The 108131-nt window shown below is 68.3% G+C and carries 119 protein-coding genes and 3 pseudogenes (2 of these 122 running past the window's edge); 56 read left to right on the forward strand and 66 right to left on the reverse strand.

Going from position 1 to position 108131, the window contains the following annotated elements:
• From ACFOMD_RS04110 to ACFOMD_RS04140, 7 genes are all read right to left on the reverse strand, one after another.
• Nucleotides 1-87, reverse strand: partial view of a fumarylacetoacetate hydrolase family protein gene (locus ACFOMD_RS04110; RefSeq protein ID WP_380857255.1) — the 5' portion only. It extends 945 nt beyond the left edge of the window; 87 of the gene's 1032 nt are visible here — the first part of the coding sequence; the start codon lies at nt 85-87; the stop codon falls past the left edge of the window.
• Entirely contained in the window at nt 84-923 is an 840-nt protein-coding gene (fghA, locus tag ACFOMD_RS04115; RefSeq protein ID WP_380857258.1) for an S-formylglutathione hydrolase, read from the reverse strand. The genes ACFOMD_RS04110 and fghA overlap by 4 nt, the downstream gene beginning before the upstream one ends.
• Complete coding sequence (gene purU, locus ACFOMD_RS04120) at nt 920-1786, reverse strand: formyltetrahydrofolate deformylase (RefSeq protein WP_380857261.1); 867 nt, start codon at nt 1784-1786, stop codon at nt 920-922. Before purU ends, fghA begins: the two co-directional genes overlap by 4 nt.
• Complete coding sequence (locus ACFOMD_RS04125) at nt 1786-2898, reverse strand: S-(hydroxymethyl)glutathione dehydrogenase/class III alcohol dehydrogenase (RefSeq protein ID WP_380857264.1); 1113 nt, start codon at nt 2896-2898, stop codon at nt 1786-1788. Before ACFOMD_RS04125 ends, purU begins: the two co-directional genes overlap by 1 nt.
• A gap of 92 nt (nt 2899-2990) precedes the next feature.
• Nucleotides 2991-5453, reverse strand: coding sequence for a PhoX family protein (locus ACFOMD_RS04130; protein WP_380857267.1), 2463 nt, complete (start codon nt 5451-5453; stop codon nt 2991-2993).
• Nucleotides 5454-5547: 94 nt separating this feature from the next.
• Nucleotides 5548-6921, reverse strand: a complete 1374-nt coding sequence (der, locus tag ACFOMD_RS04135; RefSeq protein WP_380857270.1) for a ribosome biogenesis GTPase Der — start codon at nt 6919-6921, stop codon at nt 5548-5550.
• A gap of 49 nt (nt 6922-6970) precedes the next feature.
• Nucleotides 6971-7642 carry a spermidine synthase gene (locus tag ACFOMD_RS04140; protein ID WP_380857273.1) on the reverse strand — a complete coding sequence of 224 codons (672 nt, stop codon included), beginning with the start codon at nt 7640-7642 and terminating at the stop codon, nt 6971-6973.
• Nucleotides 7643-7723: 81 nt separating this feature from the next.
• On the opposite strand from ACFOMD_RS04140, the pseudogene ACFOMD_RS04145 reads away from it, so the two are divergent.
• Nucleotides 7724-8016 (forward strand): annotated as a pseudogene (locus ACFOMD_RS04145) (alkylphosphonate utilization protein).
• A gap of 38 nt (nt 8017-8054) precedes the next feature.
• Nucleotides 8055-8831 (forward strand): transglutaminase-like domain-containing protein, encoded by a 777-nt coding sequence (locus ACFOMD_RS04150; RefSeq protein ID WP_380857276.1) that lies wholly within the window; start codon nt 8055-8057, stop codon nt 8829-8831.
• A 3-nt stretch (nt 8832-8834) separates the two neighbouring features.
• Here the strand turns inward: ACFOMD_RS04150 and ACFOMD_RS04155 are convergent, their stop codons facing one another.
• The 3 genes from ACFOMD_RS04155 to panB form a co-directional block, all read right to left on the reverse strand.
• Entirely contained in the window at nt 8835-10160 is a 1326-nt protein-coding gene (locus ACFOMD_RS04155; RefSeq protein WP_380857279.1) for an outer membrane protein assembly factor BamB family protein, read from the reverse strand.
• Nucleotides 10157-10885, reverse strand: coding sequence for a tetratricopeptide repeat protein (locus ACFOMD_RS04160; protein ID WP_380857282.1), 729 nt, complete (start codon nt 10883-10885; stop codon nt 10157-10159). Before ACFOMD_RS04160 ends, ACFOMD_RS04155 begins: the two co-directional genes overlap by 4 nt.
• Nucleotides 10886-10992: 107 nt before the next feature.
• Nucleotides 10993-11853: a 3-methyl-2-oxobutanoate hydroxymethyltransferase gene (gene panB, locus ACFOMD_RS04165; RefSeq protein WP_380857285.1), complete on the reverse strand. Its 861-nt coding sequence runs from the start codon at nt 11851-11853 to the stop codon at nt 10993-10995.
• 104 nt (nt 11854-11957) lie between these two features.
• On the opposite strand from panB, the gene ACFOMD_RS04170 reads away from it, so the two are divergent.
• Nucleotides 11958-12317, forward strand: coding sequence for a hypothetical protein (locus ACFOMD_RS04170; protein WP_380857288.1), 360 nt, complete (start codon nt 11958-11960; stop codon nt 12315-12317).
• On the opposite strand, the gene ACFOMD_RS04175 is transcribed toward ACFOMD_RS04170, so the two are convergent.
• Genes ACFOMD_RS04175 through ACFOMD_RS04190 form a run of 4 tightly spaced genes read right to left on the reverse strand, consistent with a single transcriptional unit; the run spans nt 12314 to nt 14830 of the window.
• Nucleotides 12314-13387, reverse strand: coding sequence for an amidohydrolase family protein (locus ACFOMD_RS04175; protein ID WP_380857291.1), 1074 nt, complete (start codon nt 13385-13387; stop codon nt 12314-12316). The genes ACFOMD_RS04170 and ACFOMD_RS04175 overlap by 4 nt on opposite strands.
• A gap of 23 nt (nt 13388-13410) precedes the next feature.
• Nucleotides 13411-13854: a hypothetical protein gene (locus ACFOMD_RS04180; RefSeq protein WP_380857294.1), complete on the reverse strand. Its 444-nt coding sequence runs from the start codon at nt 13852-13854 to the stop codon at nt 13411-13413.
• 57 nt (nt 13855-13911) lie between these two features.
• Nucleotides 13912-14250: an ArsC family reductase gene (locus ACFOMD_RS04185; protein WP_380857876.1), complete on the reverse strand. Its 339-nt coding sequence runs from the start codon at nt 14248-14250 to the stop codon at nt 13912-13914.
• A gap of 19 nt (nt 14251-14269) precedes the next feature.
• Nucleotides 14270-14830, reverse strand: coding sequence for a DNA-3-methyladenine glycosylase I (locus ACFOMD_RS04190; RefSeq protein ID WP_380857879.1), 561 nt, complete (start codon nt 14828-14830; stop codon nt 14270-14272).
• A 142-nt stretch (nt 14831-14972) separates the two neighbouring features.
• Between ACFOMD_RS04190 and ACFOMD_RS04195 the strand changes: the two genes are divergently transcribed.
• Nucleotides 14973-15458 carry a cupin domain-containing protein gene (locus ACFOMD_RS04195; protein ID WP_380857297.1) on the forward strand — a complete coding sequence of 162 codons (486 nt, stop codon included), beginning with the start codon at nt 14973-14975 and terminating at the stop codon, nt 15456-15458.
• On the opposite strand, the gene ACFOMD_RS04200 is transcribed toward ACFOMD_RS04195, so the two are convergent.
• From ACFOMD_RS04200 to ACFOMD_RS04215, 4 genes are all read right to left on the reverse strand, one after another.
• Nucleotides 15364-15864, reverse strand: coding sequence for a DUF4345 domain-containing protein (locus ACFOMD_RS04200; protein WP_380857300.1), 501 nt, complete (start codon nt 15862-15864; stop codon nt 15364-15366). The two genes, ACFOMD_RS04195 and ACFOMD_RS04200, sit on opposite strands and share 95 nt — an antisense overlap.
• A 52-nt stretch (nt 15865-15916) precedes the next feature.
• Complete coding sequence (gene guaA, locus ACFOMD_RS04205; RefSeq protein WP_380857303.1) at nt 15917-17476, reverse strand: glutamine-hydrolyzing GMP synthase; 1560 nt, start codon at nt 17474-17476, stop codon at nt 15917-15919.
• A gap of 74 nt (nt 17477-17550) precedes the next feature.
• A complete protein-coding gene (locus ACFOMD_RS04210; RefSeq protein ID WP_380857306.1) occupies nt 17551-18045 on the reverse strand; it encodes a hypothetical protein in 495 nt (164 codons plus the stop codon).
• A 136-nt stretch (nt 18046-18181) separates the two neighbouring features.
• A complete protein-coding gene (locus tag ACFOMD_RS04215; protein WP_380857309.1) occupies nt 18182-18475 on the reverse strand; it encodes a hypothetical protein in 294 nt (97 codons plus the stop codon).
• A gap of 82 nt (nt 18476-18557) precedes the next feature.
• Between ACFOMD_RS04215 and ACFOMD_RS04220 the strand changes: the two genes are divergently transcribed.
• The 4 genes from ACFOMD_RS04220 to ACFOMD_RS04235 are packed head-to-tail and all read left to right on the forward strand — an operon-like array spanning nt 18558 to nt 21151.
• Nucleotides 18558-19091, forward strand: a complete 534-nt coding sequence (locus tag ACFOMD_RS04220) for a LysR family transcriptional regulator (RefSeq protein ID WP_380857311.1) — start codon at nt 18558-18560, stop codon at nt 19089-19091.
• Nucleotides 18989-19534 carry a LysR substrate-binding domain-containing protein gene (locus tag ACFOMD_RS04225; protein ID WP_380857882.1) on the forward strand — a complete coding sequence of 182 codons (546 nt, stop codon included), beginning with the start codon at nt 18989-18991 and terminating at the stop codon, nt 19532-19534. Before ACFOMD_RS04220 ends, ACFOMD_RS04225 begins: the two co-directional genes overlap by 103 nt.
• Before the next feature lie 49 nt (nt 19535-19583).
• Nucleotides 19584-20723: an iron-containing alcohol dehydrogenase gene (locus ACFOMD_RS04230; protein ID WP_380857314.1), complete on the forward strand. Its 1140-nt coding sequence runs from the start codon at nt 19584-19586 to the stop codon at nt 20721-20723.
• A complete protein-coding gene (locus ACFOMD_RS04235) occupies nt 20720-21151 on the forward strand; it encodes an acyl-CoA thioesterase (protein ID WP_380857317.1) in 432 nt (143 codons plus the stop codon). The genes ACFOMD_RS04230 and ACFOMD_RS04235 overlap by 4 nt, the downstream gene beginning before the upstream one ends.
• Here the strand turns inward: ACFOMD_RS04235 and ACFOMD_RS04240 are convergent.
• The 4 genes from ACFOMD_RS04240 to ACFOMD_RS04255 form a co-directional block, all read right to left on the reverse strand.
• Nucleotides 21144-21854 (reverse strand): YciC family protein, encoded by a 711-nt coding sequence (locus ACFOMD_RS04240; protein ID WP_380857320.1) that lies wholly within the window; start codon nt 21852-21854, stop codon nt 21144-21146. The two genes, ACFOMD_RS04235 and ACFOMD_RS04240, sit on opposite strands and share 8 nt — an antisense overlap.
• Before the next feature lie 246 nt (nt 21855-22100).
• Nucleotides 22101-22427 carry a Grx4 family monothiol glutaredoxin gene (gene grxD, locus ACFOMD_RS04245; protein ID WP_380857323.1) on the reverse strand — a complete coding sequence of 109 codons (327 nt, stop codon included), beginning with the start codon at nt 22425-22427 and terminating at the stop codon, nt 22101-22103.
• A gap of 6 nt (nt 22428-22433) precedes the next feature.
• Nucleotides 22434-22670: a BolA family protein gene (locus ACFOMD_RS04250; protein ID WP_380857326.1), complete on the reverse strand. Its 237-nt coding sequence runs from the start codon at nt 22668-22670 to the stop codon at nt 22434-22436.
• Nucleotides 22671-22672: 2 nt separating this feature from the next.
• Nucleotides 22673-22996 carry a DUF1476 domain-containing protein gene (locus ACFOMD_RS04255; RefSeq protein WP_380857329.1) on the reverse strand — a complete coding sequence of 108 codons (324 nt, stop codon included), beginning with the start codon at nt 22994-22996 and terminating at the stop codon, nt 22673-22675.
• A gap of 120 nt (nt 22997-23116) precedes the next feature.
• Here ACFOMD_RS04255 and ACFOMD_RS04260 point away from each other — a divergent pair, with 120 nt between their 5' ends.
• Nucleotides 23117-24280, forward strand: coding sequence for a DUF3667 domain-containing protein (locus tag ACFOMD_RS04260; RefSeq protein ID WP_380857332.1), 1164 nt, complete (start codon nt 23117-23119; stop codon nt 24278-24280).
• A gap of 150 nt (nt 24281-24430) precedes the next feature.
• The gene (gene purC, locus ACFOMD_RS04265) at nt 24431-25210 is read left to right on the forward strand and encodes a phosphoribosylaminoimidazolesuccinocarboxamide synthase (protein WP_380857335.1); all 780 of its coding nucleotides are present in this window, start codon (nt 24431-24433) and stop codon (nt 25208-25210) included.
• Nucleotides 25211-25232: 22 nt separating this feature from the next.
• On the opposite strand, the gene ccmE is transcribed toward purC, so the two are convergent.
• The 6 genes from ccmE to ACFOMD_RS04295 all read right to left on the reverse strand — a co-directional run bounded on the left by ccmE (nt 25233) and on the right by ACFOMD_RS04295 (nt 29690).
• A complete protein-coding gene (gene ccmE / locus ACFOMD_RS04270) occupies nt 25233-25661 on the reverse strand; it encodes a cytochrome c maturation protein CcmE (protein ID WP_380857337.1) in 429 nt (142 codons plus the stop codon).
• A complete protein-coding gene (gene ccmD / locus ACFOMD_RS04275; RefSeq protein WP_380857340.1) occupies nt 25658-25798 on the reverse strand; it encodes a heme exporter protein CcmD in 141 nt (46 codons plus the stop codon). Before ccmD ends, ccmE begins: the two co-directional genes overlap by 4 nt.
• On the reverse strand, nt 25798-26520 hold the full coding sequence (locus ACFOMD_RS04280; RefSeq protein WP_380857343.1) for a heme ABC transporter permease: 723 nt from the start codon (nt 26518-26520) through the stop codon (nt 25798-25800). The genes ccmD and ACFOMD_RS04280 overlap by 1 nt, the downstream gene beginning before the upstream one ends.
• Before the next feature lie 22 nt (nt 26521-26542).
• Nucleotides 26543-27190, reverse strand: coding sequence for a heme exporter protein CcmB (gene ccmB, locus ACFOMD_RS04285; RefSeq protein ID WP_380857346.1), 648 nt, complete (start codon nt 27188-27190; stop codon nt 26543-26545).
• The gene (gene ccmA / locus ACFOMD_RS04290; RefSeq protein WP_380857349.1) at nt 27187-27777 is read right to left on the reverse strand and encodes a heme ABC exporter ATP-binding protein CcmA; all 591 of its coding nucleotides are present in this window, start codon (nt 27775-27777) and stop codon (nt 27187-27189) included. Before ccmA ends, ccmB begins: the two co-directional genes overlap by 4 nt.
• Nucleotides 27778-28046: 269 nt before the next feature.
• The gene (locus tag ACFOMD_RS04295) at nt 28047-29690 is read right to left on the reverse strand and encodes an MFS transporter (protein WP_380857352.1); all 1644 of its coding nucleotides are present in this window, start codon (nt 29688-29690) and stop codon (nt 28047-28049) included.
• Between the two features lie 127 nt (nt 29691-29817).
• Between ACFOMD_RS04295 and ACFOMD_RS04300 the strand changes: the two genes are divergently transcribed.
• The 3 genes from ACFOMD_RS04300 (at nt 29818) to acnA (ending at nt 33898) form a co-directional block, all read left to right on the forward strand.
• Nucleotides 29818-30105: a hypothetical protein gene (locus ACFOMD_RS04300; protein WP_380857355.1), complete on the forward strand. Its 288-nt coding sequence runs from the start codon at nt 29818-29820 to the stop codon at nt 30103-30105.
• A gap of 105 nt (nt 30106-30210) precedes the next feature.
• Nucleotides 30211-31104: a DMT family transporter gene (locus ACFOMD_RS04305; protein WP_380857358.1), complete on the forward strand. Its 894-nt coding sequence runs from the start codon at nt 30211-30213 to the stop codon at nt 31102-31104.
• 109 nt (nt 31105-31213) lie between these two features.
• A complete protein-coding gene (acnA, locus tag ACFOMD_RS04310) occupies nt 31214-33898 on the forward strand; it encodes an aconitate hydratase AcnA (protein WP_380857361.1) in 2685 nt (894 codons plus the stop codon).
• A gap of 60 nt (nt 33899-33958) precedes the next feature.
• Here the strand turns inward: acnA and ACFOMD_RS04315 are convergent, their stop codons facing one another.
• Genes ACFOMD_RS04315 through ACFOMD_RS04325 form a run of 3 tightly spaced genes read right to left on the reverse strand, consistent with a single transcriptional unit; the run spans nt 33959 to nt 36528 of the window.
• Nucleotides 33959-34630, reverse strand: a complete 672-nt coding sequence (locus tag ACFOMD_RS04315) for an HAD family hydrolase (RefSeq protein WP_380857364.1) — start codon at nt 34628-34630, stop codon at nt 33959-33961.
• 7 nt (nt 34631-34637) lie between these two features.
• The gene (locus ACFOMD_RS04320) at nt 34638-35414 is read right to left on the reverse strand and encodes an NTP transferase domain-containing protein (RefSeq protein WP_380857367.1); all 777 of its coding nucleotides are present in this window, start codon (nt 35412-35414) and stop codon (nt 34638-34640) included.
• A gap of 10 nt (nt 35415-35424) precedes the next feature.
• Entirely contained in the window at nt 35425-36528 is a 1104-nt protein-coding gene (locus ACFOMD_RS04325) for a CDP-alcohol phosphatidyltransferase family protein (protein ID WP_380857370.1), read from the reverse strand.
• A gap of 132 nt (nt 36529-36660) precedes the next feature.
• On the opposite strand from ACFOMD_RS04325, the gene ACFOMD_RS04330 reads away from it, so the two are divergent.
• The 4 genes from ACFOMD_RS04330 to ACFOMD_RS04345 are packed head-to-tail and all read left to right on the forward strand — an operon-like array spanning nt 36661 to nt 40119.
• Entirely contained in the window at nt 36661-37788 is a 1128-nt protein-coding gene (locus ACFOMD_RS04330) for an MlaE family lipid ABC transporter permease subunit (RefSeq protein ID WP_380857373.1), read from the forward strand.
• A complete protein-coding gene (locus ACFOMD_RS04335) occupies nt 37785-38573 on the forward strand; it encodes an ABC transporter ATP-binding protein (protein ID WP_380857376.1) in 789 nt (262 codons plus the stop codon). The genes ACFOMD_RS04330 and ACFOMD_RS04335 overlap by 4 nt, the downstream gene beginning before the upstream one ends.
• A complete protein-coding gene (locus ACFOMD_RS04340; protein WP_380857379.1) occupies nt 38573-39523 on the forward strand; it encodes an MlaD family protein in 951 nt (316 codons plus the stop codon). The genes ACFOMD_RS04335 and ACFOMD_RS04340 overlap by 1 nt, the downstream gene beginning before the upstream one ends.
• The gene (locus ACFOMD_RS04345; RefSeq protein ID WP_380857382.1) at nt 39520-40119 is read left to right on the forward strand and encodes an ABC-type transport auxiliary lipoprotein family protein; all 600 of its coding nucleotides are present in this window, start codon (nt 39520-39522) and stop codon (nt 40117-40119) included. Before ACFOMD_RS04340 ends, ACFOMD_RS04345 begins: the two co-directional genes overlap by 4 nt.
• Here the strand turns inward: ACFOMD_RS04345 and ACFOMD_RS04350 are convergent.
• From ACFOMD_RS04350 to pgi, 3 genes are all read right to left on the reverse strand, one after another.
• Nucleotides 40116-40283, reverse strand: a complete 168-nt coding sequence (locus tag ACFOMD_RS04350) for a hypothetical protein (RefSeq protein WP_380857385.1) — start codon at nt 40281-40283, stop codon at nt 40116-40118. The two genes, ACFOMD_RS04345 and ACFOMD_RS04350, sit on opposite strands and share 4 nt — an antisense overlap.
• Complete coding sequence (locus ACFOMD_RS04355) at nt 40283-40447, reverse strand: hypothetical protein (protein WP_380857388.1); 165 nt, start codon at nt 40445-40447, stop codon at nt 40283-40285. The genes ACFOMD_RS04350 and ACFOMD_RS04355 overlap by 1 nt, the downstream gene beginning before the upstream one ends.
• Nucleotides 40448-40508: 61 nt before the next feature.
• The gene (pgi, locus tag ACFOMD_RS04360) at nt 40509-42041 is read right to left on the reverse strand and encodes a glucose-6-phosphate isomerase (protein ID WP_380857391.1); all 1533 of its coding nucleotides are present in this window, start codon (nt 42039-42041) and stop codon (nt 40509-40511) included.
• 93 nt (nt 42042-42134) lie between these two features.
• Between pgi and lepB the strand changes: the two genes are divergently transcribed.
• The 6 genes from lepB (at nt 42135) to ACFOMD_RS04390 (ending at nt 48776) form a co-directional block, all read left to right on the forward strand.
• Nucleotides 42135-43016, forward strand: a complete 882-nt coding sequence (gene lepB / locus ACFOMD_RS04365; RefSeq protein ID WP_380857394.1) for a signal peptidase I — start codon at nt 42135-42137, stop codon at nt 43014-43016.
• The gene (gene rnc, locus ACFOMD_RS04370; RefSeq protein WP_380857397.1) at nt 43013-43678 is read left to right on the forward strand and encodes a ribonuclease III; all 666 of its coding nucleotides are present in this window, start codon (nt 43013-43015) and stop codon (nt 43676-43678) included. Before lepB ends, rnc begins: the two co-directional genes overlap by 4 nt.
• Nucleotides 43675-44577, forward strand: coding sequence for a GTPase Era (gene era / locus ACFOMD_RS04375; RefSeq protein WP_380857400.1), 903 nt, complete (start codon nt 43675-43677; stop codon nt 44575-44577). The genes rnc and era overlap by 4 nt, the downstream gene beginning before the upstream one ends.
• 27 nt (nt 44578-44604) lie before the next feature.
• Complete coding sequence (gene recO, locus ACFOMD_RS04380) at nt 44605-45354, forward strand: DNA repair protein RecO (RefSeq protein ID WP_380857403.1); 750 nt, start codon at nt 44605-44607, stop codon at nt 45352-45354.
• Between the two features lie 43 nt (nt 45355-45397).
• Nucleotides 45398-47644 (forward strand): DNA topoisomerase IV subunit A, encoded by a 2247-nt coding sequence (gene parC, locus ACFOMD_RS04385; protein WP_380857406.1) that lies wholly within the window; start codon nt 45398-45400, stop codon nt 47642-47644.
• 91 nt (nt 47645-47735) lie between these two features.
• Complete coding sequence (locus ACFOMD_RS04390; RefSeq protein WP_380857409.1) at nt 47736-48776, forward strand: alpha/beta hydrolase; 1041 nt, start codon at nt 47736-47738, stop codon at nt 48774-48776.
• Nucleotides 48777-48928: 152 nt separating this feature from the next.
• On the opposite strand, the gene ACFOMD_RS04395 is transcribed toward ACFOMD_RS04390, so the two are convergent.
• The 5 genes from ACFOMD_RS04395 to ACFOMD_RS04415 form a co-directional block, all read right to left on the reverse strand.
• Nucleotides 48929-49831, reverse strand: a complete 903-nt coding sequence (locus ACFOMD_RS04395) for a hypothetical protein (protein WP_380857412.1) — start codon at nt 49829-49831, stop codon at nt 48929-48931.
• A 90-nt stretch (nt 49832-49921) separates the two neighbouring features.
• Nucleotides 49922-51871: a M56 family metallopeptidase gene (locus tag ACFOMD_RS04400; RefSeq protein ID WP_380857415.1), complete on the reverse strand. Its 1950-nt coding sequence runs from the start codon at nt 51869-51871 to the stop codon at nt 49922-49924.
• Entirely contained in the window at nt 51868-52242 is a 375-nt protein-coding gene (locus tag ACFOMD_RS04405; RefSeq protein ID WP_380857418.1) for a BlaI/MecI/CopY family transcriptional regulator, read from the reverse strand. Before ACFOMD_RS04405 ends, ACFOMD_RS04400 begins: the two co-directional genes overlap by 4 nt.
• A 173-nt stretch (nt 52243-52415) precedes the next feature.
• Nucleotides 52416-52994: a glycine zipper 2TM domain-containing protein gene (locus tag ACFOMD_RS04410; protein WP_380857421.1), complete on the reverse strand. Its 579-nt coding sequence runs from the start codon at nt 52992-52994 to the stop codon at nt 52416-52418.
• An 88-nt stretch (nt 52995-53082) separates the two neighbouring features.
• A complete protein-coding gene (locus tag ACFOMD_RS04415; RefSeq protein WP_380857424.1) occupies nt 53083-54246 on the reverse strand; it encodes an MFS transporter in 1164 nt (387 codons plus the stop codon).
• 103 nt (nt 54247-54349) lie between these two features.
• Here ACFOMD_RS04415 and ACFOMD_RS04420 point away from each other — a divergent pair, with 103 nt between their 5' ends.
• The 3 genes from ACFOMD_RS04420 to ACFOMD_RS04430 all read left to right on the forward strand — a co-directional run bounded on the left by ACFOMD_RS04420 (nt 54350) and on the right by ACFOMD_RS04430 (nt 58229).
• Nucleotides 54350-55843, forward strand: coding sequence for a M20 family peptidase (locus tag ACFOMD_RS04420; protein ID WP_380857427.1), 1494 nt, complete (start codon nt 54350-54352; stop codon nt 55841-55843).
• Nucleotides 55844-55915: 72 nt separating this feature from the next.
• The gene (locus tag ACFOMD_RS04425) at nt 55916-56356 is read left to right on the forward strand and encodes a PA2169 family four-helix-bundle protein (protein WP_380857430.1); all 441 of its coding nucleotides are present in this window, start codon (nt 55916-55918) and stop codon (nt 56354-56356) included.
• A 193-nt stretch (nt 56357-56549) separates the two neighbouring features.
• Nucleotides 56550-58229: a putative bifunctional diguanylate cyclase/phosphodiesterase gene (locus tag ACFOMD_RS04430; protein ID WP_380857433.1), complete on the forward strand. Its 1680-nt coding sequence runs from the start codon at nt 56550-56552 to the stop codon at nt 58227-58229.
• Here ACFOMD_RS04430 and ACFOMD_RS04435 read toward each other — a convergent pair.
• From ACFOMD_RS04435 to ACFOMD_RS04445, 3 genes are read right to left on the reverse strand one after another with little or no spacing between them, the layout of a single operon-like run.
• Nucleotides 58202-59401: a CCA tRNA nucleotidyltransferase gene (locus ACFOMD_RS04435; RefSeq protein ID WP_380857436.1), complete on the reverse strand. Its 1200-nt coding sequence runs from the start codon at nt 59399-59401 to the stop codon at nt 58202-58204. The genes ACFOMD_RS04430 and ACFOMD_RS04435 overlap by 28 nt on opposite strands.
• Complete coding sequence (locus ACFOMD_RS04440; RefSeq protein ID WP_380857439.1) at nt 59398-60000, reverse strand: CoA pyrophosphatase; 603 nt, start codon at nt 59998-60000, stop codon at nt 59398-59400. The genes ACFOMD_RS04435 and ACFOMD_RS04440 overlap by 4 nt, the downstream gene beginning before the upstream one ends.
• Nucleotides 59997-60581: a DUF1285 domain-containing protein gene (locus ACFOMD_RS04445; protein WP_380857442.1), complete on the reverse strand. Its 585-nt coding sequence runs from the start codon at nt 60579-60581 to the stop codon at nt 59997-59999. Before ACFOMD_RS04445 ends, ACFOMD_RS04440 begins: the two co-directional genes overlap by 4 nt.
• A gap of 65 nt (nt 60582-60646) precedes the next feature.
• On the opposite strand from ACFOMD_RS04445, the gene ACFOMD_RS04450 reads away from it, so the two are divergent.
• The 4 genes from ACFOMD_RS04450 to ACFOMD_RS04465 are packed head-to-tail and all read left to right on the forward strand — an operon-like array spanning nt 60647 to nt 67027.
• Nucleotides 60647-61642 (forward strand): AAA family ATPase, encoded by a 996-nt coding sequence (locus ACFOMD_RS04450; RefSeq protein WP_380857445.1) that lies wholly within the window; start codon nt 60647-60649, stop codon nt 61640-61642.
• Nucleotides 61639-62463, forward strand: a complete 825-nt coding sequence (locus ACFOMD_RS04455) for a DUF58 domain-containing protein (RefSeq protein WP_380857448.1) — start codon at nt 61639-61641, stop codon at nt 62461-62463. The genes ACFOMD_RS04450 and ACFOMD_RS04455 overlap by 4 nt, the downstream gene beginning before the upstream one ends.
• On the forward strand, nt 62463-65030 hold the full coding sequence (locus tag ACFOMD_RS04460) for a DUF4159 domain-containing protein (protein ID WP_380857451.1): 2568 nt from the start codon (nt 62463-62465) through the stop codon (nt 65028-65030). Before ACFOMD_RS04455 ends, ACFOMD_RS04460 begins: the two co-directional genes overlap by 1 nt.
• Entirely contained in the window at nt 65027-67027 is a 2001-nt protein-coding gene (locus tag ACFOMD_RS04465; RefSeq protein ID WP_380857454.1) for a hypothetical protein, read from the forward strand. The genes ACFOMD_RS04460 and ACFOMD_RS04465 overlap by 4 nt, the downstream gene beginning before the upstream one ends.
• A gap of 153 nt (nt 67028-67180) precedes the next feature.
• On the opposite strand, the gene ACFOMD_RS04470 is transcribed toward ACFOMD_RS04465, so the two are convergent.
• The 3 genes from ACFOMD_RS04470 to ACFOMD_RS04480 all read right to left on the reverse strand — a co-directional run bounded on the left by ACFOMD_RS04470 (nt 67181) and on the right by ACFOMD_RS04480 (nt 71090).
• Nucleotides 67181-68206 (reverse strand): 2-oxoacid:ferredoxin oxidoreductase subunit beta, encoded by a 1026-nt coding sequence (locus tag ACFOMD_RS04470; protein ID WP_380857457.1) that lies wholly within the window; start codon nt 68204-68206, stop codon nt 67181-67183.
• Complete coding sequence (locus ACFOMD_RS04475) at nt 68203-70095, reverse strand: 2-oxoacid:acceptor oxidoreductase subunit alpha (protein WP_380857460.1); 1893 nt, start codon at nt 70093-70095, stop codon at nt 68203-68205. The genes ACFOMD_RS04470 and ACFOMD_RS04475 overlap by 4 nt, the downstream gene beginning before the upstream one ends.
• Nucleotides 70096-70181: 86 nt before the next feature.
• Nucleotides 70182-71090 carry a histone deacetylase family protein gene (locus ACFOMD_RS04480; protein WP_380857463.1) on the reverse strand — a complete coding sequence of 303 codons (909 nt, stop codon included), beginning with the start codon at nt 71088-71090 and terminating at the stop codon, nt 70182-70184.
• 88 nt (nt 71091-71178) lie between these two features.
• Between ACFOMD_RS04480 and ACFOMD_RS04485 the strand changes: the two genes are divergently transcribed.
• Both ACFOMD_RS04485 and ACFOMD_RS04490 read left to right on the forward strand, forming a co-directional pair.
• Nucleotides 71179-72171 (forward strand): alpha/beta hydrolase, encoded by a 993-nt coding sequence (locus ACFOMD_RS04485; protein ID WP_380857466.1) that lies wholly within the window; start codon nt 71179-71181, stop codon nt 72169-72171.
• 31 nt (nt 72172-72202) lie between these two features.
• Entirely contained in the window at nt 72203-72709 is a 507-nt protein-coding gene (locus ACFOMD_RS04490; RefSeq protein ID WP_380857469.1) for an RNA pyrophosphohydrolase, read from the forward strand.
• Here the strand turns inward: ACFOMD_RS04490 and ACFOMD_RS04495 are convergent.
• From ACFOMD_RS04495 to thiS, 3 genes are read right to left on the reverse strand one after another with little or no spacing between them, the layout of a single operon-like run.
• Nucleotides 72706-73089 (reverse strand): PIN domain-containing protein, encoded by a 384-nt coding sequence (locus tag ACFOMD_RS04495; protein WP_380857472.1) that lies wholly within the window; start codon nt 73087-73089, stop codon nt 72706-72708. The genes ACFOMD_RS04490 and ACFOMD_RS04495 overlap by 4 nt on opposite strands.
• Nucleotides 73086-73355 (reverse strand): AbrB/MazE/SpoVT family DNA-binding domain-containing protein, encoded by a 270-nt coding sequence (locus ACFOMD_RS04500; protein WP_380857475.1) that lies wholly within the window; start codon nt 73353-73355, stop codon nt 73086-73088. The genes ACFOMD_RS04495 and ACFOMD_RS04500 overlap by 4 nt, the downstream gene beginning before the upstream one ends.
• Before the next feature lie 44 nt (nt 73356-73399).
• Entirely contained in the window at nt 73400-74389 is a 990-nt protein-coding gene (gene thiS, locus ACFOMD_RS04505) for a sulfur carrier protein ThiS (protein WP_380857478.1), read from the reverse strand.
• An 89-nt stretch (nt 74390-74478) separates the two neighbouring features.
• Between thiS and aroQ the strand changes: the two genes are divergently transcribed.
• The 6 genes from aroQ to aat all read left to right on the forward strand — a co-directional run bounded on the left by aroQ (nt 74479) and on the right by aat (nt 79441).
• The gene (gene aroQ / locus ACFOMD_RS04510) at nt 74479-74925 is read left to right on the forward strand and encodes a type II 3-dehydroquinate dehydratase (RefSeq protein ID WP_380857481.1); all 447 of its coding nucleotides are present in this window, start codon (nt 74479-74481) and stop codon (nt 74923-74925) included.
• Between the two features lie 38 nt (nt 74926-74963).
• Nucleotides 74964-75464 (forward strand): acetyl-CoA carboxylase biotin carboxyl carrier protein, encoded by a 501-nt coding sequence (accB, locus tag ACFOMD_RS04515; protein WP_380857484.1) that lies wholly within the window; start codon nt 74964-74966, stop codon nt 75462-75464.
• A gap of 10 nt (nt 75465-75474) precedes the next feature.
• Entirely contained in the window at nt 75475-76824 is a 1350-nt protein-coding gene (accC, locus tag ACFOMD_RS04520) for an acetyl-CoA carboxylase biotin carboxylase subunit (protein WP_380857487.1), read from the forward strand.
• Between the two features lie 84 nt (nt 76825-76908).
• Nucleotides 76909-78387 carry an amidase gene (locus ACFOMD_RS04525; RefSeq protein ID WP_380857490.1) on the forward strand — a complete coding sequence of 493 codons (1479 nt, stop codon included), beginning with the start codon at nt 76909-76911 and terminating at the stop codon, nt 78385-78387.
• On the forward strand, nt 78384-78731 hold the full coding sequence (gene arsC / locus ACFOMD_RS04530) for an arsenate reductase (glutaredoxin) (RefSeq protein ID WP_380857493.1): 348 nt from the start codon (nt 78384-78386) through the stop codon (nt 78729-78731). Before ACFOMD_RS04525 ends, arsC begins: the two co-directional genes overlap by 4 nt.
• An 11-nt stretch (nt 78732-78742) precedes the next feature.
• On the forward strand, nt 78743-79441 hold the full coding sequence (aat, locus tag ACFOMD_RS04535; RefSeq protein WP_380857496.1) for a leucyl/phenylalanyl-tRNA--protein transferase: 699 nt from the start codon (nt 78743-78745) through the stop codon (nt 79439-79441).
• A 35-nt stretch (nt 79442-79476) separates the two neighbouring features.
• Here the strand turns inward: aat and ACFOMD_RS04540 are convergent.
• From ACFOMD_RS04540 to nusB, 4 genes and pseudogenes are all read right to left on the reverse strand, one after another.
• Nucleotides 79477-79833: pseudogene (locus tag ACFOMD_RS04540) on the reverse strand (DUF2155 domain-containing protein); the annotation flags it as partial.
• A 29-nt stretch (nt 79834-79862) separates the two neighbouring features.
• Nucleotides 79863-80369, reverse strand: coding sequence for an outer membrane lipid asymmetry maintenance protein MlaD (gene mlaD / locus ACFOMD_RS04545; protein ID WP_380857499.1), 507 nt, complete (start codon nt 80367-80369; stop codon nt 79863-79865).
• Nucleotides 80369-80749 (reverse strand): NADH:ubiquinone oxidoreductase subunit NDUFA12, encoded by a 381-nt coding sequence (locus ACFOMD_RS04550; protein ID WP_380857502.1) that lies wholly within the window; start codon nt 80747-80749, stop codon nt 80369-80371. Before ACFOMD_RS04550 ends, mlaD begins: the two co-directional genes overlap by 1 nt.
• A 70-nt stretch (nt 80750-80819) precedes the next feature.
• Nucleotides 80820-81284 carry a transcription antitermination factor NusB gene (gene nusB / locus ACFOMD_RS04555; protein ID WP_380857504.1) on the reverse strand — a complete coding sequence of 155 codons (465 nt, stop codon included), beginning with the start codon at nt 81282-81284 and terminating at the stop codon, nt 80820-80822.
• A gap of 227 nt (nt 81285-81511) precedes the next feature.
• On the opposite strand from nusB, the gene ACFOMD_RS04560 reads away from it, so the two are divergent.
• Nucleotides 81512-82168, forward strand: a complete 657-nt coding sequence (locus ACFOMD_RS04560; protein WP_380857506.1) for an Npun_F0296 family exosortase-dependent surface protein — start codon at nt 81512-81514, stop codon at nt 82166-82168.
• On the opposite strand, the gene ACFOMD_RS04565 is transcribed toward ACFOMD_RS04560, so the two are convergent.
• From ACFOMD_RS04565 to ACFOMD_RS04615, 11 genes and pseudogenes are all read right to left on the reverse strand, one after another.
• Nucleotides 82165-83091 (reverse strand): alpha/beta hydrolase, encoded by a 927-nt coding sequence (locus ACFOMD_RS04565; RefSeq protein ID WP_380857508.1) that lies wholly within the window; start codon nt 83089-83091, stop codon nt 82165-82167. The two genes, ACFOMD_RS04560 and ACFOMD_RS04565, sit on opposite strands and share 4 nt — an antisense overlap.
• A 12-nt stretch (nt 83092-83103) precedes the next feature.
• Nucleotides 83104-83526, reverse strand: coding sequence for a 6,7-dimethyl-8-ribityllumazine synthase (ribH, locus tag ACFOMD_RS04570; protein WP_380857511.1), 423 nt, complete (start codon nt 83524-83526; stop codon nt 83104-83106).
• 4 nt (nt 83527-83530) lie between these two features.
• A complete protein-coding gene (ribB, locus tag ACFOMD_RS04575) occupies nt 83531-84637 on the reverse strand; it encodes a 3,4-dihydroxy-2-butanone-4-phosphate synthase (RefSeq protein ID WP_380857514.1) in 1107 nt (368 codons plus the stop codon).
• Nucleotides 84634-85248: a riboflavin synthase gene (locus tag ACFOMD_RS04580; protein ID WP_380857517.1), complete on the reverse strand. Its 615-nt coding sequence runs from the start codon at nt 85246-85248 to the stop codon at nt 84634-84636. The genes ribB and ACFOMD_RS04580 overlap by 4 nt, the downstream gene beginning before the upstream one ends.
• A 15-nt stretch (nt 85249-85263) precedes the next feature.
• Nucleotides 85264-86259, reverse strand: a complete 996-nt coding sequence (ribD, locus tag ACFOMD_RS04585; protein ID WP_380857520.1) for a bifunctional diaminohydroxyphosphoribosylaminopyrimidine deaminase/5-amino-6-(5-phosphoribosylamino)uracil reductase RibD — start codon at nt 86257-86259, stop codon at nt 85264-85266.
• Nucleotides 86256-86564, reverse strand: a complete 309-nt coding sequence (locus ACFOMD_RS04590) for a hypothetical protein (RefSeq protein ID WP_380857523.1) — start codon at nt 86562-86564, stop codon at nt 86256-86258. The genes ribD and ACFOMD_RS04590 overlap by 4 nt, the downstream gene beginning before the upstream one ends.
• 56 nt (nt 86565-86620) lie before the next feature.
• Nucleotides 86621-87268 carry an energy transducer TonB gene (locus tag ACFOMD_RS04595; RefSeq protein WP_380857526.1) on the reverse strand — a complete coding sequence of 216 codons (648 nt, stop codon included), beginning with the start codon at nt 87266-87268 and terminating at the stop codon, nt 86621-86623.
• Between the two features lie 133 nt (nt 87269-87401).
• A complete protein-coding gene (locus tag ACFOMD_RS04600; protein ID WP_380857529.1) occupies nt 87402-88727 on the reverse strand; it encodes a glutamate--tRNA ligase in 1326 nt (441 codons plus the stop codon).
• Nucleotides 88724-90379 carry an NAD+ synthase gene (locus tag ACFOMD_RS04605; RefSeq protein ID WP_380857532.1) on the reverse strand — a complete coding sequence of 552 codons (1656 nt, stop codon included), beginning with the start codon at nt 90377-90379 and terminating at the stop codon, nt 88724-88726. Before ACFOMD_RS04605 ends, ACFOMD_RS04600 begins: the two co-directional genes overlap by 4 nt.
• A gap of 33 nt (nt 90380-90412) precedes the next feature.
• Nucleotides 90413-91218: pseudogene (locus ACFOMD_RS04610) on the reverse strand (SDR family NAD(P)-dependent oxidoreductase).
• Nucleotides 91208-91777: a carboxymuconolactone decarboxylase family protein gene (locus tag ACFOMD_RS04615; RefSeq protein WP_380857535.1), complete on the reverse strand. Its 570-nt coding sequence runs from the start codon at nt 91775-91777 to the stop codon at nt 91208-91210. Before ACFOMD_RS04615 ends, ACFOMD_RS04610 begins: the two are co-directional and overlap by 11 nt.
• 106 nt (nt 91778-91883) lie before the next feature.
• Here ACFOMD_RS04615 and plsY point away from each other — a divergent pair, with 106 nt between their 5' ends.
• The 7 genes from plsY (at nt 91884) to rpmG (ending at nt 99418) form a co-directional block, all read left to right on the forward strand.
• On the forward strand, nt 91884-92495 hold the full coding sequence (plsY, locus tag ACFOMD_RS04620; protein ID WP_380857538.1) for a glycerol-3-phosphate 1-O-acyltransferase PlsY: 612 nt from the start codon (nt 91884-91886) through the stop codon (nt 92493-92495).
• Nucleotides 92488-93591, forward strand: a complete 1104-nt coding sequence (dprA, locus tag ACFOMD_RS04625) for a DNA-processing protein DprA (RefSeq protein WP_380857541.1) — start codon at nt 92488-92490, stop codon at nt 93589-93591. The genes plsY and dprA overlap by 8 nt, the downstream gene beginning before the upstream one ends.
• 82 nt (nt 93592-93673) lie before the next feature.
• Complete coding sequence (gene topA, locus ACFOMD_RS04630) at nt 93674-96244, forward strand: type I DNA topoisomerase (protein ID WP_380857544.1); 2571 nt, start codon at nt 93674-93676, stop codon at nt 96242-96244.
• A gap of 32 nt (nt 96245-96276) precedes the next feature.
• Nucleotides 96277-96504: an AbrB/MazE/SpoVT family DNA-binding domain-containing protein gene (locus ACFOMD_RS04635; protein WP_380857547.1), complete on the forward strand. Its 228-nt coding sequence runs from the start codon at nt 96277-96279 to the stop codon at nt 96502-96504.
• Entirely contained in the window at nt 96501-96890 is a 390-nt protein-coding gene (locus tag ACFOMD_RS04640) for a type II toxin-antitoxin system death-on-curing family toxin (RefSeq protein ID WP_380857550.1), read from the forward strand. Before ACFOMD_RS04635 ends, ACFOMD_RS04640 begins: the two co-directional genes overlap by 4 nt.
• 2 nt (nt 96891-96892) lie before the next feature.
• Nucleotides 96893-99148: a ribonuclease R gene (gene rnr / locus ACFOMD_RS04645; RefSeq protein ID WP_380857553.1), complete on the forward strand. Its 2256-nt coding sequence runs from the start codon at nt 96893-96895 to the stop codon at nt 99146-99148.
• A 102-nt stretch (nt 99149-99250) separates the two neighbouring features.
• Nucleotides 99251-99418, forward strand: a complete 168-nt coding sequence (rpmG, locus tag ACFOMD_RS04650) for a 50S ribosomal protein L33 (RefSeq protein WP_380857556.1) — start codon at nt 99251-99253, stop codon at nt 99416-99418.
• A gap of 69 nt (nt 99419-99487) precedes the next feature.
• Here the strand turns inward: rpmG and ACFOMD_RS04655 are convergent, their stop codons facing one another.
• A complete protein-coding gene (locus tag ACFOMD_RS04655; protein WP_380857559.1) occupies nt 99488-99850 on the reverse strand; it encodes a response regulator in 363 nt (120 codons plus the stop codon).
• A gap of 114 nt (nt 99851-99964) precedes the next feature.
• Here ACFOMD_RS04655 and ACFOMD_RS04660 point away from each other — a divergent pair, with 114 nt between their 5' ends.
• The 7 genes from ACFOMD_RS04660 (at nt 99965) to ACFOMD_RS04690 (ending at nt 105666) form a co-directional block, all read left to right on the forward strand.
• Nucleotides 99965-100228, forward strand: a complete 264-nt coding sequence (locus ACFOMD_RS04660; RefSeq protein WP_380857567.1) for a DUF3572 family protein — start codon at nt 99965-99967, stop codon at nt 100226-100228.
• Nucleotides 100225-100839, forward strand: coding sequence for an HAD family hydrolase (locus tag ACFOMD_RS04665; RefSeq protein WP_380857570.1), 615 nt, complete (start codon nt 100225-100227; stop codon nt 100837-100839). The genes ACFOMD_RS04660 and ACFOMD_RS04665 overlap by 4 nt, the downstream gene beginning before the upstream one ends.
• A 79-nt stretch (nt 100840-100918) precedes the next feature.
• Nucleotides 100919-101386 (forward strand): RidA family protein, encoded by a 468-nt coding sequence (locus ACFOMD_RS04670; protein ID WP_380857573.1) that lies wholly within the window; start codon nt 100919-100921, stop codon nt 101384-101386.
• 4 nt (nt 101387-101390) lie between these two features.
• Nucleotides 101391-102167, forward strand: coding sequence for a glycerophosphodiester phosphodiesterase family protein (locus ACFOMD_RS04675; RefSeq protein WP_380857576.1), 777 nt, complete (start codon nt 101391-101393; stop codon nt 102165-102167).
• 10 nt (nt 102168-102177) lie between these two features.
• On the forward strand, nt 102178-103305 hold the full coding sequence (locus tag ACFOMD_RS04680; RefSeq protein WP_380857579.1) for a GNAT family N-acetyltransferase: 1128 nt from the start codon (nt 102178-102180) through the stop codon (nt 103303-103305).
• 337 nt (nt 103306-103642) lie between these two features.
• Nucleotides 103643-104278, forward strand: coding sequence for an ATP-binding cassette domain-containing protein (locus ACFOMD_RS04685; protein WP_380857582.1), 636 nt, complete (start codon nt 103643-103645; stop codon nt 104276-104278).
• Nucleotides 104275-105666, forward strand: a complete 1392-nt coding sequence (locus ACFOMD_RS04690) for a hypothetical protein (protein ID WP_380857585.1) — start codon at nt 104275-104277, stop codon at nt 105664-105666. The genes ACFOMD_RS04685 and ACFOMD_RS04690 overlap by 4 nt, the downstream gene beginning before the upstream one ends.
• On the opposite strand, the gene ACFOMD_RS04695 is transcribed toward ACFOMD_RS04690, so the two are convergent.
• Both ACFOMD_RS04695 and panC read right to left on the reverse strand, forming a co-directional pair.
• Nucleotides 105663-105959 carry a hypothetical protein gene (locus tag ACFOMD_RS04695; protein WP_380857588.1) on the reverse strand — a complete coding sequence of 99 codons (297 nt, stop codon included), beginning with the start codon at nt 105957-105959 and terminating at the stop codon, nt 105663-105665. The genes ACFOMD_RS04690 and ACFOMD_RS04695 overlap by 4 nt on opposite strands.
• A gap of 67 nt (nt 105960-106026) precedes the next feature.
• Complete coding sequence (gene panC / locus ACFOMD_RS04700) at nt 106027-106875, reverse strand: pantoate--beta-alanine ligase (protein ID WP_380857885.1); 849 nt, start codon at nt 106873-106875, stop codon at nt 106027-106029.
• 90 nt (nt 106876-106965) lie between these two features.
• Here panC and ACFOMD_RS04705 point away from each other — a divergent pair, with 90 nt between their 5' ends.
• The 3 genes in view from ACFOMD_RS04705 to pgmG are tightly spaced (at most 24 nt apart) and all read left to right on the forward strand, a layout consistent with a single transcriptional unit that may run on beyond the window.
• Complete coding sequence (locus ACFOMD_RS04705) at nt 106966-107763, forward strand: division plane positioning ATPase MipZ (RefSeq protein WP_380857591.1); 798 nt, start codon at nt 106966-106968, stop codon at nt 107761-107763.
• Complete coding sequence (locus ACFOMD_RS04710) at nt 107760-108041, forward strand: DnaJ domain-containing protein (protein WP_380857594.1); 282 nt, start codon at nt 107760-107762, stop codon at nt 108039-108041. Before ACFOMD_RS04705 ends, ACFOMD_RS04710 begins: the two co-directional genes overlap by 4 nt.
• Nucleotides 108042-108065: 24 nt before the next feature.
• On the forward strand, nt 108066-108131 hold the 5' portion of the coding sequence (gene pgmG / locus ACFOMD_RS04715) for a phosphoglucomutase/phosphomannomutase PgmG (RefSeq protein ID WP_380857597.1). It continues 1314 nt past the right edge of the window; only the first 66 of its 1380 coding nucleotides appear in the window; it begins with the start codon at nt 108066-108068; its stop codon lies off the right edge, out of view.

Consider the following 108131-nt stretch of genomic DNA (forward strand, 5'->3'; position numbering starts at 1 on the left):
GCTGGCGTCGGCGCACCAGGCGAGGCTCTTCGAAACGACGACCAGACGGCCGTCACGCGTGCCGTTCTTCAGGGTAGCAAGCTTCATGCGGCCTCCGTCAGACGCTTGTGATGCCAGCGGAGGTGGTCCTCGACGAAGCTGGCGATGAAGTAATAGCTGTGATCATAGCCGGGCTGGCGGCGCAGTGTTAGCGGGATGCCGGCGGCCGCACAGGCGGTCTCGAGCAGCTCGGGTTTCAGCTGGCTGGCGATGAAATTATCGGCCTCGCCCTGATCGACGAGGATGTCGGCGACGCGCGCGCCGTTCTCAATTAGCGCGGTCGCGTCATAGTCGCGCCACTTGGCCTGGTCCTCGCCGAGATAGCCGGCCAGCGCCTTCTCGCCCCACGGACAGCGCATCGGCGAGGCGATCGGCGCGAAGGCGGAGACGCTGCGAAAGCGGTCAGGATTGCGCAGCGCGATCGTCAGCGCGCCGTGGCCGCCCATCGAATGGCCGGTGATCGACTGGCGCGCCATGTCGGCGGGAAAGCCGGCCGCGATCACCGCCGGAAGTTCGCGCTCGATATAGCTGCGCATCCGGAAATGCGGCGCCCACGGCGCCTGCGTCGCGTCTACATAGAAGCCGGCGCCCATGCCGAAGTCATAGGCGGGATCGTCGGCGACGCCCTCACCGCGCGGACTGGTGTCGGGCGCGACGAGGATCAGCTCCAGTTCGGCGGCCACGCGCTGCGCGCCGGCCTTGGTGGTGAAATTCTCCTCGGTGCAGGTCAGCCCGGCGAGGAACCACAGCACGGGGAACGGCCCCTCGCCTTCGGGCACGAATACCGAAAAGCGCATCGGCGTGCCGGTCTCGGCGGAATCGTGCCGATAGAAGCCCTGCGTGCCGCCGAAGCTGCGGTGCTGTGAGATCGTCTCCAGGCTCATCGAAACATCACCGTCTTCGCCCCGTTCAATACCACGCGGCGCTCCGCCTGCCATTTGACGGCACGCGCCAGCACCTGCGCCTCAATATCGCGGCCGATGCGAACGAGATCGTCGATGCTGTCGCGATGATCGACGCGCTCCACCGCCTGCTCGATGATCGGCCCTTCGTCGAGGTCGCTGGTGACATAATGCGCGGTAGCGCCGATCAGCTTCACGCCGCGCGCATGCGCCCGGTGATAGGGCTTGGCGCCCTTGAAGCTCGGCAGGAAGCTGTGGTGGATGTTGATGCAGCGCCCGGCCAGTCGCGCCGTCAGCTCGGGCGACAGCACCTGCATGTAGCGCGCGAGCACGACGATGTCGGCGCGCGTCTCCTCGACCAGCGCCGCGATCTGCGCTTCCTGCGCCGCCCGGTTGTCCGCCGTCACGGGAAGGTGATGATAGGGAATGCCATGCCACTCGGTCAGCGAGCGCATGTCCGGATGGTTCGACACCACCGCCACCACCTCGACCGGCAGCGCGCCGGTGCTCCAGCGATGGAGCAGGTCGTAGAGGCAGTGCGCATGCTTGGACACGGCGATGACCAGGCGCGCGCGCTCGGCGGAGTCGCTCAGCGTCCAGTCCATCGCGTGGCGGCTGCCGACCGCCGCGAAGGCAGCGCGCAGCGCGTCGAGCCGCAGCGGCGCGTCGCTGCCGCTGACGAAGGCGACGCGCATGAAGAAACGCCCCGTCTCCAGGTCGGCATATTGCTGGCTGTCGACGATGAAGCCGCCGTGCCGGGCGAGGAAGCCGGTGACGTCGGCGACGATGCCGACGGCGTCGCGGCACGACAGCGTCAGGATGAAAGGCGGGTCCTGCAGGCGCATCAATAGACGATGACGCTGCGGATCGACTTGCCCTCGTGCATCAGGTCGAACGCATCGTTGATGCGGTCGAGCGGCAGGACATGGGTGATCATCGGGTCGATCTCGATCTTCCCGTCCATGTACCAATCGACGATCTTCGGCACGTCGGTGCGGCCCTTGGCGCCGCCGAAGGCGGTGCCGCGCCAGTTGCGCCCCGTGACCAGCTGGAAGGGCCGCGTCGCGATCTCCTTGCCGGCCTCCGCTACGCCGATGACGATGCTGGTGCCCCAGCCGCGGTGGCAGCATTCGAGCGCGGTGCGCATCACTTCGGTATTGCCGGTGCAGTCGAAGCTGTAGTCGGCGCCGCCGTCGGTGAGCTCGACGATCTTCGCGACGACATCCTCGCGCGACAGGCCCTTCGTGTTGAGGAAATGGGTCATGCCAAAACGGCGGCCCCATTCCTCACGGTCGGGGTTGATGTCGATGCCGATGATGCGGGCAGCACCGGCAAGGCGCGCGCCCTGAATGACGTTGAGGCCGATGCCGCCGAGGCCGAAAACGACGACATTCTCGCCGACCTGCACCTTGGCGGTGTTGACCACCGCGCCGACGCCCGTCGTCACGCCGCAGCCGATGTAGCAGCTCGACTGGAAGGGCGCGTCCTCGCGGATCTTCGCCAGCGCGATCTCAGGGAGAACAATGTGGTTCGCGAAGGTCGAGCAGCCCATATAGTGGAAGATCGGCTGCCCCTTGTAGGAGAAGCGGGTCGTGCCGTCGGGCATCAGCCCCTTGCCCTGCGTGGCGCGAATGGCTGTGCAAAGGTTGGTCTTGCCGCTGAGGCACGACTTACACTGGCGGCATTCGGGCGTGTAGAGCGGGATGACGTGGTCGCCGGGCTTTACCGACGTGACGCCCGCGCCGATATCCAGCACCACGCCAGCGCCTTCATGGCCGAGGATCGACGGGAACAGGCCTTCGCTGTCGAGGCCGTCGAGCGTGTAGGCGTCGGTGTGGCAGACCCCGGTCGCCTTGATCTCGACCAGCACCTCGCCCGCCTTCGGGCCTTCGAGGTCGACCTCGACGATCTCCAGCGGCTTCTTGGCTTCGAAGGCGACGGCGGCGCGGGTTTTCATCGGGGGAGGCCCTTCCAGCTTGGTGCCGGGTTGCTTAGCGGGGGCACCCCCGCCTCGCAACCCGGCGCCGGAAGGGCGCGCCGCCCGATCAACTAAAGGGCGATGACCCCGCCATCGTCCTTGGTGATGACCACGGTCGCCGAGCGCGGGCGGCCGGTGGCCGAGGCAGTCGCTTGGTTGGCCGGCCAGTTGCTCGGGAAGGTGGTCGGGAAGCCGGTCGTGGTTTCCTCGCCGGGGTGCTGGATGTTGACGAAGATCGTGCGGCCATCAGGCGTCGAATCGATGCCGGTGATCTCGGCTTCGACCGGGCCGACGAGGAAGCGGCGCAGCTGCGTCCCCGGATTGCGGCCGACGAAGGTGCCCTGCGTGCGGGTGGTGGTGCCGTCGCTGATGCTCAGCGACCGCGCGCCGCCGTCGCCGACGGTGCCGGGGATCGCCGCCAGCATCATGCAGTTGGTGACGTCGGTGTAAGCGCCGTCGTCGGTCTGGATCCAGAGCAGCGGCCGCTCCTGCCCCGACACGCCGGTCGGGCGGGCGAACCACAGGCCGTCGGGCGACGAGAAGTCGTTGGTGGCGTCGAGGCCCGACAGGTTGATGTTCGTCGCGTCGAGGTCCGACCCGGCACCGAAGGCATAGATGTCCCACATGAAGCTGGTCGCTTCGGGGTTATCGCCCGCTTCTTTGAAGCGGATGATGTGGCCGTTGGGGTTGCCACGCTGCGCGGCGGCCGCCGCGCCCTTCGGGTCGTTGTAGACGCGCGGGTTGGCGGCGTCGGCGTTGGCGAGCGTGCGGCCGGCGGCGTTGTTGTTGGTCAGGGTGAAGTAGACCTCGCCGGTCTTCGGGTTGACCGCACCCCATTCCGGCCGGTCCATCTTGGTCGCGCCGAGCACGTCACCGGCAAGGCGGGCGTTGATCAGCACGTCAGCCTGATCGGCGAAGGAATAGGTGGTGTTGGCGGCGGTGAGCGGGCCGGTACCGAAGGTCAGCGGCAGCCAGGTGCCCGAGCCGCTGGCGTCGAAGCGGGCGACGTAGAGCGTGCCGCTGTCGAGATATTTGTCGCCGATCGCGAGGCGATTGGCCGAATTGGCGTCGGCCGCTTCCCACGGCGTCGCCGAGACGAACTTGAAGATATATTCGCCGCGCGAGTCGTCGCCGAGATAATAGACCGGGCGGCGGCCGGCGACGAAGTTGGCCGGCCAGGCGCCTTCATGCGCGAAGCGGCCGAGGGCGGTGCGGACGCGCGGCACCGAAGCGACGTCATAGGGGTCGATCTCGATCACCCAGCCGAACTGGTTCGGCTCGTTGCGGAAATCGCCGGTGCCGTCGGCCGGCTGGCCGGCGATCACCGAGGCGTTCCAGCGCGAGTACACCGTGCTCGCCGAATCCGCCGGGGTCACCGTCGACCAGCCGTAGCTGCCCGCCGCACCCTGCGAGACGCCGTTGCGGTTGAGCGCGGTGACCTGCTTGGCTGCCCGCGCCGCATTGTCGGTCGCCGAGCGGCGGAAATAGCCGGCGTAATTCTCTTCGCAGGTCAGGTAGGTGCCCCAGGGCGCGTAGCCGTTGGCGCAATTGTTGATCGTGCCGCGCTTCTGCGTGCCGTCCGCCGAGAAGCGGGTGCGCATCTGCGCGTTGCCGCGCACCGGGCCGTTGATCGTCATCGGCGTGTTCGGCGTGATGCGGCGGTTGAGCGCACCGGCCTGCACATAGCTCCACGCGCCTTCGTTGGCGGCGCGGGTCACCTCGACGACCGCGACGCCGTGCGCCTCGATCTCCTTCAGCGCCTCCGCCTCGGGGCGGACACCGCCGGTGGTGGTCGCGCCATTGGCATGCAGGTAACGCTGGCTGATGTTCTCGTGGTTCATCACGAGCAGGCCGCGGCTGTTGCTGGCGGCGTCGCGGGCGGTGCCCGTCGCGGCAAGGCCGAAATAGGACATGCCGTCATGATGGTCACCGGCGCGCTGCGCGAAATTGCCGTCGGTGCCATTGTTGGCATAGGCCGATACGCCCGAGGCGAGCGGATCGCCGAGCGCGTAGAGCACGGTGACGGTGTAGCCGGTCGGGACGGTCACGCGGTCGGCCAGGCTCTTGGCGACGGCGGTGAAGCCGAGTTCCGCCGGGGCGATGGTAACTGTGGAATCGGCGGTTGCGCTCTTGCCCTTGCTGTCGGTCGCGGTGAAGCGGAAGCCGAGCGGCGTCGAAGCGGCGACGGCCGGCGCGATGAAGCGCACGGTGGCGCCCGTGCCGATCATCGTGACGTTCGGGCCGGAAATCTGCGCCCAGGCGGCTTCCGGCGTGTCCTTGTCGTCCATCGCGGTGCCCGACAGGGTCACCATCCGGCCCGACGAGGTCGAGGCGTTCTCGCCGACGGTGACGACGGGTGCCTCATTGTCCGAACCGCAGGCGGCGAGCAGCGTGGTGCCGAACAGTGCGGCCGTGGTTGCCGAGACGCCGCCGAGCAAGGTCTGGCGGCGCGAATAACGCTGCTCGATGATCTGATCGATGTGGGTGTTCGACGACAGATTAAGGTCGTCGGCGTGATCGTGACTGTGGCTCATTGGGAATCCCCCTGCGGCGTGGACGCCGCAGGGCTAGGGCCGCTGCGCGACGGATTCGTTGTGGTTCGCTTACCGATCGATGACGGCGAGAAATTTAGTCGAAGGGGTTCTTCCGGGCGCGCAGGTTGAGGCGGATCATCACGCCGTCGAAGCCGACTTCTTCGCGCAGCGAGTTCACCAGATAGCGGCGATAGCTTTCGGGCAACTCATCCACGCGGTTGCCGAAGATCACGAACGCCGGCGGGCGCGTGTTGGCCTGGGTGATGTAGCGCAGCTTGATGCGCTTGCCGCCCGGTGCGGGCGGCGGGTTGCGCTCGATCGCGCCTTCAAACCAGCGGTTGAGCGCCGAGGTGCCGACGCGGCGGCTCCAACCCTCGCGCGCCTCGAACGCCGCCTTGATCATCAGGTCGAGGCCTTTGCCGGTCAGGCCAGACACCGCGAGCAGCGGCACGCCCTTGATCTGCGCCAAGCCTTCGTCGAGCGCTTTGCGCACGCCCTGGAACAGCCGCGACTGATCCTCGGCGGCATCCCATTTGTTGAGCGCGACGATAAGGGCGCGGCCCTCCTGCAGCACCATGTCGGCGATGCGCAAATCCTGCGCCTCCAGCCCGAGCTTGGCGTCGAGCAGCAGCACCACCACCTCGGCGAAGTCGACGGCATGCTTGGTGTCGGCCGCCGACAGCTTTTCGAGCTTCTCGACGACCTTGGCGCGGCGGCGCAGGCCGGCGGTATCGATCAGCCGGACGCGGCGGCCCTGCCATTCCCAGTCGATCGCGATCGAATCGCGGGTGATGCCGGCTTCGGGACCGGTGACCAGCCGGTCTTCGTTGAGCAACGTGTTGATGAGCGTCGACTTGCCGGCGTTGGGGCGGCCGACGATCGCGAGCTTCAACGGTTCGGCGGCAAGGCGCGCGTCGCGCTCTTCCTCGGTCTCGTCGCCAATCTCCTCTTCGGGCGGCATCAGCGGATCGAGCAGCGGGCGCAGCGCGTCGTAAAGGTCGGCGAGGCCCTCGCCATGCTCGGCGGAGATCGGCACCGGGTCGCCGAGCCCCAGCTCGAAGCTTTCGAACAGGCCGCTGTCGCCCGCCTTTCCTTCCGCCTTGTTGGCGAGCAGCACGACCTCCATGTCCTGCGCGCGCAGCCAGCGAGCGAAGTGGCGGTCCTGCGGGGTGAGGCCGGCGCGCGCGTCGATGACCATCAGCGCGACGTCGGCATCGATCAGCGCCGCCTCGGTCTGCTGCCGCATGCGGCCCGACAGCGAATCCGGCGCCTCTTCCTCGAGGCCGGCGGTATCAACGATGCGGAATTTCAGGTCGAACAGCGTCGCGTCGCCCTCGCGCCGGTCGCGCGTGACGCCGGGCGTATCGTCAACGAGCGCGAGGCGCTTGCCGACGAGGCGGTTGAACAGCGTCGACTTGCCGACATTGGGGCGGCCGATGATGACGACGGTGGGAACATGGGGAACCATGGCGCGGCCTGTAGCACCCTATGGCCCATTCACAAATCTAGCGGCGGCGTCAGCTTCGCTTCGCCACCCAGACGATATGGCGCGCCCCGCCCTTCCCGCCGCCCGAGCGGACCACCACTTCCTCCGCTTCGAACCCGGCCCGCTTCAGCCGCGCGGTGAACACACGGTCGCCTGCCGACGACCAGACGGTGAGCACGCCGCCGGGCCGCAGCGCGCCGCGCAGCGAGCCGAGACCGCGGGCGTCATAGAGCCGCTCGTTCGAATCGCGGGTGAACCCGTCGGGGCCGTTATCGACGTCGAGCAGGATCGCGTCATAGGTCGAGGCGGAATCGCGGATCACCTGTGCGACATCGTCGACGATCAGGTGGACGCGGCGGTCGTCGAGGCTGTCGCCGAAGATGTCGGCCATCGGCCCGCGTGCCCAGGCGACGATGCCGGGGACGAGTTCCGCCACGTCGACGCGCGCCTCGGGTGGCAGCCGGTCGAGCGCGGCGCGCAGGGTGAAGCCCATGCCGAGCCCGCCGATCAGCACCGAGGGGCGCGGCCCCTCCTTCAGCCGCTCGCAGGCCAGCGAGGCCAGCGCGATCTCCGAGCCGGTCTTGCGGCTGTTCATCAGCTCCGTGCCGCCGAGCATGATCGAATATTCGCCGTCGCGCCGGTAGAGCTTCAGCTCGCTGCCGTCGGGAATTTCGATGGTGTCGAGCAGTTCGCGGATCTTCATCACCGCCTTTTAGCGACAAACGCCGACCGCGACAGCCGGAGGTGCGCCGTTTAAGGGACGGCATCCAGCGAAAGGCGCGATGTGAGCGACGACGACTATGTCTATGACGAGGCCAGCGGCGAATGGGTGCCGGCGTCGAACGCGAAATCGGCCGGTAGCGAGGTCGAGGTCCGCGATTCGGTGGGCAATCTGCTCGCCGATGGCGACAGCGTCACCTTGTCAAAGACCTGCAGGTGAAGGGCGCCGGCCAGACGCTCCGGCGCGGCACCGTCATCAAGTCCATCCGCCTGACCGGCGACGAACAGGAGATCGACTGCCGGTTTGACGGCATCAAGGGCCTCGTACTGCGCGCCGAATTCGTGAAGAAGCGCTGAGTGCGGGCACCAAGTCCGCCGCCGCTCGTTGCGCGGCCATGAAACTCCGCATCCACACCCAGCTCGATTATCAGCTCGCGCAACCGACCGACGTGCTGCTGCAACTGGAAGCCGCGGCGATTCCCGAGCAGATCATCGAATCGGCGCATATCGCGCTGTCCGACTGCGCGCATTTCGCCCGCGTGCCCGCGCATGACCTGATCGGCGATCGGTTGTGGCTGCGTGCCGAGGGGCGGCTCACCGTCGACTATCGTGCCGTCATCGCCATCAACCGCGTGCTGACCGACTGCGGGACGCTGGAGAAGGTGCCGCCGCACCAGCTGCCCGGCGAGACCGTCCAGTACCTGCTGTCGTCGCGCTATTGCCCCGCCGACGAGTTCCACAATTTCGTCGAGGCGGAGTTCGCCGGCGTCGAGGGCGGGCAGCGCGTCATCGCGATCCGCGACTGGATCGAGCAGCGCTTCGCCTATGTGCCGGGCGTCAGCACCGCGCAGACGACGGCGCTCGATACCTTCGTGCAGCGACAGGGCATCTGCCGCGACTTCGCGCATGTGATGATCACGCTGGTGCGCGCGTCGGGCATCCCGGCGCGGATGGCGAGCGTCTATGCGCTGGGGGTCGAGCCGCAGGACTTCCACGCCGTCGCCGAGGTGTTCCTCGGCGGCGAATGGCATCTGCTCGATCCGACCGGCATGGCCAACGAGAGCGGGATGGCGAAGATCGGCGTCGGCCGCGATGCAGCCGACGTTGCCTTCCTGACCTCGTTCGGCACCGCCACGCTCAACGCGCAGAGCGTCGAGGTCACGCGGGCCTGAGCGCTAGCGGTAGGCCAGCAGCCGCCCTTCATCGGTCAGCACGAAGAGCATACCACTCGCCACAACCGGCGGCAGGTAGACGACGCCGTCGATCTTCATGCTGTTCTGGATCTCGCCGGTCAGCGGCGAGACCGCGACGAGCTGGCCGCTGGTGCTGGTCAAGTACAGCCGATCGCCGGCGAGGACCGGGCCCGACCACTGGATCGGCCCCTTCTTGTCCTCTTCGTTGCGCCACTTCTGCAGCTGGCGAACCCACTTCACCTTGCCCTCGCCGCGGGTGACGGCCACGAGTTCGCCCTCGACGGTAACGGCATAAATATAGTCGCCCGCGACCCAGGGCGTCGAGGTGCCGGCGAGGTTGCGCTCCCAAACGCGCTGGCCGGTGGCCAGTTCGAGTGCCGCCATGCGGCCGCCGTGGCCGATCGCGAAGACGCGACCGCGATCGATCACCGGCGAGGCGTCAATGTCGGCGAGGGCGGCAAGCGCCGTGGTGCGGCCGGTGCGCGCCAACGCGTCCTGCCACGCAACGCGGCCGTTCTCGACGCGGAGCGCGTTCAATTCACCCGACGAGAAGCCGACAACGGCGGTGTCCTGCGCCACCGCGGGCGCACCAGCGCCGAGGAGGCCGGTCTGCTCGACAGTGCCGGTCGAATCCCAGAGCGTCTTGCCGTCGGCGGTCGCCAGCGTGAACAGCTGATTGTCCTGCGACAGCACATACACGCGATCACCCTCGATCGAGGGCGCGCCGCGCAGCGGGTTGCCAAGGTCGACACGCCAGGCCTGCGCGCCGGTGGCGGCGTCGAACGCCGCGGCGATGCCGTAGCCCGAGGTCGCATAGACCCGGCCGCCTTCGACCGAGACGCCGCCGCCGAACGCGACGTTGGTCTTCTCGCGCTCCTTGGTGATGCGGCTGCTCCACACGACCGCGCCGGTCTGCGCGTTGAAAGCGCGGACGGTGGCGGTGGTGTCGATGGTGTAGACGCGGCCGCCGGCGACGACCGGCGTCGCGTTGAGGCGCGCGGTCTTGCTGCTGCCTTCGCCGATCGAGGCGGTCCAGGCGCGCGCCGGGCTGGCGGAGAGCTGGAGGTGGCCCATCGACTTGGCGGCATTGCCGCCCGGCTGCGACCAGGCGTCGTTCGCGGTCGCCTCGGGCAACGTCACGGTCACTTCGGCGAGATCGGGATCAGCCTCGACCTTCGCTTCGTAGGTCAGCACCGGCAGGCGCTCGCCGAGCACCGGGGTCTTCGATTTCTTGTTTCCGCTGCCGAACACGCCGCAGCCGGTCACGGCCAGCGATGCGGCCAGCAAGATTACGATCGAACGCTTCATTCGGTGTCCTTGGTCGGCGCCGCGGCCGGGGCGGCAGCGTCGGTCGGAATGGGATTGGCGCCAAGCATCGACGCCATCTGGCCGGTGCGGGCGCGCAGGCTCGCCGGGACGGTCGTGTCCTTGGCGATCGCCGCGAAGATCGGGGCGGCCAGCTCAGGCTTGCCGGCGCGCATGTGCGCGATGGCGAGCATCTCGCCGGCGGTACCGAACCAGGGGCTTCCCGCCTTCGCCAGCGGCTCCAGCTTGGTGATCAGCTGATCGTTGGGAAGGCTGTCGAACTGCAGCATGAGCTGACGGATGGTGGCGAGTTCGCGGAACGGCTCGGCGATGCCGCCGTCGGCGGCGACCGCCTCATACATCTTCGCCGCCTCGGCGGTCTTGCCCTCGCGCGCCGCAACCGCTGCCTGCGTCAGCCGGCCGAGCGCCTCATAGCCATCACGGCCCGAGGCGACGGCCTTGTCCACAACCGGACGCGCCTTCTCGAGGTTGCTCGCCTCGAGCGCGTCGGCCGCCGCGACAAACTCGGCACCGAGTTCGCCCGCCGACTTGCGATGCTCCTCGCGCCAGTAGAGGTAACCGGCGAGCGACAGCAGCAACACACCGGCACCAATCAGCAGCCAGCGGCCGTAGCGCGTCCAGAACATCTGCATCTGGTCGCGGCGATATTCCTCGTCGACCTCGCGGACGAAAGCTTCACCGGGATCGGTTTCGGGCGGCAGTGCCAAGTCTTATCCCCCAAGGGCTGAAACGCGGCGGACCTTAGCGATGCGCCGCGCCCCGCGCAAAGCCTCTATTGCCGCGCCCCTGACGCAGGGCTGAACGTGCGGTCTCGTCAATCCTTCGGGATGTAGAGATTGTCCGGCCCGGGGAAGGAGCGGTCGCGAACCGCCTCGGCATAGGCCTTGGCGGTCGTGTCGATGCGCGCGGCCAGATCGTCGAAGCGCTTCACGAAGCGCGGCACCCGCTCGAACATACCGAGCATGTCGTCGACGACCAGCACCTGCCCGTCGCAGGCCGGCGAAGCGCCGATGCCGATGGTGGGGCAGGACACGCTCTCGGTGATCTTGCGCGCCAGCGGCTCCATCACCCCTTCGATGACCAGCGCGAAGGCGCCGGCATCGGCGACGGCCTTCGCGTCGCCGAGGATCTTGTCATGCTCGGCCTGGCTCTTGCCGCGCGCGCCATAGCCGCCGAGCGCGTTCACCGCCTGCGGGGTCAGGCCGACGTGGGCGATGACCGGGATACCGCGCGCCGCGAGGAAGGCGATGGTCTCGGCCATGGCGACCCCGCCCTCGAGCTTCACCGCGGCGCAGCCGGTCTCCTTCATCACCCGCGCCGCGCTGGCGAAGGCCTGCTCGGGGCTCGCCTCGTAGGAGCCGAACGGCATGTCGACGACGACCACCGAGCGATAGGAGCCGCGAACGACCGCCGCGCCATGCGCGCACATCATGTCGAGCGTGACCCGCACCGTGGTGTCGAGGCCGTAGATCACCTGCCCCAGGCTGTCGCCGACCAGCAGCATGTCGCAATGCGGATCGAGCAGCTGCGCCATCCGCGCGGTGTAGGCGGTGAGCATCACGATCGGCTCGCCGCCCTTGCGCTTGGCGATGGCAGGCACCGTCAGGCGGCGCACCGGCTCCGGCACCGGATGGGCGCGCGAGGTGGCGGTATCGAGCGTGAAGGTCGTGGACATGGCGTTCCTGCTCCTGCCGGCCCTATCTCTAAGACCGGCGCCGGATTGTCATGCCCGGCCGCTTGGCGCAAGCTTCGCGCATCGGGCGGCTGAGGGGGTGTGCCATGGATCCGGTGCAGGACCACGACGAGATTTCCGCCGACGCGAAGCGATTTGCGACGACGCTCGACTATGATTTCATGAAGCAGGTTTCGACCCTGGCGCTGGCGGCGCTCGGCGGTGTCGTCACCTTCGCAGGGTCGATCTTCGCGGAGGTGAGCGACAAGCGCGGCCTCTGGCTGAGCGCCGCGCTGTTCGCGGTCGCTGCCGTCACGTCCTTTCAGGCGCAGGACAATATCGTGCGCCGAGTCAGCGCCGGCCGCGCGCCTGACTGGCGCTATCGCGTCCTGCGCACCCTCGCGGTGGGCGGGCTCGGCATCGGGGCCGGCGTGTTGCTCGGCTTTGCCTATCGGGTGCTCAGCTAACGCGCCAAGGACAGCGTGCTGATGCCTTTGCCCAGTTCGAAGGTCGAGCCGACACCGGCAACCACCGCGGTCTTGCGATCCATCCCCGCGAAGGTGCGCAGCCGGTAGGTCGCCTCGAAGCCGGTGCAGTGCGCGGCGAGCAGATGACGGATGCCAGCGGCGCGGAGCTGATCGCTGGTCCACTGAAGCGTGGCGTCGTCCGCCTGATAGAGGTGCAGGCCGCCGATCACGGCGTATACGGGCGCCTTGGTCACCCGCTGCGCCTCGTCGGCGATGTTGACGACGCCGGCGTGGCCGCAGCCGGTCAGCACCACGGTGCCATCGGCGGTCTCGATGGCGAGCGCGCCGTGATCGATCGTGTCGACGCCTGCGCGCACCGCCGCCGCCGCACCCTCGTCGCCATGCGCGTGCGCCGCGACCTTGGCGCCACCCGCGCGAGCCTCGGCGACGGCGACGCGGAGCTGCGCCTCGGTCAGCATCGGCCGGCGTGGATCGGAGCTGAGCACCCCGGCGCGGTCGGTGGCGAAGACTTTGATGACGGTGGCGCCGCGCGCGATATTGGCGCGGATCAGCCGGCGGATCTCCTCGTCGTCGAGCGGCTTGCCCCACAGGTCGGCGAGCGCGGGCGTGTCGAGGATGATGCCGCCGATATCGGGGATGAAGCTGCCGGGATCGGGCACGATCGGATAGCCGGCGGGCAGGATTTCGGGCACGTCGGTGGCGCCGCCCTTGTGCAGCGCCTGGATTCCAGCATCGACGAAATGCATCGTCAGCATCGAGCGGCCGGTGGTGACGCCGGCCTTCAGCATGTTGCGAGCGTCGCCGAGGCTTGAGGGATGGACGTGCGCGTCAACGAAGCCGGGGAGCACCCAGCGGCCCTTCAAATCGATCCGCCGCGCGTCGGCCGGCGCGGCGACCTTGTTGCCGATCGCGACGATCTTGCCGTCGCGAACGAGGATGGAAACGCCGCGCAACGGCTTGTCGCCGACGCCGTCGATCAGATTAGCGTTCTCCAATACCAGCGGGGGCGCCGCAAGCGCGACGCCCCCCACCAGTGCCAAAGCGGCCACGGCGACCGCTCGCAACTCATGCCTCATGCAATCCAGCCTCGCTTGGCCGCCAGCCCGCTGAACCAGACGAGGAAGGCGCCGACGATGAAAATGAAGATCGGGAAGCCTGCCGCCTGCGCGGGCCCCATCGACGCCAGAATGTCGGTCATCAGGAACACCGTGCCGAACTGCACGACGATGCCGAGCAGCGACAGCACGAAGAAGGCGCGGCACCACGCCTTGCGCAGCAGCAGCCCCACCGCGCCAGCAAGACCCGACCAGACCGCGACCGCGTAGGCGGCAGGCACCCAGCCCGGCGACTGGTTCCACACGTCCTGCTGCGCCTGCGGCAATGCTGCAAAGGCTTCGGCGCTCATGCTCATCTGCTGGACGTACATCCAGCAGCCCATCGCCTCCCACAGCAGCGCCAGCACCGCCACTGCCCAGAACCACGTGGGTACGCCCTTGGATTCGATCGTCGTCGCCATAACCCCCTCCGGTCGTTGCGAAGGCGTAATCCTGCGCTGTGGCGGCGGGATTGGCAATCAGCCGGCGAGCGCGGCCTTCCACTCGGCCGGCGCGAAGCCGACCAGCAGCCCGCCCGGATGCTCGACGACAGGCCGCTTGATCATCGACGGCTGCGCGATCATCAGCCCGATCGCCTTCCCCGCATCGAGGTTCGCCTTGTCCGCATCGTGGAGCTTGCGGAACGTCGTGCCGGCGCGGTTGAGCAGCTTCTCCCAGCCGACGGCGGCCACCCATTTCTCCAGCCGCGCCCGGTCGATGCCGGCGGCCTTGTAGTCGTGGAAGTCATAGGCAACGCCCTCGGCTTCACACCAGTCGCGCGCCTTCTTGATCGTGTCGCAATTCTTGATGCCGTACATCGTCGTCAAAGCCGGGCTCCTAGTGTTGGCGGCGGAAGCAGTCGGGCGAATGATCGTCGACGAGGCCGACCGCCTGCATCCAGGCATAGACGATGGTCGGGCCGACGAACTTGAAGCCGCGCCGCTTCAGCTCCTTCGAGATCGCCTCGGAAAGTGGCGTCGAGGCGAGGATCTCGCCGTCGGTGCGCACGATCGGCTTCCCGCCGACGAAGCCCCAGGCGAAGTCGGCGAAATCGTCGCCGGCGGCCTGCATGTCGAGATAGATTTGCGCGCCCTTGAACGTCGCCTCGATCTTGGCGCGGGCGCGGACGATGCCGGGGTTGGCCATCAGCCGCTCGATATCGGCGGCGCCGAAGCGTGCGACCTTTTCGGGGTCGAAGCCAGCGAAGGCGTCGCGAAACGCCTCGCGCTTCCTGAGGATGACGATCCAGGCAAGGCCCGCCTGGAAACCCTCCAGCATCAGCGCTTCCCACAGCGCCCGCGAATCGCGCAGCGGCACGCCCCATTCGGTGTCGTGGTAGCGGCGCATCAGCGGGTCCGGCTGCGCCCAGCCGCAACGCGTCACGCCATCGTCGGTGATCTTAGGGGCCGGCACGCTTACCTCGCGGGTCAATGGAGCAGCGGACCATAGCCGTGCAGAACGGAGTACGTCATCCGTCGAACCGCCGGTTTACGCGAGGTGCGCGGCGGCCGACACTGGGTGCTCAACCGCCGGAGGCCCCATGACCAAACCCGTCATCAATCTCGACGAGGTCGAATTCGACGATATCGAGGAAAATGGCCGCTACACCTCGAGCCGCGCGACGATCAGCGACCTGATCGGCGCGCGCGACCTCGGCTACAACCTCACCGTCGTGCCGCCCGGCAAGGTGCAATGTCCCTTTCATTCGCACCATGGCGAGGAGGAGATGTTCTTTATCCTGGAGGGCGAAGGCGAGCTGCGCTTCGGCGAGGAGCGCTATCCGCTGCGGCCCAACGACGTCATCGCCTGCCCGACAGGCGGCGCCGAGGTGGCGCACCAGATCGTCAACACTGGCAAGGTGACGATGCGCTATCTCGCGATCTCGACGCTCGTGCCCGTCGAATCCTGCGAATACCCCGATTCAGGCAAGATCAGTATCGTCGCCGGAAAGCGCGCGGAGCGATTGGTGCGCAAGATGTTCCGGACGGAAGCCGACGTCGATTACTACGACCGCGAGCCCGGCTAAGCGCGGGTCTGCCGGAAAAAAAATAGCCGATCGCCGGAAAGACCAGCAGTTCGAAGGCGAGCGACGAGGCCACCGGCGACTGCAGCACCTCGCCGAGATCGGGCGCGGACAGCCGCGCCAGCGCGCCGACGAGGATCATGCCGATGCTGGCGAGGATGGCGATGCGGAACCGGAGCGGCTGAACCGCGCCGGCGATCCACAGCAGGCCAAGCCCGACCCAGACGCCGCCGAGAAAGCGGACATGATTGTCGCGGATGCGATAGGCTTCGGCGTCGATGGTATCGGCAAAGCCGCGCGGCACCTGCATGCCCAGGGTGTCGAGACCGCCGAGCGCGCTGTCGAGACCGAGAACCGCGATGCTGAGGCCAACCAGCCCCAGCACGATGCGTAGCGGTAGCGAAACCATGGCCCTCCCCCATTTTTCGGGAAGGCTGGCGGTTGTCGGTGTCAGAAAGATGTCATTCCCACTCGATCGTGCCGGGCGGCTTCGAGGTGTAGTCGTAGACCACCCGGTTGATGCCGCGGACCTCGTTGACGATGCGCGTCGCCACCGCCGACAGGAAGCTGCTTTCGAATGGGTAGACGTCGGCGGTCATGCCATCGACGCTGGTGACGGCGCGCAGGCCGCAGACCGAATCATAGGTGCGGTGATCCCCCATCACGCCGACGGTGCGCACCGGCAGCAACACCGCGAACGCCTGCCAGATCGCGTCATAGAGACCCGCCTTGCGGATCTCCTCAAGGTAGATCTTGTCGGCCTTGCGGAGGATGTCGCAGCGCTCCTCGGTGACCTCGCCGGGGATGCGGATGGCCAGGCCCGGCCCCGGGAAGGGGTGGCGGCCGACGAAGGCCTCGGGCAGGCCGAGCTCGCGGCCCAGCGCGCGGACCTCGTCCTTGAACAGTTCGCGTAAGGGTTCGACGAGCTTCATGTTCATGCGCTCGGGCAGGCCGCCGACATTGTGGTGGCTCTTGATGGTCACCGACGGCCCGCCGGTGAACGACACGCTCTCGATGACGTCCGGGTAGAGCGTGCCCTGCGCGAGGAAATCGGCGCCGCCGATCTTCTTCGCCTCCACCTCGAACACGTCGATGAAGGTCTTGCCGATGAATTTGCGCTTGGCTTCCGGGTCCGTGACCCCGGCGAGGCCGCCGAGGAACAGCTCCGACGCCTGCACATGGACGAGCGGGATGTTGTAGCTGTTGCGGAACAGCCCGACGACTTCCTCGGACTCGCCCGAGCGCATCAGGCCGTGATCGACATAGACGCAGGTCAGCTGCTCGCCGATCGCCTCATGGATCAGCACCGCGGCCACCGCCGAATCGACACCGCCCGACAGGCCGCAGATCACCCGGCCGGTGCCGACCTGCTTCCTGATCTCGGCGATCTTGGCAGCGCGGAAGCCCGCCATCGACCATTTGCCCTCGCAGCCGGCGATGTGCCGGACGAAATTGGCGAGCAGCTTGGCGCCGTCGGGGGTGTGCGCCACCTCGGCGTGGAACTGGATGCCGTAGAAACGACGCGCCTCGTCGGCGATGGCGGCGAAGGGTGCGCCGTCCGACTTGGCGATGACCTTGAAGCCGTCGGGGATCGCGTCGACGCGGTCGCCGTGGCTCATCCACACCTGATGTGTTTCGCCCGGCGCCCAGAGGCCGTCGAACAGCTTCGACGGCGACACCACCTCGATGAAGGCGCGGCCGAACTCGCGGTGGTCGGAGCCGGTGACCTGCCCGCCGAGCTGCGCGCACATCGCCTGCTCGCCGTAGCAGATGCCGAGAACGGGCAGGCCGCTGTCGAACACCGCCTGTGGGGCGCGCGGGCTGAAATCCTCATGCACCGAGGCGGGGCCGCCGGAGAGGATGATGCCGTTGGGCCGGAGGCGGGTCAGCGCTTCCTCGCCCTGGCTGAACGGGACGACCTCGCAATAGACGCCGGCTTCGCGGACGCGGCGGGCGATGAGCTGAGTCACCTGGCTGCCGAAGTCGAGGATCAGGATCGATTCCTGGGGGACGACGGACACCGGGCAGCTCCTGCGATGATGAGGGATGCGCGCGCTCCTACGGGTCGCGCGCGTCCGAGTCTAGGGTCGCGGAGCTAGATGCGGGCGTAATCGAAGCCGCTGGTGAAATCGAACGCGGTCACCACGCCGAAACGCGCGGTGCAGGTGAACTTCGCGCGGTCATATTCGCGGCGGTCGCGCTCCCAGGTCGACGTGCGCTCCACCTCGACTTCGCCCGTCACGCGATATTCGTCGCCATCGCGATCGACCTCGATGTCGCGGACGCGCGGGTTGCGGCCATGGCGCTCCGCTTCCCGCTCAGCGTTGCGGGTGCAGTCGTCGACCGCGAGGTCGCGGTCGCTGCGCGTGCTGCTGCCGCGGGTGCGCCGGTCGCGGTCGATATCCTCGACCTCGTCCTTCAGCACGCGACCGACCACCGCGACGACGCCGGCGAGCACGGCGGCGCCGATGATGATTTCCTCGATATCGTCGCCGAAGGCATAGGCGGCGGCCGGCGCCGGGTTCGCCGCGCCGATCAGCAGCGCGCCGCCTGCGGCGACGGTCAGCGTCTTTCGCAATATCTGGCGCATGGGCCGTCTCCTGTATTGGAGCGGACGATGCGCCGCGCGACTTTTATCGGCGATGAATGAATGAACGAACGACCGCGCCGTCGGGGAGGGAGACGGCGCGGTCGCGCGGGGGCAGTCAGGGAGGAAGGGATAGGCTTTACTTCTTGAGCAGCGCGAGCTGCTGCTCGCCGTCGATGCCGAGGGCGGCGAAGGCGGCCTCGAACTTCTTGTTGGCGGCGCGGTCGTTGCCGGCTTCGCAGAGCTTCTCGCCGACCGAGGCGAAGCGGAGCGCCTGCTTGGCGGCGCTGGCATCGGCGGTCGCGGCGGCGGCGCGGACCTGCGTCGGGACGGCGGCGCAGCGTTCGGCAGCAGCGGCCGGCGCGGCGGTGGCGAAGATCATGGTGGCCGAGATGAGGAAAGCGGCCGGGGCAGTGATCAGAGCGCGGTTCATGTCGAGTTCCTTGGACTTGAGTGACGCTCAATATCTAATCCCACTTCATTGCCGGGATAATCCGATATAATGTCGATGAGCCATGAAGCAGAGCTACACAATCCCGCGCGGCCAGCTCGATGGGCTTGAGGCGTTCCTGCGCGTCGCCGAGCGCAAGAGCTTCCGCGCCGCCGCCGACGACCTCGGCGTTTCCCCTTCCGCAATCAGCCAGACCATCCGGGCGCTGGAAACAAGGGTGGGCGCCGCGCTGCTGACCCGCACTACGCGCAGCGTGGGGCTTACGCAGGCGGGGCAATATTTTCTCGACCGCGCGCGGCCCGCATTCGGCGATCTGAACGCGGCCTACGAGGCGGCACGCAGCCTTGGCGATAAGCCGGCGGGTCTGCTGCGCATCAACACGCCGCGCACGGTGATCACCTATCTGATCGAGCCGATTCTCGCCGGCTTTCTCGCGACCTACCCCGATGTCGAGGTCGAGATCTTTGCCGAGGACGNCCCGATGTCGAGGTCGAGATCTTTGCCGAGGACGGGTTCGTCGACCTGGCCGAGGGCGGTTTCGACGCCGGTATCCGCCTTGGCGAATATCTGCAGGCGGATATGGTGGCGGTGCGCCTGACCGCGCCGTTCCGCTTCCTCGTCGCCGGTACGCCCGCCTATTTCGAGAAGCATGGCCGGCCGGAGCGTCCGTCAGACCTGCGCCGGATGCCCTGCGTCCGCTATCGCCAGATGCGCGGCACCATCCCCAACTGGTCGTTCGTCGACGGCAACCGGCCGATCGAGGTCGCGGTCAACGGCCCGGTCATCGTCAACGACCTCACCGCCGCGATGGCCACGATGCTGCAGGACATCGCGTTGGTTCATGTCGCCGAGCCGCTGGTCGAGGAAGGTATCGCGAAGGGCGAGATCGAGACGGTGCTCGACGACTATGCCGCCAGCTCGCCGGGCATCTACCTCTACTACCCCGGCCGGGCACAGATGCTGCCCAAGCTGCGCGCCTTCATCGACTATATCCGCGAGAACCAGCCGCCCGAGAAGGTGCTCGAACGCTACCGCCCCTAACGGCTTGGATGGGCTGCGCCGGTTAGGTCGCAGCCGCTAAAGGAACGCCATGACCAGCTTCAGCTTCAACTATGGCCCGCGGGTCCGCTCCGCCGCCGGCGCAGCGGACGGCATTGCCGACCTGATCGCCGCCGAGCGCATCCTGTTCGTCACCGACGCGGGCGTGCGCGGGCTCGGCCTGTGCGACGGCGCGCTGGCGGCGCTCACCGCAGCCGGGCGCGAGGTGGTCGTCTTTGATCAGGTCGAGGCAGACCCGTCGGCGACGACGGTGTTGGCGGCGGTCGAGGCCGGACGTGGCGCTGGCGCGGTTGTCGGCTTCGGCGGCGGCTCGCCGATGGATGTGGCGAAGGTTGCCGCCTATCTGCTGGGCAGCGGCGACGAACTGGAGGCGATCTACGGCGTAGAGCAGGCGAAGGGCCGCGGCCTGCCGCTGGTGCTGGTACCGACGACCGCCGGCACGGGGTCGGAGGCGACGCCGATCTCGGTGATCACCGTCGGCGCGACCGAGAAGAAGGGCGTCAATTCGGCGGCGCTCTATGCCGAATGGGCGCTGCTCGACCCGACGTTGACCTATGGTCTGCCGCCCGCCGTCACCGCCGCCACCGGCATCGACGCGATGGTCCACGCGATCGAGGCCTATACCTCGGTGCGCCTCAAGAACCCGATCTCCGATGCGCTGGCGCGCGAGGCGCTGAAGCTGCTCGCCGCCAATATCCGCACCGCGGTCAACGACGGCGGCAATGGCGAGGCGCGCGGCGCGATGCTGCTCGGTGCCTATCTGGCGGGCGTCGCCTTTTCCAACGCGCCGGTCGCGGGCGTTCACGCGCTCGCCTATCCGCTGGGCGGGCATTTCCATGTGCCGCACGGCCTGTCGAACGCGCTGATGCTGCCGCATGTGCTGGGCCACAACATGAACGCGGCGATGCCGCTCTATGCCGAGCTGGCGCCGCTCATCGATCCAAAGCTCGGGTCGCTGGGGCGGCAGGGGCAGGCGCAGGGCTTCGTCGAGGCACTCTCGGCACTGTCGGCCGATTGCGGCCTGCCCGACCGGCTGCGCGCGGTCGGCGTTGCCGCTGAGCATCTCGACCTGCTGGCGGCGGAGGCGATGAAGCAGCAGCGCCTCATCATCAACAACCCCTGCCCGATCGAGCAGCATCACGCCCGCGCGCTCTATGAGGCGGCGCTTTGAGCCGGGAGCCGTTCCGCTCGCGCGACGCCTATCCGGCCTTCCGCGCCATCCCGACGCGCTGGGCGGACAATGACGTCTACGGGCACGTCAACAATGTCGTTTACTATTCCTGGTTCGACACGGCGGTGAACGCGCATCTGATCGAGGCTGGCGCGCTCGACATCCATGACGGCGGGGTCATCGGCCTCGTCGTCGAGACCGGCTGCCGCTACGCCAAGCCGCTCGCCTTTCCCCAAATCGTGGAGGCCGGCATCTGCGTGGCGAAGCTCGGCACCTCGAGCGTGCGCTACGAGATCGGGCTGTTCGGCGAAGGCGATAGCGAGGCGGCGGCTGAAGGCTTCTTCATCCACGTCTATGTCGACCGCATCACACGGCGGCCGACCGCCCTGCCCGCGAAGCTGCGCGAGGTGTTGCGGGCGCTTAGCTGACCCCGGCGATGCGGCGGTAGATCACCGCGATCCCGGTCCAGCCGTAGACGGTGACCACGGTCACGGCGATCGTGCTGGTGAGCAGCCGCAGGAACGTGTCGATGCCCTCGATGCCGACGACGCGCAGCACCAGCGCCACAGCGTTTGCGACGATGACGAGCATGATCATCGCGCCGACCGTCGCCAGCAGGATCAGCGCGAGGAACAGGAAGATGCGCCAGAAGTCGCGGCGCCCGAGTTCCCAGGCGCGGCGCAGCGCCTCGAGGATGCCGACCCGCTCGGCGACCATTGCGGCCGGCGCCAGCCCGAGGCGGCCGAGGATGTACATGCCCGGCAGGATCAGCAGCATCAGCCCGAGGCCGGTGGCGATACCGATGATCAGCTTCACCGCGAACAGCGCCGGGGTCAGCCGAATCCCCTCGGCAATCAACTGGCTGACCGAGCGGCCGCCGTCGCGGCGCAGCGCCACGATCAGGATGAAGGCTTCGGCGATGACGCTGATCATCGCGGAGGCGATCTGGCCACACAGCGCTTCGTCGCTAGGCAGCTCCATCAGCGACTGGCGGTTGTCAGGGAAAAAGCGCGCCACGGCCAGGCTGGGCAGCAGCACGAAGGCGGCGGCGACGGGGGCGAACACCCACGCCTGCTCGCGGACGATGGCGCGCGTCTCCTCCCAGATCGACCCGATCGTCCAGCCGCTCATTCACCCAATCCCCTTCGTTGCCGCGACCTTAGCGCGGGCCTCGCGGCAGCCACAAGCGCGGCTGTCGGCGAATTTTACAACCGCCCTCCGCCAGCCGAGAAGAATTTGCGTCTAACCGTTGATTCCAAACGGAACTGTCCTGTTGGCACGCGGGTTGCGATACCAAAGACATCCCATTTCCAAGTTCGTCACGCAGAAGGGCCCGGATCACTCCGGGCCCTTCTCGCTTTCTGATCGTCGCGTCGGTCAGGCCGCGCGGACGACGCCCTTCTCATCGAGCATCGCCTGCAGTTCGCCCGCCTCGAACATCTCCATCATGATGTCCGAGCCGCCGACGAACTCGCCCTTGATGTAGAGCTGCGGCACCGTCGGCCAGTTCGAATATTGCTTGATCCCGTCGCGAAGCTCGGGGTCCTGCAGCACATCGGCGCTGGCGAACTCGATGTTAAGATGGTCGAGGATCGCGACGGCGCGGCTGGAAAAGCCGCACTGCGGGAACAGCGGCGTGCCCTTCATGAACAGCACCACGTCATTGCCTTCGACGGTTTCGCGGATCCGGTCCTGGATCGACATGCCTGCTTACTCCTGCGGGGCGCTGGTGGTCAGCGCCAGTGCGTGCAATTCGCCGCCCATGCGGCCGCCGAGCGAGTCATAGACCAGCTGGTGCTGGCGAACGCGCGGCAACCCCTTGAAGGCGGCCGAGACGACGCGGGCGGCATAATGGTCGCCATCGCCGGCGAGATCGGTGATCTCGACGCTCGCATCCGGAAGCGCCGCGCGGATCATCCGCTCGATCTCCGACGCTTCCATCGCCATGGCTAGAGCGATTCCATCATCTGGCGGCGCGCCTCGACCATCGTTTCTTCCATGGCGCGGCGGACCTGATGCTCGGAGATGTCGGCATTGCGCGCCGAGATGTCGCCGTAGACCTTGCGGAACACGTCCTCGTCGCCGGCTTCCTCGAAATCGGCCTGGACGACTGACTTGGCGTAGGCATCGCCTTCTTCGGCGGTCAGCTTCAGCTGCTCCGCCGCCCACAGGCCGAGCAGCTTGTTGCGGCGAGCGTTGACGCGGAACTGGAAGTCGGCGTCGCGCGCGAACTTCTCTTCGAACGCCTTTTCCCGATTGTCGAACGTGGTCATGCGGCCTCCTGATTCCGGAAGCGTAGATAGAGTGCCGGACGCGCTTCAACAACCGCCCAATCCCCTTGAAGCGCCGCGGCGGTTGCGCCAACGTCTTGCCATGCTGCTGGGGGTCGATGGATGAGCGATGATATCGAGGCGCTGGGCGGGCTGGCGACGGGCGCGTTGATCGCCGGCGCGATCGACCGCGAGCGCGGCGCGAAGGGCGAGGCGCACGGCGCCTGCCTCAACTGCGAGACGCCGCTCCACGGCCGCTTCTGCGACAATTGCGGGCAGCCGGCGCATGTCCACCGCACGCTCGGCCATGTGTTCGAGGAATTCCTGCACGGCGTCCTGCATTTCGACACCAAGGCGTGGCGCACGATCCCGCTGCTGCTGTTCAAGCCCGGCAAGCTGACCCGCGACTATGTCCACGGCAAGCGCGCCCGTTACATCGCGCCCTTCGCCCTCTTCCTGTTCACCGTCTTCGTGATGTTCTTCACCTTCGGCTTCATGGGGCAGCCGGAGTTCGACGACAGCGCCTTCCGGGTCCAGACCAAGGCGGAGGAGATCGCCGCCGCGAAAAAGGATGTCGCCGAGAAGGAGCAGGAGCTGGTGCAGGCGGAGCGCATGCTCGCCTCGGCGCAACGCGACAGGACAAGCAAGCCCGGCGCGATTGGCGAGCTGAGCGGCGAGGTCGCAGGCGCCAAGGCCGCGCTGTCGGCGGCGCAGGCCGAGCTGAAGGTCGAAGAGGCGCAACCGGAGGACGACCGCACCGCCGTCCCCGGCGTTCGCCCGTCGAACGGCACCTGGCAGGACAATATCCGCTATTCGGTCGAAAGCGGCCAGATGAACGTTAACATCGGCAGCAAGACGCTCAACGAGCGCGGGCGGAAGGCCCTGCTCAACCCCGACCTCACGCTCTACAAGATGCAGCAGAAGGCGTATAAGCTGAGCTTCCTGCTGGTGCCGCTGTCGCTGCCCTTCCTGTGGCTGCTCTTCCCGTTCCGCCGCAGCGTCACCCTCTACGACCACACGGTCTTTGCGCTCTATTCGCTGTCATTCATGTCGCTGCTGTTCGTGGCGCTGGCGCTGACCTGGCGCTGGGGTGGCAGCAGCGGCATGCAGATTGCGGCGACCGCCTTCGGCATCATTCCGCCCATTCACATGTACCTGCAGTTGAAGGGCGCCTACGCGCTCGGCTGGCTGAGCGCGCTGTGGCGCACCTTCTGGCTGCTGATCTTCTCGCAGATCGTTGTGGCGATCTTCTTCGCGCTGATCATCGTGCTGGGCATCGTCGACTAGCGCCGGCGTCCATTGTCAGCGCTGGGCCGACACGCTATGTAGTCGCCACCTTTTTCCCGCGCCCCGGTCACGTGGTTCCGCCATGTCCGGGGCGCTCTATTTCAGGGCGCATTTTCCGCCGCCCGCCGGCCACGGAGGCTCGTCGATCCTATGTCCCGCCGCCGCCAGATCTACGAAGGCAAGGCCAAGATCCTCTATGAGGGTCCCGAGCCGGGCACGATCATCCAGTATTTCAAGGACGACGCGACCGCGTTCAACGCCCAGAAGAAGGGCACGATCAGCGGCAAGGGTGTGCTCAACAACCGCATCTCCGAGCATCTGTTCACGCTGCTCGGCCACATCGGCGTCCCGACCCACTTCATCCGCCGCCTCAACATGCGCGAACAGCTCGTTCGCCAGGTCGAGATCGTGCCGATCGAGGTGGTGGTTCGGAACGTCGTCGCCGGCAGCCTCGCCAAACGCCTCGGCATCGAGGAAGGCACCCCGCTGCCGCGCACGATCATCGAATATTATCTGAAGGACGACGCGCTCGGCGATCCGATGGTCACCGACGAGCATATCGCCGCCTTCGGCTGGGCCAGCCAGGAAGAGATGCACGACATCGCCGACCTGGCGATCCGCATCAACGACTTCCTGTCGGGCCTGTTCGCTGCCGTTGGCATCCGCCTCGTCGACTTCAAGCTGGAGTTCGGCCGGCTGTGGGATGGGGACTTCGCGCGCATCATCCTCGCCGACGAGATCAGCCCCGACGGCTGCCGCCTGTGGGACATGACCACCAACGAGAAGCTCGACAAGGACCGCTTCCGCCGCGATCTCGGCGGCGAGGTCGAGGCCTATCAGGACGTGGCGCGCCGCCTCGGCCTGCTGCCCGAGGGCAATGTCTCGACGGTTCTCGATCTCGAGACGCACCGCAAGGCGCGCGGCAAGTAGCCGCCGCCGGCGCGCCGGGGAACTATTCCCCGGCGGTCTCGGTCTTATGCAGCGCGCCCGCGACCTCGGGCGGCATGTAATTCTCGTCATGCTTGGCGAGGATCGAATCGGCGACGAAGCCGCCGTCCGCCCCGAACTTGCCTTCGGCGATCACCCCCTGCCCTTCGCGAAACAGGTCCGGGATGATGCCGGTGTAGGCGACGGCGGTCGCCTGCGCATTGTCGGTGACGCGGAAGTGGATGGTGGCGCCTTCTCGGGTGACCGAGCCCGGCTCGACGAGGCCGCCGAGGCGGATCGCCTCGCCCGGGGGCACGCCCTTCGCCAACACGTCGCTCGGAGAGTAGAAATAAGTGGCGGTATCGCCCAGCGCCGAGGCGGCCAGCGCGCCGGCGCCGGCCAGCGCGACGAGCGCGGCGCCCAGCAGCATCATTCGTTGTTGCTTCGGCTTCATCGCTCGCGACGACCTTTCCGCAATTCCTCCGCCTGCCGTTCGGCGCGGCGCATCGAGACATAGCTGACCAGCAGCAGGCCGAGCACGCCGCCGAGCGCGATGGCGTAGCTGGCGATGATGAAGGGCGCGTGCGCCATCAGCCGTGCGCTCCTGCCAGCCGCGCCGCGCGGGCGGCGACCACCTGACCGGCGAGCGCGGTGCGCATGCGCATCAGCACCATCGCCGCGAAGAGCAGCTGGAAGCCCGCCGCCGCCAGCAGCAGCGGCCACAGCATGTCGGCATGAATTGACGATCCCGACAGGCGGATGCTCGCCGGCTGGTGCAGCGTGTTCCACCATTCGACCGAGAATTTGATGATCGGCAGATTGACGATCCCGACCAGCGCGAGGATCGCCGCCGCCCGGCCGCCCCGCTCGCGGTCGTCATAGGCTTGTCCGAGCGCGATGTAGCCAAGGTAGAGGAACAGCAGCACCAGCATCGAGGTCAGCCGCGCGTCCCACACCCAATAGGTCCCCCAGGTCGGCCGTCCCCATAGCGAGCCGGTCATCAGGCACACCGCCGCGAACAGCGCACCGACGGGCGCCGCCGCCCTTCCCGCCACATCGGCGAGGGGGTGGCGCCAGACCAGCGAGGCGCCGCCCGCGACGGCGAGGAACAGATAGCCGGCCATCGCCAGCCACGCCGAGGGGACATGCACGTACATGATGCGCACCGACTCGCCCTGGAGATAATCGGGCGGGCTGGCGAACAGCCCCATGCCGAGGCCGGCGGCCATCAGCGCGAGGCCGAGCCACAGGGTGATCGGCGTCGCGACACGCGCGATCTTCAGGAAGCGGGCGGGATTGGCGAAACGGTGCATGGCTACGGTCGGCCCTCTAGCATTATTCGATCGCGGCGCGCAGCGCCGCTCCTGCGGCAAAGGGGCTCAGCGCAACAAGAAACAGGCTCGCGGCGGCCAGCAGCCGGATCGCGCCGTCGGCGGCCGGGCCGGTTGCCATCGCCCCGGCGCCGAAGATCAGCACCGGCAGCGCCAGCGGCAGCACCAGCAGCCCGGCGAGCGCCCCCGCGCCGCGCAGCCCGGTGGTCAACGCCGCCGCGACCACGCCCAGCGCCGCCAGCGCCGGCGTGCCGAGCGCGAGGCCGAGTAGCAGCCGCGGCATCGTCTCGGCCGGCAGGTTGAGCAGCGCCGCGGCGAGCGGGACGGTCAGCAGCAGCAACGGCCCGAAGGCCAGCCAGTGACTGACGATGCGCGCCGCCGCGACCAGCTCGAACGGCATCCGCCGCGCCGCGAGCTGGTCGAGCGTACCGTCGGCGCGATCGGGCTCGAACAGGGTGTCGATCGGCATCAGCGCGGCGAGCAGCGCCGCCACCCACATGATGCCGCCGGCGATGCGCCCCAGCAGCTTCGGCTCCGGCCCGACCGCGAACGGGAACAAGCTGGCGACCAGCAGGAAGAACAGCAACGGCAGCGCCACGCCGCCCCAGCGGCCGAAGCGCAATGCGAGGTCGCGGGTAACGAGCGCGATCATGCGGCGCGCTCCATCGTCAGCACGCGCGCATCTTGAAGCCCTAGCGGCACATGCGTCGCGGCGACGATCAGCCCGCCGCCGGCGCGATGCGCGGCGCAGGCGGCGGCGAGCCGGTCGACGCTGGGGGCATCGAGGCCGACGCTCGGTTCGTCTAGCAGCCACAACTCGGCGCCGCTCGCCCAGGTGCGCGCCAGCGCGGCGCGACGCTTCTGGCCCGAGGAGAGCAGCCGCGTGGGCAAATCGGCGAGCGGGACAAGGTCAAAGCGGTCGAGCGCCTCGCGCCAGCGGTCGCCGGCCTCATCGACCGCGGCCCAGAAGCGAAGCTCCTGCGCCAGGGTACGATCGCCCTTCAGCGCATTGTCGTGGCCGAGATAGGCGGTGCGGAACGGGTTGGCGATGCGGCCGGCGGCGGGGCGCAGCAGCCCGGCGAGCAGGCGCAGCAGGCTCGATTTGCCGGCACCGTTGGCGCCCTGCACCAGCAATGCCTCACCCGGCGCGACGCGGAGATCGAGCGCGTCGAAGATCAGCCGCCCGCCGCGTACGCAGGCGAGGTCGGTCGCTTCGAGATTGCCGTCTCCCTCGGTCATCGGCGCGACGATAGCGGCGGGGCCGCGAGCCGGCCAGAAGCGTCGGAGATTTTTACAAGCACGACGGACCCGAAACGAAAAAAACGAGCAATTCCGCCGCTGGTCCGTTTCTTGCTTCCCTTTCCCCAACCGGTCCCCGGACCCGTCCGTCTCCCCGAAAGGCCACGGACACTCCTGGCAGGCCGTTACCGCGCGGGGGCACCGCGAAGGCCGCGATACGGCTTGGGGTGAGGGAGCGACGGCACATTGCCGCCGCTCCCTCATTATTTTCAGTCGGGATCGCGCGGTTCGCGCAGGAAGATCAGCCCGACGACGATGGTCACCAGCGCGATGACGATCGGGTACCAGAGCCCCGCATAGATATCCCCGGTCGCCGCGACGATCGCGAAGGAGGTCGTCGGCAGGAAGCCGCCGAACCAGCCGTTGCCGATATGATAGGGCAGCGACATCGAGCTGTAGCGGATGCGCGCCGGGAACATCTCGACCAGCAGCGCCGCGATCGGGCCGTAGACCATCGTCACATAGAGGACGAGGATGGTGAGGATCGCGACGACCAGCGGCTTGTTCATCGCCGCCGTGTCGGCTTTCTCGGGATAGCCGGCGGCGGCAAGCGCCGCTTTCGCCTCGGCCTGGAACGCCGCGATAGCGGCGGCGCGGACTTCGGGGGTCAGCGTTTCCGCCACGGGCGCCGCGATATCGAGATCGCCGATGCGGATGCCGGCCTGCGCGCCGGCGATCTCGGCGTTGGAATAGGGAACGCCTGCCTTCGCCAGGAACGACTTGGCGACGTCGCAGCCGCTGCCATCGAAGCGGTTCTTGCCGATCGGATCGAACTGCACCGAGCAGCGGTCGGGATCGGCATAGGCGACGACCGGCGACTGCACCTGCGCCTGCGCCATCGACGGGTTCGCCGCCTGCGTCAGCGCGCCGAACAGCGGGAAGTAGGTCAGCACGGCGAGCGCGCAGCCGGTGAGGATGATCGGCTTGCGCCCGATCTTGTCCGACAGCCAGCCGAAGAACACGAAGGCGGGCGTCGCCAGCGCCAGCGCGATCGCCATCAGCACATTGGCGGTGGCGCCATCGACCTTCAGCGTCTTTTCGAGGAAGAACAGCGCGTAGAATTGCCCCGCGTACCAGACGACCGCCTGGCCGGCGACGGCCCCGAACAGCGCGACCAGCACGATCTTCAGGTTCGACCATTCGCCGAACGCCTCGCGCAACGGCGCCTTCGAGGTGGTGCCTTCCGCCTTCATCGCGGCGAACACCGGGCTCTCCTCGAGCTGCATGCGGATCCAGAGGCTGACCGCCAGCAACAGGATCGAGACGAGGAAGGGGATGCGCCAACCCCAGTCGGCGAACGCCTCCTCGCCGAGCGCCAGCCGCGTGCCGATGACGACCAGCAGCGCGGCGAACAGGCCGAGTGTCGCGGTGGTCTGGATGAAGCTGGTGTAGAGGCCCCGTTTGCCGGGCGGCGCATGCTCGGCGACATAGGTGGCGGCACCGCCATATTCGCCCCCCAACGCGAGGCCCTGCAGCAGCCGCAGGATCACCAGCAGGATAGGCGCCGCGACGCCGATAGCCGCGTAGCTGGGCAGCACGCCGACGAGGAATGTCGAAAGGCCCATGATCCCCATGGTGACGAGGAAGGTGTATTTGCGCCCGACCAGATCGCCCAGGCGCCCGAACACCAGCGCGCCGAACGGGCGCACCGCGAAGCCGGCGGCAAAGGCGGCGAGCGCGAAGATAAAGCCGGTTGTCTCGTTCACGCCCGAGAAGAACTGGACCGAGATGACGGTAGCGAGCAGGCCGTAGAGGTAGAAATCATACCATTCGAAGACGGTGCCGAGCGACGAGGCGCCGATCACCAGCAGCTTGCTCCGCTGCTTTCCCCCGGCGCTTCCGACGACTTCCATGCCCGCTTCTCCCCGTGATTTCGGGGCAACCTGCCGCAGCGCACGCTACCCCGCAACCGTGGCCGCGCCGGAACACTCGGGCGGTTCGCCGGTTCTTCCTTCCGCATGTCATCGAAGGAGCAGTGAGATGACCCGTATTGGTATCGGTATGGCCGCCATGGCCGCCGCACTCGTGATCGCCTCGCCGGCGCAGGCCGGCGATACGAAGAAGGTTCTGAAGAGCGGCGCCATCGGCGCCGGTGCCGGCGCTGTCGCCGGTGCCGTCATCCCCGGCCTGAGCGTCGGTGAAGGCGCGATCATCGGCGGCGTCGGCGGCGCGGTGATCGGCGCGGTCGACAAGGATCGCAAATATTATCGCGATAACTCGGGCCGCCGCTACTACCTCGATAAGCGCGGTAACCGCGTCTATCGCTAAGCCTTGAGGGCCTTTCGGCTCTGAGCATCGCCGGGACGGTTTCCACCGCCCGGCGATTTCTTTTTGTGAGATGCGCGGGCAGCGAAAGCGGCTATCACGGCGCCAATGCGCGCGATCCTCGCCCCCTTGTGGAACAATGCCTATCTGCTGATGACGCTGACCTGCCTGTTCTGGGCAGGAAATTCGGTCATCGGCCGCGCCGCGCGTGACCTCGTCCCGCCGGTCGGGCTCGCCTTCTGGCGCTGGGTGCTGGCGTTCACGCTGCTGATCGGCGTCGCCTGGCCCTATCTGAAGCGCGACCGCGAGATTCTGCTGAAACAGTGGCGCTGGGTGGTGGCGCTCGGCGCGCTCGGCGTCGGGGCATTCAACACGCTGCTCTACTCCGGCCTTCAATACACCACCGCGATCAATGCACTCCTCATGCAGTCGGCACAGCCGCCGCTGATCATGCTGATGGCGTTCTTCCTGTTCCGCGACCGCACCGGCCCGGTGCAGATCGTCGGGGTGCTGCTGTCGTTGGTCGGCGTGCTGGTGATCGTCGCCGGCGGCGACATCGACGTGCTGATCCACCTGCGGCTGAACCCCGGCGACGCGATCATCCTCGGCGCGATGCTGCTCTGGGTGCTCTATTCGGTGCTGCTGCGCTTCCGCCCGCCGGTGCATCCCTTAAGTTTTCTCGCCGCCACCTTCGGCATCGCCATCCTGTTTATCACGCCCTTTTACGTGATGGAGCTTATGGCCGGGCGGCGGATCGTACCGGTGGCGGAGAGCTTCGCAACGATCGCCTATGTCGGCATCTTCCCGTCGCTGCTCGCCTATGCCTTCTTCAACCGCGGCGTCGAACTGCTGGGGCCGGGGCGCGCCGGCGTTTTCCTCAATCTGATGCCCGTCTTCGGCTCATTGCTGGCGATCGCGCTGCTCGGGGAACGGTTCACCACCGCCCATGCCGTCGGCATCGGCCTGATCGGCATCGGTTTGCTGCTCACGCGAAAGGCGTAAGCCACCCGTCAAAAAACAGGGTCCGTACAGGGGCAGATGCCCTTTCCCCTCGGGACCCTCTGCGCTAAACCCCGCGCTGCATCGCAATATGACCGCTCAGGAGGCCGCCTTGACCGCCGTTGGACACGACCAGCTGAAGACCCGCCGCACCCTCGAAGTGGATGGCAAGTCCTACGCCTATTACTCGCTCCCGGCGGCGCAAGAGATTATCGGCGACGTGTCGCGCCTTCCCTATTCGATGAAGGTGCTGCTGGAGAATTTGCTGCGCTTCGAGGACGACTCGACGGTCACCGTCAATGACATCAAGGCGTTCGCCCAGTGGGTGAAGGACCGCGCCTCGGAGCGCGAGATTCAGTACCGCCCGGCCCGCGTGCTGATGCAGGACTTCACCGGCGTCCCCTGCGTCGTCGATCTCGCCGCGATGCGCGATGCGATGACCAAGCTCGGCGGCGACCCGCAGAAGATCAACCCGCTCGTCCCCGTCGACCTCGTCATCGACCACTCGGTCATGGTCGACGAGTTCGGCACGCCGCAGGCGTTCGAGGACAATATGGACCTCGAATATTCGCGCAACATCGAGCGCTACGAGTTCCTGAAGTGGGGACAGACCGCGCTGCGCAACTTCCGCGTCGTGCCGCCGGGCACCGGCATCTGCCACCAAGTGAACCTCGAATATCTCGCCCAGACGATCTGGACGAGCGAGGATGAGAGCGGCGCGAACGTCGCCTATCCGGACACGCTCGTCGGTACCGACAGCCACACCACGATGGTGAACGGCCTCGGCGTGCTCGGCTGGGGCGTCGGCGGCATCGAGGCGGAAGCGGCGATGCTCGGCCAGCCGGTTTCGATGCTCATCCCCGAAGTGGTCGGCTTCAAGCTCACCGGCACGCTGCCCGAGGGCATCACCGCCACCGACCTCGTGCTGACCGTCACGCAGATGCTGCGCTCGAAGGGCGTTGTCGGCCGCTTCGTCGAATTCTACGGCGCCGGCCTCGACAGCCTGACGCTCGCCGACCGTGCCACCATCGCCAACATGGCGCCGGAATATGGCGCGACCTGCGGCTTCTTCCCGGTCGACCAGGCGACGCTCAACTACATGCGTCTCACCGGCCGTACCGACGATCGCATCGCGCTGGTCGAAGCCTATGCCAAGGCGCAGGGCATGTGGCGCGATGTAACCTCGGAAGACCCGGTGTTCACCGACACGCTGTCGCTCGACCTCGGCAGCGTCCAGCCGTCGCTCGCCGGCCCGAAGCGCCCGCAGGACCGCGTGCTGCTCGGCCAGGTTGACGAGACGTTCGAGACCGAGCTGGCGTCGAGCTACAAGAAGGGCGACGAGGCCGACAAGCGGGTCGACGTCGCCGGCGAGGACTTCGACGTCGGGCATGGCGACGTCGTGATCGCCGCGATCACCAGCTGCACCAACACCTCCAACCCCAACGTGCTGATCGCCGCCGGCCTCGTCGCCCGCAAGGCGCGCGCCTTCGGCCTCGAGCGCAAGCCGTGGGTGAAGTCGAGCCTCGCGCCGGGGTCAAAGGTCGTCACCGACTATTTCGACCGCTCGAAGCTCAGCGAAGATCTCGACGCGATGGGCTTCAACCTCGTCGGCTACGGCTGCACCACCTGCATCGGCAACTCGGGTCCGCTGGCCGAACCGATCTCGGCGGCGATCAACGAGAATGACCTCGTCGCCGCCTCGGTGCTGTCGGGCAACCGCAACTTCGAGGGCCGCGTCTCGCCTGACGTGCGCGCCAACTACCTCGCCTCGCCGCCGCTGGTCGTCGCCTATGCGATCAAGGGCTCGGTGCGCGGCGACATCATCACCAAGCCGATCGGCACCTCGCCCGACGGCCGCGACGTGTTCCTGAAGGACATCTGGCCGACCAACCAGGAAGTCCAAGACATGGTGAACACCTATGTCACCTCGGACATGTTCAAGGAGCGCTATTCGAACGTGTTCGAAGGCGACCAGCGCTGGCAGGACATCAAGATTTCGGGCGGCGCCACCTACAACTGGAGCGCGTCTTCGACGTACGTGCAGAACCCGCCCTATTTCGAGGGCCTGTCGATGACGCCGAGCGCGGTGTCCGACATCCGCAACGCACGCCCGCTCGCCATCTTCGGCGACTCGATCACCACCGATCACATCTCGCCGGCCGGCAGCATCAAGCTCGACAGCCCGGGCGGCCGCTACCTGACCGAGCGCCAGGTGACCCGCGCCGAGTTCAACAGCTACGGCGCGCGCCGCGGCAACCATGAAGTGATGATGCGCGGCACCTTCGCCAACATCCGCATCAAGAACGAGATGACCCCGGGCATCGAGGGCGGCGTGACGAAGCACGTCGGCTCGGGCGAGGTCATGGCGATCTATGACGCGGCGATGCGCTACAAGGACGAGGGCACCGCGCTCGTCGTCGTCGCCGGCAAGGAATATGGCACCGGCTCGTCGCGCGACTGGGCAGCGAAGGGCACCAACCTCCTCGGCGTCCGCGCCGTGATCGCCGAGAGCTTCGAGCGCATCCACCGCTCCAACCTCGTCGGCATGGGCGTGCTGCCGCTGCAGTTCCCCGAAGGCTGCGACCGCAAGACGCTCGGCCTCGACGGCAGCGAGACCTTCGACATCGAGGGTCTGGCGAGCCTGCGCCCGCGCCAGATGCTCACCGTTCGCTACACCCGCGCCAACGGCGAGACCGGAACCTTCGAGACGCGCTGCCGCATCGATACCGAGAACGAGCTCGAATATTTCTACAGCGGCGGCATCCTGCAGTATGTGCTGCGCAAGCTCGCGTCCTAAACAGAACTGACGACAACCAAGGCCCGCAGCCCCACCTCGGGACGGCGGGCCTTGTTGCGTCTAGTGCCAGTCGACGATCTGCCAGCCCTCTTTGCGGGCATGCGCGCGCAAGGGCGCGGAGGCGTTGACGGCGATCGGCTCGTCCGACCAGTCGAATACCGGCTTGTCGGAGAAATGGTCGGAATAGAAGCTGATCCGCACCTTCGACCGATCGAGGCCGGCGTCGGCGAGATAGTCCTTCACCATCTGCAGCTTTCCGTCGGCGTAGCAATTATCGGTGTCGATCCGGGCGATGATCCGCCCGCGCGCGTCGCGCAGCGACTTGGTCGCGATCACCTTCGAAATGCCGAAGCGGCGCGCCAGCGCCTCGACGTAGAAGGCGTAGGACGCGGTGGCGAGGATGACGCGGCGGCCGGCGGCCTTGTCGGCGGCGACCTGTGCGAGCGCTTCGGGGTAGACGCCACCGTCCATCACCCTCTTTGCATAGGCCTCGGCCATCGGCGCGATCCGCGCCGGGTCGACCGCATGGCCCATCAGCAGCGTCTGGTTGATCTCCTTCAGCCGCTTCCGGCTGACCAGCTTCAGCGCATAGGCGAGGCCGGCAAGCGCCGCGACCGGCAGCAACAGCAGGCGCCACGGCGCACGATGCCAGGCCCAAAAGATCAGCCAGGGGGTGTAGGTGCCGGCGCGGGTGATCGTCCGGTCCATGTCGTAGATGGCCAGCTCGATCATGGAAAACTCAGCTCCGCGCGGAAAGGATGGCCTCGGCTAGCCCATGGTCAGCGGGCTTGTCGACATCAATCGCCGCCTCGGGTTGCGACAGCACGACGGGCCGCGCGGCGAGGCCGAGCCGCTGGCCGGCGGCTTCGAGACCGCCCGCCAAGGTGATGGTGCGGGTGAGCGCGCGCAGCAGCAGCATCGGCCCGAAGGCGGCAACCAGCTTCCAGCCCTTCTTGCGGTCCTGCTCGACGCCCGCCCACAGGTCGAGCGCGGCGCGGGCGCGCGGGCCGGTGAGCGCGAACAAATTGGCGCCGCTGTAGGCGCCGCCGCGGAAGCGTAGCCAGGTGCGCTTGTTGCCCGGATAGCGGCCGAGCAAGTTTTCGCTTTCGACCAGCGCCACCGCGACATCGGCATCGCCGACCGCGCCAACGAACTCCTCGACCATTGCCGGGGTCAGCAGGACATGATCGGCGGTGGTGACGAGCACCGGCCACGGCGCGAGCTCGCCCGCCACCGCGGCGACGCTCTGCGAGATCGAAGCGATCGACGATGTGAACGACAGGCGCGGTTCATTGGCCAGCCATTCGGTGTCGGGCCGCGCGATCAGCGCCGCAGGGTCCTGCGCCAGCACGACGACACGCTCGATCGACGGGCTGGCGAGCAAGGTGCGGGCAACACGCGAGACCATCGGCTCGCCGTTGACCGACACCAGCGCCTTCCAGGTCTCGCCGAAATGCGCGGCGAGCGGGTCGGTGCCGGGGCGCTGGCCGGCGAGGAGCAGCGCGGTCCACGGCACCAGGCGGACCTCAGCCGAGCCAGGAGGCGACGGGCCGGCCGGCCGCCCGCGCCGCGCCGGCCTGCGCCAGCCGCACGAGGTGGAAGACCAGCGACACCACCGTCCAGATCGCCACCGCGATGATGCCGATGTCGGGCCGGCCGACCAGCATCGACGCGAACAGCAGCACCATATTGGGGTTGCGGCGCGCGGTGATCAGCCGGAACCAGCTGTCGACCGGCCGCCAGACGTGGATGTGCATGCCCCACGCCTTGAGGAAGGCGCCCTCGACCAGCCGCCCGGCGATGTAGCCGCCGACGATGATCGCGAGGATGATCGTCATCTCGGTGGTCGGCAGCGGCGTGCCGTAATTGTCGAGGCCGACCAGCCACGCCCACCACCAGAAAGGCGGGTGGACGAGATCGACGCCATGGTCGGCGATGTCACCGATCTTCGACGAGGTCACCGTGCAGCGCGCCAGCTTCCCGTCGACGGTGTCGAGCACCATGAACACAAAGCCCAGCCCGATGCCGAGCCAGTAGTTGCCCAGCCAGAAAGCGAAGAAGGCGGCGATGCAGAACGCGGTGCCGATCGCCGTCACCAGATTGGGCGACATGCCGAGCTTCGCGGCGAGCCGCGACAGGTGGAACGCCAGTTCCGGCCACAGATATTTGGTGAGGATGTCGGTGACGCCCTTGTAGGCGCCATAATAGCTCGCGCGCTCGACCGCGCTCACCGTCGCCGGGGTCAGCGGCAGCATGAACGGCGCCTCGCGCTTGCGCAGCTCGTGGTTGTTCAACTCGATGCCGCTCTCGACGGCGACCACGGTCAGCCCGGCAGGTACCTCGCCTTTCGCCATCGCGGCCGCAGCGGTCGCCGCGTCGGTCGTGACATGCGCCAGTACCGGCCGCCTCTCGCGGGTGATCACGGCGCCCCGCTGCCCGGCGATGTGGCCGAGCCACGCAGGATCGAAGACATGGCCGAGATCGACGAGCAGCACCGCCCCGACAGCAGGCGGGGCGCCTAGCAGTTCGAAGTCCTGCTTGGCGGCGATGCGGGCGAGGCGCTCGGCGGCGGTCAGGCCCCAGGCGCGGGTGTCGTTGCTTCCGACGGGGAAGATCGGCGGTCGGGTCATCGAGCGCCATTAGGGGCGCGCCTGTGGCGGAAATATGGTTGTCACGTTCAGGAAATGCGCCGGAGGCAACAGTTCGACGCCCCGGTCGTTTGTTGCTTGCCTGATATGAACCCATCCGACACCCTGCCCCCGATGAGAAGCTGCGAGCTGCACGACGAGACCCGTGGCGACACGCGTGTCCTCCGCTTTCGCGGGCGGCTGACGACGGCGCGCGTCAACGAGGTGGCGCGCCGGCTGCGCGACCTGACGCCCGATGGCCGCCCGACAGTCATCGACGTGACCCAGGTCGAGCGCGTCGACACCACCGGCGCGTGGCTGATCTATCGCATCGTCCGCGACTGGACGAAGGCAGGCGCTGTCGCCACCGTCGAGGGCGCCGACGAGGATACGCTGAAGCTGATCGAGCAGGTCGGCGCCAATGACCGGCCGGTGAAGATCCGCCCCGACCGCACCAATCCGTTCGTCCGCCGCCTCGGCCAAGTCGGCGACCATGTCATCGACGTGGTCGACACGCTCGGCGGTTTCCTCGGCTTCCTCGGCGAGACGATGCGCGTGTTCGTGCGCACCTTGCGCCATCCGAGCCGCTTCCGCTGGCCGGCGATCGTCCGGCAGATGGAGGTGGTCGGCGTCAATTCGCTCGGCATCGTCGGGCTGATGTCCTTCCTCGTCGGCATCGTCGTCGCACAGCAAGGCGCCGTGCAGCTCCGCCAGTTCGGCGCCGAGGTGTTCACCATCAACCTCGTCGGCCGGTCGGTGACGCGCGAGCTGGGCGTGCTGATGACGGCGATCATGGTCGCCGGCCGGTCGGGCAGTGCCTTTGCCGCGCAGATCGGATCGATGAAGCTTGGCGAAGAGGTGGATGCGATGCGCACCATCGGCCTGTCGCCGACCGAGGTGCTGACCCTGCCGCGCGTGCTCGCGACCGCGCTGGTCATGCCGCTGCTCGCCTTCTACGCGTCGATTCTCGCGATCGTCGGCGGCGGGCTGTTCTCGTGGCTGTCGCTCGACATTCCGCTGATCACCTTCGTCCAGCGTATCCAGGAAGTCGTGCCGCTGACCGACCTGTGGATCGCGCTGATCAAGGCGCCGGTGTTCGGCCTGCTGATCGCGGTGACCGGTTGCTATCAGGGCATGCAGGTGACCGGAAACGCCGAGTCGGTCGGGCAGCGCACCACCGCCGCGGTCGTGCAGTCGATCTTCCTGGTCATCGTGCTCGACGCCTTCTTCGCCGTCTTCTTCACCGCGCTGGGCTGGATATGAAGCACGCCAGCACCAGCGAGACGATCATCAGTGTCAAAGGGCTGAAGAACAGCTTCGGCGAGCAGGTTGTGCACGACGGCGTCGACCTCGAGGTGAAACGCGGCGAGATCATCGGCGTCGTCGGCGGCTCGGGCACCGGCAAGTCGGTGCTGATGCGGTCGATCATCGGGCTGCAGACGCCGATTGCCGGCGAGATCAGCGTGTTCGGCGAGAACGCGCTCGAGCAGACGCTCGAGGAAGCGACCGAGATGCGCCGGCAGTGGGGCGTGCTGTTCCAAAGCGGCGCGCTCTTCTCCGGCCTGACGGTGGCAGAGAATATCCAGGTGCCGTTGCGCGAATTCTACGATCTCGACGACGCGCTGATGGACGAGATCGCTGCCTTCAAGATCGCGCTCGTCGGGCTCGGCCCCGAGGCGGGCCCTAAATATCCGAGCGAGCTGTCGGGCGGCATGCGCAAGCGCGCCGGCCTCGCCCGCTCTCTGGCGCTTGACCCGCAATTGCTGTTTCTCGACGAGCCGACCGCCGGGCTCGACCCGATCGGCGCGGCGAACTTCGACGAGCTGATCAAATCGCTGCGCGAATCGCTCGGGCTTACCGTCTTCATCATCACGCACGATCTCGATACGCTGTACGCGATCTGCGACCGGGTCGCGGTGCTGGCCGACAAGCATGTGCTGACGGTCGGAACGATCCCGGAACTGTTGGAGTTTGATCATCCATGGGTTCAGGAATATTTCCGTGGACCGCGCGGCCGTGCGGCCGCGGCGGCTGAGGGGCACGACTGATGGAGCATAAGGGCAGCAACGTCCTGGTCGGTGCCGTGGTGCTTGCACTGTTCGTGGCGCTGTTCGGCTTCGTCCTCTGGCTTTCGCGCGTCGATACGCGCGAGGAGAAGCGCTACGACATCTTCTTCAAGGAAGTGAGCGGCCTCGCGGTCGGCAGCCAGGTGCAATTCTCCGGCGTGCCCGTCGGCGCGGTGGATGAAATCCGGCTGATGCCGGAGAACCCCGAGTTCGTGCGCGTGCGCATCCAGGTCGGCGAGGAAGTGCCGATCCTGCAGGGCACCACCGCGACCTTGTCGAGCGTCGGCTTCACCGGCGTGTCGCTGATCCAGCTCGACGGTGCCATCCGCGGCGCGCCGCCGATCGAGGACGAAGGCCCGTTCGGCGAGCCGGTGATCCCGACCAAGCCGGGCGCGCTGGGCGAGCTGCTGTCGAGCGCGCCGGAGCTGCTGGAGCGTGTCAGCGCGCTGACCGAGCGGCTGACCCGCCTGTTCGACAACCGCAACCAGGAGTCGATCGCCGGCATCCTCAACAACAGCGAGCGGATCAGCCGCGCCTTCGCCGACCGATCAGACGAGATCGCCGCCACCGCCGCCGAAGCGCGTTTCGCGGTGCGCGAACTGGGCTTGGCCGCCAACAGCCTCGCCAAGGCCGCCGATGCCTCGACCAAGCTGGTGAACGAGGACGGAAAGCCGCTGATCGCCGACATGCGCCGCACCGTGCAGCGCGCCGACGCGACGCTGGCCGCCGTCGAAAGCACGGCCAAGGCGGCGAAGCCCGGCATCGAGACGTTCAGCACGCAGACCGTGCCGGAGCTCGGACAGCTCGTGCGCGACATGCGCGACATCACAAATTCGCTCGGCGCGGTTGCCGCCAAGCTTGACGAAGATCCGGCCGGCGCGCTGGTCGGCGGGCGCACGCTGCCCGACTATGAACCGGAGAAGAGCCAATGACGCGCGCCCCTCTCGCGATCGCCGTGCTGCTGGCGCTCGGTGCCTGTGGCCCGCTGGTGCAGATCGGCGGCAACAACGAGCCGCCGCCCTCGCTGCTCACCCTGCGCGCCTCGGCGCTCGGCGCGCCCGCACAGGCGATTGACCCCGCGAAGACCTTGCTGATCGCTCAGCCGAGCGTGCCGGGCGCGCTGCAGACCCTGCGTGTCCCGGTGACCACGACCGACACCGAGGTTCAATATCTGAAGGGTGCGTCGTGGGTGGAGCAGCCGTCGAAGCTGTTCCAGCGGCTGCTCGTCGATACGATCGGCGGCGCGGGAGGCGTGCTGGTGCTGAGCGAGCGCCAGTCGGACGTGAACGCGGCGCGCAAGCTCACCGGCCAGCTCGTCGAGTTCGGGCTCGATGTCCGCGGCAACCGGCAGGTGCGCGTGCGCTATGACGCGCTGATCAGCGGCGGTAACAACCAGCCGGTGGCGGCGCGCCGGTTCGAGGCGACGCGGCCGGTGGTGTCCGAGGATGGCGCCAGCGTCGGCGCTGCGCTCAATGAAGCGGCCAATGAGGTCGCCGGGCAGGTCGCGGGCTGGGTGGCGGGCGGCTAAAGCCGCCGGCTTACCGCGGCGGGCGCCGGCGCGAAGCGCTTCCAGAGCAGCGCGGCGATTGGCAAAGTCAGCAGCACCGACAGCAGGGTCGCGAGCGGAAACACCACCGTCCAGGCGACCAGCAGCAGGAACATCATCAGTTCAGCGAGGCGAAGCAGCGTCATCAGGCGCTCGCCTGATCATTTTCAACGGCGCTGGTTGCCTTGTCGGTGGCGGGGTCTTCCGGTGCGTCGGGAATGTCGGGCGCCGGCGCACGGCCTGCGCCCTTCATCACATCGCGCGTCTTGCGCGGCGGCTGCATCGGGTTGTCGGGATCGCGGTCGGCCATGGGAAATCCTCGCTACGCTACAGCCGATCAACCGCCGGCCGCCGCGTGCAGTTCCCCCCGGCTAACCGAACGCGCGGCGCAGCAGATCGGCGGTCGAGGGATCGAACGCGCCCGTATCGCCTGCCTCCAGCGCTTTCGCCATCTCCTTGCCCAGCTCGACGCCCCATTGGTCGAACGGGTTGGTGCCGAGCAGCACGGCGGCAGCGAAGGTGCGATGCTCGTAGAAGGCGAGCAGCGCGCCGAGCGTCCTCGGATCGAGCTGGTCCAGCAGGATCGTCGATGACGGCCGGTTGCCGGGGAAGGTCTTCGCCTCGGCCAGCGCGGCATCGCCACCCGACTTCGCCAACGCCTCCTCATGCGTGCGTCCCTTCAGCAGCGCCGCGCCCTGCGCGAAGCAGTTGGCGAGCAGCTGGCGATGATGCGTGCCGCCGCGCGCATGGCCGGGCTCGATCACCGCGAGGAATTCGACGGGTATGAGGTGCGTGCCCTGATGCACGAGCTGAAATACCGCATGCTGCGCGTCGGTGCCGACGCCACCCCAGGTGATCGCGCCGGTGGGATAGCCAACAGGGGCGCCATCGCGGGTCACCCGCTTGCCGTTCGACTCCATTTCCAGCTGCTGGAGATAAGACGGCAGCAGCCGCAGTCGCTCATCATAGCCGAAAACTGCGCGTGTCTCCGCTCCGAGCAGCGTCGCGTGCCATATGTCGAGCGCGGCGGCGAGCGCGGGCGCATTGCCAGCGAAGGGCGCCTCGGCGAAATGCTCATCCATCGCTGACGCTCCGGCGAGCAGCGCGGCGAACGCGTCCCAGCCGTTGCGCAAGGCGAACGGCACGCCGACCGCCGACCACAGCGAATAGCGGCCACCGACGGTTTCGGCGAAGGGCAGTATGCGGTCGTCTGCAATGCCGAATGCCTCCGCCTTCACCGGCGCCGCGGTCACTGCGATGCAGCGCGATACCGGATTGGCGACGCCGCCGGCGCGCAGCCAGTCAAGCGCGCCAGCGGCATTGGTCATCGTCTCGATCGTGGTGAAAGTCTTCGAGACGAGCACGATCAGCGTGTGCGCCGGATCGAAACGCGCGCAGGCCTCTTCGAGCGCAACGCCGTCGATATTGGCGACCACCGCGACCTCCGGCCCGTCGCCCTTTCGCCCCAGGGCATCGAGCAGCAGCGCCGGCCCCAATGCCGAACCGCCGATGCCGATGTGGAGCACATATCGGATATCGCCATGCCGCCCGCCGCGCACGGCTTCGACCAGGTCGCGCATCTTGCCGTGATCGGCATTGGCGCTGCGCTCGGCGGCATGGGTGGCGGCGCGACCCTCGCTCGGGTTGACCACCCCCCCTGCCAGCAGCTTCGCGCGCCACCCGGCGAGGTTGGCCGCTGACGCCAGCGCGCCGAGCAGCTCGACCGCCTTCGCATCCGCGCGCAGCTTTGAGAAATCGAAATGCAGCCCCGCGAGATCGATCGACAGGTTCGCCAAGCGATCTTGTTCGGCGTCGAACATCGACAGGATGTGCGTGTTGCGCGTCTCCGCGGCGTGGGCGGCGAGCGCCTGCCATTCGGGGGTCTGCGGCAGCCGGCTGTCCATGCGTGTCCTCCTCTCCTCGCCCCGGCTATAAGGCAGGGGGTGCGGCGTCCGCTATCCTTGACTTGCCTGGCAGCCGCCGCCTAGTGGCGCGCGATGACGGAACCCAAGGTCAGCAACGCCCCGCTGAGCGAAGCAGAGGCGGCGCGCGCCGCGCACATGGCGCGAACCGAGACCCTCTATGCTTCGTTCAAGGAAGGTGTGAAAACGATCTTCGGCGCGATCCTGATCGCGCTGTTCGTCCGCTCCTTCGCCTATGAGCCGTTCAACATTCCGTCGGAGTCGATGCTGTCGCGCCTGCGGGTCGGCGACTATCTGTTCGTGTCGAAATGGCCGTACGGCTTCAGCCGCTACTCGCTGCCGCTCGGCCTGCCGCTGTTCGACGGCCGCCTGCTCGGCGCTGAGCCGCAGCGCGGCGAGATCGCGGTGTTCAAGACGCCCGCCGACAATCGCACCGACTTCATCAAACGGGTGATCGGCCTGCCCGGCGACCTGATCCAGATGAAGAGTGGCGTGCTGCATATCAACGGCGCCGCGGTGAAAAAGGAGCGCGTTGCCGACCTCGTCATGCCGGTGACGCCCAACACCGACTGCCTTGGCGGGTTCAGCCGCCCGAGCTTCCGCGCGGTCAGCGCGAGCGGCCAGGCGGTCTGCCGCTACCCGCAGTATCGCGAAACGCTGCCCGGCGGCGCCAGCTACCTCGTGCTCGATCAGGTCACCGGCTCGACGGGCGACGACACCGGCATCTACGTCGTGCCGCAGGGCCATTATTTCATGATGGGCGACAATCGCGACGACAGCGCGGACAGCCGCTATGCCGTGTCGCAGGACGGTATCGGCTTCGTCCCCTACGAGAATCTCGTCGGCCGCGCCTCGCTGATGTTCTTCTCGACCGATGGCTCGGCGAAGCTGTTCAACCCGATCAGCTGGTTCACCGCGATTCGCTGGGATCGGGTCGGCAAGACCTTCAGCGCATGACGGCGGCCGCGGACTGGGCCGCCGGCGCGCTCGGTCACGCCTTTCGCGACCCGCGCCTGCTCGACCGGGCGCTGACGCACGCCAGCGCCGGCAAGCCCGACTATGAGCGGCTGGAGTTTCTCGGCGACCGCGTGCTCGGCTTCGTCATCGCCGCCTGGCTCTACGCCGACCTGACCGACGAGGCCGAAGGCAAGCTGTCGCGCCGTTTCGCCGAGTTGGTCAGCCGCGAAACCTGCGCCGCCGTCGCGCGCGAGATCGGCGTCGTGCCGCACATCATCCTCGGCGCGCAGGCGCGCGGCGACCGCGCCCACCAATCGGAAAATGTGCTGGGCGATATCGTCGAGGCGATGATCGGCGCGCTCCACATCGATGGCGGCATCGGCGTGGCAGAAAGCTTCGTGCGCCGCGCCTGGGCGCCGCACATGGCGCTCGACTCGCGGGCACCGAAGCACCCCAAGTCGGCGCTGCAGGAATGGGCCAATGGCCGCGGGCTGCGCTCCCCCGAATATGCCATCGTCGATCGCTCCGGCCCGCAACATGCCCCGGTCTTCCGCGTTCAGGTCACGGTGCGCGGCCATGACCCCGTCACGGCCGACGGCACCAACAAACAGGAAGCGGAGACTGCGGCGGCGCAGGCGATGCTGGACAGGTTAACCGCATGAATCCCGAGACCGAACGCTGCGGCGTCGTTGCCGTCATCGGCGCCCCCAATGCCGGCAAGTCGACCCTGGTCAACGCGCTGGTCGGACAGAAGGTCGCCATCGTCAGCCCCAAGGTGCAAACCACCCGCACCCGCCTGATCGGCATTGCGATCGAGGGTGACGCGCAATTGCTGCTGGTCGACACGCCCGGCATCTTCGCGCCGCGCCGCCGGCTCGACCGCGCGATGGTGAGCGCCGCTTGGGAGGGAACGACCGGCGCCGACGTGGTGGTGCTGGTCGTCGACGCCCGCGCCGGCCTGAAGGACGAAGTGTCGTCGCTGCTCGACGCCATCGCCCAGCGGCCCGAGCCGAAGATGCTGGCGCTCAACAAGGTCGATGTGGCGCCGAAGGAAAAGCTGCTGAAGATCGCGACGGCTGCCAATGAGCGCGTGCCCTTCGCCGAAACCTTCATGATCTCGGCGAAGACCGGCGACGGTGTCGACGATCTGAAGGCGAAGCTGACCGCGGCGGCGCCCGAGGGGCCTTGGCATTTCCCCGCCGATCAGGTTTCCGACGTGACCACGCGGCTCTTGGCGGCCGAGATCACTCGCGAACAGATCTACCGCCAGCTCCACGAGGAGCTGCCCTATGCGACCACCGTCGAGACGGAGAAGTGGGAGGAGCGGCGCGACGGTTCCGCTGCCATCCACCAGCAGATTCTCGTCGAGCGCGAGACGCAGAAGGCGATCGTGCTCGGCAAGGGCGGCGCGCAGATCAAGAAGCTCGGCGCCGCGGCGCGGGCGGAACTGCAGGAGCAACTCGGCCGCCGCATCCACCTGTTCCTCCACGTCAAGGTGAAGCCCGACTGGGCCGAGGACCGCGGCGTCTATCGCGACATGGGCCTCGGCTGGGTCGAATAGCGCGGCGCCGCCGCCTATAGTGACGCCATGGACCTGACCGCCGACGCCATCGTCTGCGCCGTGCTGCCGCATGGCGAGCATGGCGCCGTCATCCGGCTGTTCACCTCCACCAGCGGCCTTATCGCCGGCTATGTGCGCGGCGGTCGCTCGCGCCGGCTGCGCCCCGTCCTGCTGCCGGGCAATCTCGTGCAGGCGAACCTGCGCGCGCGCGTCGAGGATCAGCTGGCCGCCGCGACGGTCGAACTGCTGCGCTCGCGCGCGCCGCTGGCGATGGACCGGCTGACCGCGCCAGGGGTCGAATGGCTGTGCGGGCTCACCGCCAGCACGCTTCCCGAAGGCCATGCCTATGCGCAGCTCCACGCCGCGCTCGCCGGGCTGCTCGAGGTGATGGACCATGCCGAGGACGTCCGACTGTGGGCGGCGCGGCTGGTGCGCTATGAGCTGCTGCTCCTCAGCCAGCTCGGCTTCGCGCTCGATCTCAGCGAGTGCGCGGCGACCGGCAGCCGCGACGACCTCGTCTTCGTCAGCCCCAAATCCTCGAAAGCGGTGAGCCGCGCCGCCGGGCAGCCCTATGCCGACCGCCTGCTCCCCCTCCCCGCCTTCCTCGCCGGCGCCGACGCCGCACCCGACTGGCCCGACATTCTCGCCGGCTTCCGCACCACCGGTTATTTCCTCGAGCGCGACCTGCTCAACGGTGGCCGGCGGGCCGACATCCTCGCCGCTCGCGAGCGGTTGCTGGCGCGGCTGAGCGCGGGATATCGTCAGAACAAAGAATGAACCGGCTGCACATCGCCGTGCGGCTTGCTAGAAGCGTCGCACCATGACCGAACTGAACGATTCCCACGACCGCATCATCGAGACACCGTTCGCCGAGGCGCTGAGCGGCCGCTACCTCGTCTATGCGATGTCGACGATCACCGCGCGCTCGCTGCCCGATGTCCGCGACGGGCTGAAGCCTGTGCATCGCCGCCTGCTGTGGGCGATGCGGCTGCTGAAGCTCGACCCGGCGTCGGGCTACAAGAAGTGCGCCCGCGTCATCGGCGACGTGATCGGCAAATATCACCCGCACGGCGACCAGTCGGTCTACGACGCGCTCGTCCGCCTCGCGCAGACCTTCGCGCTCCGCTACCCGCTCGTCGACGGGCAGGGCAATTTCGGCAACATCGACGGCGATAACGCCGCGGCGATGCGATACACCGAGGCGCGGCTTACGGCGGCCGCCGCCGAGCTGATGGACGGGCTCGACGAGAATTGCGTGCCGTTCCGCACCACCTACAACGGCGAGGACGAGGAGCCCGAGGTTTTCCCGGCGCTGTTCCCCAATCTCCTCGCCAACGGCGCCAGCGGCATCGCGGTCGGCATGGCGACCTCGATCCCGCCGCACAATGTCGCCGAGCTGATAGATGCGGCGACCCTCCTCATCGACAATGAGGAAACGACGGTCGATGAGCTGCTGACCAACGTGCAGGGCCCCGACTTCCCGACCGGCGGCGTCTGCATCGAATCGCAAGGCGGCATCCGGGAAGCCTATGTCACGGGCCGCGGTTCCTTCCGGCTGCGCGCGCGCTGGGAGAAGGTCGAGGTCAAGGGCGGCGGCTGGTACATCGTGATCAGCGAAATCCCGTTCCAGGTCCAAAAGGGCAAGCTGATCGAGGAGATCGCGGCGCTCGTCACCGAGAAGAAGCTGCCGATCCTCGAGGATGTGCGCGACGAGTCCGACGCCGAAATCCGGCTGGTGCTCGAGCCGCGCTCGCGCAACGTCGATCCGGGCGTCCTCATGGAAAGCCTGTTCAAGCTCACCGACCTTGAGGTGCGCTTCCCGTTGAACCTCAACGTGCTCGACAAGACGCGCACGCCGAAGGTGATGGGGCTGAAGGACGCGCTGCTCGCCTATCTCGACCACCAGATCGAGGTACTGGTCGCGCGGTCGAAGTACCGGCTGCAGAAGATCGAGGACCGGCTGGAACTGCTCGCCGGCTTCCTCATCGCCTACCTCAACCTCGACGAGGTGATCCGCATCATCCGCGAGGAGGACGAGCCGAAGCAGGAGCTGATCCTTACTTTCGAGCTGACCGACCGGCAGGCCGAGGCCATCCTCAACATGCGGCTGCGCAGCCTGCGCCGGCTCGAGGAAATGGAGATCGGCAAGGAGAACAAGGCGCTGACCAAAGAGGCTGGCGGCCTACGCGCGCTGCTCGACTCGCCGAGGAAGCAGCGCGACCGCGTGAAAGCCGACCTCGCGCAGCTCCGCGCCCGCTACGGCCCCGAGACCGAGCTCGGCCGCCGCCGCACCAGCTTCGACGCGGCGCCATCGGTCATCGACATTCCGCTGGAAGCGATGATCGAGCGCGAGCCGATCACCGTCATTGCGTCGGCCAAGGGCTGGATCCGCGCGATGAAGGGCCATGTCGAGCTGGCCTCGGCGGAAGCGGTGAAGTTCAAGGAGGGCGATGGCCCGGCCTTCGCCTTCCACGCGCAGACCACCGACAAGATCGTCGTCGCCGCCGACAACGGCCGCTTCTACACGCTTGGCGCCGACCGGCTGCCCGGCGGCCGCGGCTTCGGCGAACCGATCCGCCTCATGGTCGACATGGAGGCGAACGCCGAGATCGTCGCGCTGTTCACCTACGCGCCGACCGCGAAGCTGCTGCTCGCAGCGAACGACGGCAAGGGCTTCGTGGTAGCGGCGCCCGACGTGCTCGCCGAGACCAAGAAGGGCCGGCAGGTGATGACGCCGCGCACCGGCGCGAAGCTGAAGATCGTCCATCCCATCGCGCCAGACGCCGATCACATTGCAGTGGTCGGCGACAACCGTAAGCTGCTGATCTTCCCATTGAACCAGGTGGTCGAGATGAGCCGCGGCCAGGGCGTCACCATCCAGAAGTATAAGGACGGCGGCCTCTCCGACGTCATGGCGTTCAGGCTGGCGGATGGCCTGTCGTGGCAGATGGGCGGCAAGGGCGACCGGGTACGCACCGAAAGCGTGCTGACCGACTGGATGGGCGACCGATCGCAGGCCGGGCGCCTGCCGCCTAACGGCTTCCCACGCGACAATCGCTTTAGCTAGGCCGACTTAGGAACCTCCACGCGGCTGACCTGTTGGTGGCGGACCTCCGGCGGGCGCGGATTCTTCGCGCCCCCTTTCCAAAGGATTCGCCATGTCCAAGCTGACCGACCTCGACGCGGGTGCCACGCCGCAGTCGCCCGCCACGCCTGACGCCGCCATCAGCCGCGTGCTCGACGAGGTGGCCGCGCTCGGCCAGAAGCCGATCGAGACGCTGAGCCCCGAGGAAGCGCGCCAGCAGCCGCTGCCTGCCGACGGCGTGCTGTCGCTGCTCAGGAAGGCCGGCAAGGAAACGCCGCCGCAGCTCGGCGTCGAGACCAAGGATTTCATCATCCCCGGCCCGGCCGGCGGCATCCAGGCGCGCCTCTACGGCAAGGCCGAGAGCGACAGCGTGAAGCCGGTACTGGTCTATTGGCACGGCGGCGGCTGGGTGATCGCCGACCTCGACGATTATGACTCTACGCCGCGTGCCATGGCGCGGGCCGCCGACTGCATTGTGGTGTCCTGCCACTACCGGCGGGCGCCCGAGCACAAATTCCCGGCGGCGCATGAGGACGCCTGGGCCGCCTACCAATGGGTGGTGGCGAACGCCGCCAGCCTCGGCGGCGACCCGGCCCGCGTCGCGGTGATGGGCGAGAGCGCCGGCGGCAACCTCGCCGCCAACGTATCGATCATGGCGCGCGACGAGGGCGAGCAGGCGCCGCTGGCGCAAATCCTCGTCTATCCGGTCGCCGGCAACGACATGAACACGGTGAGTTACATTGAGAACGCCAACGCCAAACCGCTGTCGAAGCCGATGATGGAATGGTTCGTCAGCCATGTGTTCGAGGACAAGGCACAGACCGCCGATCCGCGGATCAACCTCGTCGCGGCGAACCTCGCCGACCTGCCGCCGACGACGATCATCGCCGCCGAGATCGACCCGCTGCGCACCGAGGGGCAGTTGCTGGCCCGGCGGCTCGACGACGCCGGCACCGATATCGGCTACCACCTCTGGAACGGCGCCACGCACGAGTTCTTCGGCATGGGGCTGATTTACGCCGATGCGGCGGCGGCCGAGGGCGTTGCCGGCCTCGCGCTGCGCAAGGCGTTCGGTCAGGGCATCATCGGCAAGATTGCGCAGGCCCTGGGCTAAATCAACCGAACGCGACCAGCGCGCCGATCAGCACCGCGACGAGAACCATCGAGACGAGCGGGAGGTTATCGAAGAGCCATTCGGCAAAGCGGTTCATCGATAGCCTCTCAATCCCCGAAGTTACGCTGCCGAAACCGTTCATCACCCGCATCTCAGTTCTGCCTGACCGCGGTGCGGGCGACGCGTGCCATCTCGGCGTTGACGCCGTGGATGCGCATGTTGACCAGCTGCTCGGGCGTCAGGTTGCGATAGCCGGCCGCCCTCATGTCGCTGACATAGGTCGGCGAGACGTTGTGGATCGCCATGTTGATCAGTTGCTTGCGCGTCAGGTTGGGATAGCCCGCCTTCGCATAAGCGCGGACTTCGTCGGGCGTGACGCCGTGGATGCGCATCTCGACGAGCTGGTCGATCGGCAGGTTGCGATAGGCGGGGCCGATCGACGCCAGCTCAAGCGCGAATTCGGGCGTCACGCCGTGGATGCGCATCTCGACGAGCTTCGCGACCTTGCCGGCGTTGTAGCCGGCCTTGGCGAGCTGCTGCAGATAGGCCGCGTTTACCCCGTGGATCGACATTTCAAGCATCTGGCCGACCGGCGGACGCGGATAGCCTTGGCGCATCAGCTCGTCGATATCGGCGAGGCTGCTGCCGACCATGGTGAGCTGGAACTGCTGGTCTTCGGTCGGTGCGCCGATGCCGCGCTTCGCCAGTTGCGCCGCATAGCCGGCGTTGGGCGCGAAGCGGCAGTCGCCGGTGCCGCGACCGCCCTTGAATACGCCGTTGCAGTCGAGCGACCCTGCCTCACGGACAATGCGGAAGCGCGCCGGGCCGCCGCTCGTTGAGGCGAGCTGCGCGGCACTGAGGCCCTGAAGGTCGGCGAACGGCACCGGCCGCGAATGGCGGCTGTCCGACCGGTCGGTGCGATAGCGGAGCGAGAGCTGGACCTGACCGTCGCGCTTCGACGGGCTGACGCTGAAATCGAGCCGCTCGGGGACATCCGCCGCGGCGGGCGAGACCAGCATCAGCGCGGCGAGAGCGATCATCAGCTTCTTCGACATCTTCATCTCCTCTCCGGCCGCAGCCGGGTACACTTCGCCCATCGACGCGCCCTACAGGCCGCCGTGAGGCAATTCGCTTGTCGTCCAGGCCTAGAGCTTGCCGCGCAGCTGCATCTCGACCAGCTCCTCGGGCGTCGGCCGCTTACCGCCGGCAGCCGCGCGCTTCGCCGCCGAGGCGCTGACGCCGTGGATGCGCATCGCGACGAGGTCGTCGGTGTCGATGCCGGTGTAGCCCGCAGCCGCCAGCTCGGCGATGTAGCGGCCGGTGACGCCGTGGATGCGCATCGCCACCAGTTCATCGACCGGCGTCCTGGCGTAACCGGCGTCGGCGAACTCGCGCAGCCGCTCCGGCGTCAGGCCGTGGATTTTCGTCTGCACGATCTCCTTCGCCGACAAGCGGATGCGCGGCGCCAGTTCGGCGAGCTCCGCGAGATAGCGCACGTCGACGCCCTGGATCTTCATCTCGATCAGATCGTCGGCGGTCAGCGGCCCCGGCCTGGCGGCAGCCGACGCGCGAGCCGAAGCCGAGGCAGAGGCCTGCGCAGAAGCCGCAGCGGTGGCGGTTGCCGCGACACGCGTGGCCGACTGGGCGATCTGGAGCGCCATCCGCGTAGCGGCGGCCTCGATGCGAGCAACGTCGGCGGTGCGCGCAGCTTCGGCCCGCGCGACGGTGGCCGCAGCGCGATCCTCGGTTGCCTGCGCCCGGGCAGCGCGTGCCTCGATGCGCGCCTCGGCGGCCAGTGCGCGCGCTTCGGCCGACTGGGCGCGGGCAGCGTCCGCCGCTGCTCTGGCAGTGTCAGCCTCGACCTCGTCCCGCTGCGCATTGGCCAGCGCCGCATCGACCGCCATGGTAATCTCGTCGGCGTCCTCGATCGGCGCGGGCGGTGCCGGCGGCGCCATAGGGGCCAGCGGCGCAGGTGGCGCTGCCGGAGCCATCAGGGCAGCCGGCGCGACAGGCGGCCGGGGAGCGACGGGCGCTGCCGGCGGCTTCGGCGCCACCAGTTCGAGCGCGGCGATCGGCGCGGAGACGATCACGCAGACCAGCATGGCGATGCCCGTCCACGCCGAACCCGACGGCGTCGCGCGGACCTTCTCGTCAAGAATGGCGCGCACCCGCTTGGCGAGGCCCTGCCCGGCAATGCGGTTGGCGGGCAGCAGAAGCCCCTGGGCATGCGCGCCGCAAGCAACCAGCGTTCGGGCGTAGCTCACCGGCTCGACATCGCCGAGCGCGCGCAGGTCGGCGGCTTCCTCGCACTGCTGCACCAGCGCCCGTTCGAGCAGCCACACCAGCGGGTTGAACCAGAACAGCGCCACCACCAGCCGCGACAGCATCAGCATCAGCCAGTCGCGGCGCGCGACATGCGCCATCTCGTGCGCCAGCACCGCATCGGCATCCTCTTCGCGATCGAGCGTGTCGAAGTCGATGAGGATGGCCGGGGCGCGTAGGCCCCAGCTGAGCGGCGAATTGATGTGCGCCGACACCAAAAGGCGAACCGGCATCTCGACACCGGTGCGGCGGCGGGCGCGTTGCAGCGCGCGGGTCCAGGCGGGGCCCTCGACCGGGTCGGCGGCCTTGGTCCAGCGACCGAGTGTCCACAGCCCGGCAAGCAGGCGTAGCACCAGCAGGCTCGCGCCGAGCACATAGCCGAGCGTCAGCAGCAGGCCGGTCGGCAGCTTCTTCTTCGGTTCAGGCAGCGGCGCGGGTGACGCGACCTGCACCGGCTCGGCGGGCATCCCGACATCGACGATGGTGTCGGCAGGTACGACGACCGGCGCTTCGGCGGCGGGGGGCGGGGTGGGTGTCGGCGTCGCCTCGCGCGTCTCGATGGCGGCGACCGGCTGTTCGACCTGCAGGCGCGGCAGCGCCAGCGAGATCACCGGCAGCGCCAGCAGCAGCAGCACGGCGAGGCGCACGACCGCGGCGCGGTCGGTTGCCGAGCGCGAGCGCAACAGGGTCAGCGCGGCCAGCGCCAGCGCGCTGATCGCCGCCGACTTCCATGCCATCTCGATGAAGAAATCGGGGGTGAGATCGAAGGTCATTTCCGCCGCTCCCGCGCTTCGTCAATCGCGCGCTGCAGCGCGTCGAGCTCATCGGTCTCGATGTTGCGCGACAGGCCGACGAGCGCCGTCGCCGCGCTAACCGCCGAGCCGTCGAAAAAATTCTTCACCATCTGGTGGAGTGCCGATTCCTTGACCTGCGCGGCCTGCGGGGCACTGCGATAGACATAGGCCTGGTCGACGACGCGGTGGCGGACGAGGCCCTTGGCGGCGAGGCGCGTCATCATGGTGCGCACCGCCGAATAGCTGGGCGGATCGACCATACGCTCGCGCAGGTCGGCGGCGGTGGCCTCGCCGACACTGCACAGGATCTCGAAAAGTTCGCGCTCACGTCGCGGAAGGTTGCCGATCACCCGATTCGTCTCCTGCTACAAATGTAGCATGCCACATTTGTAGCAGGCCGCAAGCGGGAAAATTCGGACGGCCTCGAAAACGAGGAAGGGCGCCGGCGGAGGGGGAGCCGGCGCCCTTCGGTGGACCCGCGCAGGGAATGAGCGGGCCTAGGGGGCTTGTTCGATCGCGAGCGTCAGTAGCAGCGGCGCCCACCCTTGCCGTTGTCGATACGGTTGCCGATGACGCCGCCGACACCGGCGCCGATCGCAGTACCGAGCGCCTTGTCGCCCTGTTGCGCGATGACGTTGCCGAGCACACCGCCCGCGACCGCGCCGAGCACGGTACCGTCGGCGTTCGAATCCTTGCGGCAGCGGTCATAGTCATTGCCGTAGTAGCGCCCGCCGCGCCCATACCAGCCGCCACCCTGCGGGCCGCGCCGGTCGCCGCGATAGGCGTATTGCGGCCCACCGCCATAATAGGCCGGGGCATAATAGCCGCCGCCGCGGTAGGCCTGCGCGCGCCGCAGGTCGCGATGGTCCTGCCGAAGCTCACGTTCTGCACCGCGCAGGTCACGGCGTGCCTCGCGAATCTCACGGCGGTCGCCCGAGCGCAACGCGCGCTGATAGTCGCGCCGCTCCTCGCGCACCTCGCGAACGTCGCGGCGGATCTCGCGATAGCTCACCCGGTCGCGGTCGCCCGCAAGCGCCGGGGTCGCGGCGACAACCGCGCCGATCATCGAGAGCGCCGACAGCGCCAGAAGTGATTTGTGCATTCGCGCTTCTCCCCGCCCGTGCGCGGCCCGAACATCGGCCGCCGGTAGGGAGAGATTTGCGCGCCCGAAATGAACGCGCTCTGAACGCCTAGGTGACGACCGGTGGCGGCGTGGTACGCAGGCGCAGGGAGAGCAGCAGGCCAACGAAGGCCAGCACGACCATGCCGAGATAGCCGAGCACACCGAACGAATCATAGAGCGGCCCGGCGAGCAGGCTGGCGAGCGCCGCTTCGGGCGCAGCGGCGAAGCTCTGGTACATCATCTGCGCGGTCGGGGCGCGATCGACGCCGTACCATTGCTGGATGAGGCGCATGGTGCCGAGATAGGTGGCGGCGAAGCTCAACCCGTGCAGCGCCTGCAGCGGGATCAGCCACATCAGCTCGGGCTGCTGGCTGAGGATGATCCAGCGGACGAGCGCGCCGAGGCCGCCGGCGATCACCAGCCAAGAGGCATGGAAGCGTTCCGACCAGCGGCCGAGCAGGATGAGGAAGGCGACCTCGACGGCGACGCCGATGCTGTAGAGCCCGCCGACCCAGCTGCCCGAAATGCCCTGGTTCAACCAGACGAGGCCGCCGAACACATTGTAGAAGGCATGGCTCGCCTGCACGAAACCGGCGCCGAAGATCAGCAGGAAAAAGGCCGGCTGCTTCACCAGCCCCAGCCCTTCGCGCAGCCGCGCCGAAATCGGTGGACCGTCGCCGCGCTCGACCGCTTCCGGGGCCAGCAGCCACGCGCCGGCGGCGAGCAGCGCGCACAGGATCACCACGGTGGTGAGCGCCGACGGCGGGCCGAAGGCATCAATCGCGAAACCGAGGCCGAGGCTGCCGGCGACGAACGCCGCCGAGCCGAGGCCGCGCGCCCGCGAATAATGGAGGCCCGACAGCGGATCGCAGAGCCGCATCAGGCCCGATTCAATGTAGCCGACGATGAGCCAGTAACCGGTGATGCCGACGAGCGCGGCGGCGAGGATGGTCGTGAAGCTGGGCGCGAAGCCGAGCGCCAGGAAGGCCAGCGTCACCACCAGCCCGAGCAGCTTCAGCGGCGCATGCCGGTCGCGCCGTCCGTCCGCCCAGGCGGCCGCCAGCGGCCCGGCGATCATGCGGCCGAAACCGGCACAGGCCATGATGATGCCGATCTCCGCCCCCGACAGGTCGCGCGACTTTTCGAACCACACCGGCAGGAACAGCAGCACGCCGGCGAGACCGGCGAAGTAGACGACATTGTAGAGGGTCATGCGGACGGCGGGCGTCATCGGCGCAGCGTGGCAGAAGCCGCGCGTGCCGTCATCAGACTTGTTGGGTTGGCAGCATAAGCATCGTCGGGCCACTATGCCGGCAATGAGCGGGGAGGATGGAATGCGCGCACTTCGCAAGGTCGGCTTCGGGCTGGCGGTGCTTCTGCTGGTGCTGGCGGTCGTGATGGGCGTCAACACCGCGCGCTTCGGCGGCGACGCGCCGGATCGCGCCGCCGAGAGCCCCGCCCCGCCACCGATTGCGCCCGACGCGCTGTCGCGACTGGCCGGCGCGGTGCGCTTCCAGACGATCTCGTTCGAGGGCGGCCGCTACGATCCGAAGCCGTTCGAGGATTTCGCCGCCTATCTGGCGGCCAGCTTCCCGCGCAGCCACGCGACGCTGACCCGCGAGACCGTCGCCGGCCACAGCCTGCTCTACCGCTGGGAAGGCAGCGACGCGGCGGCGAAGCCGATCCTGCTTGCCGCGCATATGGACGTCGTGCCCGTCGAGGCGGGCACCGAGGGCAAATGGACCCACCCGCCCTTCGCCGGCACCGTCGCCGACGGTTATGTCTGGGGACGTGGCGCCTGGGACGATAAATCCGCGGTGATGGCGATCCTCGAGGCGGTCGAGAAGCGCATCGTCGCCGGCTGGCAGCCCGAACGCACCGTCTACCTCGCTTTCGGCCATGACGAGGAGGTCGGCGGCGGCGGCGCCCAGGCGATCGCCGCGCTGCTGAAATCGCGCGGCGTCGCGCTCGATCTCGTGCTCGACGAAGGATCGATGGTGATCAGCGGCGTCGTGCCCGGCGTGAAGCCGCCGGTGGCGATGATCGGCATCGCCGAAAAAGGCTTCGCCTCGGTCGAACTGATTGCCGGCGCCGAGGGTGGCCATTCGTCGATGCCGCCGCCGCCCGCCGACAGCGCGATCGGCCGGCTGGCCGCCGCGGTCGGCAAGCTCACCGCCGATCCCTTCCCGCCGCGCATGATCGCGCCGCTCGCCGGCACGCTCGACCGCACCGGGCCGGCGATGGACCTGCCGATGCGCGTCGTGCTTGCCAACCGCTGGCTGACCGAGCCGCTGGTGCTGCGCACGATGGCGGGCTCGCCCGCCGGCTCAGCGTCGGTGCGCACCACCACCGCGCCGACGATCTTCAATGCGGGCACCAAGGCGAACGTGCTGCCGCAATCGGCACGCGCCGTCGTCAACCACCGCATCCTGCCCGGCGACACGGTGGCGAGCGTCGTCGCGCGTGATCGGGCGGTGATCGACGATTCGAACGTCACCGTCCGCCCGATCGCCGGCGGCCGTGACCCATCGCTGGTCTCGGCGACCGAGGGTTTCGCGTTCGAGGCGGTCGAGCGCGCGACGCGGCGTATCTTCCCCGACGCGGTCGTTGCGCCCGGCCTCGTCATCGCCGGCACCGATGCGCGCCACTATGAGCCGGTGTCCCGCGCCATCTATCGCTTCCTCCCCGTCCGCACCGATGCCGACGAACTGAAGCGTTTCCACGGCACCGACGAGCGCATCGCGGTTGCGGACTATGCGCGCGCCATCGCCTTCTATGAGGCGATGCTCGACGAGGGGACGCGACGAGCCGGTCCCGCCGCCCGGTAGGCGCCGGCGGCGGGTCGGAACGCCGCGCGACGGCCACCCGTTCATGGGTTTCACAACCAATTGGAGACGCCCATGTCCGACATCGACATCCGCACGCTCAATTCGCTGATCGAGACCACGATCGATTCGGCCGACGGCTATGAGCAGGCGTCCGAGACCGAAAAGGCCGGTGATCTCGCGCAGACCTTCCGCCAGTTCGCCTCTGAACGCCGCTCGATCGTCGCCGAGCTGCGCGGCCATGTCGTACGGCTGGGCGGCACGCCCGAAGATGACGGCACGCTTCTCGCCGCCGCGCACCGCCAGTTCTTGAAAATCCGCGCGGCGTTCGACGATGACACCCGCGCCGCGGTCAACGAGGTCGAGCGCGGCGAGGACATCATCAAGGCGAAGTATGAGCATGCGCTGAAGGAAGACCTCTCCCCCGAGGTCCGGCAGGCCGTACAGCGCGCCTATGAATCGGTGCGCGCCGGCCACGACACGGCCTCGGCGTTGAAGAAACGCTGGGCCGCCTGATTTCGGTAACGCGTTCAACTGAAAGGCCGGCGTTCGCGCCGGCCTTTTCATTTACGCGGCCTTAAGCCTCTTTCGGCATGGTGCACTGACCAAGGAGCCGCGCCCTGCGCCTCCGCACGACGAGAGGCCTCCCCGGGTGGCGACGAACGCCGCATCGACCCGCTTGCCTGCTGCGCCTGCGCAGCGCGCGGTCGTGCGCGAGGAGCCCCAGGCGATTCTCGATGCCCTTCCCTATGCCGCCGCCATCGTGCAGCGCGGCCCGAACGGCCCGGTTTGCCGCGCCGCGAATCTCGTGCTCGAACGCTGGGCCGCCATCGGCCGCAACGCCGCGATCGGCCTGCCGCTGGTGGCGCTTCGCCCGTTCGCCGAGGCCTCGGCACTGGTCGTCGCGATCGAGGAAGTGCTCGACGGCGCCGATCCGCGCGAGGTGAACTGGCTCGGTGCGGTCGGCGTCCGCGACCGCCATCTGTCGGCGCATCTCGCCCGCCTGCCCGACGAACCAGCCCGCGTAATGGTCACCGTGCGCGACCGCAGCCCCGAAATGCAGGCCGAGCGCAGCCTGCGCCAGACGATGCTGCACGACGCGCTGACCGGCCTGCCGAATCGGGTGATGTTCATTGAGGCCGCGGAAAGCGCCATCGAGCAGGCGAGCGCCGGCATCGCCCATAAGCAGCATTCCGCCGTGCTGGCGCTCGACATCAACCGCTTCAAGTCGATCAACGAAGGCCTCGGCCATCTGGCCGGTGACGAACTGCTGATCTCTTTCGCCCGCCGCCTGCTGCCCTGCATCCGCGGCGGCGACGTGCTGGCGCGGCTGTCGGGCGACGAGTTCGCCGTGCTGGTGCGCGGCATCGACACGCCCGACGAAGCGCTACATGTCGCCAACCGCATCCACGATGCGCTTGGCACGCCGTTCGGCATCGTCGAACGCGAGCTGTTCATCGGCGCCAGCATCGGCATCGCCACCACGATGACCTCGTCCAATTTCGCCGAGGATTTGCTGCGCGACGCCGAGTTCGCGCTCAATCGCGCCAAGGCGACCGGCATCGCGCGCACCGAACTCTACCAGCCGATCGCCCACGACCAGGCGAAAAGCCGATTCGAGCTCGAAGCCGATCTGCGCCACGCCATCGAGCGCGAGGAGCTGCGCCTCTATTACCAGCCGCTCGTCGACCTGCGGACTGGCCGCGTGTCGGGCTTCGAGGCGCTCGCCCGCTGGCAGCACCCCGAGCGCGGTGTCGTCCAGCCGTCCGAATTCATCCCGCTCGCCGAAGAGACCGGGCTCATCGTGCCGATCGGCCGCTGGGCGCTCAACACCGCCTGCCGCCAACTCGCCGAATGGCGGACGCGGCTGGGGCGCGACGATCTGATGATGGCGGTCAATCTGTCGGGCGGTCAGCTGGTGCGCGACGATGTCGTCGATGCGGTGACGCAGGCGCTCGAGGCGGCCGACCTCCCCGGCGACCGGCTGAAGATCGAGCTGACCGAGAGCGTCATCATCGACAATCCGAAACGCGCCGGCGCGATCCTCGAGCGGCTGAAGGCGCTCGACGTGTCGATCGCGATGGACGATTTCGGCACCGGCTATTCGTCGCTCGCCTATCTGCAGAAGCTGCCGATCGACGTGCTGAAGATCGACCGCTCGTTCGTCAGCAACATGTTCGAGACCGAGGACAGCTACAAGATCGTCACCGCGATCCTCGGCCTCGCTGCCAGCCTCGGCATGGAGACCGTCGCCGAGGGCATCGAGACGGTGGCGCAGGCCGACCGGCTGACCGATCTCGCCTGCCATGTCGGTCAGGGCTTCCTTTATGCGAAGCCGCTGTCAGCGGCCGACGCCGAAACCTATCTGGCGGACGAAGCCAGCGCTTGACGCGCCAGTTCGAGCACCGCCTCGCGATCGGGCGGGAAGCCATCTTCGACCCACATATCCTCGACACGCAGCAGCAGCCGGCTGACCTCCGGCCCCGCCGGTACGCCCAGCGCGATCAGGTCGCGGCCGGAGATCGGCAGGCGCGGTTCCTGCCAGGCAGCCAGCGTCTTCAGTGGCTCAGCGATGTCATCGGGCTGATGTGCGGCGAGCAGCAGCCGGTCGGCGGCGCTGTCGGCGCCGATGCGGTAGGCGAGCGGCAGCGGCGTCGCCGGGATTTTCGTCAGCCGGTCGGCGGTCGTCACCAGACGCTTGCGCTCGACGTTCGACAGCCGCAGCCGCGCCGCGACATCGTCGAGAAGGGCGGCATCTGCGGGAAGCAGCGCCGCGAGCCGGCGCAGCGCCGCGCAGGGCTGACCGAGCGCGCGCTCGATGCTGACGAGGCGGTCGAGATCAGCCAGCCGCGCCGCCTCGATCTCGGGAAACACCGGCACGAGGATGCCGCGCTCCAACATCAGCCGCAGCGTCGGCAGCGGATCGGCGACGCACAGCAATTTCAACAGCTCGTCGCGGATGCGCTCGCGCGACAGCGCCATCAGGTCGTTGGCGCGCGTCGCGCAAGCCTCGAGGCTTTCCGGATGAGGTTCGCCGCCGAAGCGCGCGTGGAAACGGAAGAAGCGCAGGATGCGCAAATGATCCTCGGCGATGCGCTTCAGCGGGTCGCCAATGAAGCGGACGCGACGGTCCTTCAGGTCATCAAGGCCGCCGAAATAGTCGAAAATCTCGCCCGTCGCCGGGTCGGCGTAGAGCGCATTGATGGTGAAGTCGCGGCGGCTGGCGTCCTCCTGCCAGTCCTCGCTGAACGCCACTTCGGCATGGCGGCCGTTGGTCGACACGTCGCGGCGCAGCGTGGTCACTTCGAATATGCCGCCATCGGACACGGCGGTGATGGTGCCGTGCGCGATGCCGGTCGGCACCGCCTTGATCCCCGCTGCCTCCAGTGTCTTGACGACGGCTTCCGGTTTCAGCCGCGTCGCGAGATCGACGTCCGCAACCTCGATGCCGAGCAGCGCATCGCGCACCGCACCGCCGACGATCCGCGTGTCGGCGCCGAGCGCCGCGAGGATGCGCTTGGCGCCCGCGCGCGCCTGCCAGGGTTGCGGCGGCAACTTCATGCCGCCTCGCGCTGCAGGCGGCGCGACAGGTTGACGACGATGCCCGCCGTCGCGCCCCAGATGTGATGCGTCTCCCAGTCGATCGCATAATAGCTGCGCCGCTGGCCCTGCCACTCGCCCTCGCGCAGCTGATGGTTGGCCGGATCGAGCAGATGCGCAAGCGGCACCTCGAACACCGCCGCCACCTCGGCCTCGGCGGGCACCAGCGGCAGGTCGGGCGTCACCAGGCCGACAACCGGTGTGATGCGAAAGCCGGTACCCGTCTCATAAGGGTCGGTCGTGCCGATCACCCGCACCTCGTCGGGCGGAAGCGCCACTTCCTCATGCGCCTCGCGCAGCGCCGCTTCGATGGCGCCGGCGTCCTCGGGATCGACCCGGCCGCCGGGGAAGGCGACCTGCCCGGCGTGGCGGCGCAGCGTGTCGGTGCGGCGGGTGAACAGCACGGTCGGCGTCGGTCGGTCGATGATCGGGATCAGCACCGCGGCGGGCGTGAAGGCGCGGGTGCGCGCGACGCCGTCGATGAAATCCCAGTCGCCGCGCAGCGCCGGCCCCTCGATGCCGCCGCCGACCACCTCACGAATACGATCGAGCAACGTCACGCGGCGGCCGCTCCGAAATCGAAGAAGGCGCCTTCGCTCCACAGCCCGACCCGCTCGCCGCCCTCGGCCAGCGCCAGCTCTACCAGCTCGTAGAACACCGAGCGCGCCACCAGCGCATCGAGCCCGCCGCGCACATGCAGATAGGGCCGCGGGCTGCCGTCCTCGGCGGTCTCGACGCGCAACTCATGGTCGGGACCGGCGATCACATAGTCATCAGTGTTGAGGCGGAAGCCGATGCGGCGGTCCTTGCCCGCCCCTTCGCTGGTCGCCTCGACCGCGACGAACGGCGCATCCTCGACCTCGATGTCGAGCTTCTCGACCGGGGTCACCAGCACATGGAGCCCGTTGGGCTCGCGGCGCAGGATCGTCGAGAACAGCTTCACCAGCGCCGGGCGCGGGATGATCCGCCCTTCGTGGAACCAGCTGCCGTCGGCCGCGATGCGCATGAAGCTGTCGCCCGTATTCGTCGGCGCCCAGCGGTCGACCGGCGGCAGCTTCTTTTCGGCGAGCAGGCGCGCCACGTCGGCCAGTGAATGGCCGAGGCTGTCCTTCGGGGCGTTTTGCGCGTTGCGGTCTGGCATGTCCTGCTCACATATAGGGCGGTGCGTAGCCCCTGTAACCGTTGGCGATGATGCTGGACCCCGACATGCCCCCCGCTTCCGCGATCGCCGCCGCGTCTCCCGCCGAGGCCGAGGCCGAATTCGACCGGCTCGCCGGCCGCTTCGCCGAGGCGCGCGACGCGGTCGAGCGGGTGGTAATCGGCCAACGCACTGTCGTCGATCTGGCACTGATCGCGCTGCTGGCCGGCGGCCATGCGCTGATCGTCGGCCTGCCCGGCCTCGCCAAGACGCGGCTGGTGAAGTCGCTCGGCGCAGTGATGGGGCTCGATACGCGCCGTATCCAGTTTACGCCCGATCTGGTGCCCTCCGACATTCTCGGTGCCGAGGTGCTGGAGACCGGCGCCGACGGCAGCCGCGCCTTCCGCTTCGTGCCCGGCCCGGTGTTCGGCCAGTTGCTGATGGCCGACGAGATCAACCGCGCCTCACCCCGAACCCAGTCGGCGCTCCTCGAAGCCATGCAGGAGCGGCAGGTGACGGCGGCCGGCGCCACCCGCCCGCTGCCCGCCCCTTTCCATGTGCTGGCAACGCAAAACCCGATCGAGCAGGACGGCACCTATCCGCTGCCCGAGGCGCAGCTCGACCGCTTCCTGTTCCAGATCGACGTGGGCTACCCGAGCCTCAACGACGAGCGCGACATCTTGCTCGCCACCACCGGCCCGCATGACGCGATGCCGGAAGCGGTGCTCTCGCCCGACGACCTGATCGCCGCGCAGGCGCTGCTGCCGCGGATGCCGGTGCCCGAAGGCGTGGTCGAGGCGATTCTGCGCGTGGTGCGTGCAGCGCGCCCGGGTAGCGACAATCCCGAGATCATCTGGGGCCCCGGCCCGCGCGGCGCGCAGGCGCTGCTGATGGGCGCCCGCGCGCGCGCTTTCCTCGACGGGCGCTCGGCGCCGATCCTCGAAGACGTCGCTGCGCTCCTCGCCCCCACACTCAGCCACCGGCTGGCGCTGACCTATGGCGCGCGTGCCGGCGGGCGCGGTGTCGCCGACCTCCTCGCGCGGCTGGAAGAGCGGCTGGCGTGAGCCTCGACGCCGCGGCCAGCGCGGCGGCCGGGCTCGGACAGCTCTCGCTGAACCGCGCCCGCGCGCGCGCCGCCGGCTTTCATGGCGGCCACGCCCGCCGCACCGCCGGGCCGGGCAGCGAATTCTGGCAGTATCGCGAGCTGCAGCCGGGCGAGGCGATCGACCGCGTCGACTGGCGCCGCTCGGGCCGCTCCGACCATCTCTACGTCCGGGAGCGCGAGCGAGAAGACCCGGTACGGCTGTGGCTGTGGGTCGACGGCACCGCCTCGATGGATTTCGCCTCGCGCGATGGGGCGCCGACCAAGCTCGACCACGCCCGACTGATCGCCGCGGCGATCGGGCTTGCTGCCGTGGCAGCGGGCGAGCGGATCGGCGATCTCGCGCGGCCCGGGGCCAACAGCAAGCCGGATAGCCTGTTCGCCAGCATCGTCTCGTCAGAAGCTCAGCTTCCGGCCGGGGCGATGCGCGCCGGGGATGTGGTGCTGCTGGTCGGCGATTTCCTCGACGGGCCGCCGCTCGACTGGGTCGAGGCCGCCGCCGCGGCTGGCGCGGTCGGCACGCTGGTGGCGGTTGCCGACCCGGCCGAAGTCGACTTCCCCTTCGCCGGTCGCACCCATTTCGAGGGCGTCGAGCCCGGTGACGCCGAGCAGGAGTTCGCCCGCGCCGAGAATGTCCGCGCCGACTATCTCGCCGCCTGGGCCGCGCATCTGGCGAGGCTCGACGCGATCGGCAAGGTCACGGGCTGGACAAGCTTCATGCACCGCACCGATCACGCGCCCGACGCGGCGCTGGCGACGGTCGCCGGCTGGCTGCGCGGCTGATGGGTTCGCTGGTCTTCGCCACCCCGTGGCTGCTCGCCGCCGCCGCGCTGCTGCCGGCGCTCTACCTGCTGTTGCGGCTGACGCCGCCCGCCCCGCGGCGGGTGAAACTACCCTCGCTGAAGCTGCTCGGCGAGCGCGACGAACCCCCGCCGCCCGCCAGCCGGCCGCCATTGTGGCTGCTGCTGCTCCGCCTCGGCGCGGTGGCGCTGCTGCTGGTGGGCCTTGCCGGGCCGACGTGGAAGCCGGCCGCGATCGAGGCGGTGCCCGCGCGGCTGACGCTGATCGTCGACAATGGCTGGATCGCCGGCGCCGACTGGCCGCGTCTCCGCGCCGCCGCGCTCGACCGGCTCGACGCCCTGCGCCTCGCCGGCACCGAAGTCGCGGTCGTGCCGACCGCCGCGCCGCCGGGCGGCTGGCCGAAGGGGCGTCCGCCCGCACCGCGCTTCGTCGATGTCGCGACGGCGCGCGCCACCGTCGAGGCGATGCGCGCCTGGCCGTGGCCGACCGACCGCGTTGCCGTGGCGGCGAGGCTGCCCGATGGCGACAAGCTGTGGATCGCCGATGGCGTCGAGGATGCCGGCGCCGCGGCGCTGCGACGGGCGCTCGCAGGTCAGGCGGTGCAGGTGGTGAGGCCGCGCCAGCCGGCGATCCGCGTCGCCGGCCGCAGCGGCGACGGATGGGCCGCGCAACTTGTCCGGCCCGAAAGCGGCCCCGACAGCGTCGCGCTGATCGCCCGCGACGCGCGGGGCGGGCAACTCGGCCGCACCACCGTCGCGTTTGAAGGAGCCACTGCGACCGCCCGGCTGGCGCTCGACGCCGCGGCCCGCAACCGCGTCGCCCGGCTGACGCTCGATTCACCCGGCGCTGGCGCGGTGGTGCTCGCCGACGCCGACAGCGGCCGGCCACGCGTCGCGCTCGTGGACGGCGCGCGGCAGGGCGACGCCGCGCCGCTCGAATCAGGCGCTTTCTATGTGCGCCGCGCACTGGAGCCGCATGCCGAGGTGGCACCGCTGGCGCTCGATGCGGCGCTTCGCGATCCGGCGAACCTGATCCTGCTCGTCGATGCACCGGTCCCCTCCGGCGACCAGACCGAGGTATTGCTACGCCGCGTGCGCGCCGGGGCGGTGGCGGTGAGCTTCGCCGGGCCGCGCATCGCCGAGAACGGCACCACCGCCTCCCCCGCTCCCTTGCGCGCCGGGGCCCGCGCGCTCGGCGGCGTCTTCTCGTGGCAGGCGCCGCAGCGCATCGGCGGCTATGCCGAAGACGGCCCGCTGGCGCGGCTGCCCGCGCCGCCCGAAGCGACCGTCGCCCGCCAGATCCTCGGCCGCGACGACAGCGCCGGCGCGATGCGCTGGGCGTGGCTCAATGACGGCACGCCGCTGGTCACCGCGCGCCGCGAGGGCAACGGCCTGCTGGTGTTCGTCCACACCAGTGCTGCGCCCGGCTGGTCGGAGCTGCCGCTGACCGGGCTGTTCGAGGCGATGCTGCGCCGGCTGCTGCCGCTCGCCGCCAACCCAGCCTCGTTCGACATCGCCGCCGACCGGCCGCTGACGCTCGACCGCATGCTCGATGCCGATGGGGAGTTAGTGCCCGCGCCGATCCGCGCGCGCATCGCCCCCGCCGACTGGGAGCGCGTCGCCGCGTCGCCGAAGACGCCGCCCGGCCTCTATCGCGCCGGCGATGTCGCCCGCCCGCTCAATCTCGACCTTGGCCCCGCCTTCCGCTTCGCGCCGCTGCGCACCGACGGTCTGCGCGTCGCCGGGGCGGCGACCGCGCCGATCGACATTGGTCGCTGGCTGATACTGGCCGCGATGCTGCTGATCGTTGTCGATGGCCTGGTCGCCTTGAAGCTGCGCGGCGCGCTGCCGCGTTTGGCGGCCACCGCCGCGCTACTGTTGTTCGCCGCTCCGTCGCCCGCCGAGGCGGCGCAGGCGCAGGTCCAGCTCGGCTATGTGCGCACCGGCGATCCGGCGCTCGACCGCAACAGCGCCGAGGGCCTCGCCTCACTCGGTCGCGCGCTGACGATGCGCACCGCCGTCGCCACCGCCGCGCCGCAGGCGGTCGATCCGGCACGCGATTCGATGGGCCGCTTTCCGCTGCTGTACTGGCCGGTGGCGAGCGCCCGGCCGCTGTCGCCCGCCGTCGCGGCGCGGGTCCGCGCCTATCTCGACCGCGGCGGCCTCATCCTGTTCGACTTCGTCGGCGGCAATGACGACGGCGCCACCGCGCGCACGCTGCTCGGCCCGCTCGGCCTGCCGCAGCTCGAGGAAGTGAACGAGAAGCATGTGCTGGCGCGCAGCTTTTACCTGATCCGCCGCCTGCCGCCCGGTACCTGGACCGAGGCGGGGACGGCCGGCGGCAGCGACCGCGTCGCGGGCGTGGTAATCGGCGGCGCCGGCTGGGCCAATGCCTGGTCAGACCGCTCCGCCGTGCCGCTCGCCCGCCGCGAAGAGGCATGGCGCTTCGGCATCAACCTCGTGATCTATGCGCTGACCGGCACCTACAAGGCCGATCAGGTGCACACCCGCGCGCTGCTCGACCGCATGGGCACGGACGCGCGCCGGTGATCGCCTTCGATCCGCTGGTGCCTTTGTGGCTGCTGGGCGCGCTCGGCCTCGCGCTGGCCGTGACGGTCGCGCTGGCGCTGCCGCGCGCCCGGCGGACCATACCGTTGCGCGCCGCCATCGCGTTCGCCGCGCTGCTGCTGCTCGCCAACCCGGTGCGCCGCATCGAGGAGCGCGAGCGACAAACCGACATCGCCGTCGCGGTGGTCGACCGTTCGCGCAGCATGGAGGTGAACGGCGGCAAGCGCCACGCCGACGCGGCGGTGACGGCGCTGCGCCGCGCCGCGCCCGATGTCGACTGGCGCATCGTCGAGGCACGACCCGAGCCGGGCGCCGCCACGCGGCTGATGCCGACGCTCGACCGCGCGCTGCGCGACGTCCCCGCCGACCGGCTCGCCGGGGCGCTGCTCATCACCGACGGCATCGTCCGCGAAGCCACCGATGCGTCGGCTTTGCCGCCCGAGCGGCCGGTGCATCTGCTGCTCGGCGGCAACCCCGAGGTGCGCGACCGCCGCCTCGTCGTCACCCGCGTGCCGCCGTACAGCGTCGTCGGCCGGCCCGCCGCCATCTCGGTGCGCATCGACGACGGCCCCGATGCCAGCGGCACCGCGCGGCTCGACTGGCTGGTCAACGGCGTCGCGCAGCCGGCGCGCGAGGTGCCGGTCGGCGAGGTAGTCACCCTGCCGGTGCCCGTCGACCGTCGCGGCGATATCGAGGTGGCGCTGTCGGTGGCGCCGATGGCCGCCGGCGAGGCGACCTTGGTCAACAACCGCGCGCTGGTGCGCCTGAACGGCGTGCGCGACCGACTGCGCGTCCTGCTCGTGTCGGGCGTGCCCTATCCCGGCGGACGCGTCTGGCGCGACACCTTGAAGTCCGATCCCAACATCGACCTCGTCCACTTCACCATCCTGCGCCTGCCCACCAGCTACGACCCGACGCCGAGCGACGAGCTGGCGCTGATCCCCTTCCCCGTCGAGGAGCTGTTCGAGGAACAGCTTGGCCGCTTCGACCTCGTCATCCTCGACCGCTTCGGCCTCACCGAGTTGCTGTCGCCGGGCTATTTCGGACGCCTCGTCGCCTATGTGCGTGATGGCGGCGGCATGCTGGTGGTGGCGGGCGACGAATATGCCGAGGCCGGCGGCCTCGCCGACACCTTGCTGCGCGAGATCCTGCCCGCGGTGCCGTCAGGACCGGTGGTTACCCGCTCCTTCACCCCGGCGCTGAGCGACGTCGGCCGGCGCCATCCGGTGACGGCGAGCCTCGCCGGTCCCTGGGGCGCCTGGGGCGAGCAGGCCGACGTGCGCAGCTCGCGTGCGCAGGTGCTGATGACGGGCGTCGACGACCGCCCGCTGCTGATGCTCGACCGGCAGGGCAAGGGGCGCATCGGCCTGCTCGCCTCGACCAACGTCTGGTGGTGGGCGCGCGCTGTGGAGGGCGACGGCCCGCGCGATGAGCTGCTGCGCCGCACCGTCCACTGGCTGATGCAGGAGCCCGACCTCGCCGAGGACCGGCTTGACGTGCGGGCGCGCGGCCGCAAGCTCGATATCGTGGCGCGCGGCGTGAACCCGCCAACGCGCGTGCAGCTCACCGGCCCGGACGGCGCGAGCCGCCTTGTGGCGCTGAACGCCCGCCCCGACGCCAATGTCGCGGAAGCCACCGTTCCCGAGGACGGCCTCTACCGCGTCGATGCCGAGGGGATGCGCCGGTTCGTGCTGGCGGGCGATGTCGCCGAACTGTCGGAAATCCGGCCCCGCCCCGCCCCGCTGGAGACGCTGGCGACCGCGTCGGACGGCGGGAGCTTCGGGCTCGCGGCCGGCGTTCCCGATATCCGCCGCACCTCGGCCGGCGCGCGGCAGGCGGGCGGCAACTGGCTAGGCCTTGTCAGGAACGACGGTGGCCGCCTCGTTGGCGTGCGCGAGGAGCCGCTGTTGCCGCCGTGGGCCGCGTGGGGCCTGCTGACCGCGCTGCTCGCCGCCGCCTGGTGGCGGGAGCGAGCCTGAATCCCCTCTCCCTCGAGGGGAGAGGGAGGGGCCCAGCGCAGCTGGGAAGGTGAGGGTGATCTGCGAGCAAGCGAGGATGATTGCGTAAAGGCATCACCCTCACCCCGCTCGCGCTACCGCGCGAGTCGCCCTCTCCCCTCAAGGGAGAGGGATTTAAATGACGTGCGGCTGCTTCTGGTTGACTTCCCAGGTCTGGCCCTTGCGGATCAGCGCGTTGAGGTCGGCGCTCTTGCCGGCGGAGACCTGGCGGTTCTGCTCGACCACCGCGCTCTCGAAGGTCGGCGCCGGGTCGGCGTAGATCACGCCCATCGCCACCGGAAAGCTCGGGAACGGCATGTCGACGAGCATCTGCGCGATCGACTTGTTGGTCTGATCGTGAACGATGACCTTCGAGGTGTCGCCATCGACGACGTCGACCACTTCGAGCCGCAGCGTCTCGCGGTTGAGCGCGATCCCCTTGGTGCCGCCGGCAAACAGCATCGGCTGCCCGTCCTCGAGCCAGAGCTGGGTGTTCGCCGAGTTCTTCTTCTCGGTGAAATTCTCGAACACGCCGTCATTGTAGACGATGCAGTTCTGATAGATCTCGACGAAGCTCGTGCCCTTGTTGGCGTAGGCCGCCTTCAGCACCGCCGGCAGGTTCTTCTGCGTGTCGATGGCACGCGCGATGAAGCGGCCGCCGGCGCCGATCGCGAAGGCGCACGGGTTGGCCGGCCGGTCGACCGAGCCGAACGGCGTCGACGGCGAGCGCGTGCCGACGCGACTGGTCGGCGAGTACTGGCCCTTGGTCAGGCCATAGATCTCGTTGTTGAACAGCAGCACCTGGCAATCGAGATTTCGGCGCAGCAGGTGCAACATATGGTTGCCGCCGATGGAGAGGCCGTCGCCGTCGCCGGTGATGAGCCACACGTCGAGCTCCGGGTTGGCGAGCTTCACCCCCGTCGCCACCGCCGGCGCGCGGCCGTGGATGGTGTGGAAACCGTAGGTCTCCATGTAGTAAGGGAAGCGCGACGAGCAGCCGATGCCGCTGACGAACACCGTGTTTTCGGGCGTGGCGCCGATCTCCGGCATGGTGCGCTGCACCGCCTTCAGGATGGCATAGTCGCCGCAGCCCGGGCACCAGCGCACTTCCTGGTCGGTCGCCCAGTCGTCCGGCTTGGTGATCTTGGTCATCTCGTTCACGACAGCGACTCCCCAAGGGCATCTTCAATGGCGGCTTCGATCTCGGCGATCTTGAAGGGGTGGCCCGACACCTTGTTGAGCGGCCTGGCGTCGACCAGATACTGGTCGCGCAGCACCGTCTTCAACTGGCCGGTGTTCATCTCGGGCACGATGATCCGGTCATAGCTCTTCAGCAGCTCGCCGAGGTTCTGCGGCAGCGGCCAGAGGTAGCGGATGTGGATATGGCTGACGTCGCGGCCCTTGGCGCGCGCGCGCCGCACCGCCTGGTGGATCGGCCCGAAGGTCGAACCCCAGCCGACCACCGCCAGCTTGCCGCCCGCCGCGCCCAGCTCGACCTCCTGATCGGGGATGTAGCGCGCGATGCCGTCGATCTTGCCCTTGCGGGTGTCGGTCATCTTCTGGTGGTTCGCCGGCTCATAGTTGATGTGGCCGGTGGCGTAGCTCTTCTCGATGCCGCCGATGCGATGCATCAGGTCGGGCGTGCCCGGCTTGATCCACACGCGCTTCAGCGTCTCGGGATCGCGCTCGTAGGGGCTCTGCTTGCCCTCTTCCGGCACCGCCGTGTGGAAGGTCACCGGGAAGCGCTCGAACCCGTCCATATCGGGCATCCGCCACGGCTCGGCGGCGTTGGCGATGTAGCCGTCGGTCAGCAGCATGACGGGCGTCATGAACTGCGTCGCGATGCGGCACGCCTCGATCGCCACCTCGAAGGTGTCGGCGGGCGAGCGGGCGGAGATGACCGGCAGCGGCGCATCGCCGTTGCGGCCGTAGATCGCCTGATACAGGTCCGACTGCTCGGTCTTGGTGGGCAGACCAGTCGACGGCCCGCCTCGCTGACTGTTGACGATGACCAGTGGCAGCTCGGTCATGATCGCGAGGCCGATCGCCTCGCCCTTCAGCGCGATGCCGGGGCCCGACGACGAGGTGACGCCGAGCTGGCCGGCGTAGGAGGCGCCGATCGCCGAGGCGATGGCGGCGATCTCGTCCTCCGCCTGGAAGGTGGTGACGCCATATTCCTTCAGCCGCGACAGCGTGTGCAGCAGCGACGAGGCCGGGGTGATCGGATAGGAGCCGAAGAACATCGGCAGCCCCGCGAGCTGCGCGCCCGCGACGAGCCCCATCGACAGCGCCTCGCCACCGGTGACGGTGCGATACTGGCCCGGCGCCACATCGGCGGGCGCGATGGTGAACTGCTTCAGCGGCCCGCCGATCTCCGCGGTCTCGCCATAGGCGTGGCCGGCGTTCAATGCGGCGATATTGGCTTCGGCGAGCACCTCGGCCTTGGCGAACTTCGACTTCAGCCAGTCGACGAGCGGCTGGCGGTCGCGGTCGAACATCCAGAGCGCGAGCCCCAGCGTCCACATGTTCTTGCAGCGCAGCGCCTCCTTGTTGCCGAGGCCGAACGGCTTCACGGCCTCAAGGGTAAGCTGCGAGATGTTGAAGGCGAGGAGCTGGTAGGGCGCGAGGCTGCCGTCCTCGAGCGGATTCACCTCATAGCCGGCCTTTGCGAGGTTGCGCGCCGAGAACTCGCCGCTGTCGGCGATGACGAGGCCGCCCGGCCGCAGCGAGCCGAGATTGGTCTTCAGCGCCGCGGGGTTCATCGCCACCAGCACGTCGGGCTCGTCACCCGCGGTCTCGATGTCGGTCGACCCGAAGTTGATCTGGAAAGCCGACACGCCGAAGGTCGTGCCCTGCGGGGCGCGGATTTCGGCCGGGAAATCGGGGAAGGTCGCCAGGTCGTTGCCGGCCAGCGCCGTCGACAGGGTGAACTGCCCGCCGGTTAGCTGCATGCCGTCGCCGCTGTCGCCCGCGAAGCGGACCACCACGGCCTCGCGCACTTCGGCGCCGGCCTTGTCATCCCCCGGATTCGTCTTGAGTGCGGTTGCCATCGCTCGCTTTTTTCCGCCCGCTGTTGGTTGACGCGTACCTACGCCCCCAAACGGGGGGCAACAAAGAAGAAAATATGAAAGGGAAGCTACCGGAGCTTCGCCTCAGTCGCCAGCGCGAGGATCGAGCGCGCATGCCGGCGCGACACCTCGATGAGCGCGTCGCCCCGGCTGTAACCGCCGCCGAGCGTGCTCGCGAGGGCTATCCCGCGCTCTCGACACTCCGCCATCACGAAGCGGTCGCGGGCGTCCAGCCCGGCATCGCTCAGCGCCAGACGGCCCAATCGATCTTCCATGTGGGGATCGACCCCCGCCTGATAAAGCACAATATCGGGTGCGAAACGGTCGAGCATGGGCGGAAGCTCGCAACAGAGTGTTTCCAGATAGGCGTCATCGCCGATGCCGTCGGGCAGCTCGACATCGTGCGACGAGCGCGCTTTCCGCACCGGAAAATTCTTCGCGGCGTGCATCGAGAAGGTGAAGGCGTCCGTCCGCCCAGCCAGCATTACCGCCGTGCCGTCGCCCTGATGCACGTCGAGATCGACGATCATCACCCGTCGGACGGCGCCTTCAGTAAGCAGCCGGTTGGTAGTGATCGCGAGATCGTTGAGCACGCAATAACCGGCACCGCCATCGGGCAGCGCGTGGTGGCTGCCGCCGGCGGTGTTCGCCGCGTAGCCGTGCGTGAGCGCGAGGTTCGCCGCGAGCCACGTCCCGCCCGACGAAAGTTGCGAGCGGCGGCTGACCCGCTCGGTCACCGGAAAGCCGATCCGTCGCTCGCGTTCGCGATCGACGGTCGCGGTCAGCACCGCCTCGACATACTCAGCACTGTGCACGGCCTCGATCCACTGGCGCGGCATCGGCTCGGGCCGATGCTCCTCCCATTCCGCGCCCGCCTCGCGCAGCGCCAGCATCACCTGGCCATATTTGTCCATTGGGAAGCTGTGGCCGGGCGGCAGCGGCGCGACATAGTCGGGATGGTGGACGAGGTGCAGCACGGAGCCGCTTCTACCCGCAATTTCGGAGGATGACGCCCCCGCCCGCCGGCCTATGATCGGTGGAAATCAGAACAGGGGAGCCTCCGCCATGCCGTTCGTTCGTCCCGACGTGAAAGCCTTCCTCGATTTCCTCAACAGCCAGCCCGGCCCGCAGATGCACGAGCTGGACGCGCCGACCGCGCGGATGATGTTCCAGGCGATGGGCCAGATCGCCGAGCTGCCGCGCGGCGAGCTGGCGCATGTCGAGGACATCTCGATCCCCGGCGACCACGGCCATGCCATCCCGGCGCGCCTCTATTGCCCGGCGACGCGCAGCGGCCCGCCGGCACCGGTGCTGGTGTTCTACCATGGCGGCGGCTGGGTGATCGGCGACCTCGACACGCATGACAGCGCCTGCGCCGAGATCGCGCGCGGCCTCGGCATGACGGTGATCGCCGTCGATTATCGCCTCGCGCCCGAGCATCGCTTCCCGGCGGCGGCCGAGGATTGCCTCGCCGCGACGCGCTGGGTGGCAAGCTCGCCGTCGGTGATCGGCCATGCGGTGACCGGGCTGGTGGTGGCGGGCGACAGCGCCGGCGGCAATCTCGCGGCGGTCTGCGCGCAGCAGCTTCACGACAGCCTGCCCGTCCCGATCCTCGCGCAGTGGCTGATCTATCCGGGCGTCGACATGAGCGCCAACGTCGGGTCGATGCAGGAATTCGCCGACGGCTATCTGCTGACCAACAACAGCATGATGTGGTTCATGGGCCATTATCTCGGCGAGGGCGATCAGGGGCTGCACCCGCATGCGTCGCCCTATCACACCGATCGCTTCACCGGCCTGCCGCCGGCGCTGGTCTACACCTGCGGGCTCGACCCGTTGCGCGATCAGGGCCGTGCCTATGCGGCGAAGCTGGTCGAGCACGGCGTGCCGACCGTCTATCGCGAGGCCAAGGGCCAGATCCACGGCAGCCTGACCCTGCGGCAGGCGATCCCGAGCGGCCAGGGCGACCTCGCCGGCTGCCTCGCCACCCTGCGCGAGATCGTCAACGAGGCGCAGGGCGAGGCGACGATGGCGCAGGCAGCGCAAGCCGCGGAGTAGCGCCGCTGCCGGGGGTTTGTTAGGGAGCCGCATGCCTGACGCCCCCGCCACGCCCTCGAACCATCCTTCCGGCCTGCCCTATCGCGCCGGCGTCGGGGTGATGCTGCTCAACGACCGCGACGAGGTCTTCGTCGGCCAGCGGCTCGATTCGACGCTTGAGGCCTGGCAGATGCCGCAGGGCGGCATCGACAAGGGCGAAGATCCGCGCGAAGCAGCGCTGCGCGAGCTGGAAGAGGAAACCGGCGTCCGCCGTGACCTTGCCGAGATCATCGCCGAAACCGACGGCTGGCTCTGCTACGACCTGCCCGACGATCTGATCGGCAAGATCTGGAAGGGCAAATACTGCGGCCAGCGCCAGAAATGGTACGCGATGCGCTTCCTCGGCACCGACGCCGACGTGAAGATCGAGACGGCTCATCCGGAGTTCCGGGCGTGGCAATGGGCACCGGCCGACAAGCTCGTCGACCTGATCGTGCCGTTCAAGCGTGAGCTTTACGGCGATGTCCTGAAAGCATTTGCCGGCGTGCTGCCGCGCTAGCGGAGCAATTCCACCGGCACCGGTGGGTCAGCGAGACTGGCGAGCGCGCGATCGAAGGTCACGAACGCATCGAAGTCGGTGGCTTCGGCCAGATGGATCATATCAGCGAAATCCGCTCCCGCCGCAAAGCCGGCCATTGCCCGCCCGACGCGCTCAGGATGGACGACATGCACGGTTTCGGCCGAGAGCAAAGCCAGCAAGGCCGCCGCCAGCTGTGCGCGGTCGAAGCCATAATAGGATTTCAGCACCCACGCGGTTTCGAGCAACACGCTCGTCGACACGAAGCAGTCGTCGCGCAGCAACTCGTGAGCAAGCGCGGCCTGCGCGGCATCATCGTTCACGATCGCCCGCAACAGGACGTTGGTATCGACCGCCCTCATTCCTTGTTCTTGAACATCTCGTCGATCGCGTGCCGCCAGCTTTCTTCGTCGCCCGGAGGACCCTGGTAGTTCACAATAGAGCGAATTTCGGCGAGCACCTCATCGATCGGTCGCGTGCCGTAGCGCTTCAGCGGCCGCAGCAGAACACCGTCAGGCCGGTCGACGACCTCAAAAGCGGTACCCGGCAACCAGTGCTTGGCGTCGCGAACCTCTTTCGGGATCACGACCTGGCCTTTGGCCGACAGGCGGGTCGAGGGCGCGTTCATGTCGGTAAGATACGTCTTACTGACATGTCGATCAAGCGCGATGCCTAGATCAACCCGCCGAGCGGGCTCGACGGATCGGCGTAGCGGCGCTTGCCCATGCGGCCCGCGCGATAGGCGAGGCGGCCACTTTCGACCGCCAGCTTCATCGCGCGTGCCATCATCACCGGGTCCTTCGCCTCGGCGATGGCGGTGTTCATCAGCACGCCGTCGCAGCCCAGTTCCATCGCCACCGCGGCGTCCGACGCGGTGCCGACGCCGGCGTCGACCAGCACCGGCACCTTCGCGCCCTCGACGATCAGGCGGATCGTCACCTGGTTCTGGATGCCGAGGCCAGAGCCGATCGGCGCGCCCAAGGGCATGATCGCCACCGCGCCGGCATCCTCCAGCCGCTTCGCGCCGATGGGATCGTCAACGCAATAGACCATGACGTCGAAACCGTCCTTCGCCAGCACTTCGGTCGCGCGCACCGTCTCGATCATGTCCGGGTAGAGCGTCTTCGCCTCGCCCAGCACCTCGAGCTTCACGAGGTTCCAGCCGCCCGCCTCGCGCGCCAGCCGAAGGGTACGGATCGCGTCGTCGGCGGTGAAGCAGCCGGCGGTGTTGGGCAGATAGGTGTACTTCTTCGGGTCGATAAAGTCGGTGAGCATCGGCGCGTTGCGGTCGGAGACGTTCACGCGGCGCACCGCCACCGTGACGATCTCGGCGCCGCTCGCCTCGACCGCAGCGGCATTCTGCGCGAAGTCCCTGTACTTGCCGGTCCCGACGATCAGCCGCGAGTTGAAGATGCGGCCGGCCACCGTCCAGCTATCGCCATCCGCTCCTTGCCCGCCGCCGACGAAATGCACGACTTCCAACGCATCCCCCTCCGTCAGCGCCACCTGCGCATAGGTCGATTTCGGCACGATCGCGAGGTTGCGCTCGACCGCCACCTTCGTGGGATCGATACCCAGCGCCTCGATCAGCGACGTGACGGTCGCGGGCACGGGAAGCCGGCGCAGCTCGCCGTTGACGGTGACGGAAATCTGATCGGCCATGCTACCCCTGAAACCTCGCGGGGCTAGGCACCCGCATCCGCCGTCCATATAAGTTCGCCGCACAGGACGCCACAACCGCGAGACGACGAATGGCCCAGGACGACCGCCCGCTCGTACTCGTACTCAACGGGCCGAACCTCAACCTGCTCGGCACCCGCGAGCCCGAGGTCTACGGCGCCGACACGCTCGACGATATCGCCGAGCTGATGGAAGACCATGCCCGCGTGCTGGGCCTGCGCATCGATCTGCGCCAGTCGAACCATGAAGGCCATCTGATCGACTGGCTGCACGAGGCGCAGGCGCGCGGGTGCAAGGCAGTCATCCTCAATCCCGGCGGCTTCACGCACACCTCGGTGGCGCTGCACGACGCCGTGAAGGGAATTGTGACGCCGGTGATCGAGGTTCATCTGTCGAACCCGCACGCCCGCGAAGCGTTCAGGCACAAGAGTTTCGTCAGTCCGGTCGCGCGCGGCACGATCGCCGGCTTCGGCGCCAAGGGCTATATGCTGGCGCTGGACGCCGCCGCCGCCATCTGACAAAGCCCCTCTTTCAACGATAACAAACGAGGACACGCATGGCCGACAAGACACCGCAAAACGGTCAGGCAATGCAGGTCGATACCGATCTGGTCCGTCAGCTCGCGAGCGTGCTCGACGACACCCGCCTCACCGAGATCGAGGTGCAGGACGGCGAGCGCCGCATCCGCATCGCGCGGCAGGTGACGATGGCCGCGGCCCCGGCGATGCCGGTCGCGCCGGCGCCCGTCGCCGCCCCCGCCGCCGTCGCGCTGCCGGCAGCGGCTCCCGCGGCTGCACCCGCCGTCAGCGATCTCAAGAGCAATCCCGGCACGGTCAAGTCGCCGATGGTCGGCACCGTCTATCTGACGCCCGAGCCCGGCGCCCCCGCCTTCGTCAGCGAAGGCGCGCAGGTGAAGGTCGGCGACACGCTGCTGATCATCGAGGCGATGAAGGTGATGAACCCGATTACCGCGCCGAAGGCCGGCACCGTGACCAAGATCTGCGTCCAGAACGAGCAGCCGGTCGAGTTCGACACCCCGCTCGTCGTCGTCGAGTAGGCGCCGCCCTGTGTTTGAAAAAATCCTGATCGCCAACCGCGGCGAGATCGCGCTGCGCGTCCACCGCGCCTGCCGCGAACTCGGCATCAAGACGGTCGCTGTCCATTCGACCGCCGACGCCGAGGCGATGCACGTCCGCCTCGCCGACGAGGCGGTGTGCATCGGGCCGCCGTCGGCAACTGACTCCTATCTGAACGTCGCCAACATCATCTCCGCGGCCGAGATCACCCACGCCGACGCCATCCACCCCGGCTACGGCTTCCTGTCGGAGAACGCCAAGTTCGCCGAGATCGTGCGCGATCACCGCATCGGCTGGATCGGCCCGTCGCCCGAGCATATCCGCATGATGGGCGACAAGGTGCAGGCGAAGAAGACGGCGGCCGAGATCGGCCTGCCGCTCGTCCCCGGCTCCGACGGCGCCGTCGGCAGCGTTGAGGAGGCGATCGAGGTCGCTAACGAGATCGGCTACCCGGTGCTGGTCAAGGCGGCTTCCGGCGGCGGCGGCCGCGGCATGAAGGTCATCCCCGACGCCGCCAGCCTCGCCGGCCTGATGGCGCAGGCGAAGTCGGAGGCGAAGGCCGCCTTCGGTGACGATACCGTCTATATCGAGAAGTATCTCGGCAACCCGCGCCACATCGAATTCCAGGTGTTCGGCGACAATTTCGGCAACGCCGTCCATCTGGGCGAACGCGACTGCTCGCTGCAGCGCCGCCACCAGAAGGTGCTCGAGGAAGCCCCCTCGCCCGCGCTCAACACCAAGCAGCGCGAGGAGATGGGCGAGACCGTCCGCCAGGCGATCGCCAAGCTCGGCTATCAGGGCGCCGGCACGATCGAGTTCCTCTACGAGGACGGGCAGTTCTACTTCATCGAGATGAACACCCGCCTGCAGGTCGAGCATCCGGTGACCGAGCAGATCACCGGCATCGACCTTGTGCGCGAACAGATCCGCGTCGCCGCCGGTCTGCCGCTGTCGGTCAGCCAGGCCGACATCCGCTTCGAGGGCCATGCCATCGAGTGCCGGATCAACGCCGAGGACCCGGTGACCTTCGCGCCGTCGCCGGGGCAGGTGACCGACTATCATGCACCGGGCGGGCTGCATGTCCGCGTCGATAGCGCGCTCTACGACAATTATCGGATCCCGCCCTATTACGACAGCCTGATCGCCAAGCTGATCGTCTATGGATCGACCCGCAACGAGTGCCTGGCACGCCTGCACCGTGCGCTCGAGGAATATGTGATCAACGGGCCGAAGACGACGATCCCGCTGCACCAGCGGCTGATCGAGGACCCCGAGTTCATTGACGGCGACTATTCGATCAAGTGGCTGGAGAATTGGCTGGCGGCGAAGGCCGGCGCCTGAGTTTTCCCGAATTGGGGAGGTGACGGCGCGCGGCCGTCCGCTAGGCTGTATCGCAAGATAAGAACAAGCCTGGGGGAGAGCCGCATGACCGTGTTTTCGCGTCGCCGATTCCTGGAGGCGAGCGCGCTGCTCGCCGCCACCGCCCCGCTCGCTGGCTGCATACGCCCGAGCGGCTCGATGCCCAACGACGCGGTCGCGATGGCCGACGCGGTGCGCAGCGGCAAGACCACGGCGTCGGCACTTGTCGAGGCGGCGATTGCCCGGCTGGAGCGCGCCAATCCGCAGATCAACGCGGTCGCCTATCCGAACTATGACAAGGCACGCAAAGCCGCCGCCGCGGGCGTCACCGGGCCGCTGGGCGGTGTGCCGACGCTGATCAAGGATATCACTCCCGAAGCCGGCCTGCCCTACACCTCGGGCTCGCGCGCCTTCGCCAAGCGCGTCCCGACCGAGACCTCGCCCTACCTGTTGGCGCTGGAGCGCAGCGGCGCCATTTCGATCGGTCGCTCGACGACGCCCGAGTTCGGCCTCACCGCCACCACCGAGCCGCTGCTGACCGGCGCGACGCGCAACCCCTGGCACCTCGGCCACAGCGCCGGCGGCTCGTCGGGCGGCAGTGGGGCGGCAGTCGCCGCGGGCGTAGTGCCGGTGGCGCACGCGACGGACGGTGGCGGCTCGATCCGCATTCCCGCCTCGGTCAACGGCCTCGTCGGGCTGAAGCCGTCGCGTGGCCGCATGGCCGGTTCGGGCCCGGATCAGGTGACCAATGTCAGCGTCGCCAACTGCGTGTCACGAACGGTGCGCGACACCGCCGCCTGGTTCGCCGCCACCGAAGCGACCGGCGAAGGCGCGCGCTTCGCGCCGGTCGGTGTCGTCACAGGCGCGTCGAGCCGGCGGCTGAAGATCGGCCTGAACCTGAAGCGCGGCGACGGCTCGTTGCCGCATGGCGACGTGCAGAATGTCTTCTCCAACGCGTCGCTGCTGCTGCAGCGGCTCGGCCACCGCGTTTCCGACCAGTCGTTGCCGTTCGATACCAACAAGAGCACCACCGCCTTCACCACGCTGTGGGGCGCCGGCGCGGCGCGCGACATTCAGGCAGTGGCGAAGGCGCTGGGCCGCATGCCGGGGCCGGACGATCTCGAACCGCTGACCTTCGGCATGGCCGAGGTCGCGAGGAAGGCCGGCGAGCAAGGCGTTCAGCAGGCCATCGCGACGCTGACCGAGGTCGCGCGCAGCTACAATGCCCAGTTCGAAACCATAGATATCTATATGACCCCGGTGCTCGCCCTGCCGCCGGTGCCGATCGGCTTCCTGTCGACCAGCGACCCGTTCGAACAGCAGCAGGAGCGCCTCAACAGCTACGTCGCCTACACGCCGGTCGAGAATGTTGCCGGCGCACCGTCGATCGCGCTGCCGATGGGCCAGAGCCGCGACGGCTTGCCGATCGGCATCCAGTTTGCCACCAAGCCGGGCGGCGAGCGCGTGCTGCTCGAACTCGCGTTCGAACTGGAGCGCGAACTCGAATGGTATCGCAACAAGCCGCCGCTATGGGTGGGTGAATGACGACGACGATCTATCATAATCCGAGCTGCGGCACCTCGCGGAACACGCTGCAAGCGCTGCGCGAGGCCGGGCACGATCCACAGGTGGTCGAGTATCTGAAGACGCCGCTCGATGCCGCAGGCATCAAGGCGCTGCTGGCGAAGCTAGCGGCGCGACCGCGCGACTTCCTGCGCAAGCGCGGCACGCCCTATGACGACCTTGGTCTCGACGATCCCAAATGGACCGATGACCAGCTGATCGACTTCATGGCGGCGCACCCGATCCTCATCGAGCGGCCGATCGTCGTCACCTCCAAGGGGGCGCGACTCTGCCGCCCGTTGGAGAAGGTGAACGAGATCATCTAGGATTGCGGCACATGCAGCCGCTCGATCCCGAACTTCTGCTAAAGGCCTATGCCGCCGGCGTCTTCCCGATGGCCGACGGGCGCGAGGCCGACGAGCTGTTCTGGGTCGATCCGCGCCGCCGCGGGGTGCTGCCGCTCGACAGCTTCCACCTGCCCCGCTCGGTCGCCAAGCTGTTGCGGCAGGAGCGGTTCGAGCTGACCGCCGACGGCGCGTTCGAAGACGTCATGCGCGCCTGCGCCGAGCCGGCGCCCGACCGCAGCGAAAGCTGGATCAATCCGTCTATCCTCGACGGCTACACCCGCCTCCACCGCCTCGGCTTCGCTCATTCGATCGAATGCTGGCAGGATGGCGAGCTGGCGGGCGGCCTCTACGGCGTGAAGCTCGGCGCCGCCTTCTTCGGAGAGAGCATGTTCACGCGGGTGCGCGACGCGTCGAAAGTGGCGCTGGCGCATCTCGTGGCGCGGCTGCGCGTCGGCGGCTTCCAGCTGCTCGACACCCAGTTCCTGACCACGCACCTCGCACGCTTTGGCGCGATCGAGATCCCGCGCGGCGCCTATCGCTCGTCGTTGGACTCGGCGCTGTCGGTGGCAGGCGACTTCTTCGCGCTCGACTCGCTCGCCGGCGGCGTCGACGAGCGGCGGCCGGCGACAATGGTGTCGGGGCCGGTTTCGGGGAAGCTCATCGCGCAGCTCTTGACCCAGACGTCGTAGACCGGGTGATCGAAGCCGTTGATCGATGGGCTTTCGGCGAACAGCCAGCCTGAGAACACGCGCTTCGCCGCGGCGCGCGGCGGCTTGTCGTCAACCTGCACGAAGGCGCCGCTCCACGGCCGGTCCCACGGCGGCGTCGCTTCGCAGGCACGCACGCGAACGGTCAGCCGCTCGAAGGTGAAGGTGCCGCCGGGGCGCACCGCGAAGTTGCGCGTCTGGCTGTTGTTCTTGTTGAGGACCGCGATGGTGGCGACGCGCTGCGGCATCGGCGTCGGCTGCGCGATCGGCTTGGGCGCAGCGGGCGTCGCCGGGCGGGTGGCGGCGGCAGGTGCCGGGGCCGGTGTCGTCTCAGGATCGGCAGGCGCCGGCGTGGGCGCCTGGGCCGTCAGCATCAGCGCCGCGGCGCCGAGCAGAAGGCGTTTCACTGCGCCGGCTCGGCGTCTTCGGCGGCCGTCTCGTCGCTCGATTCGGCGCCGCCGGTGCGGTTGATGACCGAACCGATCAGGCTCATCATGTCGATCGCGCCCTGCGTCTCGGTGATCTCGTCGCCGGCCGCCAGCATCTCGGGATCGCCGCCGGGCGCCAGTGAGATGTAGTTGCCGCCGAGGATGCCTTCCGAGGTGATCGCCGCGCTGGTGTCGAGCGGCAGCTTCACGGTCGGGTCGATGGTGAGCTTCAGCACCGCCTGATAGGTCTGCGTGTCGAGCGTTTCCTCCGACACGGTGCCGACCTTGAGGCCCGAGACGCGCACATCGGTGCCGACCGACACGCCGCTGGTGTTGGGGAAACGCGCGCTGATCGTGTAGCCGCCGCTGACGCCGCCGCGCTCGGTGCGGGCATAGGCGAAGGTGACGAACCAGACCGCGACGAGCAACACCAGGGCGCCGATCAGCGCCTCGACGATATTATCCTTGAACAGTGCGCGCATTATTCGGGCCGCCATGCTTCATAGTCGCCGGTGGCGCGCGCCCGCACGCCGCTGGCGTGGAGGCTGCCCGACGGCGCATGCGCCTCGAGCGAACCGGTCGGGTTGGGCAGCCACGGCTTTTCCCAGGTCTTGGTCGGCAGCGGCGTCTCGCTCGGCGGGGTCGCCGACTGACGGTGAAGCCACATGTGCCATTCCGGCGGCGTACGGCTCGCCTCGACGTCGCCCGAGAACACCACCCAGCGGCGGTCGCCCTTCTTCGAGCGGTAGTAGACGTTGCCCTGGTCGTCGCGGCCGACCTCGACGCCCGAAAGGCGCGTGTTCAGCCACGTCCCGAACGTCGGGCCGTGCCACCAGGTGAAAATCGTCTTGAGCCAGCTCATGCAAGTCCTCGAACGCGCGGTCGCCGCCTTAGAGCCGGAAATGTCCGCGAAGTGCAAGAGGCCGCGCGTCTCAGCCGCGGGCCTTCTTGGCGATGGAATCGAGCAAGCCGTTCACGAACTTCGCCTCCCGCGCCTCGTAGAAGGCATGCGCGACGTCGACATATTCGTTGATGATCGCCGCCGTCGGGATATCGGCGCGCGCCACCAGTTCATAGGCGCCGGCGCGCACGATCTGCCGCATCGGGCGGTCGAGCCGGTCGAGCGTCCAGCCTTCGGCAAGGTTCTCGCCGAGCATCGCGTCGATCTCGGCGAGGCGCGCATCGACGCCCTTCACCACATCGTTGAAGAAATCGACGTCGGCCTCGCGGAACTGATCGCCCTCGATCTCGGCGCCGAGGCGGTGCTGGTGGAACTCGCTGAGCAGCAGCGGCACGGCGGCGCCGGACATCTCGCGCTGATAGAGGGCCTGCACCGCAGCGAGGCGGGCGGCCGAGCGGGCATTGCCGGAACGGGGTTTCTTGGAGGGGGAAGCCATGGCGGTGCATGTAGCGAGGCGAAGCCGCCCGCGTAACCCCCTGCGACGCCCGTTTTGGAGTCGGCATTCTTTACGTTTTCGGTTGGCGCACCCGGCCGGCCGACAAGGTGCCGTTGCAGATTCTGCCTCGCTTGCAGCGGCTTGGCGCCCCCTTGGGAACCGGTGGCACGACCATTGCTTGTTTGTGTCGAAAGATTGCCGCGAACAGCGGTCGAGAGGGGACGAAAATGTCGAAGGCGAAGATTCTTGCCGCGCTGTTGACCGCCGCCGCCGTGGCGATGCCGGCGCAGGCCGCCACCGTGCTGTTCACCAGCGAAGCGCTCGCCAGCAACCCCGGCCCGGCCGCAGGGGAGACCGTGGTCGAGGATTTCGACAGCCCGCTCGCCGCCGGCTATTCGTGGAGCAGCTTCAACCGCACGCTGTGGTCGAACCCCGGCAACCCCACCGGCAACCTCTTCAACACCGGCGTGTCGGGCTATGCCGGCAACATCCCCGGCAACACCACCCGCTTCGCCTCGGTGTTCGGCGGCACGTCGGCGTCGCTGATGTCGACCAACATGCTGAAGTCGATCAGCGTCGATATCGGCTCGATCGACGATTATAATTTCATCGATTTCTATCAGGACAACGTGCTGATCGGCACGATTACCGGCAGCGAGCTGTCGAGCGTTCACAACGGCTCGTGGACCGGCCCGGACACCAACCGCCGCTTCTTCTTTGTTGGCGGCACGTTCAACCGCATTGATTTCCGCTCGGGCGGCAACTCGTTCGAGTTCGACAATATCGCCACCGCGGAAGTGCCGGAGCCGGCGACCCCGGCGATGCTGGCGTTGGGCCTGCTCGGCCTCGCGGCGCTCCGTCGCCGCAAGCGCGCAGCCGCCTAAGCGAAGCGTGCTTTCAGCCAGGCGCAGGCGTCTTCGGTCGCCTGCGTCGCGGCTGTCACCAGCCCGGCCATCGAGAAGAAGCCGTGGTTCACGCCCGCATAGCGGGTGACCTCGACATCGGTGCCGGCTGCCTTCAACGCGCCGGCATAGGCCTCGCCCTCGTCGCGCAGCACGTCATATTCGGCAGTGATGACGAAGGCTGGCGGCAGGCCTGACAGGTCGCTGGCGCGCAGCGGCGCGGCATAGGGCGCGTCGGCGGGCGACTCGCCGAGATATTGCTCCCAATAGAACTCCATCGACGGTCGCGTCAGGCCGTAGCCCTCGCCGTTCTCGGCGTATGAGGGCATCGCGTCCGACGGATAGTCGGTCACTGGATAGACCAGCAATTGCCCGACCAGCGCCGGGCCGCCGCTGTCGCGGGCGCGAAGCGCCACCGCTGCGGCGAGATTGCCGCCGGCGCTGTCGCCGGCCGCCGCAATCTTTGCGGGATCGCCGCCGATCGAGGCGGCATTCGCCGCTGCCCATTGCGTCGCCGCGAAGCAATCGTCGATCGCGGCCGGATAGCGGTTCTCCGGCGCCAGCCGATAATCGACCGAGACGACGATGGCGTTCGTCCCGGCGCTCAGGCCGCGGCAGACATTGTCATGCGTATCAAGGCTGCACAGCACCCAGCCGCCGCCGTGGAAGAAGACGATCACCGGCAGCGGTTCATCGCCCGCCGGGCGGTAAATGCGCACCCGCAGCGGCCCGGCCGGGCCATCGATCTCTCGTTCGGAAGTATCGGCGACCTGCGGCCCGAGCGCCTTCAGCTGCTCGGTCATCGCCGCCATGCCGGCGCGCGCCTGCTCGACGGGAAGCGTTTCGACGCGCGGCTGGTCCTTCGACGCTTCGAGGAACGCCGCAATGACCGGATCGAGCGCCATGACGGCCTCCCTCTAGCTGGCGAACTTCTCGCGCAGCGTCATCATCGCCAGCGCGGCCTTGGCGGCATCGCCGCCCTTGTCCTTCTCCGACACCTTGGCGCGCGCCCAGGCCTGGTCGTCATTCTCGCAGGTGAGGATGCCGTTTCCGATGGCGGCGCCGTCGAGCGTCAGCGCCATGATCCCGCGCGCGCTTTCGTTGGAGACTACCTCGAAATGGTAGGTCTCGCCGCGGATGATCGTGCCGAGCGCGACATAGCCGTCGTAGCGGCCGGTATCGACGGCGAGCGAGATGGCGCCGGGAACTTCCAGCGCGCCGGGCACGGTGACGACGTCCCAACTGTGGCCGGCGGCCTTCAGCACGCCGGTGGCGCCCTTCAGCAGTTCGTCGGCGAACTCGTCGTAGAAGCGCGCCTCGACGATCAGCAGATGCCCCATGCGATCAGCCCTCCACCACGATCGGCCGCTCGCCGACGACTTCGAGGCCATAGCCGTCGAGGCCGACGAAATTGCGGTGCGAATTGGTCAGCAGCACCATTTCGTGGACGCCGAGGTCGACGAGGATCTGCGCGCCGATGCCGTAGTCGCGCTGCTCCATGCCGTCGCCGGGCGCCCCTTCGGCGCGCTGCGCGATCATCCTGGTCAGGCGGTCGGGCTGGTTGTCGCGGATGATGACGATGACGCCGGCACCTTCCTGGCCGATGATCTCCATCGACTTCTGCAACTGGCCGGCACGCCCGCCCTCGCCGAGCATGTCGCTGAAGATCGACAGGCCGTGCATGCGGACGAGCGTCGGCTTGCCGGCCTCGACCTTGCCCTTCTGGAGCACCAGATGCTCGGCATATTCGGCGCGATTGATATAGGTTTTCACCGTCCACTCGCCGCCATGCGCCGAGTTGATCCTGGTCTCGTTGACCTGCTGGACGAGGTGATCGTAGCGGCGACGATAGGCGATCAGGTCACGGATCGTGCCGATCTTCAGCCCGTGCAGCTGCGCGAACGACATGAGGTCGTCCATGCGCGCCATCGTGCCGTCCTCGTTCATGATCTCACAGATCACGCCCGACGGGTTGAGGCCGGCGAGGCGCGCCACATCGACCGCCGCCTCGGTATGGCCGGCGCGGACCAGCACGCCGCCATCGCGGGCGACCAGCGGAAACACATGGCCCGGCGTCACGATCTGCTCCGGCCCCTTCGCCGAATCGATCGCGACGGCGATGGTGCGGGCGCGGTCGGCGGCGGAGATGCCGGTGGTGACGCCTTCCTTCGCCTCGATCGAGACGGTGAAGGCGGTTTCGTGCCGCGTGCCGTTCATCCGGCTCATCATCGGCAGCCCGAGCTGATCGACGCGCGCCTTCGACATCGACAGGCAGATCAGGCCGCGGCCGTGCTTCGCCATGAAGTTGACGGCATCGGGCGTCGCCATCTGCGCGGGAATGACGAGGTCGCCCTCATTCTCGCGGTCCTCATCGTCGACGAGGATGAACATGCGACCGTTCTTCGCCTCGTCGATGATCTCCTCGACCGAGGCCAGGAAATGACGCTTCATGACTTGCCTTCCACCACTTGCCGCATGCGCCCGAGGTAGCGGGCCAGCACGTCGATCTCGAGATTGATTTCCTGCCCCGGCGCCAGCGCCCCGAACGTCGTCGCCTGCGCGGTATGCGGTATGACATTGACGCCGAAGCGCACGCCACCCTCCGAAGTATCAGCCACCTCGTTGACGGTGAGCGACACGCCATCGAGGCAGATCGAGCCTTTGGGGGCGATGTAGGGCGCGACCGATGCCGGCGCCTCGAAGCTGATGCGGGTCGAATCGCCCTCGGCGCGCAGTTCGGCAACGCGCGCGACGGCATCGACATGGCCGGTCACGATATGCCCGCCGAGCTCGTCGCCGACCTTCAGCGCGCGTTCGAGGTTGAGGCGGCGCCCGGCGGCCCACATGCCGCTCGCAGTCTTCGTCTGCGTCTCGCCCGAGATATCGACCGCGAACCAGCCCGGCCCCTTGTCGACCACCGTCAGACAGGCGCCCGAACAGGCGATCGACGCGCCGATGGCGACGCCCGCTGTGTCATAGACGGTGGCAATCCGCGCGCGCAGGTCGCCGCGCGGCTCGACGGACTCGATGGTCCCGACGTCGGTGATGATCCCCGTGAACATGATCTCGCAATCCCGCTATCGCGTGCGCTCGTAGACTTCGAGCCGGTCGTTGCCAAGCGTACGACTCTCGATCGGCCGCCAGCGGCCGTGCGCGGCCGCCAGGTCGGTGAGGCCGATGTCGCCGATGCCGGCCTGCCCCGCGCCGATGACGATCGGTGCGCGGTAGATGACGAGCCGGTCGACCCGGTCGGCGGCCAGGAAGGCGGCGGCGACACCGGCACCGCCTTCGACCAGCACATCGTTGATCGCCTCGAGTCCGTCGATCGCGGCGGGCGAATCGATCAGCAGCGGATCGCGCGCCGCCAGCCGGAGATGCGCCGGGATCGCGGCGAGCGAACGGCTCATCACCGCCGCGCGGGGTGCACGGTCTTCGAGGCCGGGCAGCCGCACGTCGAGCGCGGGATCGTCAGCCTCCAGCGTGCCGCGCCCGACGACGATGAGGTCGCTGCGCGCCCGCAGCAAATGCGCATGCGCCCGCGCCGCGTCCCCGGTAATCCAGCGGCTGCTGCCATCCGCCATGGCGATGCGGCCATCGATCGACAGCGCCAGCTTCAGGGTGACGAACGGCCGCCCTTCGGCCTGCCGCATCAGGAAGCCGGCGATGGCAGCCTTCGCGCGGGCCTCGGCGATGCCGACAACCACCTCGACGCCGGTCGCGCGCAGCCGCTCGATCCCCTTCCCCGCCGTGCGCAGGTCGGGGTCGACCATCGCCACGACCACGCGAGCGAGGCCTGCCTCAACCAACAGATCGGCACAGGCCGCGCCCCGCGCGCTGACATGGGCGCAGGGTTCGAGCGTGACATAGGCGGTGGCGCCGCGTGCATCCGCAGCAGCCTGCGCCAGCGCCGCCGCCTCGGCGTGCGGGCGGCCGCCCGGCTGGGTCCAACCGCGACCGACGACGCGGCCGTCCTTGACGATCAGGCAGCCGACGGGGGGATTGGGAGAGGTGCGGCCAAGCCCCCGGCCGGCGAGCGCGAGCGCGGCGTCGATCCAGCGCTCGTCGTCGCTCACTTGCCCGCCTTCGCCTTTTCAGCGGCCTTGGCCTCGGCTTCCATCTTCGCGAATTCGGCCTGCTGAGCCCAGTAGGCGCGGGTGCGTTCGGCGACGTCCTCGGCCTGCGCGGCCTTCACCTCTTCGCGGGTGCGGCCTTCCTTCCAATTGCTCATGTAGATGAGCTTCGGATCGGGCTTCATATAGCCCCAGCGGTTCTCGACCATGAAGCCGACGACGACGATCGTCGTCACCAGCAGCGACCCGATCCCGAAAAACAATTTGTGCCGTTCGATGCCGGCGAGCCGGGCGCGCAGCGAGGCCATGCAGAACTCCGTGAAAATCCGGGGACTACATAAGCGCTCGCCGCGCGCCCTGCCACCTATCCGTTCACCAGCTCGAAGCGGACGGGCACCTCGCGCCAGCTTTCGACCGGCACGCCGTCGCGCGTCGCCGGGGTGAAGCGCCAGGCGCGCCTGGCATGTGCGACCGCCGCCTCGTCGAGCCGGGCATGGCCGCTCGACGCCTTAAGCTCGGCGGCGAGCACCCGGCCGTCGGTGCCGATGCGGACGCGGACCATCACCACGCCCTCCTCCTCGGCCCGCTCCGACGAGGCCGGATAGGGCGGCTGGAAGCGCGCGGCGAAGCGCGAGTCGAGGCGGGCGAGCACCATCACCGGCGCGGGCGGCGCAGGATCGACCAGCGGCCCGACGGCCACCGGCGGCAGGTTGGGCGGCACATCGACGCTGGTCAGTCCGGTCGACGGCGCCGGCGGCAGGTCCGGCGCGATGTTGACGACGGGCGGCGCGAACACGAGGTCCACCTGATCCGGCATCACCGGCGGCGTCACCTTCTCAGGGGGCGTCACCGGAATGTTCCTGATCTTGATCGGCTCGGTTCGCGTGACATTGGGAATGCTGACGACGCCCAGCGACAGCAGGGCGGCGCCGAGCGCGGCATGGATGGCGACGGTGATGAGCAGGCCGGTTCCCGATCGGGCGCCGGTATAACCGTTGGCGACAATAGGCATGGTGACCCTCCCTCAGGTCGTTGCTTCCATGCGCCGTTCGTCGGCCGGTTTCGCCCGCAAAGCGGCGCGGCAACGATGTTATAACATCGCAAACGCGAATTTATAGATGACGCGAACGTCAACCGCGCGGCGATCAGAAGGTGAGGCGTTCCAACGCGCGGGCACGGCCGATCAGCGACAGCAGCGCAGCCATTTCCGGCCCATGGTCGCGCCCGGTCAGCGCGCGGCGCAGCGGCAGGAACAGCGGCTTGCCCTTGCGCCCGGTCGAGGCCTTCAGCCGCTCGACGAGCGCCTGCCAGATGTCGGCGCCCCACGGCAGCTCGGCGATCGTGGCGCGCGCCTCGGCGAGATAGGCGGCGTCCTCGGGCGCGACCTCGGCGGTGACCGGGCCTTCGACCACCTGCCACCAGTCGGCCGCCTCGCCCACCGTGGTCAGATTGGCGCGGATCACCTCCCAGGCCGCCGTGTCCATGCCCCCCGGCAACCGGTCGCGCACCGCCTCGAACGGCAGCTGGTGGACGATGCGCGCGTTAAGATGCTGCAGCTCCGCCGGATCGAAGCGCGGATGCGTGTTCCCCAATCGCGACAGATCATGCCCGGCAATCAGCGAGTCGAGGCTCGCCACCGGCTCGACCGCATCGGCGGTGCCGAGCCGCGCCAGCATCGCGACGACGGCGATCGGCTCGATGCCCGCCTCGCGCAGCGCATCCATGCCCGCCGAGCCCAGCCGCTTCGACAGCTCACCGTCGACCGAGGTCAGCAGCCCGAAATGCGCCAGCTTCGGCGGCGTCGCACCGAGCGCGGCGAACATCTGCAACTGGATGCCCGAATTGGCGACATGGTCCTCGCCGCGCACCACATGGGTGATGCCGAGGTCGATGTCGTCGACCACCGAAGGCAGCATGTAGAGATAGCCGCCATCGGCGCGGCGCACCACGGGATCGGACAGCGAGGCCGGGTCGATATGGCTGTGGCCGCGGATTAGATCGTCCCATTCGACATGGCCGTCGTGATCGAGCTTGAACCGCCAGTGCGGACGAATCCCCTCGCCTTCAAGCCGCGCCCGCTCGGTATCGGTCAGCTTCAGCGCGGCACGGTCATACACCGGCGGCAGCCCGCGCGAGAGCTGCACCTTGCGCTTGATGTCGAGCTCTTCGGGACTCTCATAGCAGGGATAGGCGCGCCCGGCGGCGTGCAGCTTCGCCAGCGCCGCGTCATAGGCGGCGAAGCGGTCGGACTGCTTCACCTCGGCGTCGGGCGTCAGGCCGAGCCAGGCGATGTCGTCGCGGATCGCCTGCGCGAACGCCTCGGTCGATCGCGCACGGTCGGTGTCGTCGAGGCGAAGCAGGAAGCGCCCGCCCGCCTTCTTCGCCGTCAGAAAATTATGGACCGCGGTGAAGATATTGCCGACATGCAGCCGCCCGGTGGGGGATGGCGCGAACCGGGTGACGGCGGTCATCGCACCGTCCGGAAAGCGTGGGTGATCGGATAGCGGCGGTCGCGGCCGAAGCTACGGCGGCCGATCTTCACCCCCGGCGGCGCCTGCCGGCGCTTGTATTCGGCGACGTGCAGCAGCCGCTCGATCTTCACTACCGTCTCGCGGTCGAAGCCCTTGGCGACGACATCCTCGACCGATCGCTCATGCTCGACGAGATCGAGCAGGATGGCGTCGAGATCGTCGTAGGGCGGCAGCGAATCCTGGTCCTTCTGGTTGTCGCGCAGCTCGGCGCTCGGCGGCTTGGTGATGACGCGTTCGGGCATCACGAGGCCGGTGGCGCCGACGCCGAGGCGCGGCAGGTTGGCGTTGCGCCAGCGCGACAGCTCGAACACCGTCGTCTTGTAGACGTCCTTCAGCACCGAATAGCCGCCGGCCATGTCGCCGTAGATCGTCGCATAGCCGACCGACATCTCGCTCTTGTTGCCGGTGGTCAGCAGCATCGGGCCGAACTTGTTGCTGAGCGCCATCAGCGTGACGCCGCGAATGCGCGACTGGATATTCTCCTCGGCGATGTCACGGCCGCGCCCCTCGAACAGGGGGCTGAGCATGCCATCGAACGCGTCCATCGCCGCGCCGATCGGCACGCTGTCGAGCCGCACGCCGAGCAGCCGCGCGCATTCGGCGGCATCGTCGAGGCTTTCCTGGCTGGTGAAGCGCGACGGCATCATCACGCACCACACCTTGTCGGCGCCGAGCGCGTCGACCGCCACCGCCGCCGACAGCGCCGAATCGATGCCACCCGACAGGCCGAGCACCACGCCGGGGAAGCGGTTGCGGGTGACGTAGTCGCGCAGACCGACAATCATCGCGTGGTAGATCGAGGTCAGGTCGTCGTCATGCGTCGCGACCTCGCCGGGTGCACAGCGCCAGCCGTCGGCGGTGCGCGTCCAGTCGGTGACGATGATCTGCTCGTCCCATTCGCGGAAACCCACCGCGAGGCTGCGGTCGGGGTTCATCACATAGGAGGTGCCGTCGAACACCACCTCGTCCTGCCCGCCGACGCGGTTGAGCATGACCAGCGGCAGGCCGGTTTCGGTGACGCGCCCGACACCCGCCGACAGGCGGCGGTCGTCCTTGCCGAGTTCGTAAGGCGAAGCGTTGGGCGAGATCAGGATTTCGGCGCCGGTTTCGGCGAGGCACTCGCACACCGGCGACAGCCACATGTCCTCGCAGATCGGAATGCCGATCCGCACGCCGCGGAAGTTGACCGGGCCAGGCAGCGGCCCCGACGCGAACACCCGCTTCTCGTCGAACACGCCGTAATTGGGCAGCTCGTGCTTCAGCACGGTCGCGATCACTTCGCCGCCGTCGAGCACGGCGACGGCGTTGTAGAGCAGCCGGTCGCGGACATGCGTGGTGCCGACCAGCATGCCGGGACCACCGTCGGCGGTGACCTTCGCCATCCGCTGCAGCTCAGCCTCCGCCTCGGCATGCAGCGCCGGCTTCAGCACCAGATCCTCGGTCGGGTAGCCGATGAGCTGAAGTTCGGGGAAGGCGATCAGGTCGGCGCCCATATGCTTGCTGCGCGCAACAAGCATGGCGTCGGCGTTGCCGCGCAGGTCGCCGACATTCTGCGAGAATTGCGCGAGGGCGATCTTGAGGCGGTCAGTCATGGGCGGGGCTTTTAGGCGAACGCCCCGGCCGGCTCAACCGATCCGAACCGACATGCCACCATCGACCGGCAGGATCGCGCCGGTGATGAAGCGCGCGTCGTCCGACGCGAGGAACAGCGCGGCGTTGCAACGTCCCAGGCCGTGCCCATCGCGCCGAGCGGCACGCGGGCGTTGCGCTGTGCCCGTACCTTCGCCTGCTCCTCGCCGCTCAAGCCCGCCCAGCCCTGGATCGCCATCGGCGTATCGATCAGGCCCGGCATCACCGCATTGCAGCGGATGCCGTGGCGGGCGTTGAGCGCCGCGACGCTGGTGGTGAGCTTGTTCACCCCCGCCTTCGACACCTCGTAGGCGATGATCCCGGCCGGCGCGATCGCCGCGAGCGAGGAGATGTTGACGATCGCTCCGCCGCCGCCCTCGCGCATCGCCGGCAGCGCATGCTTGATCGTCAGCCACATGCCCTTGAGGTTGACCTCGATGATCCGGTCCCACGCATCCTCGTCAAGCTTGTCGACCGGCCCGTCGCCGGCGCCGATCCCGACATTGTTGTGGAGCACGTCGATGCGCCCGAAGCGCTCGATCGCCGCCGCGACCAGCGCCGCGCAATCGGCTTCGCGGGCCACGTTGGCCGCCTGCGCCTCGGCCGTGCCGCCTTCGCCCCGGATTTCGGCGGCGACGGCCTTGGCGCGTTCGGCGGCCCGGTCGACACACAGCACGCTCGCCCCTTCGCGAGCGAACAGCAGCGCGGTGGCACGGCCGTTGCCCAAGGTGTCGCCCGGCGTCTGCCCCGCCCCGACCACCACCGCGATCTTGCCCGCGAGCCGGCCCATCTCAGCGCCCATCGATCGCGGGATCGATCGCCAAGCCGACGTCGGGCTGCACGCCGAAGCTGTTCAGCAGCATCGACACCTGCGTGTACTGGCCGACGGTGTAGACGAGATCGACACGCTGCTTCTCGTCGAAATGCGCCGCCAGCCGCGCCCAGGTCGCGTCGCTGATGAACTGGTCGGCATGAAGCTCGTCGCAGGCTGCGAGGATAGCTGCATCGGCAGCGCTCCAATCCGGCGTACCCTCCCCTACCTTGATCGCCTCGACTTCCGCATCGGTCAGTCCCGATCGTTTGCCGATCACGACATGCTGGCCCCATTCGTACCCGGCACGGCACAGCCAGCCGATCCGCAGTATGGCGATCTCGCGCTCGCGCGCCGGCAGCGCATTCTTCTGGCTGAGCACATAATTGCCCCACGTCAAGAAAGCGCGGAACGCCTCCGGGTGGCGCACCATCGTGCGGAAGATGTTGAAGGCGCTGCCGTGCTCGACCAGCGGCGCCATCAGCGCCGCCTGCTCGGGCGTCCATTCCTCGTTGGCGGTCGGCGTGATCCGCGGCTGGCTCAATCGCATGTTATGTTCCTCCCCGGCGGGCAGCTTGGCACGGCGCTAGCGCCACCGCAGCTATCATCACGACGAGCCGTTTGCGTTGAGCCGAGTGTCGGCTACGCTCGCGCGTATGGAAGCATCGCTGCTGCAAAGCGTCTGGCTGTGGATCGCCGCAGGTTATCTGCTCGGCTCGATTCCCTTCGGCCTGCTGCTCACCGTCGCCGCCGGTGGGGGCGATATCCGCAAGATCGGCTCCGGCAACATCGGCACCACCAATGTGCTGCGCACCGGCCGCAAGGGCCTCGCCGCCGCGACACTGATCCTCGACGCCGGCAAGGGCGCCGCCGCGGTGCTGCTCGCCCGTCACTTCGCACCCGACACCAACATGGACGTGGTCGCGGGCATCGCGGCCTTCATCGGCCACCTCTATCCCGTCTGGCTCGGCTTCAAAGGCGGCAAGGGCGTCGCGACGATGCTCGGCGTGGCGCTGGCGGTTTACTGGCCCGCCGGCCTCGTCTTCGCCGTCGTCTGGGTCGCGGCGATGCTGATTACCCGCTATTCGTCGGCCGGCGGCATGGCGGCTGCGGTCGCGACGCCGATCCCGCCGCTGGTGCAGGGCAATTACAGCCACGCCGCGATGTTCTTCGGCATGGCGCTGTTCGTGCTGGTGAAACACGCCGACAATATCGCCCGGCTGCGCGCCGGCACCGAATCGAAGATCGGCGCCAAGACGGATGGCTGACGCGCCGTCGGCGTCTGAGGCCGAACGGATCGCGCGGCTGCGGCTGATCCGCTCCGAAAACGTCGGCCCCGTCACCTTCCGCCAGCTCATCACCCGCTTCGGCAACGGTCGCGCCGCGCTCGACGCGCTGCCCGAGCTGGCCCGGCGCGGCGGCCGCAAATCGCTGCGCATCGCCACCGCCGCCGATGCCGAGCGCGAGATGGCGGCGGTCGAACGCTTCGGCGGCCGGCTGCTGTTCTGGGGCCTCGCCCTTTACCCGCGCCTCCTCGCCGAGATCGACGACGCGCCGCCAGTCCTCGCGATGCGCGGCGATGTCCGACTTCTCGACCGGCCAGCGGTCGCGATGGTCGGCGCGCGCAACGCGTCTGCTGCCGCGATCCGCTTCGCGCGCGGCATGGCCGCCGATCTCGCCGCGGAAGGTGTGGTGGTCGTGTCCGGGCTGGCGCGCGGCATCGATGCCGCGGCGCACACCGGCGCGCTCGACGGCGGCACGGTGGGCGTCATCGCGGGCGGGCTCGATATCGTCTATCCGCCCGAGAACGCGGATCTGCACGAGCAGCTGTTCGCGCAGGGGCTGGTCGTCGCCGAGCAGCCGCTCGGCGTCGAGCCGCAGGCGCGGCATTTCCCGCGCCGCAACCGCATCATCTCCGGCCTGTCGCAGGGCGTGGTCATCGTCGAGGCGGCGCCGAAATCGGGATCGCTGATCACCGCGCGCTTCGCCGGCGAGCAGGGCCGCGAGGTGATGGCGGTGCCGGGCAGCCCGCTCGATCCGCGCGCACAGGGCTGCAACCTGCTGATCCGCGACGGCGCGACCTTGGTGCAGTCCGCCGCCGACGTGCTCGAATCGCTCGGCCCGATCGGCGGGTCTCGCGCCGCGACTCCACCCGCGCCGCCTTTTTCACCGGCGCCGGTCGCCGAAGCGGGCGAGGCCGAACGCGATGCGGTGATCGCGTTGCTGGGCCCGGTCGCGGTGCCCGTCGATGAGCTGATCCGCCTGTCGAACCTGCCGCCCGCGGTGGTGCAGACGATATTGCTCGAACTCGAAATCGGCGGCCGACTCGTCCGTCACGCCGGCGGACGCGTAGCTTTGTCCTGAGCGTCAGGGGCTTGCGGCACGTCTTATATAGGGACTACAGCCCCGCGCTCGCGGCGTCGGGCCGTTCAGAGGGAATTGGTACATGCAGCTTGTGATCGTGGAATCGCCGGCCAAGGCGAAGACGATCAACAAATATCTGGGGTCGGACTATAAAGTCCTGGCCTCCTACGGCCATGTCCGCGACCTGCCGCCCAAGGACGGCTCGGTCCTTCCCGACGATGATTTCCGCATGCTGTGGGAGGTTTCGGCCGACCGCTCGAAGCAGCTCCGCGCCATCTCCGATGAGGCCAAATCGGCCGACACCCTCATCCTCGCCACCGACCCCGATCGCGAGGGCGAGGCGATCTCGTGGCACCTCTACGAGTGGCTGAAGGGCAAGCGCGCGCTCCCCAAGGACGTGCAGCGCGTCACCTTCAACGAGATCACCAAAGGCGCCATCCTCACGGCGATGAAGGCGCCGCGGCAGCTCGACCAGGAGCTGGTCGACGCCTATCTGGCGCGCCGCGCGCTCGACTATCTCGTCGGCTTCACCCTGTCGCCGGTGCTGTGGCGCAAGCTCCCCGGCGCCAAGTCGGCGGGCCGCGTGCAATCGGTGGCGCTGCGCCTGATCGTCGACCGCGAGCGCGAGATCGAGACCTTCATCACCCGCGAGTTCTGGACGGTCGACGGCGATTTCGCGTCGCCCGGCGGCCAGGCCTTCGGCGCGCGGCTGGTGACGTGGCAGGGCAAGAAGCTCGACAAGTTCGACCTCAACAACGCCGCGCTTGCCAACGAGGCGAAGGCCGATGTGCTCGCCGGCCGCTACAAGGTGGCGGGTGTCGAAACCAAGCCGGTCAGCCGCAACCCCTACCCGCCCTTCACCACCTCGACCTTGCAGCAGGAGGCGGCGCGCAAGCTCGGCTTCACCGCGACGCAGACGATGCGCGTGGCGCAGCAGCTCTATGAAGAGGGCGTCATCACCTACATGCGCACCGACGGCGTGACGATCGCTGGCGAGGCGATCGCCGCGGCGCGTGACGTGATCGGCAAGCGCTTCGGTGCGACCTCGGTGCCCGACAAGCCGCGCGTCTACACGTCGAAGGCGAAGAATGCGCAGGAAGCGCATGAGGCGATCCGCCCGACCGAGATGAGCCGCGCCCCCGACGCCGCCGGCCTGTCGGGCGACCACCGCCGGCTTTACGAGCTGGTGTGGAAGCGCACGCTCGCCAGCCAGATGGCCTCGGCCCGGCTGGAGCGCACCAGCGTCGATCTCGTCGACGAGCATGGCCGCGCCACCCTGCGCGCCACCGGCCAGGTCGTGCTCTTCCCCGGCTTCCTCGCCCTCTACCAGGAGGACCGCGACGAGCCGGCGGACGAGGAGGACGGCCAGCGGCTGCCCAAGCTGACGCAGGGCGACATGGTGAAGCTCGACGCCGCCCGCGCCGAGCAGCATTTCACCCAGCCGCCGCCGCGCTATTCGGAGGCGAGCCTCGTCAAGAAGCTGGAGGAGCTCGGCATCGGCCGCCCCTCCACCTACGCCTCGATCCTGCAGACCCTGCGCGACCGCTCCTACGTCCGCGTCGACAAGAACCGCTTCCACCCGGAGGAGAAGGGCCGGCTCGTCACCGCCTTCCTCGAGCGCTTCTTCGAGAAATACGTCAGCTACGACTTCACCGCCGGCCTCGAGGAGCAGCTCGACGAGATCGCCGACGGCGACATCGACTGGAAGACGGTGCTTCGCGAGTTCTGGAAAGATTTCCAGCCGAAGACGCAGGAGATCATCGAGCTGAAGCCGTCCGAGGTGACGCTGCAGCTCGACGAGTTCCTTGCGCCTTACCTGTTCCCCGACAAGGGCGACGGCGATCCGCGCCGCTGCCCGGCGTGCGGCGACGGCCGCCTGTCGCTGCGCGGCGGCAAGTTCGGTTCGTTCATCGCCTGCTCCAACTATCCCAACTGCCGCTACACCCGGCCGTTCGGCGAGGGCGAGGCGGCGGGCGCCAACGGCGACACCGGCCCGAAGGAACTGGGCCTCGACCCGGAGAGCCAGGAGCCGATCACCCTGCGCTCGGGCCGTTTCGGCCTGTTCGTGCAGCGCGGCGAGAGCGAGAAGCCGCCACGCGCCAGCCTGCCGCGCGATGTGAAGGCGGAGGACCTCGATCTCGCGATGGCGGTGCGGCTGCTGTCGCTGCCCCGCACCATCGGCAACCATCCGGAGACCGGTCTGCCAATCACCGCGAGCATCGGCCGCTACGGCCCCTATCTCGCGCATGACGGCAAATACGCGAAGCTCACCTCGACCGCCGAGGTATTCGAGACCGGCATGAATGCCGCGGTGGTGAAGCTCGCCGAGCCGCGCGGCGGCAAGTTCGAGCGCAAGGCCCCGGCGGCGCTGCGCGAGATCGGCGCGCACCCGACCAGCGGCGCGGCGATCCGGCTGATGGAAGGCCGCTTCGGCCCCTACGTCACCGACGGCACCACCAACGCCACGGTGCCGAAGGCGCACGATATCCAGACGCTGTCATTGGAAGACGCCGCCGCCCTGATCGACGCCCGCGCCGCGGCCGGCCCGTCGAAGAAGGGCGGGCGCGGCAAGAAGGCGCCGGCGAAGGCGGCAGCCAAAAAGCCGGCAGCGAAGAAGCCGGCTACGAAGGCGAAGAAACCGTCGAAAGCTTGAGCGGTTATAACGATCGTTATATAGGAATCGTTATGAACAAGCCGGTTAAGCTCACCGCCGTCGGCAACTCGACGGGTGTCATCCTGCCGAAGGAAGTGCTCGCACGCCTGAACGTCGAGCGCGGTGACGAGTTGTTCATCGTCGAGACGCCCAATGGCATCGAATTGCGTGCGCGCGATCCGGAGTTCGAAGAGAAAATGCGGATCGCCCGGCAGATCATGCGCGAGGATCGCGATCTGCTGCACGCACTTGCGCAGTGACGGATTGGATCTGGATCGACGCCGAGATCGCCGAAGCTGTCCACTCGGAGCAGTTGGCTGAACACGGTGGGCCCGCCGGTACCCGAGACCACGGGGCGCTGGAATCCGCATTGGCCCGGCCCGTCAATCTCGCGGCCTATGGCGAGCCCGACCTGGCGGAACTCGCCGCCACCTATGCGTTTGGCATTGCGCGCAACCATCCCTTTGTCGATGGCAACAAACGGACAGCGTGGATCGTCGCGCGGTTGTTCGTCCGATTGAACGGTGGGCAGTTGAGCTACGATCGGGAAGACGCCTATCGAACCGTGATCGCGCTCGCTGCCGGGCAACTCTCCGAAGCCGTGCTGGCCGATTGGCTCCGCCAGCGCCTGAATGGCGTTACCTGATCATGGCCCGTCGTCCCCTTCCCGGTCTGCCCACCCGCGAGCAGGTCCTGCGCTTTATCGAGGAGAGCCCGACCCCCGTCGGCAAGCGTGAGATCGCGCGCGCCTTCGGGCTGCACGCGCAGGACAAGATCGCGCTGAAGGCGCTGCTGCGCGACATGGCGAACGACGGCGATCTCGAGGCCGGCGCCGGGCGCAACTTCCACAAGGGCGGCGGCCTGCCCAAGGTGACCGTGCTGCGTGTCGTCGAGGTCGAGGAAGGCCCCGTCGCCATTCCCGACGCCTGGGACAAGGGCGGCACCCCGCCGCGCGTCCGCATCGTCGAGCATAGCAAGCGCGAGGCGCTCGGCATCGGCGACCGCATCCTCACCCGCATCGAGGAAGTGGGCAGCGGCTATCGCGCCCACCCGATGAAGAAGTTGTCGCGCAGTTCCGAGTTCGTGCTCGGTATCCTGCGCGAGGACAAGCGCGACCAGAAGGGCGGCGGCGTCGCGCGGAGCTGGCGGCTGGTGCCCGTCGACAAGCGGGCGCGGCTGGAAATCAACGTGTCCGATCCCGGCGAGGCCGAGCCGGGCGACCTCGTGCTCGTCGAGCCGACTGGGCGCCCGCCGCGGCAGACAGCGCGTGTCGTCGAGGTGCTGGGCGACCCGTTCGCGCCGCGCAGCTTCTCGCTGATCGCCATTCACGCCAAGGGCATCCCGCACCGCTTCCCCGACGAGGCCATCGCCGAGGCGAACGCGGCGGCGCAAGCGCCGCTCGGCGACCGCGAGGATCTGCGCCACCTGCCGATCCTCACCATCGATCCCGCCGATGCGCGCGACCATGACGACGCCGTTTGGGCCGCGCCCGACGACGATGCGGCGAACCAAGGCGGCTGGAAGGCCGTGGTCGCCATCGCCGACGTATCGTGGTTCGTTCGCCCCGGCAGCGCGCTCGACCGGGAGGCATTCAAGCGCGGCAACTCGGTCTATTTCCCCGACCGCGTCGTGCCGATGCTGCCCGAGGCGCTGTCCGCCGACGCCTGCTCGCTCGTCGCCAACGAGGACCGCGGCGTCCTGGCCTGCCATCTGCAGATCGCGCCTGACGGCAAGCTGCTGAAGTGGCGCTTCACCCGCGCGGTGATCCGCTGCGTCGAGAATATCGCCTATGAGGACGCGCAGGCGGCCATCGACGGCACCTTGGAAAGCCCGCACACCGAGACGATCCTGAAGCCGCTGTGGGGCGCGTGGGGCGTACTCGACAAGGCGCGCGGCAAGCGCGAGCCGCTCGAACTCGACCTGCCCGAACGCCGCGTCCAGATCGACGAGCAGGGCCGCATCATGAGCGTCGCGGTGCGCGAGCGGCTCGACGCGCACCGGCTGATCGAGGAGTTCATGATCACCGCCAACGTCGCGGCGGCCAAGGCGCTGGAGGCGAAGCGCGCGCCGTGCATGTACCGCGCGCACGAGCCGCCGAGCCGCGAGAAGCTGGCCGCGCTGAAGGAATATCTCGACACCTTCGACATCGAGATGGCGCTGGGCCAAGTGATCCAGCCGCGCACCTTCAACCGGTTGCTGGCACAGGTCGGCGACCGGCCGGAGAAGGAGCAGATCTCCGAGCAGGTCCTCCGCACCCAGACGCAGGCCTATTACACGCCCGAGCATCTCGGGCATTTCGGCCTGTCGTTGGGGAGCTACGCCCACTTCACCTCGCCGATCCGCCGTTACTCGGACCTCGTCGTCCACCGCGCACTGGTCCGCGCCTACAAGCTCGGCGAGGGCGGCCTTAGCGAGGATGAGGCGGCGAAAATGGCCGCGACCGGCGAGCATATCTCGATGACCGAGCGCCGCGCGATGGAGGCGGAGCGCGACACCATCGACCGCTATGTCGCGGCGTTCCTGTCCGAACGGGTCGGCGAGGTGCTGCCGGCGCGCATCACCGGCGTCGCCGCCTTTGGCTTTTTCGCGACGGTCGTCGGCATCGGCGGCGACGGGCTGGTGCCGATCTCGACGCTCGGCGACGAATATTTCGTCTTCGACAAGGGCACGCAGAAGATCGAGGGCAGCGAGAGCGGCACGATCTTCTCGCCGGGCCTGCGGCTCGACCTGCGACTCGCCGAGGCGAATCCGATCACCGGGGCACTGCGCTTCGAGCTGCCCGAGGCGCCGGCCGGCTCGGGCGCGCGGCCGGAACGTCATCGCCGCGACCGTCAGCGCCCGGGCGGGCGTCCCGGCGGCGGGCGGGGGCCGCGGCCGCCGTCATCGGGGCGTCGCAAACGCTAGGGCGGGCCTTGACTTCGGAAGGCTCCTGCGCCAGATAGCCCGCCGAACTGCGGCGAGCTTCGCCGCTTTTATTTTTTCGGACAGAGACCAAAGGGCGCCGAGATGGCCAAGCCGACTACCGTCAAGATCAAGCTCGTCAGCACGGCCGACACCGGCTTCTTCTACGTGACGAAGAAGAACCCGCGCACGCAGACCGAGAAGATGTCGTTCCGCAAGTATGACCCGGTCGTCCGCAAGCACGTCGAGTTCAAGGAAGCGAAGATCAAGTAGCTTCACGGCGCTCCCGCGCTGACACGGTGACGGCCGCCTTCGGGCGGCCGTTCGCGTTTCTGCCGTCTTCTAGACGAACTGCCGGATGGTCTCGATAAAGCGGACGACCGATATCGGCTTGGCGATATAGGCGTCGCAGCCGCCCTGCCGGATTCGCTCCTCGTCGCCCTTCAGCGCGAAGGCGGTAACCGCGATTACCGGAATCGACGCCAGCGCCGGCTCGTTCTTGAGGCTGCGGGTGATGTCGAGCCCCGACACCTCGGGCAGCTGGATGTCCATCAGGATCAGGTCCGGCCGCCGCTCGCGCACCAGTTCGACGACGCCCTTGCCGTCGCGCGTCGGGATCGTCGCATAGCCGTGCGCCTCGAGGAGGTCGCAGAAGAGCTTCATGTTGAGGTCATTGTCCTCGACGACGAGAATCGTCTTCGTCATGATCGCGCAACATCCTCTGCTCTACGTAACAACGCGGAATAGCCGCCGGCGCGGGGCTGGCGGCTTCCCTCGGGCCGGATTAGACCTTCATTCGGCATGGGAGGCTACGGGAAAATGAAAAGCGCGCGGCTCGACGCCGAAACGCTGGCCCTGCGCGCGCTCGCCTGGATCGTCGGCGACCCGTCGATGGGGCCGCGGCTGCTGGCGCTGACCGGCCTCGACGTGCCGACCCTGCGCACCCGCGCCGCCGACCCGGACGTGCTCGGCGCGACGCTCGCCTTCCTCGAAGGACATGAGGCGAGCCTGCTCGCCGCCGCCGAGGCGCTCGACGTGCGCCCGCAGGAACTGGTCGCCGCCCGGGCCGCACTCGGCGCATGACCGGCCGTCCACTGGTCATCTGCGATTGTGACGAGGTGCTGATGCACTTCGCCGCGCCATTCCGCGGTTACTTAAGCGATGTCCACGACATGGAGCTCAACTTCGAAAGCTTCTCGCTGTCGGGATCGATCCGTCGCCGCGCCTGCGGCAGCGGCATCACCCAGGCCGACGTCGAGCCGCTGCTCGACGGCTTCTTCGAGCAATGGATCGACCGGCAGTATCCCGCCGCCGGCGCGGTCGAGGCCCTGGCGACGCTGGCGCAGGGCGCCGACATCGTCATCCTGACCAACGTCAAGGACATGGTTCGCACCCGGCGCGGCGCCGAACTGGCCAAGCATGGCATGCCCTATGAGGTGATCTGTAACCGCGGGCCGAAGGGGCCGCCGGTCGCCGCGCTGATCGCCGAGCGCGCGCCGCGTACGGTCGTCTTCGTCGACGACCTGCCGCCACACCATGGATCGGTGGCGAAACATGCGCCCGAAGTTCATCGCCTGCACATGGTCGCCGACCCCGAGTTACGCGCGCTGATCCCCGCCGCCCCTGATGCGCACGCCAGGATCGACGACTGGCCGGCGGCGCTCGATCATATCCGACGCGTTCTGGCCGTCTGAGCGGCGCCCCGCCCCAGCCCGCCCCGCTTGCACTTTTTCCCGGCAGGTGCTTTGACGGGGGGCAATTCTCGGAGCGAACATGAGCATCGAAGAGCGTCTGCGTCAGGCCGGTATCGAACTTCCGCAGGCCGCCGCTCCGGCGGCTAATTATGTGCCCTTCGTGATGGAGAACGGCCTGCTGCATATCGCCGGCCAGATTCCCTTCCAGAAGGACGGCAGCCTGCTGAAGGGTCGCCTCGGCGAGAACCAGTCGATCGAGGAAGGCCAGGCCGCCGCGCGCCTCTGCGCGATCAACCTGATGGCACAGATGAAGGCGGCGCTCGGCTCACTCGATCGCGTCACCCGCATCGTCAAGCTCGGCGTGTTCGTCTCCTCGACGCCCGATTTCACCGACCAGCCCAAGGTGGCGAACGGCGCATCCGACCTGATGGTCGAAATCTTCGGCGACGCCGGGCGCCATGCTCGCTCGGCGGTCGGCGTCACCGTGCTGCCGCTCGGCGTGCCGGTCGAAGTCGACGCCATCGTCGCCTACGCCTCGGCTTTCTGAGCCTATGTTCTGGCCGAAGCTCGATATTGAGAAGTCGGCGCTGAGCTTCCTGACGCGTCAGCCGTACGCGCACCGCGGGCTGCATGACGAAGCCGCCGGCATTCCCGAGAACAGTCTCGCCGCCTTCGATCGCGCGATCGAGCGCGGCTATGGCCTCGAACTCGACGTGCGAATGACGCGCGACGGCGACGTCATCGTCTTTCACGACCCCAATCTTGACCGCATGACCGATGGTCGCGGCCAGATCGCGTTGATGTCGTGGCAGCAGCTGAAGGGCTTCAAGCTCAAGAACAGCGACGAGACGCTGAAGACCTTGCACGACATCCTGCTGCATGTGCGCGGCCGGGTGCCGGTGCTGATCGAGGTCAAGGCGACCGAAAACAAATTCCTGCCCGCCTGCTTCGCGGTGCGCCGCGCGCTTGAGGGCTATCGCGGCGCCGCCGCCGTCATGTCCTTCCACCCCGGCGTCTCCGCCTGGTTCGCGCTGCACGCGCCGAAGGTGGTGCGTGGGCTGGTGATGACCGAAACCGATGGCCGCGCCTTCTCCAAATACAACATCCGCAAGCGCATCCGGCGGCAGCTGCTCGTCTCCAAGGCGAAGCCGCATTTCATCGCCTATGACATCCGCCGCCTGCCCTCGCCGTTTATCGCCGCTGCCCGCGAGCGCGGCATGAAGATCCTGGCGTGGACGGTGCGCGGCGACGCAGCGCATGCGGTTGCCGCCAAGGCGGCCGACCAGGTGATCTTCGAAGGCGAGCTGCCGGCCGGCAAGGCCGCCTGAGCATCCTGCCATGGACGCCGCGCGCCTGATCACCAGCGCGACCGAAATCGACCCCGCCGACTGGGATGCCTGCGCCGGCAGCGGCAATCCATTCATCAGCCACGCCTTCATCAGCGCGCTCGAGGAATCGGGCAGCGCCGTCGCCGAGGCCGGCTGGGGACCGGCGCATCTGCTGGTCGACGACGACGATGGCCGACCCGCCGGCATCCTCCCCGGCTGGTTCAAGTCGCACAGCCAGGGCGAATATGTGTTCGACCATGGCTGGGCCGACGCTTTCGAGCGCGCCGGCGGGCGCTATTACCCGAAGCTGCAGATCGCCGTGCCGTTCACGCCGGTGCCCGGCCCGCGGCTGCTGGCCCGCGATCCGCGGGCGGTGCCGGCGCTGATCGGTGCCGCCGAAGCGGCGGTCGCGCAATTCGGCCTGTCGTCGGCACATGCTACCTTCCTGACGCCCGAGGACGTGGTGGCGTTCGAGGCGGCGGGGTGGATGATCCGCACCGGCCAGCAATTCCACTGGACCAATCGCGGCTACGTCGATTTCGACGCCTTCCTCGCCGACCTCGCCTCGCGCAAACGCAAGGCGATCCGTCGTGAGCGCACGGCGGCGCTGGAGGGCATCGAGGTCGAACATGTCAGCGGCGCGGCACTGACCGAGGGGCATTGGGATGCCTTCTGGGGCTTCTATCAGGACACCGGCTCGCGGAAGTGGGGCCGCCCCTATCTGACGCGCCGCTTCTTCAGCCTGCTGTCGGAGCGGATGGCCGACCGGGTGCTGCTCATCCTCGCGAAACAGGACGGCCGCTACATCGCCGGCGCACTCAACCTGATCGGCGACGATGCGCTCTACGGCCGCTATTGGGGCTGCGTGGAGGACCGGCCCTTCCTGCACTTCGAGCTCTGCTATTATCAGGCGATCGACGCAGCGATTGCGCGGGGCCTGCAGCGTGTCGAGGCCGGTGCGCAGGGCGAGCACAAGCTGGCGCGCGGCTATCTGCCGACCCCGACCTGGTCGGCCCACTACATCGCTCATCCGGGCCTGCGCCGCGCCGTCGGCGACTTTCTGGAGGCCGAGCGCAATGCGGTCGCGCAGGAAATCGAGCTGCTCGGCGAGTATGCGCCGTTCAAGCGCGAGGGTTAGCACCGCCTCCGAAACGATTGGCGGATTTCGCCAATGATTGGCGCTCCTCCAAATTCACCCACAACCGTGATTGCGGATCAAATATTTGATAATGAACGATCTTATACTCAATATCGCAAACTGGCACGCGGGTTGCTCTAGGGAGGGCATCGGTGGAATTTCCCACCGACACCAAGGAGACCCACGATGCTTTTCTCTTCGAGCCTTCACCGCCTGATGGTTAGCAGCCTCGCCGCCACCATCGTCACCGTGATCCTGACGGCCGCCGCCGCCGGCCCGGCCGTCATCTGAGCCCGTACCCGTAGCTTCGCGTAGTTTTACACAGGAGGGGGTGCCGGTGCTGGAGCTTGAAGGCGTCACGAAACGCTATGGCCGCAAGGTCGTGCTCGACGGCATCTCGGCGACCTTCCCGACCGGGCTGACCTTGCTGGTCGGCCCCAGCGGCGCGGGAAAGTCGACGTTGCTCCGGCTGCTGGCGACGGCGGAAAAGCCGAACCGCGGCCGGATGAGCTGGGCGGGTGAACCGCTTCCCAAGGCCCGCACGATGCTGCGCCGCACCCTCGGCTATGCGCCGCAGGCGGTCGACCTGCCCGACGACCTGACGGCGCGCGAATTCGCGCTGCACATGGCGTCGCTGAAAGGTCTCGACCTTGCCGCCGCCGACCGCCAGTTCCTCGCCATCACCGATGCGATCGGCCTCCATGCCGATGCCAACAGCCGCATTGCGACTTTTTCCGGTGGCATGCGCCGCCGCCTGATCTTCGCGCAGGCGCTGCTCGGCGCGCCGCGCCTGCTGGCGCTCGACGAACCGACCGCCGAGCTGGACTCCGAAACCGCGCGCCGCGTCGGCGCGCTGATCGTCGAGGCCGCACGCACCGCCACCGTGGTGATGACCACCCACCTCGCCGACGAACTCGCCCCGCTGGCGGTCGCCACCCTGCGCGTCGACGGCGGGCAGGTGGCGACGGCATGAGCGCGGTCGTGATCGCGCGCTCGTCCTTCACCACCTCGCTGCTCCGCTATTCGCGCAGCTGGGGGCTGTGGCTGTTATTGCTCGTGTCGCTGGTCGGCACCCGCTTCTGGGTGCCGCGCGACGACGGCTCGACGATCATCATCGCGGTGGCCAACAAGATTCCGGTGATGACCTCGGCGATGCTCGGCGTGTCGCTCGGCATCGTCGTGTCCACCTTGCTGCTGCCGATCGGCTACATCTACCTGCGGTCGAACACCACGCGCCGCCAGCCGTGGCAGATCGAGGAGGTTGCCGCCGGCTCGCGGGTCGCCATCGCGCTCGGGCGCTTCGGCGCCGATGTGGCGATGCTGTTCACCGTGCTCGGCGTGCTGACCGTTGCCGGCTGGTTCCTTGCCTGGCTGCTCGTTCCCGCGGCCGAGTTGAACGTCGCCCATGTCGCGCTGGCGCTCTGGCTGATCGCCGGGCCGGCGGTGATGGGCCTTGCCGCCATCCGCATCCTGTTCGACGCACTGCCGCCACTGCGAACCGCGCTCGGTGACTTCTTCTACTTTATGATCTGGATGGCCTCCCTCGTCGCGCCGAGCGTCAGCGCCAAGGATCCGCCGAGCTTTGCCGCCAACATGGCCGACTTCGGCGGCTTCGTGCGGCCGCTGGTGTTCGATGCGCCGAATGGCGACGGCGGCTTCCAGATCGGTGGCGGGCCGGTCGAGGCAGGTCGCATTCCGCTCGACGTGATGGCAGGGCTGATGTCGCCCGGCTACGTCGACTCGCGCTTCGCCTGGGCCGGCATCGCCATCCTCGTCGCGGCGTTCGCGGGGCTGGTCTATCGCCCACACCGCCCGCGTCGCCCCTCGATAAAGGCCGGGCGCCTTACGCGCTGGCTCGCCCCCGGCGCCCCGCCCGCCGCCGATCCGGCCGCGCCTGCCGCACCGCAGAGCGCCTTTGCGCCACTGAATCTGATTATCGCCGAGTTCCAGTTGATCGGCCGCGGCCGGCTGTTCCCGCTGCTGGCGATTGCCGTGGCCGCGGCCGGCTATCTCACCGATTTCCGCCACGCCGCCAGCCCGGCGATGCTGTTGCTGCTGATGTTCGGGCTGACCGCGCACGCCGGCCGCAGCGAGGCGCGCGGCCTGCGGCTGCTCGGCGGCACCGCCGCGTTGCCGCCGATGGCGCGCCGTGCGGCCTTCGTGGCGGCGGGCATCCTGTGGTCGCTGCTGATGGCGCTGCCCGCCATCGTTGCCGGGCCGGTCGGCGAGCAGGCGCTGCTGGCGCTAATGACCGGCGCGGCCGCGGCTGTGGCCTCCTCGGCGCTGGCCGCGCTCAGCGGGTCGGCGTTCGCCCCCCGCGTCGTGCTGCTGATCGCCTGGTACGCCTACCTATCGGCTTAGGCGGCGAGCGCAACACCATCGGCGAGCCAGGCGCGGGCCTGACGCTGCGCCTCGGAAATCTCCCAGGCCGACATTTCGGCGGCCACTTCGGCGCGGTCTTCCTGCGCGCGGCGGTCGCCGGACAGCGCGGCAAGGTTGAACCATTTATGCGCTTCGATCAGGTCGATCTCGACACCGTGGCGGCCGACCGAATAGTCGACACCCAGTTCATAATAGTTCGCGGCGCGGCCGATGCCGGCGTTGGCGAGGCGCTCGGCGACGATGCGGCGCTGCATCGCTTCACTGTGACCCATAACTCAACTCCTCAAATCGGCCTTCGTGACTCTGAACGGCCGCTGAGGAGCAGTTTTTAGGTTAACGTCATAAAGATAGGTTAACGGCGATATTATCGATCAGCCGCGTAGCGCCCATCCGCGCCGCCGCCAGCAGTCGCGCTGGCCGATCGAGTTTTTCAATGATTTCCAGCGTATTGGCATCGCGCAACTCGACATAATCGACCGCCCCGAAACCCGCCGCAAGCAGCCGCTGGACGGTGCCTGCTAGTGTAGATTCCACATCGCCTCCGCCGACGATTTCCGCTGCTGCTGCCGCCATCGCACGCGGCAACTCGACCGCGCGGGCACGTTCGTCGGCGGAGAGATAGGCGTTGCGCGACGACAGCGCGAGGCCGTCGCTTTCACGGATGGTGGGATGGCCGACGATCTCGGTCGGGATGTCGAGGTCGCGGGCGAGGCGGCGGATGGTAAGGAGCTGCTGGTAATCCTTCTCGCCGAAGATCGCGACGTCGGCCTGCGCCTGATTGAGCAGCTTGCTCACCACCGTGGCGACGCCGTCGAAATGACCGGGCCGCGCGGCGCCATCGAGATCGTCGGTGACACCCGACACGCTGACGTTGGTGGCAAAACCCGCCGGATACATCTCGGCGACACCCGGCGCGAACAGCAAGCTACAGCCCTGTCCATCGAGCGCTTGGGCATCGGCGGCTTCCTGCCGCGGATAGCGATCGAGGTCCTCCGCCGGGCCGAACTGTTTGGGATTGACGAAGATCGTCGCGATCACCCGGTCGGCACGGCGCAGCCCTTCGGCGACCAGCGCCAGATGCCCGGCATGCAGCGCGCCCATCGTCGGCACGAGCGCCACGTTCAGTCCGTCGCGGCGCCAGCCGGCAACGGTGGCGCGCAGCTCGGCGACGGTACGGACGATCGGCATCTTCATGGCGGTCGGGCTCTCGATTGACAGGGTGCCTCCCCTGTCGGAAACACGGCCGCGCAAATCAAGCGTTTCGAGTATCGGGGGGTTATGGCCGCGCATTTGATCGTTCTCGGCAACGAGAAGGGCGGGACGGGCAAGTCGACGACGGCGGTGCATGTCGCCGTGGCGCTGGCGCATGCCGGCTTCAAGGTCGGCGCGCTCGACCTCGACGGCCGCCAGCGCACCTTCGCCCGCTATATCGAGAACCGCAGCGCTTTCGCCGCCAAGCGCGGCCTCGAGCTGCCGACGCCCGAGACGGTGGTGATCACCGACGAGACCCCCGATCTCGACCGCGAACGGCTGATCGCGCAGGTCGGCGCCTTCGCGCGCAGCAAGGACGCGATCGTCATCGACACGCCGGGCCGCGACAGCGTGTTGGGGCGCACCGCGATGGGCATCGCCGACACGCTCGTAACGCCCTTGAACGACAGTTTCGTCGACTTCGACCTGATCGGGCAGGTCGATCCCGATACCTACAAAGTGAAGCGCCCGAGCTTTTACGCCGAGCTGGTGTGGGACGCGCGCAAGGCGCGGGCGAAGGTCGATGGCGGCTCGGTCGACTGGGTGGTGCTGCGCAACCGCCTGTCGTCGCTGGAGGCGCGCAACCGGAAGCGCGTCGGCGGCGCGCTCGACGAGCTGTCGAAGCGCATCGGCTTCCGCGTCGTGCCGGGCCTGTCCGAGCGCGTGATCTACCGCGAGCTGTTCCCCAAGGGCCTGACCCTGCTTGACACCGCCGTCATCGACGAGGTGAGCATGAGCCATGTCGCGGCGCGTGCCGAGCTGCGCGAACTGATCGGCAGCCTCAACCTGCCGATGTGGGACGCCGCGGCACAGGCATCGGCATGATCAAGTTCCTGATCCTCATCGGCCTCGCCGTCGTCGCCTATCTCTATTTCACCGGTCAGCTGACGAAGAGCCGCGGCACGATGAGCCTTGGCGAGGCGCGTGCCGTTCTCGGCGTCGATGCCGATGCCGATGTCGACGCCGTGCGCGCCGCCCACCGCCGCATCGTGGCACAGGTCCACCCCGACAAGGGCGGCACCGCCGAGCTGACCGCCCGCGTCAACGCGGCGCGCGACATTCTGCTGAAAGCATTGAACCGCAACGATGGCGACGCGTCTTAACCTCGCCACCCTCAGGAGCCTTTCATGACCCATGCGTTCCACCCGACGACGCTTCGCGAATATGACATCCGCGGCGTGATCGGATCGACG

It is taken from the genome of Sphingoaurantiacus capsulatus, assembly GCF_042648405.1.
Lineage (GTDB): Bacteria > Pseudomonadota > Alphaproteobacteria > Sphingomonadales > Sphingomonadaceae > Sphingoaurantiacus > Sphingoaurantiacus capsulatus.

What these genes read in the sequence shown, in the direction of transcription:
- ACFOMD_RS04200 (WP_380857300.1), bottom strand. Translation starts at nt 15,864, where the DNA reads ATGGTTTCGCTACCGCTACGCATCGTGCTGGGGCTGGTTGGCCTCAGC.
- ACFOMD_RS04300 (WP_380857355.1), top strand. Translation starts at nt 29,818, where the DNA reads ATGACCCGTATTGGTATCGGTATGGCCGCCATGGCCGCCGCACTCGTG.
- ACFOMD_RS04125 (WP_380857264.1), bottom strand. Translation starts at nt 2,898, where the DNA reads ATGAAAACCCGCGCCGCCGTCGCCTTCGAAGCCAAGAAGCCGCTGGAG.
- thiS (WP_380857478.1), bottom strand. Translation starts at nt 74,389, where the DNA reads ATGGCCGATCAGATTTCCGTCACCGTCAACGGCGAGCTGCGCCGGCTT.
- ACFOMD_RS04215 (WP_380857309.1), bottom strand. Translation starts at nt 18,475, where the DNA reads ATGAACCGCGCTCTGATCACTGCCCCGGCCGCTTTCCTCATCTCGGCC.
- accB (WP_380857484.1), top strand. Translation starts at nt 74,964, where the DNA reads ATGGCCGACAAGACACCGCAAAACGGTCAGGCAATGCAGGTCGATACC.
- ccmD (WP_380857340.1), bottom strand. Translation starts at nt 25,798, where the DNA reads ATGGCGCACGCGCCCTTCATCATCGCCAGCTACGCCATCGCGCTCGGC.
- ACFOMD_RS04475 (WP_380857460.1), bottom strand. Translation starts at nt 70,095, where the DNA reads ATGGCAACCGCACTCAAGACGAATCCGGGGGATGACAAGGCCGGCGCC.
- ACFOMD_RS04345 (WP_380857382.1), top strand. Translation starts at nt 39,520, where the DNA reads ATGACGCGCGCCCCTCTCGCGATCGCCGTGCTGCTGGCGCTCGGTGCC.
- grxD (WP_380857323.1), bottom strand. Translation starts at nt 22,427, where the DNA reads ATGTCGATCCAGGACCGGATCCGCGAAACCGTCGAAGGCAATGACGTG.
- rnc (WP_380857397.1), top strand. Translation starts at nt 43,013, where the DNA reads ATGACGGCGGCCGCGGACTGGGCCGCCGGCGCGCTCGGTCACGCCTTT.
- ACFOMD_RS04305 (WP_380857358.1), top strand. Translation starts at nt 30,211, where the DNA reads ATGCGCGCGATCCTCGCCCCCTTGTGGAACAATGCCTATCTGCTGATG.
- ACFOMD_RS04435 (WP_380857436.1), bottom strand. Translation starts at nt 59,401, where the DNA reads ATGAAGTTGCCGCCGCAACCCTGGCAGGCGCGCGCGGGCGCCAAGCGC.
- ACFOMD_RS04550 (WP_380857502.1), bottom strand. Translation starts at nt 80,749, where the DNA reads ATGAGCTGGCTCAAGACGATTTTCACCTGGTGGCACGGCCCGACGTTC.
- ACFOMD_RS04445 (WP_380857442.1), bottom strand. Translation starts at nt 60,581, where the DNA reads ATGCCAGACCGCAACGCGCAAAACGCCCCGAAGGACAGCCTCGGCCAT.
- arsC (WP_380857493.1), top strand. Translation starts at nt 78,384, where the DNA reads ATGACGACGACGATCTATCATAATCCGAGCTGCGGCACCTCGCGGAAC.
- ACFOMD_RS04170 (WP_380857288.1), top strand. Translation starts at nt 11,958, where the DNA reads ATGGATCCGGTGCAGGACCACGACGAGATTTCCGCCGACGCGAAGCGA.
- ACFOMD_RS04695 (WP_380857588.1), bottom strand. Translation starts at nt 105,959, where the DNA reads ATGGGTCACAGTGAAGCGATGCAGCGCCGCATCGTCGCCGAGCGCCTC.
- ACFOMD_RS04680 (WP_380857579.1), top strand. Translation starts at nt 102,178, where the DNA reads ATGGACGCCGCGCGCCTGATCACCAGCGCGACCGAAATCGACCCCGCC.
- ACFOMD_RS04665 (WP_380857570.1), top strand. Translation starts at nt 100,225, where the DNA reads ATGACCGGCCGTCCACTGGTCATCTGCGATTGTGACGAGGTGCTGATG.
- ACFOMD_RS04280 (WP_380857343.1), bottom strand. Translation starts at nt 26,520, where the DNA reads ATGCACCGTTTCGCCAATCCCGCCCGCTTCCTGAAGATCGCGCGTGTC.
- purC (WP_380857335.1), top strand. Translation starts at nt 24,431, where the DNA reads ATGTCCCGCCGCCGCCAGATCTACGAAGGCAAGGCCAAGATCCTCTAT.
- ACFOMD_RS04690 (WP_380857585.1), top strand. Translation starts at nt 104,275, where the DNA reads ATGAGCGCGGTCGTGATCGCGCGCTCGTCCTTCACCACCTCGCTGCTC.
- parC (WP_380857406.1), top strand. Translation starts at nt 45,398, where the DNA reads ATGACCGAACTGAACGATTCCCACGACCGCATCATCGAGACACCGTTC.
- ACFOMD_RS04355 (WP_380857388.1), bottom strand. Translation starts at nt 40,447, where the DNA reads ATGGCCGACCGCGATCCCGACAACCCGATGCAGCCGCCGCGCAAGACG.
- ACFOMD_RS04450 (WP_380857445.1), top strand. Translation starts at nt 60,647, where the DNA reads ATGCCCCCCGCTTCCGCGATCGCCGCCGCGTCTCCCGCCGAGGCCGAG.
- ACFOMD_RS04595 (WP_380857526.1), bottom strand. Translation starts at nt 87,268, where the DNA reads ATGCCTATTGTCGCCAACGGTTATACCGGCGCCCGATCGGGAACCGGC.
- ACFOMD_RS04230 (WP_380857314.1), top strand. Translation starts at nt 19,584, where the DNA reads ATGACCAGCTTCAGCTTCAACTATGGCCCGCGGGTCCGCTCCGCCGCC.
- ACFOMD_RS04330 (WP_380857373.1), top strand. Translation starts at nt 36,661, where the DNA reads ATGAGAAGCTGCGAGCTGCACGACGAGACCCGTGGCGACACGCGTGTC.
- ACFOMD_RS04255 (WP_380857329.1), bottom strand. Translation starts at nt 22,996, where the DNA reads ATGACCACGTTCGACAATCGGGAAAAGGCGTTCGAAGAGAAGTTCGCG.
- ACFOMD_RS04600 (WP_380857529.1), bottom strand. Translation starts at nt 88,727, where the DNA reads ATGACCGCCGTCACCCGGTTCGCGCCATCCCCCACCGGGCGGCTGCAT.
- ACFOMD_RS04590 (WP_380857523.1), bottom strand. Translation starts at nt 86,564, where the DNA reads ATGGCCTCGCTGCGCGCCCGGCTCGCCGGCATCGAACGGCACAAATTG.
- ACFOMD_RS04400 (WP_380857415.1), bottom strand. Translation starts at nt 51,871, where the DNA reads ATGACCTTCGATCTCACCCCCGATTTCTTCATCGAGATGGCATGGAAG.
- aat (WP_380857496.1), top strand. Translation starts at nt 78,743, where the DNA reads ATGCAGCCGCTCGATCCCGAACTTCTGCTAAAGGCCTATGCCGCCGGC.
- ACFOMD_RS04240 (WP_380857320.1), bottom strand. Translation starts at nt 21,854, where the DNA reads ATGAGCGGCTGGACGATCGGGTCGATCTGGGAGGAGACGCGCGCCATC.
- ACFOMD_RS04340 (WP_380857379.1), top strand. Translation starts at nt 38,573, where the DNA reads ATGGAGCATAAGGGCAGCAACGTCCTGGTCGGTGCCGTGGTGCTTGCA.
- topA (WP_380857544.1), top strand. Translation starts at nt 93,674, where the DNA reads ATGCAGCTTGTGATCGTGGAATCGCCGGCCAAGGCGAAGACGATCAAC.
- purU (WP_380857261.1), bottom strand. Translation starts at nt 1,786, where the DNA reads ATGCGCCTGCAGGACCCGCCTTTCATCCTGACGCTGTCGTGCCGCGAC.
- rpmG (WP_380857556.1), top strand. Translation starts at nt 99,251, where the DNA reads ATGGCCAAGCCGACTACCGTCAAGATCAAGCTCGTCAGCACGGCCGAC.
- ACFOMD_RS04580 (WP_380857517.1), bottom strand. Translation starts at nt 85,248, where the DNA reads ATGTTCACGGGGATCATCACCGACGTCGGGACCATCGAGTCCGTCGAG.
- ACFOMD_RS04155 (WP_380857279.1), bottom strand. Translation starts at nt 10,160, where the DNA reads ATGAAGCGTTCGATCGTAATCTTGCTGGCCGCATCGCTGGCCGTGACC.
- ACFOMD_RS04150 (WP_380857276.1), top strand. Translation starts at nt 8,055, where the DNA reads ATGAAACTCCGCATCCACACCCAGCTCGATTATCAGCTCGCGCAACCG.
- ACFOMD_RS04315 (WP_380857364.1), bottom strand. Translation starts at nt 34,630, where the DNA reads ATGATCGAGCTGGCCATCTACGACATGGACCGGACGATCACCCGCGCC.
- ACFOMD_RS04350 (WP_380857385.1), bottom strand. Translation starts at nt 40,283, where the DNA reads ATGACGCTGCTTCGCCTCGCTGAACTGATGATGTTCCTGCTGCTGGTC.
- mlaD (WP_380857499.1), bottom strand. Translation starts at nt 80,369, where the DNA reads ATGCGCGCACTGTTCAAGGATAATATCGTCGAGGCGCTGATCGGCGCC.
- ACFOMD_RS04180 (WP_380857294.1), bottom strand. Translation starts at nt 13,854, where the DNA reads ATGGCGACGACGATCGAATCCAAGGGCGTACCCACGTGGTTCTGGGCA.
- ACFOMD_RS04425 (WP_380857430.1), top strand. Translation starts at nt 55,916, where the DNA reads ATGTCCGACATCGACATCCGCACGCTCAATTCGCTGATCGAGACCACG.
- ACFOMD_RS04655 (WP_380857559.1), bottom strand. Translation starts at nt 99,850, where the DNA reads ATGACGAAGACGATTCTCGTCGTCGAGGACAATGACCTCAACATGAAG.
- ACFOMD_RS04415 (WP_380857424.1), bottom strand. Translation starts at nt 54,246, where the DNA reads ATGACGCCCGCCGTCCGCATGACCCTCTACAATGTCGTCTACTTCGCC.
- plsY (WP_380857538.1), top strand. Translation starts at nt 91,884, where the DNA reads ATGGAAGCATCGCTGCTGCAAAGCGTCTGGCTGTGGATCGCCGCAGGT.
- ACFOMD_RS04490 (WP_380857469.1), top strand. Translation starts at nt 72,203, where the DNA reads ATGCCTGACGCCCCCGCCACGCCCTCGAACCATCCTTCCGGCCTGCCC.
- ACFOMD_RS04495 (WP_380857472.1), bottom strand. Translation starts at nt 73,089, where the DNA reads ATGAGGGCGGTCGATACCAACGTCCTGTTGCGGGCGATCGTGAACGAT.
- ACFOMD_RS04560 (WP_380857506.1), top strand. Translation starts at nt 81,512, where the DNA reads ATGTCGAAGGCGAAGATTCTTGCCGCGCTGTTGACCGCCGCCGCCGTG.
- lepB (WP_380857394.1), top strand. Translation starts at nt 42,135, where the DNA reads ATGACGGAACCCAAGGTCAGCAACGCCCCGCTGAGCGAAGCAGAGGCG.
- ribH (WP_380857511.1), bottom strand. Translation starts at nt 83,526, where the DNA reads ATGGGGCATCTGCTGATCGTCGAGGCGCGCTTCTACGACGAGTTCGCC.
- ccmA (WP_380857349.1), bottom strand. Translation starts at nt 27,777, where the DNA reads ATGACCGAGGGAGACGGCAATCTCGAAGCGACCGACCTCGCCTGCGTA.
- ACFOMD_RS04390 (WP_380857409.1), top strand. Translation starts at nt 47,736, where the DNA reads ATGTCCAAGCTGACCGACCTCGACGCGGGTGCCACGCCGCAGTCGCCC.
- ACFOMD_RS04140 (WP_380857273.1), bottom strand. Translation starts at nt 7,642, where the DNA reads ATGAAGATCCGCGAACTGCTCGACACCATCGAAATTCCCGACGGCAGC.
- ACFOMD_RS04210 (WP_380857306.1), bottom strand. Translation starts at nt 18,045, where the DNA reads ATGCGCCAGATATTGCGAAAGACGCTGACCGTCGCCGCAGGCGGCGCG.
- ACFOMD_RS04410 (WP_380857421.1), bottom strand. Translation starts at nt 52,994, where the DNA reads ATGCACAAATCACTTCTGGCGCTGTCGGCGCTCTCGATGATCGGCGCG.
- ACFOMD_RS04485 (WP_380857466.1), top strand. Translation starts at nt 71,179, where the DNA reads ATGCCGTTCGTTCGTCCCGACGTGAAAGCCTTCCTCGATTTCCTCAAC.
- der (WP_380857270.1), bottom strand. Translation starts at nt 6,921, where the DNA reads ATGGTTCCCCATGTTCCCACCGTCGTCATCATCGGCCGCCCCAATGTC.
- ACFOMD_RS04420 (WP_380857427.1), top strand. Translation starts at nt 54,350, where the DNA reads ATGCGCGCACTTCGCAAGGTCGGCTTCGGGCTGGCGGTGCTTCTGCTG.
- aroQ (WP_380857481.1), top strand. Translation starts at nt 74,479, where the DNA reads ATGGCCCAGGACGACCGCCCGCTCGTACTCGTACTCAACGGGCCGAAC.
- ACFOMD_RS04260 (WP_380857332.1), top strand. Translation starts at nt 23,117, where the DNA reads ATGAGCGATGATATCGAGGCGCTGGGCGGGCTGGCGACGGGCGCGTTG.
- panC (WP_380857885.1), bottom strand. Translation starts at nt 106,875, where the DNA reads ATGCCGATCGTCCGTACCGTCGCCGAGCTGCGCGCCACCGTTGCCGGC.
- fghA (WP_380857258.1), bottom strand. Translation starts at nt 923, where the DNA reads ATGAGCCTGGAGACGATCTCACAGCACCGCAGCTTCGGCGGCACGCAG.
- ACFOMD_RS04705 (WP_380857591.1), top strand. Translation starts at nt 106,966, where the DNA reads ATGGCCGCGCATTTGATCGTTCTCGGCAACGAGAAGGGCGGGACGGGC.
- ACFOMD_RS04395 (WP_380857412.1), bottom strand. Translation starts at nt 49,831, where the DNA reads ATGTCGAAGAAGCTGATGATCGCTCTCGCCGCGCTGATGCTGGTCTCG.
- ACFOMD_RS04605 (WP_380857532.1), bottom strand. Translation starts at nt 90,379, where the DNA reads ATGACTGACCGCCTCAAGATCGCCCTCGCGCAATTCTCGCAGAATGTC.
- ACFOMD_RS04615 (WP_380857535.1), bottom strand. Translation starts at nt 91,777, where the DNA reads ATGCGATTGAGCCAGCCGCGGATCACGCCGACCGCCAACGAGGAATGG.
- ACFOMD_RS04675 (WP_380857576.1), top strand. Translation starts at nt 101,391, where the DNA reads ATGTTCTGGCCGAAGCTCGATATTGAGAAGTCGGCGCTGAGCTTCCTG.
- recO (WP_380857403.1), top strand. Translation starts at nt 44,605, where the DNA reads ATGGACCTGACCGCCGACGCCATCGTCTGCGCCGTGCTGCCGCATGGC.
- ACFOMD_RS04670 (WP_380857573.1), top strand. Translation starts at nt 100,919, where the DNA reads ATGAGCATCGAAGAGCGTCTGCGTCAGGCCGGTATCGAACTTCCGCAG.
- ACFOMD_RS04250 (WP_380857326.1), bottom strand. Translation starts at nt 22,670, where the DNA reads ATGGCGATGGAAGCGTCGGAGATCGAGCGGATGATCCGCGCGGCGCTT.
- ACFOMD_RS04525 (WP_380857490.1), top strand. Translation starts at nt 76,909, where the DNA reads ATGACCGTGTTTTCGCGTCGCCGATTCCTGGAGGCGAGCGCGCTGCTC.
- pgi (WP_380857391.1), bottom strand. Translation starts at nt 42,041, where the DNA reads ATGGACAGCCGGCTGCCGCAGACCCCCGAATGGCAGGCGCTCGCCGCC.
- ccmE (WP_380857337.1), bottom strand. Translation starts at nt 25,661, where the DNA reads ATGAAGCCGAAGCAACAACGAATGATGCTGCTGGGCGCCGCGCTCGTC.
- ACFOMD_RS04185 (WP_380857876.1), bottom strand. Translation starts at nt 14,250, where the DNA reads ATGTACGGCATCAAGAATTGCGACACGATCAAGAAGGCGCGCGACTGG.
- ACFOMD_RS04565 (WP_380857508.1), bottom strand. Translation starts at nt 83,091, where the DNA reads ATGGCGCTCGATCCGGTCATTGCGGCGTTCCTCGAAGCGTCGAAGGAC.
- ccmB (WP_380857346.1), bottom strand. Translation starts at nt 27,190, where the DNA reads ATGATCGCGCTCGTTACCCGCGACCTCGCATTGCGCTTCGGCCGCTGG.
- ribB (WP_380857514.1), bottom strand. Translation starts at nt 84,637, where the DNA reads ATGAAGCGTCATTTCCTGGCCTCGGTCGAGGAGATCATCGACGAGGCG.
- era (WP_380857400.1), top strand. Translation starts at nt 43,675, where the DNA reads ATGAATCCCGAGACCGAACGCTGCGGCGTCGTTGCCGTCATCGGCGCC.
- ACFOMD_RS04325 (WP_380857370.1), bottom strand. Translation starts at nt 36,528, where the DNA reads ATGACCCGACCGCCGATCTTCCCCGTCGGAAGCAACGACACCCGCGCC.
- ACFOMD_RS04660 (WP_380857567.1), top strand. Translation starts at nt 99,965, where the DNA reads ATGAAAAGCGCGCGGCTCGACGCCGAAACGCTGGCCCTGCGCGCGCTC.
- rnr (WP_380857553.1), top strand. Translation starts at nt 96,893, where the DNA reads ATGGCCCGTCGTCCCCTTCCCGGTCTGCCCACCCGCGAGCAGGTCCTG.
- ACFOMD_RS04295 (WP_380857352.1), bottom strand. Translation starts at nt 29,690, where the DNA reads ATGGAAGTCGTCGGAAGCGCCGGGGGAAAGCAGCGGAGCAAGCTGCTG.
- dprA (WP_380857541.1), top strand. Translation starts at nt 92,488, where the DNA reads ATGGCTGACGCGCCGTCGGCGTCTGAGGCCGAACGGATCGCGCGGCTG.
- ACFOMD_RS04195 (WP_380857297.1), top strand. Translation starts at nt 14,973, where the DNA reads ATGACCAAACCCGTCATCAATCTCGACGAGGTCGAATTCGACGATATC.
- ACFOMD_RS04710 (WP_380857594.1), top strand. Translation starts at nt 107,760, where the DNA reads ATGATCAAGTTCCTGATCCTCATCGGCCTCGCCGTCGTCGCCTATCTC.
- ACFOMD_RS04130 (WP_380857267.1), bottom strand. Translation starts at nt 5,453, where the DNA reads ATGAGCCACAGTCACGATCACGCCGACGACCTTAATCTGTCGTCGAAC.
- ACFOMD_RS04335 (WP_380857376.1), top strand. Translation starts at nt 37,785, where the DNA reads ATGAAGCACGCCAGCACCAGCGAGACGATCATCAGTGTCAAAGGGCTG.
- ACFOMD_RS04500 (WP_380857475.1), bottom strand. Translation starts at nt 73,355, where the DNA reads ATGAACGCGCCCTCGACCCGCCTGTCGGCCAAAGGCCAGGTCGTGATC.
- ACFOMD_RS04460 (WP_380857451.1), top strand. Translation starts at nt 62,463, where the DNA reads ATGGGTTCGCTGGTCTTCGCCACCCCGTGGCTGCTCGCCGCCGCCGCG.
- panB (WP_380857285.1), bottom strand. Translation starts at nt 11,853, where the DNA reads ATGTCCACGACCTTCACGCTCGATACCGCCACCTCGCGCGCCCATCCG.
- ACFOMD_RS04635 (WP_380857547.1), top strand. Translation starts at nt 96,277, where the DNA reads ATGAACAAGCCGGTTAAGCTCACCGCCGTCGGCAACTCGACGGGTGTC.
- nusB (WP_380857504.1), bottom strand. Translation starts at nt 81,284, where the DNA reads ATGGCTTCCCCCTCCAAGAAACCCCGTTCCGGCAATGCCCGCTCGGCC.